Annotated in this window: 82 protein-coding genes; 56 read left to right on the top strand and 26 right to left on the bottom strand. The window is 43.5% G+C overall.

Annotation, left to right across the window (positions count from 1 at the left end; genetic code table 11):
* Window positions 1–153 precede the first annotated feature (153 nt).
* The gene (gene metF / locus HMPREF1535_RS21470) at window positions 154–1,104 is read right to left on the bottom strand and encodes a methylenetetrahydrofolate reductase [NAD(P)H] (protein ID WP_010802664.1); all 951 of its coding nucleotides are present in this window, start codon (window positions 1,102–1,104) and stop codon (window positions 154–156) included.
* A gap of 83 nt (window positions 1,105–1,187) precedes the next feature.
* Here metF and HMPREF1535_RS21465 point away from each other — a divergent pair, with 83 nt between their 5' ends.
* The 4 genes from HMPREF1535_RS21465 to HMPREF1535_RS21450 all read left to right on the top strand — a co-directional run bounded on the left by HMPREF1535_RS21465 (window position 1,188) and on the right by HMPREF1535_RS21450 (window position 7,929).
* A complete protein-coding gene (locus HMPREF1535_RS21465; protein WP_046147416.1) occupies window positions 1,188–2,207 on the top strand; it encodes a branched-chain amino acid aminotransferase in 1,020 nt (339 codons plus the stop codon).
* Window positions 2,208–2,394: 187 nt separating this feature from the next.
* The gene (locus HMPREF1535_RS21460) at window positions 2,395–3,573 is read left to right on the top strand and encodes an ATP-binding protein (protein ID WP_007658310.1); all 1,179 of its coding nucleotides are present in this window, start codon (window positions 2,395–2,397) and stop codon (window positions 3,571–3,573) included.
* Window positions 3,574–3,605: 32 nt separating this feature from the next.
* Window positions 3,606–7,163, top strand: a complete 3,558-nt coding sequence (gene nifJ, locus HMPREF1535_RS21455; protein WP_046147415.1) for a pyruvate:ferredoxin (flavodoxin) oxidoreductase — start codon at window positions 3,606–3,608, stop codon at window positions 7,161–7,163.
* A gap of 109 nt (window positions 7,164–7,272) precedes the next feature.
* A complete protein-coding gene (locus HMPREF1535_RS21450; RefSeq protein ID WP_046147414.1) occupies window positions 7,273–7,929 on the top strand; it encodes a hypothetical protein in 657 nt (218 codons plus the stop codon).
* 520 nt (window positions 7,930–8,449) lie between these two features.
* Here the strand turns inward: HMPREF1535_RS21450 and HMPREF1535_RS21445 are convergent.
* A complete protein-coding gene (locus tag HMPREF1535_RS21445; protein ID WP_010802669.1) occupies window positions 8,450–9,484 on the bottom strand; it encodes an aldo/keto reductase in 1,035 nt (344 codons plus the stop codon).
* Between the two features lie 109 nt (window positions 9,485–9,593).
* Here HMPREF1535_RS21445 and HMPREF1535_RS21440 point away from each other — a divergent pair, with 109 nt between their 5' ends.
* From HMPREF1535_RS21440 to HMPREF1535_RS21425, 5 genes are all read left to right on the top strand, one after another.
* The gene (locus tag HMPREF1535_RS21440) at window positions 9,594–10,370 is read left to right on the top strand and encodes a Cof-type HAD-IIB family hydrolase (RefSeq protein ID WP_007658306.1); all 777 of its coding nucleotides are present in this window, start codon (window positions 9,594–9,596) and stop codon (window positions 10,368–10,370) included.
* 53 nt (window positions 10,371–10,423) lie between these two features.
* Window positions 10,424–10,966, top strand: a complete 543-nt coding sequence (locus HMPREF1535_RS21435; protein WP_007658305.1) for a beta-class carbonic anhydrase — start codon at window positions 10,424–10,426, stop codon at window positions 10,964–10,966.
* Window positions 10,967–11,155: 189 nt separating this feature from the next.
* Window positions 11,156–11,314, top strand: coding sequence for a hypothetical protein (locus HMPREF1535_RS26030; RefSeq protein WP_007658304.1), 159 nt, complete (start codon window positions 11,156–11,158; stop codon window positions 11,312–11,314).
* 196 nt (window positions 11,315–11,510) lie between these two features.
* The gene (locus HMPREF1535_RS21430) at window positions 11,511–12,509 is read left to right on the top strand and encodes a M28 family metallopeptidase (RefSeq protein WP_046147413.1); all 999 of its coding nucleotides are present in this window, start codon (window positions 11,511–11,513) and stop codon (window positions 12,507–12,509) included.
* A 19-nt stretch (window positions 12,510–12,528) separates the two neighbouring features.
* A complete protein-coding gene (locus HMPREF1535_RS21425; RefSeq protein WP_046147412.1) occupies window positions 12,529–13,071 on the top strand; it encodes an FKBP-type peptidyl-prolyl cis-trans isomerase in 543 nt (180 codons plus the stop codon).
* A gap of 148 nt (window positions 13,072–13,219) precedes the next feature.
* On the opposite strand, the gene HMPREF1535_RS21420 is transcribed toward HMPREF1535_RS21425, so the two are convergent.
* Window positions 13,220–15,289: a VapE domain-containing protein gene (locus HMPREF1535_RS21420; protein WP_046147411.1), complete on the bottom strand. Its 2,070-nt coding sequence runs from the start codon at window positions 15,287–15,289 to the stop codon at window positions 13,220–13,222.
* Between the two features lie 320 nt (window positions 15,290–15,609).
* On the opposite strand from HMPREF1535_RS21420, the gene HMPREF1535_RS21415 reads away from it, so the two are divergent.
* Complete coding sequence (locus tag HMPREF1535_RS21415) at window positions 15,610–16,263, top strand: HU family DNA-binding protein (RefSeq protein WP_046147410.1); 654 nt, start codon at window positions 15,610–15,612, stop codon at window positions 16,261–16,263.
* Window positions 16,264–16,361: 98 nt separating this feature from the next.
* Here HMPREF1535_RS21415 and HMPREF1535_RS21410 read toward each other — a convergent pair whose 3' ends face one another.
* The 3 genes from HMPREF1535_RS21410 to HMPREF1535_RS21400 all read right to left on the bottom strand — a co-directional run bounded on the left by HMPREF1535_RS21410 (window position 16,362) and on the right by HMPREF1535_RS21400 (window position 22,462).
* The gene (locus HMPREF1535_RS21410; RefSeq protein ID WP_242507809.1) at window positions 16,362–17,033 is read right to left on the bottom strand and encodes a hypothetical protein; all 672 of its coding nucleotides are present in this window, start codon (window positions 17,031–17,033) and stop codon (window positions 16,362–16,364) included.
* A gap of 88 nt (window positions 17,034–17,121) precedes the next feature.
* Window positions 17,122–19,059: a SusD/RagB family nutrient-binding outer membrane lipoprotein gene (locus HMPREF1535_RS21405; protein ID WP_046147409.1), complete on the bottom strand. Its 1,938-nt coding sequence runs from the start codon at window positions 19,057–19,059 to the stop codon at window positions 17,122–17,124.
* 22 nt (window positions 19,060–19,081) lie between these two features.
* Window positions 19,082–22,462, bottom strand: a complete 3,381-nt coding sequence (locus HMPREF1535_RS21400; RefSeq protein ID WP_046147408.1) for a SusC/RagA family TonB-linked outer membrane protein — start codon at window positions 22,460–22,462, stop codon at window positions 19,082–19,084.
* Between the two features lie 696 nt (window positions 22,463–23,158).
* Between HMPREF1535_RS21400 and HMPREF1535_RS21395 the strand changes: the two genes are divergently transcribed.
* From HMPREF1535_RS21395 to HMPREF1535_RS21365, 7 genes are all read left to right on the top strand, one after another.
* Complete coding sequence (locus HMPREF1535_RS21395) at window positions 23,159–26,524, top strand: SusC/RagA family TonB-linked outer membrane protein (protein WP_046147407.1); 3,366 nt, start codon at window positions 23,159–23,161, stop codon at window positions 26,522–26,524.
* A 16-nt stretch (window positions 26,525–26,540) separates the two neighbouring features.
* Window positions 26,541–28,322 carry a SusD/RagB family nutrient-binding outer membrane lipoprotein gene (locus HMPREF1535_RS21390; protein WP_046147406.1) on the top strand — a complete coding sequence of 594 codons (1,782 nt, stop codon included), beginning with the start codon at window positions 26,541–26,543 and terminating at the stop codon, window positions 28,320–28,322.
* A gap of 134 nt (window positions 28,323–28,456) precedes the next feature.
* Window positions 28,457–28,861: a hypothetical protein gene (locus HMPREF1535_RS21385; protein WP_046147405.1), complete on the top strand. Its 405-nt coding sequence runs from the start codon at window positions 28,457–28,459 to the stop codon at window positions 28,859–28,861.
* A 116-nt stretch (window positions 28,862–28,977) separates the two neighbouring features.
* A complete protein-coding gene (locus HMPREF1535_RS21380; RefSeq protein WP_046147404.1) occupies window positions 28,978–29,649 on the top strand; it encodes a hypothetical protein in 672 nt (223 codons plus the stop codon).
* 288 nt (window positions 29,650–29,937) lie between these two features.
* Window positions 29,938–33,105 (top strand): SusC/RagA family TonB-linked outer membrane protein, encoded by a 3,168-nt coding sequence (locus tag HMPREF1535_RS21375; RefSeq protein WP_007658287.1) that lies wholly within the window; start codon window positions 29,938–29,940, stop codon window positions 33,103–33,105.
* Between the two features lie 226 nt (window positions 33,106–33,331).
* A complete protein-coding gene (locus tag HMPREF1535_RS21370) occupies window positions 33,332–35,251 on the top strand; it encodes a SusD/RagB family nutrient-binding outer membrane lipoprotein (protein WP_046147403.1) in 1,920 nt (639 codons plus the stop codon).
* Window positions 35,252–35,378: 127 nt separating this feature from the next.
* Entirely contained in the window at window positions 35,379–36,962 is a 1,584-nt protein-coding gene (locus tag HMPREF1535_RS21365) for a carboxylase (RefSeq protein ID WP_007658285.1), read from the top strand.
* Window positions 36,963–37,015: 53 nt separating this feature from the next.
* Here HMPREF1535_RS21365 and rpiB read toward each other — a convergent pair whose 3' ends face one another.
* From rpiB to HMPREF1535_RS21320, 9 genes are all read right to left on the bottom strand, one after another.
* On the bottom strand, window positions 37,016–37,447 hold the full coding sequence (gene rpiB / locus HMPREF1535_RS21360) for a ribose 5-phosphate isomerase B (protein WP_046147402.1): 432 nt from the start codon (window positions 37,445–37,447) through the stop codon (window positions 37,016–37,018).
* A 181-nt stretch (window positions 37,448–37,628) separates the two neighbouring features.
* Entirely contained in the window at window positions 37,629–39,656 is a 2,028-nt protein-coding gene (locus HMPREF1535_RS21355) for a transketolase family protein (RefSeq protein WP_046147401.1), read from the bottom strand.
* Between the two features lie 137 nt (window positions 39,657–39,793).
* Complete coding sequence (locus HMPREF1535_RS21350; protein ID WP_046147400.1) at window positions 39,794–40,486, bottom strand: NUDIX hydrolase; 693 nt, start codon at window positions 40,484–40,486, stop codon at window positions 39,794–39,796.
* A 26-nt stretch (window positions 40,487–40,512) separates the two neighbouring features.
* On the bottom strand, window positions 40,513–41,658 hold the full coding sequence (gene galK, locus HMPREF1535_RS21345) for a galactokinase (RefSeq protein WP_007658278.1): 1,146 nt from the start codon (window positions 41,656–41,658) through the stop codon (window positions 40,513–40,515).
* An 89-nt stretch (window positions 41,659–41,747) separates the two neighbouring features.
* On the bottom strand, window positions 41,748–43,004 hold the full coding sequence (locus tag HMPREF1535_RS21340; RefSeq protein WP_007658274.1) for an MFS transporter: 1,257 nt from the start codon (window positions 43,002–43,004) through the stop codon (window positions 41,748–41,750).
* Window positions 43,005–43,050: 46 nt separating this feature from the next.
* Window positions 43,051–44,127 carry an aldose epimerase family protein gene (locus HMPREF1535_RS21335; RefSeq protein ID WP_007658272.1) on the bottom strand — a complete coding sequence of 359 codons (1,077 nt, stop codon included), beginning with the start codon at window positions 44,125–44,127 and terminating at the stop codon, window positions 43,051–43,053.
* Window positions 44,128–44,327: 200 nt separating this feature from the next.
* On the bottom strand, window positions 44,328–46,094 hold the full coding sequence (locus HMPREF1535_RS21330; protein ID WP_046147399.1) for an ABC transporter ATP-binding protein: 1,767 nt from the start codon (window positions 46,092–46,094) through the stop codon (window positions 44,328–44,330).
* 3 nt (window positions 46,095–46,097) lie between these two features.
* Complete coding sequence (locus HMPREF1535_RS21325; RefSeq protein ID WP_007658266.1) at window positions 46,098–47,822, bottom strand: ABC transporter ATP-binding protein; 1,725 nt, start codon at window positions 47,820–47,822, stop codon at window positions 46,098–46,100.
* 86 nt (window positions 47,823–47,908) lie between these two features.
* Complete coding sequence (locus HMPREF1535_RS21320; RefSeq protein ID WP_044214345.1) at window positions 47,909–49,438, bottom strand: hypothetical protein; 1,530 nt, start codon at window positions 49,436–49,438, stop codon at window positions 47,909–47,911.
* Between the two features lie 167 nt (window positions 49,439–49,605).
* Between HMPREF1535_RS21320 and rbsK the strand changes: the two genes are divergently transcribed.
* The 9 genes from rbsK to HMPREF1535_RS21275 all read left to right on the top strand — a co-directional run bounded on the left by rbsK (window position 49,606) and on the right by HMPREF1535_RS21275 (window position 57,991).
* Window positions 49,606–50,535 carry a ribokinase gene (rbsK, locus tag HMPREF1535_RS21315; protein WP_007658257.1) on the top strand — a complete coding sequence of 310 codons (930 nt, stop codon included), beginning with the start codon at window positions 49,606–49,608 and terminating at the stop codon, window positions 50,533–50,535.
* A 19-nt stretch (window positions 50,536–50,554) separates the two neighbouring features.
* Window positions 50,555–52,114: an ADP-ribosylglycohydrolase family protein gene (locus HMPREF1535_RS21310; RefSeq protein WP_007658255.1), complete on the top strand. Its 1,560-nt coding sequence runs from the start codon at window positions 50,555–50,557 to the stop codon at window positions 52,112–52,114.
* 101 nt (window positions 52,115–52,215) lie between these two features.
* Entirely contained in the window at window positions 52,216–53,169 is a 954-nt protein-coding gene (locus tag HMPREF1535_RS21305) for an IS110 family RNA-guided transposase (RefSeq protein ID WP_046147398.1), read from the top strand.
* Window positions 53,166–53,474, top strand: coding sequence for a hypothetical protein (locus HMPREF1535_RS26125; RefSeq protein WP_007657317.1), 309 nt, complete (start codon window positions 53,166–53,168; stop codon window positions 53,472–53,474). The genes HMPREF1535_RS21305 and HMPREF1535_RS26125 overlap by 4 nt, the downstream gene beginning before the upstream one ends.
* Before the next feature lie 289 nt (window positions 53,475–53,763).
* Window positions 53,764–54,777 (top strand): nucleoside hydrolase, encoded by a 1,014-nt coding sequence (locus tag HMPREF1535_RS21295; RefSeq protein WP_007658250.1) that lies wholly within the window; start codon window positions 53,764–53,766, stop codon window positions 54,775–54,777.
* A 7-nt stretch (window positions 54,778–54,784) separates the two neighbouring features.
* A complete protein-coding gene (locus HMPREF1535_RS21290) occupies window positions 54,785–55,786 on the top strand; it encodes a GRP family sugar transporter (protein WP_007658249.1) in 1,002 nt (333 codons plus the stop codon).
* 157 nt (window positions 55,787–55,943) lie between these two features.
* The gene (locus tag HMPREF1535_RS21285; protein WP_007658243.1) at window positions 55,944–56,699 is read left to right on the top strand and encodes a hypothetical protein; all 756 of its coding nucleotides are present in this window, start codon (window positions 55,944–55,946) and stop codon (window positions 56,697–56,699) included.
* Window positions 56,674–57,051, top strand: a complete 378-nt coding sequence (locus HMPREF1535_RS21280) for a GtrA family protein (RefSeq protein WP_007658237.1) — start codon at window positions 56,674–56,676, stop codon at window positions 57,049–57,051. Before HMPREF1535_RS21285 ends, HMPREF1535_RS21280 begins: the two co-directional genes overlap by 26 nt.
* A 7-nt stretch (window positions 57,052–57,058) precedes the next feature.
* On the top strand, window positions 57,059–57,991 hold the full coding sequence (locus tag HMPREF1535_RS21275) for a glycosyltransferase family 2 protein (RefSeq protein WP_007658236.1): 933 nt from the start codon (window positions 57,059–57,061) through the stop codon (window positions 57,989–57,991).
* A gap of 79 nt (window positions 57,992–58,070) precedes the next feature.
* Here the strand turns inward: HMPREF1535_RS21275 and msrA are convergent, their stop codons facing one another.
* Entirely contained in the window at window positions 58,071–58,577 is a 507-nt protein-coding gene (gene msrA, locus HMPREF1535_RS21270) for a peptide-methionine (S)-S-oxide reductase MsrA (RefSeq protein WP_007658235.1), read from the bottom strand.
* A gap of 63 nt (window positions 58,578–58,640) precedes the next feature.
* Here msrA and HMPREF1535_RS21265 point away from each other — a divergent pair, with 63 nt between their 5' ends.
* From HMPREF1535_RS21265 to HMPREF1535_RS21240, 6 genes are all read left to right on the top strand, one after another.
* On the top strand, window positions 58,641–59,831 hold the full coding sequence (locus HMPREF1535_RS21265) for a uracil-xanthine permease family protein (RefSeq protein WP_007658234.1): 1,191 nt from the start codon (window positions 58,641–58,643) through the stop codon (window positions 59,829–59,831).
* A gap of 138 nt (window positions 59,832–59,969) precedes the next feature.
* A complete protein-coding gene (locus HMPREF1535_RS21260) occupies window positions 59,970–61,352 on the top strand; it encodes a polyamine ABC transporter ATP-binding protein (protein WP_007658233.1) in 1,383 nt (460 codons plus the stop codon).
* A 38-nt stretch (window positions 61,353–61,390) separates the two neighbouring features.
* Window positions 61,391–62,164 carry an ABC transporter permease gene (locus tag HMPREF1535_RS21255; RefSeq protein WP_007658232.1) on the top strand — a complete coding sequence of 258 codons (774 nt, stop codon included), beginning with the start codon at window positions 61,391–61,393 and terminating at the stop codon, window positions 62,162–62,164.
* Window positions 62,161–62,949, top strand: coding sequence for an ABC transporter permease (locus tag HMPREF1535_RS21250; protein WP_007658229.1), 789 nt, complete (start codon window positions 62,161–62,163; stop codon window positions 62,947–62,949). The genes HMPREF1535_RS21255 and HMPREF1535_RS21250 overlap by 4 nt, the downstream gene beginning before the upstream one ends.
* Before the next feature lie 19 nt (window positions 62,950–62,968).
* Entirely contained in the window at window positions 62,969–64,297 is a 1,329-nt protein-coding gene (locus HMPREF1535_RS21245; protein ID WP_046147397.1) for an ABC transporter substrate-binding protein, read from the top strand.
* 15 nt (window positions 64,298–64,312) lie between these two features.
* Window positions 64,313–64,918 (top strand): HAD family hydrolase, encoded by a 606-nt coding sequence (locus HMPREF1535_RS21240; RefSeq protein ID WP_007658225.1) that lies wholly within the window; start codon window positions 64,313–64,315, stop codon window positions 64,916–64,918.
* A 101-nt stretch (window positions 64,919–65,019) separates the two neighbouring features.
* Here HMPREF1535_RS21240 and HMPREF1535_RS21235 read toward each other — a convergent pair whose 3' ends face one another.
* Together HMPREF1535_RS21235 and HMPREF1535_RS21230 are read right to left on the bottom strand one after the other, a co-directional pair.
* Window positions 65,020–65,703, bottom strand: coding sequence for a queuosine precursor transporter (locus HMPREF1535_RS21235; RefSeq protein WP_007658223.1), 684 nt, complete (start codon window positions 65,701–65,703; stop codon window positions 65,020–65,022).
* A 100-nt stretch (window positions 65,704–65,803) separates the two neighbouring features.
* A complete protein-coding gene (locus HMPREF1535_RS21230) occupies window positions 65,804–66,472 on the bottom strand; it encodes a DUF2490 domain-containing protein (RefSeq protein ID WP_007658222.1) in 669 nt (222 codons plus the stop codon).
* 92 nt (window positions 66,473–66,564) lie between these two features.
* Here HMPREF1535_RS21230 and HMPREF1535_RS21225 point away from each other — a divergent pair, with 92 nt between their 5' ends.
* Both HMPREF1535_RS21225 and HMPREF1535_RS21220 read left to right on the top strand, forming a co-directional pair.
* The gene (locus HMPREF1535_RS21225) at window positions 66,565–67,236 is read left to right on the top strand and encodes an SGNH/GDSL hydrolase family protein (RefSeq protein WP_046147396.1); all 672 of its coding nucleotides are present in this window, start codon (window positions 66,565–66,567) and stop codon (window positions 67,234–67,236) included.
* Between the two features lie 222 nt (window positions 67,237–67,458).
* Window positions 67,459–68,013 carry a GNAT family N-acetyltransferase gene (locus HMPREF1535_RS21220; protein ID WP_046147395.1) on the top strand — a complete coding sequence of 185 codons (555 nt, stop codon included), beginning with the start codon at window positions 67,459–67,461 and terminating at the stop codon, window positions 68,011–68,013.
* A 49-nt stretch (window positions 68,014–68,062) separates the two neighbouring features.
* On the opposite strand, the gene HMPREF1535_RS21215 is transcribed toward HMPREF1535_RS21220, so the two are convergent.
* Entirely contained in the window at window positions 68,063–68,824 is a 762-nt protein-coding gene (locus HMPREF1535_RS21215) for an exodeoxyribonuclease III (RefSeq protein WP_007658220.1), read from the bottom strand.
* 149 nt (window positions 68,825–68,973) lie between these two features.
* Here HMPREF1535_RS21215 and HMPREF1535_RS21210 point away from each other — a divergent pair, with 149 nt between their 5' ends.
* Window positions 68,974–70,212: a PLP-dependent transferase gene (locus HMPREF1535_RS21210; RefSeq protein WP_046147394.1), complete on the top strand. Its 1,239-nt coding sequence runs from the start codon at window positions 68,974–68,976 to the stop codon at window positions 70,210–70,212.
* Window positions 70,212–70,862, top strand: a complete 651-nt coding sequence (locus tag HMPREF1535_RS21205) for a LuxR C-terminal-related transcriptional regulator (RefSeq protein ID WP_046147393.1) — start codon at window positions 70,212–70,214, stop codon at window positions 70,860–70,862. Before HMPREF1535_RS21210 ends, HMPREF1535_RS21205 begins: the two co-directional genes overlap by 1 nt.
* On the opposite strand, the gene HMPREF1535_RS21200 is transcribed toward HMPREF1535_RS21205, so the two are convergent.
* From HMPREF1535_RS21200 to cysK, 5 genes are all read right to left on the bottom strand, one after another.
* Complete coding sequence (locus HMPREF1535_RS21200; RefSeq protein WP_046147392.1) at window positions 70,863–72,467, bottom strand: MFS transporter; 1,605 nt, start codon at window positions 72,465–72,467, stop codon at window positions 70,863–70,865.
* A 13-nt stretch (window positions 72,468–72,480) separates the two neighbouring features.
* A complete protein-coding gene (locus HMPREF1535_RS21195) occupies window positions 72,481–73,551 on the bottom strand; it encodes an HlyD family secretion protein (RefSeq protein ID WP_046147391.1) in 1,071 nt (356 codons plus the stop codon).
* A 21-nt stretch (window positions 73,552–73,572) separates the two neighbouring features.
* A complete protein-coding gene (locus HMPREF1535_RS21190; RefSeq protein WP_046147390.1) occupies window positions 73,573–74,883 on the bottom strand; it encodes a TolC family protein in 1,311 nt (436 codons plus the stop codon).
* The gene (locus HMPREF1535_RS21185) at window positions 74,861–75,301 is read right to left on the bottom strand and encodes a MarR family winged helix-turn-helix transcriptional regulator (protein ID WP_010802698.1); all 441 of its coding nucleotides are present in this window, start codon (window positions 75,299–75,301) and stop codon (window positions 74,861–74,863) included. The genes HMPREF1535_RS21190 and HMPREF1535_RS21185 overlap by 23 nt, the downstream gene beginning before the upstream one ends.
* Window positions 75,302–75,581: 280 nt before the next feature.
* Entirely contained in the window at window positions 75,582–76,529 is a 948-nt protein-coding gene (cysK, locus tag HMPREF1535_RS21180) for a cysteine synthase A (protein WP_007658205.1), read from the bottom strand.
* Between the two features lie 151 nt (window positions 76,530–76,680).
* Here cysK and HMPREF1535_RS21175 point away from each other — a divergent pair, with 151 nt between their 5' ends.
* The 6 genes from HMPREF1535_RS21175 (at window position 76,681) to HMPREF1535_RS21150 (ending at window position 87,407) form a co-directional block, all read left to right on the top strand.
* Window positions 76,681–77,223 (top strand): RNA polymerase sigma-70 factor, encoded by a 543-nt coding sequence (locus tag HMPREF1535_RS21175; protein WP_046147669.1) that lies wholly within the window; start codon window positions 76,681–76,683, stop codon window positions 77,221–77,223.
* Window positions 77,224–77,332: 109 nt separating this feature from the next.
* The gene (locus tag HMPREF1535_RS21170; RefSeq protein WP_046147389.1) at window positions 77,333–78,307 is read left to right on the top strand and encodes a FecR family protein; all 975 of its coding nucleotides are present in this window, start codon (window positions 77,333–77,335) and stop codon (window positions 78,305–78,307) included.
* 167 nt (window positions 78,308–78,474) lie between these two features.
* Window positions 78,475–81,855, top strand: coding sequence for a TonB-dependent receptor (locus HMPREF1535_RS21165; protein WP_046147388.1), 3,381 nt, complete (start codon window positions 78,475–78,477; stop codon window positions 81,853–81,855).
* Between the two features lie 12 nt (window positions 81,856–81,867).
* The gene (locus HMPREF1535_RS21160; protein ID WP_046147387.1) at window positions 81,868–83,568 is read left to right on the top strand and encodes a RagB/SusD family nutrient uptake outer membrane protein; all 1,701 of its coding nucleotides are present in this window, start codon (window positions 81,868–81,870) and stop codon (window positions 83,566–83,568) included.
* 102 nt (window positions 83,569–83,670) lie between these two features.
* Window positions 83,671–86,136, top strand: a complete 2,466-nt coding sequence (locus HMPREF1535_RS21155; RefSeq protein ID WP_046147668.1) for a hypothetical protein — start codon at window positions 83,671–83,673, stop codon at window positions 86,134–86,136.
* Window positions 86,137–86,168: 32 nt separating this feature from the next.
* Window positions 86,169–87,407, top strand: a complete 1,239-nt coding sequence (locus tag HMPREF1535_RS21150; RefSeq protein WP_046147386.1) for an alpha-L-fucosidase — start codon at window positions 86,169–86,171, stop codon at window positions 87,405–87,407.
* Window positions 87,408–87,496: 89 nt separating this feature from the next.
* Here the strand turns inward: HMPREF1535_RS21150 and HMPREF1535_RS21145 are convergent, their stop codons facing one another.
* A complete protein-coding gene (locus tag HMPREF1535_RS21145; RefSeq protein ID WP_007658191.1) occupies window positions 87,497–88,090 on the bottom strand; it encodes an RNA polymerase sigma-70 factor in 594 nt (197 codons plus the stop codon).
* Between the two features lie 141 nt (window positions 88,091–88,231).
* On the opposite strand from HMPREF1535_RS21145, the gene HMPREF1535_RS21140 reads away from it, so the two are divergent.
* The 7 genes from HMPREF1535_RS21140 (at window position 88,232) to HMPREF1535_RS21110 (ending at window position 101,552) form a co-directional block, all read left to right on the top strand.
* The gene (locus HMPREF1535_RS21140; RefSeq protein WP_046147385.1) at window positions 88,232–89,164 is read left to right on the top strand and encodes a FecR family protein; all 933 of its coding nucleotides are present in this window, start codon (window positions 88,232–88,234) and stop codon (window positions 89,162–89,164) included.
* Between the two features lie 167 nt (window positions 89,165–89,331).
* Window positions 89,332–92,733 (top strand): TonB-dependent receptor, encoded by a 3,402-nt coding sequence (locus HMPREF1535_RS21135; protein WP_007658187.1) that lies wholly within the window; start codon window positions 89,332–89,334, stop codon window positions 92,731–92,733.
* A 12-nt stretch (window positions 92,734–92,745) separates the two neighbouring features.
* A complete protein-coding gene (locus HMPREF1535_RS21130; protein ID WP_007658185.1) occupies window positions 92,746–94,446 on the top strand; it encodes a RagB/SusD family nutrient uptake outer membrane protein in 1,701 nt (566 codons plus the stop codon).
* Between the two features lie 97 nt (window positions 94,447–94,543).
* Entirely contained in the window at window positions 94,544–95,941 is a 1,398-nt protein-coding gene (locus HMPREF1535_RS21125; RefSeq protein ID WP_007658183.1) for an FAD-dependent oxidoreductase, read from the top strand.
* Between the two features lie 47 nt (window positions 95,942–95,988).
* Complete coding sequence (locus HMPREF1535_RS21120; protein ID WP_007658180.1) at window positions 95,989–97,896, top strand: FAD-dependent oxidoreductase; 1,908 nt, start codon at window positions 95,989–95,991, stop codon at window positions 97,894–97,896.
* Between the two features lie 16 nt (window positions 97,897–97,912).
* The gene (locus HMPREF1535_RS21115) at window positions 97,913–99,772 is read left to right on the top strand and encodes an FAD-dependent oxidoreductase (RefSeq protein WP_007658177.1); all 1,860 of its coding nucleotides are present in this window, start codon (window positions 97,913–97,915) and stop codon (window positions 99,770–99,772) included.
* A 112-nt stretch (window positions 99,773–99,884) separates the two neighbouring features.
* Window positions 99,885–101,552 (top strand): glycoside hydrolase family protein, encoded by a 1,668-nt coding sequence (locus tag HMPREF1535_RS21110; RefSeq protein WP_007658176.1) that lies wholly within the window; start codon window positions 99,885–99,887, stop codon window positions 101,550–101,552.
* Between the two features lie 568 nt (window positions 101,553–102,120).
* Here the strand turns inward: HMPREF1535_RS21110 and HMPREF1535_RS21105 are convergent.
* Complete coding sequence (locus tag HMPREF1535_RS21105; protein ID WP_007658175.1) at window positions 102,121–102,681, bottom strand: RNA polymerase sigma factor; 561 nt, start codon at window positions 102,679–102,681, stop codon at window positions 102,121–102,123.
* A 659-nt stretch (window positions 102,682–103,340) separates the two neighbouring features.
* Between HMPREF1535_RS21105 and HMPREF1535_RS21100 the strand changes: the two genes are divergently transcribed.
* From HMPREF1535_RS21100 to HMPREF1535_RS21070, 7 genes are all read left to right on the top strand, one after another.
* On the top strand, window positions 103,341–104,225 hold the full coding sequence (locus HMPREF1535_RS21100; RefSeq protein WP_007658174.1) for a FecR family protein: 885 nt from the start codon (window positions 103,341–103,343) through the stop codon (window positions 104,223–104,225).
* A 212-nt stretch (window positions 104,226–104,437) separates the two neighbouring features.
* Entirely contained in the window at window positions 104,438–107,806 is a 3,369-nt protein-coding gene (locus HMPREF1535_RS21095; RefSeq protein WP_229102734.1) for a TonB-dependent receptor, read from the top strand.
* A 22-nt stretch (window positions 107,807–107,828) separates the two neighbouring features.
* A complete protein-coding gene (locus HMPREF1535_RS21090; RefSeq protein ID WP_046147384.1) occupies window positions 107,829–109,688 on the top strand; it encodes a RagB/SusD family nutrient uptake outer membrane protein in 1,860 nt (619 codons plus the stop codon).
* 30 nt (window positions 109,689–109,718) lie between these two features.
* Window positions 109,719–110,207, top strand: a complete 489-nt coding sequence (locus HMPREF1535_RS21085) for a DUF5018-related domain-containing protein (protein ID WP_007658170.1) — start codon at window positions 109,719–109,721, stop codon at window positions 110,205–110,207.
* Window positions 110,208–110,305: 98 nt separating this feature from the next.
* Window positions 110,306–111,811: an endo-alpha-N-acetylgalactosaminidase family protein gene (locus HMPREF1535_RS21080; protein ID WP_229102735.1), complete on the top strand. Its 1,506-nt coding sequence runs from the start codon at window positions 110,306–110,308 to the stop codon at window positions 111,809–111,811.
* 20 nt (window positions 111,812–111,831) lie between these two features.
* Window positions 111,832–114,876 (top strand): glycoside hydrolase domain-containing protein, encoded by a 3,045-nt coding sequence (locus tag HMPREF1535_RS21075; RefSeq protein WP_007658166.1) that lies wholly within the window; start codon window positions 111,832–111,834, stop codon window positions 114,874–114,876.
* 132 nt (window positions 114,877–115,008) lie between these two features.
* A partial coding sequence (locus HMPREF1535_RS21070; RefSeq protein WP_046147666.1) for an IS110 family transposase occupies window positions 115,009–115,343 on the top strand: 335 nt, incomplete at its 3' end.

Genomic DNA, 115,343 nt, shown 5'->3' with positions numbered 1-115,343 from the left:
GAGGTAGGTGTAAATCGAATTAGAGGTACGTCTAAATTTATTTACACCTACCTCTAATTTATAAGACATAGTAATGTTCTCCGGATTTAGTCAGTATTACGCTTTTTATCCAATCCGTTGTCTCCTGGCAATCGATTAGTTCCATCAACGATTTTAATATACTTCTTTTGCCACTTTATAAACACTATCCGTAGCCATCATTGTATAAAAATGCAGGCTGGGGACACCGTGGGCGATCAGGTCTTTGCATTGCTGGATGCACCATTCCACGCCAACCGCTTTTACTTCATCATCATTTTTGCATTTGCGCAATTCGGCTGCAAACGGTTCGGGAATGTCTGAGCGGAATATTTTAGGTAATACGGTCAGCTGGTTTTTAAAGACAACTGGCTTGATGCCTGGGATGATCGGGACATCAATACCTTCGGCACGGCAGCGTTCCACAAATGAATAATATTTTTCATTATCGAAAAACATCTGGGTAACCAGATAGTCGGCACCGTTTTTTACTTTCTCTTTCAGATAAAAAATATCCGATTCCATATTCGGTGCTTCCTCATGTTTTTCCGGATAGCAAGCCATACCGTATGAGAACGGTGTTTCGTTTGCTTCGAATGTGGAACCGTCTACGGCAATACCTTTATTGAAATTGTTTACCTGTTCCTGAAGGTCAGTCGCATGTTCGTGATATAAATCCGTATTTTGTCCGGCTTCCAGTGTTTTTACATCACCACGCAACAGCAGCAGGTCGTAAACTCCCAGGAAATTAAGATCGATCAATGCATATTCCGTTTCATCTTTTGTAAATCCCTTACATATAATATGTGGAACTGCCGGAATACCATATTTGTTCTGGATGGCAGAAGCAATGGCAACCGAACCCGGACGCTTGCGGATGTTCACTTTCTGGAAGCTGCCGTCGGGCAAGGTCTTATAGATATATTCGCTGTGGTGAGAAGTTATATTAATGTATTTAGGGTCGAATTCTTTCAGTTTATCAATCACATTATATACCTTCTGTATGCTGTTCCCTTTCAGAGGAGGTAGAATTTCAAATGAAAAAGCAGTCGTTTTACTGCCGTTGATCAGATCAATAACTTTCATATTTTAATTATTTTTGCTGCAAAAGTAACAATTATCATCCGAAATAGCTTACTTTTGCGCTCATAATCTAATTACGACAAGATATGGAAAATATGAATTGGTCTGATCTGGCATTCGGTTATATGAAGACAGACTACAATGTACGGTGTTACTATCGTGATGGTAAGTGGGGTGAATTGGAAGTTAGCTCTTCTGAAATTATTAATATTCACATGGCAGCTACTTGCCTCCATTACGGACAGGAGTCGTTTGAAGGTTTGAAAGCATTCAAGGGAAAAGACGGTAAAATCCGTGTGTTCCGTATGGATGAAAACGGCAAACGTATGCAAGCTTCCAGCCGTGGTATCAAGATGGCTGAACTTCCTGTGGAAATGTTTGAAGAAGCAGTCCGTAAAGTTGTGAAATTGAATGAACGCTTTGTTCCGCCTTATGAGAGCGGGGCAGCATTATATATTCGCCCGCTGATGATCGGCCTGGGTGCACAGGTTGGTGTGAAGCCGGCTCCCGAATATATGTTTATGGTGTTTGTAACTCCGGTAGGACCTTACTTCAAAGGTGGATTCCAACTTTCAAAGGTTTGTATCATGCGTGAGTTCGACCGTGCAGCACCTTATGGAACAGGTACGATCAAAGTTGGTGGTAACTATGCAGCCAGTTTGGTTGCCGGTGAGATCGCTCATTCAAAAGGGTATGCAGCCGTGTTGTATCTGGACCCGAAAGAAAAGAAATACCTGGACGAATGTGGTCCGGCTAACTTCTTCGGTATTCGTGGAAACAGCTATATCACTCCGCAATCTCATTCCATCCTGCCTTCTATTACAAACAAGAGTTTGCAGCAATTGGCGGAAGATATGGGACTGACTGTTGAACGTCGTCCTGTTCCTTTTGAAGAAATAGCTACATTCGATGAGGCGGCAGAATGCGGAACAGCAGCCGTAATCGCCCCGATTTCACAGATTGATGATTTGGATGAAAATAAATCATACGTGATTGCCAAAGACGGCAAACCCGGACCTGTTTGTGAAAAACTATATCACAAACTGCGTGGCATCCAATACGGTGACGAACCTGATACATACGGTTGGGTAACGATAATTGAATAATCAGATAAAAGATGTTGACAGTTAATGCTTTTGGATAAATCGGGAGTGTTAACTGCCAACTCTAAATTCTCAAACGTCAATACGCTTTGCCAACTTTGGATTGCCAACTGAAAATAAAATTGCTATCTCGGTGTTGCAAAGTTGAGGATATTTTCTATCTTTGCGGTCTATATAGTAAGACAGTCAGGTGGAAGCATTCTTTAAAACACATAAATACCTTGTAGAACATTTGCATGCACCGGTACGCCGGGGGCTGATGGATGAGATTGATTGGAATGACCGGTTGATCGGGATCAAAGGCTCTCGTGGAGTAGGGAAAACTACTTTTTTGCTGGATTATGCCCGCGAACATTTTGGTGCTGATAATAAAGAGTGCCTGTATATAAATCTGAATCACTTTTATTTTACGGAACGTACGCTGGTCGACTTTGCTTCTGAGTTCAGGGCAAAAGGAGGGAAGGTGTTGTTGATTGACCAGGTTTTCAAATATTCCGGATGGTCGAAAGAGTTACGTTATTGTTATGATAATTTTGAAGATCTGAAGATTATCTTTTCCGGTTCGTCTGTGATGAGGCTGAAAGAGGAAAATCCGGATCTATCAGGTAAAGTTGTTTCATATAATCTGCGTGGTTTTTCTTTCCGCGAGTTTTTGAATCTGATGTCGGGAAACAGTTTTCCGGCTTATACGTTTGAAGAAATAATCGGGAACCATCAGGAGATTGCGAAGAATATTTGTTCGGTAGCCAAACCGATGGCTTATTTTCAGGATTATTTGCATCATGGTTTTTATCCGTTCTTCCTGGAGAAACGCAATTTCTCAGAAAACCTGTTGAAGACAATGAATATGATGCTGGAGGTAGATGTCTTGTACATCAAGCAAATCGAGCAAAGTTATCTGCCCAAACTCCGCAAACTGTTGTATCTGCTGGCTATCAGCGCACCGTGTACGCCGAATGTCAGTCAGTTGAGCAAAGAAATAGAAACGTCACGGGCTACAGTGATGAATTATATAAAATATCTGACCGATGCCCGTTTAATGAATATGTTATATCCGGTAGGCGAATCGTTTCCGAAAAAACCATCTACCGTGTATATGTACAATTCGAATCTGATGTACCCCATCCGTCCGATGGAGGTAAATGTGCAGGCTGTGCGCGAATCTTTTTTCTATAACCAGCTTTTGAAAGACAATACGCTAAATGAGGGAATGAAGAACGCACACTTTTTGGTAAACGGAAAGTATAATTTCAGGATAGAGGAAAATATGAAAGTAAAAAACAATCCTGATTTATACTATGCTGTAGACAAGGTCGAAGTAGGAGAAGAGAATATGATCCCGCTTTGGCTGTTTGGCTTTTTATACTAAGAAATTCTTTTAAATACTAATAGTAAAAGTCTATGACAAAACAGAAGAAATTTTTGACCTGTGATGGTAACCAGGCTGCTGCTCATATTTCATATATGTTCAGTGAAGTAGCCGCTATCTACCCCATCACTCCGTCGTCTACAATGGCAGAATATGTAGACGAATGGGCTGCCGCCGGACGTAAGAATATTTTCGGCGAAACGGTTTTGGTACAGGAAATGCAATCAGAAGGTGGTGCTGCGGGTGCAGTTCACGGTTCTTTGCAGGCTGGTGCCCTGACTTCAACTTACACGGCTTCTCAGGGATTGTTGCTGATGATCCCTAACATGTACAAGATTGCCGGTGAGTTGCTTCCTTGCGTATTCCATGTATCTGCCCGTACACTGGCATCTCATGCCTTGTGTATCTTCGGCGATCATCAGGATGTTATGTCTGCTCGTCAGACTGGTTTCGCAATGTTGGCAGAAGGTTCTGTTCAGGAAGTTATGGACTTGGCGGGTGTAGCTCACCTGGCAACTATCAAGTCTCGCGTTCCTTTCGTGAACTTCTTCGACGGTTTCCGTACATCTCACGAAATCCAGAAGATCGAAGCTCTGGAAAATGATGACCTGGCTCCGCTGATCGACCAGAAGGCGTTGGCTGAATTCCGTGCACGTGCTTTGAATCCGGAAAAACCGGAAGCTCGCGGTATGGCTGAAAACCCGGATCACTTCTTCCAGCACAGAGAATCTTCAAACAAATACTATGAAGCAGTTCCTGCTATCGTAGAAGAATATATGAATGAAATCTCCAAACTCACAGGCCGTAAATATGGTTTGTTCGATTACTACGGAGCAGAAGATGCAGAACGCGTGATTATCGCAATGGGTTCTGTAACCGAAGCTGCCCGTGAAGCTATCGACCACCTGACAGCTCAGGGTGAAAAAGTAGGTTTGGTTTCTGTTCATTTGTATCGTCCGTTCTCTGCTAAGCACTTCCTGGCAGCTGTTCCTAAGACTGCAAAACGTATCGCAGTTCTTGACAGAACAAAAGAACCGGGTGCAACTGGCGAACCTTTGTATCTGGATGTAAAAGACTGTTTCTACGGACAGGCTGACGCTCCGGTTATCGTGGGTGGCCGTTATGGTCTGGGTTCTAAAGATACTACTCCGGCACAGATTCTTGCCGTTTACGAAAATCTGGCATTGCCGATGCCGAAGAATCAGTTCACACTGGGTATCGTAGACGATGTTACATTCACTTCTCTTCCTCAGAAAGAAGAAATCGCTTTGGGCGGCGAAGGTATGTTCGAAGCTAAGTTCTACGGATTAGGTGCTGATGGTACGGTGGGTGCTAACAAGAACTCTGTAAAGATTATTGGTGACAATACAGACAAATATTGCCAGGCATACTTCTCTTACGACTCTAAGAAGTCCGGTGGTTTCACTTGTTCTCACCTGCGTTTCGGTGATCATCCGATTCGTTCTACTTATTTGGTAAATACTCCGAACTTCGTTGCTTGTCACGTTCAGGCTTATCTGCGTATGTACGATGTTACTCGCGGTTTGCGTGAAAACGGTACATTCCTGCTGAACACTGTATGGAATGGCGAAGAGTTGGCTAAACACCTGCCGAACAAGGTAAAACGTTATTTCGCTCAGAAAAATATTACTGTTTACTATATCAATGCAACACAGATTGCTTTGGAAATTGGTTTGGGTAACCGTACCAACACAATTCTTCAGTCCGCATTCTTCCGTATCACAGGTGTAATTCCTGTTGATCTGGCTATCGAACAGATGAAGAAATTCATCGTGAAGTCTTACGGAAAGAAGGGTGAAGATGTAGTTAACAAGAACTATGCTGCTGTCGATCGTGGTGGCGAATATACTCAACTGACAGTTGATCCGGACTGGGCTAACCTGCCGGACGATGAAGTTGTAGCAAACAACGATCCTGCTTTCATCAACGAAGTAGTTCGTCCTATCAATGCTCAGGATGGTGACTTGCTGAAAGTTTCTGCATTCGAAGGTATCGAAGACGGTACATGGCATCAGGGAACAGCTAAATATGAAAAACGTGGTGTAGCCGCTTTCGTTCCTGTTTGGGAATCGGATAACTGTATCCAGTGTAACAAGTGTGCATATGTTTGTCCTCACGCTTCTATCCGTCCGTTCGTGTTGGATGCTGCTGAACAGGCTGCAGCTCCGTTCAATAACTCATTGAAAGCAACAGGTAAACAATTCGAAGGAATGCAGTTCCGTATTCAGGTAGACGTTCTTGACTGTCTGGGTTGTGGTAACTGTGCCGATGTTTGTCCGGGTAATCCGAAGAAGGGTGGTAAAGCGCTTAAGATGGCTGCTTTGGAAACTCAATTGGATGAAGCTCCGAACTGGGATTTCTGTGCTGAAAAGGTGACAACAAAACAACATTTGGTTGACATCAAGGCTAACGTGAAGAACTCTCAGTTTGCAACTCCGTTGTTTGAGTTCTCCGGTGCTTGCTCCGGTTGTGGTGAAACTCCGTACGTGAAGTTGGTAACTCAGCTGTTCGGTGACCGTGAAATGGTAGCTAACGCAACAGGTTGTTCTTCTATCTATTCAGGTTCAGTACCTTCTACTCCTTATACAACAAATGATAAGGGTCAGGGTCCGGCTTGGGCTAACTCATTGTTCGAAGACTTCTGCGAATTCGGTCTGGGTATGGAATTGGCTAACGAAAAGATGCGTGCACGCCTGACAAATGCGATGAACGAAATTATCGCTGCCGACAATGCTCCTGCTGAAGCTAAGGAAGTTCTGAAGGCTTGGGTTGAAAATCAGAATGATGCCGATAAGACAAAAGAACTGGCTCCTCAGGTATTGGCTATTGCTGAAGAAGGTATCACTCACGGCTGTCCACTTAGCGCACAGATCAAGGAGCTTTCTCACTTCCTGGTAAAACGTTCACAGTGGATTATCGGTGGTGACGGTGCTTCTTACGATATCGGTTACGGTGGTCTTGACCATGTAATTGCTTCAGGTAAGAACGTTAACATCCTGGTATTGGATACTGAAGTTTATTCAAATACGGGAGGCCAGTCTTCTAAAGCTACTCCGGTAGGTGCAATCGCTAAGTTTGCTGCTTCCGGTAAGAGAATCCGCAAGAAAGACCTGGGTCTGATGGCTACAACTTACGGTTATGTTTATGTTGCTCAGATCGCAATGGGTGCCGACCAGGCTCAGACATTGAAAGCGATCCGCGAAGCTGAAGCTTATGATGGTCCTTCATTGATCATTGCTTATGCTCCTTGTATCAACCACGGTTTGAAGAAGGGTATGGGTAAGAGCCAGCAGGAAGAAGCTGATGCAGTAGCATGTGGTTACTGGCATTTGTGGCGTTACAACCCGGCTTTGGAAGAAGAAGGCAAGAATCCGTTCTCTTTGGATAGCAAAGAACCGGATTGGAGTAAATTCCAGGACTTCCTGAAGGGTGAAGTACGTTTCGCATCTCTGACAAAACAATTCCCGGCCGAAGCCGCTCAATTGTTCCAGGCTGCCGAAGACAACGCTAAGTGGAGACTTAACAACTACAAGCGTTTGGCTAAACAGCAGTGGGGTGTTGAAGAATAATTGATTATTTGATCATCTAAATAGTAAAACGGAATCTTCGAAAGAGGGTTCCGTTTTTTTGTATAAGCCAAATAAATCGTACCTTTAGCGAAACTAAACAAACAAGCAAATGGCGAAAAATAAAAACAAGCAGAATCAGTTTCAGTTACTCTCTCCTGAAAAGTATATTCGTTTGAAAGCTAGGAATTTACCGATAGAGGTGTGTTATGTTTCCGATGACTGGAAAGATGAAAGAGGGGCTGTAGCGGAAGTGATCGTAGTTCGTCGTCATGCCGGTGGAAATTATACATTCGGAGTTTACGTCGTAGATACGTTGTGTCTGGGAGTGAAACATTCTGTATATAGGTTTAATGTACCACCGGATGAGTATGACGATTTTGTTGAAAGAACGGCAACTGATTGCGGTATTAAAATCAGTTATAATGAAGCTCATAATTTTATTTATGGGGCTATAGCGTTTGCCGAAGAGTTCGGGATCAAACCGGATAAGAGTTTTGCCTTGACGCAATATATACTGGAAGAGGATACGGAAGAGATTCCTTTGATTGAATATAAATATGGGAGAGGTGGCCGCCCTCACCTGGTTGCCGAAACTTCTCTTGAGGCAAGTAAATATATCCCTATACTGGAAGAATCCACAGGCGGCGATTTCGGTCTTGAGATATTGGAAGATTGTGATGTGTTTGATGATGATGAATTCGACGACGAATTCGATGATGACGAATTTGATGATGAATATGACGATGAGGATAATAAGACAATGTAAGAATATTACAATAATAATATAGAGGGAATTGGTTCAGTTTTTATCAGATTTGAATGTTACTTTTCTCTTGATAGAAAAGTAACCAAAAGATCAAGGCTCAACCGGCTTCACTGCTCCGGTGAAAGACTCCACTCGAAAATCCGAAACTCGCTCCGCTCAAACAACGGATTTTCTTAACCGTTCCGTCTTTCATCTCCGCGGACGTTCACCCGCTTAGGCCTTTCCCAGGAAGCTATGCTTCCTCTTAGGATGGCCGATACCGACACCTATATAATAATAACAGATCCTTTCTTTTTCAACAGTCGGTATCGGCCATCCCAGGAGAACGCAAAGCGTTCTATGAAAGGCCTCAGCTGATGAGCGTTAAGCGAAGCATCCGCAGAGAGCGTCCAGAGGCTGTGCTGTTTGAGCGCAGCGAGTTCACAGACGACAGCGAACGGAGGATGCGCAGTAGCGAGGCAGGTGCAGCCTTGATCTTTTGCCTACTTTTCCATCAAGGGAAAAGTAGGTTCAATTATTTCTAAAATTGAATCTGTGCATTCAAAAACGGGAATTGTGCCTGGTGCCAATATGGATAAATAGGGGTGACCTGGCTGGCATTATCCAGTCTTTTTACCTGTTCCGGTGTCAGGTTCCAGCCGACAGCCTCCAGATTCTGTTTTAATTGTTCTTCTGTGCTGGCCCCGATTATCAGGCTGGAAACAGTTGGGCGTTGCAGTAACCAATTCAGCGCACATTGTGCTACCGAATGTCCTGTCTCTTCTGCTATTTCATCCAATACATCCATTATATTATATAAACGTTCGTAGGAAGTAGCTTCATCGGGGATAGGACTTCCGCCGCGAGCCACACGTCCGTCGGCCGGTATCGGATTGTTGCGCCGGTATCTTCCGCCCAGACGTCCTGCTGAAAGAGGACTCCAGATGATGGAACCTACCTTCTGATCGATTCCGAGCGGCATTAATTCCCATTCAAACTCCCTGTTGAGCAAAGAATAATGAACCTGCTGTGCCACATAACGACTCCAGCCATAGCGTTCGGAGACAGACAAAGCCTTCATCAGATGCCATCCGGAGAAATTAGAGCAAGCGATATACCGTATTTTTCCGGCAGTGATCAGATCATCCAGAGCACGAAGCGTTTCTTCTACCGGCGTATTGGCGTCAAATCCATGCATATGATAAATATCAATATGATCGGTATTCAGCCGTTTCAGGCTGGCTTCGCAGGCCTCGATGAGGTGGAAGCGGGAAGAACCCATAGCGTTGCGTCCTTCCGGATTCAGGTTGAATGTGGCTTTGGTCGATATCAACAGTTTATTTCTCAGTCCTTCAACAGCTTTCCCCAATATCGTTTCAGAAAGTCCGTCTGAATATGCGTCAGCGGTGTCGAACAGGTTTACACCCGCATCGAGACAAAGGTTTATCATGCGTCTGGCTTCGTCCACTTGGGTATGTCCCCATCCTTCGAAACCGTTTGTACCTCCAAAAGTAGCAGTCCCTAAACAAAGCACGGGTACATAAAGTCCCGATCCTCCTAATTGTCTGTATTCCATAGCTTACCTATTAAATTGTTATTAAGATCTTACTTACAAAGGTATATAAAAATCCGCATGTGTTTATTTATTCTTATCTTTGTATCAAATTTAGGTTATTAGAAAAAGTATGGTTAAGGCAATTTTCTTCGATATAGACGGGACGTTGGTCAGTTTTAAGACACATGAAGTACCCCGCTCTACCATTGACGCATTGGATATCTTACGGAAGAAAGGTATTAAAGTTTTTATAGCAACAGGTCGTCATTACAGTTCCATCAACAATCTGGGAGATTTAAAATTTGACGGATATGTTACACTGAACGGTGGATATTGTTTTGCCGGAGAAGACAAAGTGATCTATAAACACAGCATTCCCGACAGGGATATCGATGCATTGATCCGCTATTTGGAAACTGAAGAGTCTTTCCCCTGTGCTTTTGTCCAGGAAAAAGAAATCTTTATGAATTATAAGGATGAAACGGTGGAAGAAATCTTTAATATGCTGAATTTTCCGGAGCCGCCTATCCGTCCTCTGAGTGAAATGAAGGGAAAGACGGTCTACCAGTTAGTCTCATTTTTTACTGCCGAACAGGAGAAAAAGATCATGTCTATCTTATCCCATTGCGAATCCACTCGCTGGAATCCGTTGTTTACCGATGTGGTACCTGCCGGGAGCAGCAAGCGGATCGGTATTGATAAAATGCTGGAATACTTTAAGATACCATTAAAAGAATGTATGGCTTTCGGTGATGGCGGTAATGATATAGCCATGCTTCAGCATGCCGGGATCGGGGTTGCTATGGGGAATGCTGACGACGACGTAAAACAATATGCGGATTATGTAACCGATTCCGTCGATGAGGACGGGATATTCAAAGCCTTGAAATTCCACAACATTATTTGAACCAGTGTTGTTATTTATATAGCTAGTATTATTATTAAAAGAAAGACAGACTCATGATAGACGAATTACTTGAATACAACCGGGGATTTGTAGATAAGAAAGGATATGAAAAGTTTATAACGAATAAGTATCCCGATAAAAAGATTGCCATCGTATCCTGTATGGATACTCGTCTGATAGAATTGCTTCCTGCCGCATTGGGCATAAAGAATGGCGACGTGAAAATCATAAAGAATGCCGGTGCAATCATTTCACATCCGTTCGGCAGTGTGATACGCAGTCTGATGGTCGCTATTTATGAACTGGGAGTGGTCGAGATCATGATCATTGGTCATTCTGATTGCGGTGCCCAGCATATGGACAGCGACGAGATGATCGAAGCAATGAAGAAACGGGGTATTCCCGCTGAGCGAATCGATATGATCCGTTACTGCGGAATCGATTTTAAATACTGGCTTCGTGGGTTTGACTCGACAGAATGCTCAGTAAAAGATACAGTCGAACAAGTTCGCAACCACCCGTTGATTCCTACCGATATTACGGTTAGAGGCTTTGTAATTAATTCAGTTACAGGTGAATTGACCGAAGTGGAGTAGGGGGGGTATCTTCTGAAAATCTATTTCTATAGATTAAATAAATGTAAAGATAGAAATAATTTATATGTTTTATAGCATAGTTTTGGAAAAAGTGCTTATCTTTGCACTGTAAACAAAAAGAAAAGATTAAGGTTTAGGTTAATTATTAACGAGTCTTCCAAGCGTGGAAGACATAAAAAAGTAAAGATTATGATGACAAGTAGAAATGAAGAAAATCTTCGTACTTTAGCGATGTTGCGTTATCAGGCTGATCGTTATCAGTCAATGAGAAATGGTACAATGAGTCAGCGAGTAAATGCTGAAATCCGTCGCCTGTTGGAAGAAATGGGCGCTAACGCAAAAAATTAAACAAAAAGAAAGTATATTATTTTGATGTATTCTCTTCACCAGGGTCTTTTATAAGACTGGTGAGAGATCGAGAGATGGGCATTCGACGCTGACAGAACAGCGAAGATTAGCCTTTTTTTATTTTCTATCCCTTACAATTCTTCAATTTATCTTCTATCTTTGTGCGCGGAACAAATCTATAAAACACAATCATACAATGAAAAGAACAGGTTTATTTGTAGCATCCGTCATGCTATCTACCACCCTTTGGGCACAGTCGCCTGTAGAAAAAGGACTGAACACTATCAATAAGGAAAACGCGGAAGCCTATATCGGTTTCTTGGCCAGTGACGAACTGGAAGGGCGTGAAGCCGGTTTCCAGGGAGGACGGATTGCTGCCGAGTATATCGTCTCCAACCTGAAGACAATGGGCATCGCTCCCTTGAATGAGTCTTATTACCAACCTTTCGAGGCTTATAATAAGGAACGCCAGAAGAGGGGACGTTTCCAGGTGCATCCTGATTCGATCGCCCAACTGAAGCAAGGCGTACATCAGAAGTTATCCATGCGCAATATCCTGGGAAAGATAGAAGGGAAGAATCCGAATGAATATGTTATCATCGGAGCACACTACGACCACCTGGGTTTCGATCCGATGCTGGACGGTGATCAGATCTATAACGGGGCAGATGATAATGCTTCGGGCGTATCGGCTGTCCTTCAGGTTGCAAAAGCATTTCTGGCTTCCGGTGAGCAACCGCAACGTACGGTTATTTTTGCTTTCTGGGACGGTGAAGAAAAAGGATTGCTGGGTTCTGAATATTTTGTGCAGAACTGTCCGTTCCTGAAAGATATAAAGGGATATTTGAATTATGATATGATCGGCCGCAATTCGAACGAAGCGGTTCCCGAGCAGGTCGATTATTTCTATACGGAAGCAAACAAGGCTTTCGGTGACTGGCTGAAGAATGATATCAAGAAATATGACCTGAACCTGAAACCTGTTTATCACCCCTGGGACAAGCCGGTAGGAGGGAGTGACAACGGCTCTTTTGCCAAACGTGGTATTCCCATTATCTGGTATCACACCAACGGTCATCCGGACTACCATATGCCGGGCGACCATACGGAAAAGCTGAATTGGAATAAGGTAGTCGATATCACGAAAGCCTCTTTCCTGAATATGTGGAATCTGGCGAATGAGAAGAAATATTAATCATAAATAGAAATAGAAAATGAAGTCGATGTATGTAGCTCTGTGTTGGGCTGTGATGATGATTATCGGTTTGGTAGCCTGTAGTGATGATGTGGGAAAGACGATACCTGCTTATACGGAAGCAGAGAAACTGTGGATCGCTCAGAACCAGGCATATTTCCAGGAAAAGAAGGCGATAGTGGAAGATGATGGTCAATTGTTGTATCAACAGTTAGTTGTGGAGGATGATACTTTGTTGTATCGCATATTGGAAATCGGCGAGGTTGACTCTGTTCCGACGATAAAATCAGATGTGAAAGTTTCGATGTTAGGCATATTGCCTGTTTCTAAAGATCAGATTGTTGGGGATAGCAAAGGGAATCCGGTGGAAACTACCTTGGATTTGGATAGTCCCGATCTGATCAAAGGACTTTCTGCTCTTTTGCTGCAAACTCATAAAGGGGAGAGGCTGGAAGCAATTATCCCATACCAGTTAGGTTATGGAGATCAGAGTTATCCTTATCCGTATATTCCTTTGTGCTCGACGTTGCAATTTACTATTACAGTGAAAGAGTTTAAGTAATTTCTTGTTTGGGCGGCGTTTGCGACGAATATCACCTAGATTTTAGTACATCCGGCGTCATATTTCGGAGAGGCATTTTAATAAGTTGTACCATAGGTGTTTGGGGGGTGACGTCATGATAGGAGGATGGCGTCACCTCGTTGTTTTATCAGATTTCGATTACATGGTAGTAATTGCCTGTTTTTGTATGTTTTTTGATTACATTATTCTTTAGCAGCAGTCGTCCGAACAGAGCCATGTTGCGGATACCGGATTTTATCTTGCTCCGTTGTTCGATCCGTCTCAATATTTCGGCGGCAGGGAGCAGTTCGCCTTGTTCTCCTGTCTCTGGCAAGCGGAAATATTGGAAGAAAAGTTGCTCTTCAACCGGAATCTGTTGGAACTGGTGGTTGTTCCGGATGATCGCAGTTTCTTCTTCGGAGGTGAACCAATAGCGTTCGTTGTTACGTAGTGCGGCGGCAGCTTGGGCATACAATTGCTTATGGTTTAACCCGATAGCATGGTTGATGTTACCGGTCAGTTCGATGCAGATGAAACGCCGGCTTCCTGTCGGGTCGTTCAACAAATCGGCATTGTTGGAGGTCGCAACGAAAGATGCATACCTTTTCAGCGGCTGGATACTGCGTTTATAAGGCTGGCGGGCATTAATGACCGGTTTCTGGAGGATATGTTTCAGGAATGCCTGATGGGAAGGCGATACCGAATCGAACTCATCAATATTGATCAAGGCAAAACGGTTCAGTAACAATTCTGCATCACGTTTATTGCTGAAATCGATACTGTCGGTGTAATATTCCAGTAATTCGGGCGGAAGCAGATTCCGGCACCAAGTGGACTTGCCACATCCTTGCCTGCCGATCAAAAGAGGGGAGACACTGTTGGCATGCATCCGGTCCAGCCCGTTCCAATGGGCCACCATGCTCAGGAACCAGCGGTAGAACTGGTTTCTCCATTCCGGATTGTTGCAGGGCAATGTATCGGCCAGCCGGCGGATATGGTCTATCCCGTCCCAGTCTGGCAACTCCAGCATATATTCCTCGATAGGCGAATAATGCATCACACGGTTGGAATAGATATAACGTTTCACGTCCCTGTCCCATAGCGGAATACCTTCTTCCTGCGCATTCAGACTGATACTGTTGAGGACCTGTTCGTTAACAGGAAAGAAATTGAAATAGTACGATTTGCGTTCGCGGTATTCCGCATCTCCCTTCATATTATTATATCTGAATTCATACCGGCGTTTCATAAATTCGTCGGCTTGAAAAGCGAGTACCTGCTCCGGCCGGATACACGGTTTTCGACCGAAACCGGAGGACAGGCGGTAGACATTGTGTACGGTTGTCCGTATCTCCGCTTCAAAAATCCGGAAATGGGTATGTACCGGCAACCATTTGACCACCTCTTCTTCCGGGATACCACTGCGGAAGCAGTTCTCGGCAAGGCAAGTAAGGAAAGGCTTGATATCTTCATCCTCTTTTCGATAACCGGTCGCATCCATAGCTTGCCGTAATGAATTTTCGAAAAGTAACGAAACGATCCGGCTTCGTTCATAACCGGGAACGAGGCGTTGTAGCGGGTCTGTCACGGCTGGTGACGGTGCAGAAACCGGTAGCTTTTCCGGCATCTCCCAAGGTTGTTCGATCCGGACAGGCAGGGCGTCCGGATTGTAGTAAATATCCGGATCGAATGAAAGTCGGCAGGCTGCATCCAATTCATTTTCTTCAACAGTGATCTGTTGTTGCAACTCTTCTCGGTAATAGGCTGCAGCCCTGTCATAGGCCCGGGCATGAAAAAAACGAATAAGCGTATCGTTCTGTGGGACAGTATGATCCGGCAATGTGAAAGGAATGATAATTTTTACGCTCTTTCCGCTTGATCCGATAAAAGCTGCCATCGTCTGTAATGATCCGGCTGCTTGCCGGCGGACATTTTTTGCCTCGTTGCGGTTGGCGAGATTGTTTATTTTGAGCAAGACCAATCCGTTATATTGGTTTCTGACAAACGTTCCATCCTGTTTTTTTACGGTAGAACAGAAGTAGACGACCGGTAACCGGTTCGCCTCTTTTACCGAAACCCCGGGAATGGTGTAGCGCAATTCTTCGCGCAGGGCTGCCACTTGCTTTTCCTTGTAACCGTCACGGATCAGTCCGATCAGTTTTTCCATCTCGATTGTCTTTTGTGCTTTCTGATTTGCACTGAATAAAGTTGCTTTCATTTGTCTTCTTTTTTAATTGATTTTTTCCAAAGGTAAGTACCTGAATGCCGGTTTACAGCATGTAAAGACCGATCATTATCAGGAAGGCTACAACTATTTCATCTATTGAAAATAAAGAAGATAATAATTGTTTATCCACTTATATTTTATATCTTTAGTCGTATATTCTTAACCTTTCGACCTGGGTGAACCTTATAGTTGACCTAGGTCAAATTGAAGTTCGACCTGGGGCGAATATATGGTTGACCTGGGTCAAATACTTACTAAGTCCAGTCTTTAGTCATAAAAGTCTATAGGCCGGATGATAAAAACACACTGGTATGACAGCAATTTACAAGATGGAGCAGAATCCGCCTAAAAAGGGTTCAGGTAAGAAAGTCGTATTGCATCCCCGCATAGTTCCCCGGGATACAGTGAGTACCGATCGTTTAATAGAGGAAGCGTCTTCGCGTTCCACTTATACTGATGGCGACCTGAAAGGGGCGGTCCGTCTGCTCTCCGACATGCTGAAAGAGAAACTACGCGATGGATATAATGTTTATCTCGACGGAATCGGCTATTTCAGTGTATCGTTGAAATCGCGTCCGGTAGAAGACAAGAAGGAGTTGCGTAGTGAATCCGTTCATTTCAAGAATGTGAATTTCCGTTGTTGTGCCAGACTGAAGCATGAACTGAAAACAATGTCGGTGGAACGTTATAAGGAGCCAAAAGTAACTGATTTTTCACAGGAAGAAAAAGAAAGCCGGTTGTTGCGGTATCTGGAGCGACATGCATATATTACAACCCTGGCTTATCAGGGGTTGAACGGTTGTACCCAATATCTGGCACGCAAAGAGCTCAAACAATTTGTGGCCGATGGCATACTGGTGGAAGACGGGACGCGAAGAATGTGCATTTATGTGAAGCGTCCGGAACCGGCGGAATTGCCGGATAGCCTGGTGGTGGATTCGAATATTGGGAAGGTATGTAGGTGACGCCGTTTCGAATAAGCGGCGTCAACCGGTTCCTCTTTGTTAATCAATGCGGCATAGTGCATTGGTGATGTGTGAAGCTGTTTTTATGGAAAAAGAAATCAAGGTTGTAATCCTAAACAATAGTTTAACAACATAAGCACTTTCGATACATCTTTCATCTGAATATCTTCTTGTTTGATATAAGCCTCGATTTTATCTTTATGGTTAGGATAAAGTTTTATCAATTGTTTAATTGATTTTATCTTTACCGATTTATTATCTATTTTTATATAATATGTATTGTCGTTTTTCCGTCGATAGACATCCGTACTACCTATTTTCTGTGAAGCATAGGGTGTGTACATTTCCGTTCCGTTCAATCCCAAATCGCTCATTTGTAGATTATGAACGCTTCCTTGGGTTACAGATCCTAAAGCTCCTTTTGAACCGATATTTACATCTTTCAATAACCAATCTATATAAACTATTCCGTTATCCAAGTGTACAACTTCGTGAAACCCTTTTGTGGCAGGGACTAATTTACGTCTGCCAACTGTTATCGTGTCAATCAAGGCCGTATTAGTTATTTCCATCATATCCTCTTCTTGTTGAAAAAGCATTATTTTATTTGATGCGTCATAATTAAGAGTAACAAATGAGATCGCTTTATTGCGGAACGCTATTTGTGCCTTCATAAAATCATCAAATAGGAAAATCCGTTTAAATTGTTGTGCCGAAAGTGGTAATATTGAACCCAAACATAAACAAATCAAGAGTATATGTGTTTTCATATTGAGATATTAAAAATAAAAAGGAAGTGTGTCAGATATGGAAACAAAATCGTTTTGACACACTTCCTTTGATGTTTATTGGTAAATATTATTTACGGCCGCTACCCCATTCTGGAGCATTTTTATCAGGCCACAAACGTTCTGTTGCAAGAACGGAGTTATACATACCTGAAGAGGTAACTGTTAACCCTTGTGCTGCATAAGCAGCTTTTTTCACATCTGCGGCAAGATCATCATCTGTGATAGCACCTGTTGGGAAACGACGCGGAATGCTAGAAGCCGGAACATTTGCATAACTCTTACGTGGTAAAATTGTCGAGTTGTAGCTCGGATAGCCGGAACGACGAGCAGTAACATACACTTCGTTCGGATATAACGTAAAATGAATTAGTTCCTGCAAGTAGATCTTTTCCAATTTTTCGGCAGCAGTACCAGTAAATGCGTATTTATCATTGCTCATCATGGTTGCAATTTCACCGTCTTTCAGATCAATAGAACCTTCGTTAGAATCATAACCGAAACATCCCTGTACATTGCTGTAATAAGCTACTTGGTTATCTTTTGCCAATTCATTATAAGATTGAACAGAGAAAGCAAGTGCTTTGTCATAATAAGTCTTTGCTTGTGATTCTTGATTATTCAACATAGCAAACTCTGCCAAATAAAGGTTCACTTCCGCAGCACTTAGATACATGCCATACCAAGGACGGTTCTGTGTTGTAAATGTATAAGAATCATCAGGCAATGTTGCAGCTTCTACTTGTGAAGCGGATGTGTAAGTTCGACCATTGATCATCATGCGGTTCAATATAGAATAGGCTGTATAACTGGTCGGATTGTTACCTTCTTTATTATGCAGATACAGTTCTTTGTCAGCTTCGGGATAAGTAGCAGGGAAATACCACCTGTATTTACCGGTATTGTCATTACCTGCTAACCAGTCTTCGGTTATACCGTAATAACGCACCCATGGTTCACCTAGGCCACCCCATTTCACAAACTTCTTCTTACCGTCAGCTCCGACCTCAGAAACAACATTCTTTTCTATGAAATCAGGAATTTTCAAACCTGCATCATAATACCCCTGTACAATTTTAGAGTTCCAATTGTTTTTCTGATAGAAAAAGCGAACGCGCGGATCCTGGTTTTCAACCAAGAAGTTGATAACTGTTTCTGTTCCGGCACAACCTGTAAACCCGTTACTCCAGTGGTAAATATAATCATCTACACTACCTGTCAAAGCAACAGCTCCTTTATTGAATCTCACGTCTTCGTCTAATGCATCAATATAACCACATGATGCATTTACTACAGCTGAAGCAACCTGTTTAGCTTTGTTTTCGTTTTGAGCCAATAAGCGAACAGCGATACGCAATTTTAAAGAATTGGCAAATTTCGCCCATTTATTTGTATCACCTTTATAAACAACATCCTGACTGGATTGCATAATTGCCGATGCGGATGTCAGTGTTGTAATAGAGGCATCCAGTTCGTTCAACCACAAATCATAGAGCGATTCGACATCATCATAAGCCGGAATCAATGTTCCTCCATAGGCCGCAGAACAGGCTTCTACGTAAGGAATAGAGCCATACATATCGGTTGCGAAGATACCAAGATAGATACTCATCACATTAGCGGCTGCCAGATAAGCGGCGTTGGTTGTACGTCCTGCTTCATCCAACATTTCCATTTCATGTTCCATGGCACGGATCACACGTAGTACATTAATATATTGTCGACTTTGTTCGCCATCAATAGTCAATGTCAAAATATTGTCAGAAGCACCGGAAGTTGATAAGCCCATACCGGCCCATGCATATTTCATCGGGGCATTATAATAATATTCCAAATATCCTTGCGGTTCAAATTTGTTGATGACATCAGCAAACAGGTAGGATATTCGCGCCGTTACAACTGCTGAAGGGTCTTGATTTATTTCTGAAAAATCTTCACGACACCCAGTCGTTGTTGTTATAACGGAAGTAAAGGCAAGTGCTGCCAAAAGAGATTTATATGATTTCATAAATATCAATTTTTCCTATTATTTAGAATGTAGCATTAATTGTTAACATATAGCTAGCTGTATACGGACTTACAGAACGAATAAGGAACTGTCCGGATTGAGTACCACGGAGTGATTCCGGATTGAAGTTATTCGGTAGGGAGTTTAATAAATAACCCAAATTACGTCCTGTCAATGTCAGATTGATACCTGCTGCGCCGATCTTATTCGCTATACTGTTTGGCATACGATAGTTTAAAGATACTTCACGTAAAGCGATATAATTCAGCTCATGGAACCAATCGTTGTTTTTCCATACGGCTGCACGTCCCCATGAATTGTTCCAATAATTCCAAGAAGAAGCATGTTGTGGGTCAACAATACCACGGTTTACCAAATCAGCATACAATTCACCACCTTCTGCAATTGTATAAGATCCGTTCGGAGTGTCAATCGTTTTTCCACCTGGCATGATTGCATTCGGAATAATACCATCATCGTAAGTTAAGCCATCCCAAATTGAAGTATAAGTAATACCTCCATGCTCGGCATCTGTTCCATTCAGAGAATTTTTCAAATAACCATAAGCAGTACCATAGTGAGAACCATAAATTGCCACCATACCACCAAAACGCATATCGAAAGAAGCACGTAATGTCCAGTTCTTATATCTTAAACTTGTGTTTACAGAACCTAAGAAGTTCGGTTGGATTTTACCGACAGTTTTCACTTCTCCAGAACGAGAATAGTAAACAGAATGACGACTGTTATAAGATGCTAATTCAAGAATTGGCAATCCTGTCTTTTCATCGTAGAAAGGAGTCGCATCAGATTTCAACAAACCATATTCGCCTCCCACTTCAGCAACAGACGCGATACGGAAGTTACCATAAGCGGCATCACCGACCAATGTGATATAATTGGCTACATTTTCATGTAGTTCAACAATCTTAGAATTATTTTTTGTATAAGTAAAATTCAAATCCCAAGTCCAATCCTTATTTTCAAACGGAGTTGTATTTAATGAGATTTCCACACCTTGGTTTTGGATATTACCCGCATTAATCAACTGCTTAGACAATCCTGATTCAGAAGGAACACTGATAGACATGATTTGATTTTTGGTATTTTCCTTATAATAAGTCAAATCTACGCCGATACGATTGTTCAGCACACGCCAATCAAGACCCAACTCCCAAGAGTTTTTACGTTCTGGTTTCAAATTATTGGAATAAGATGTTGACGGAACTGTCAAACCGTATGTATTGTCGATGCCATATAATGAGTAAGCAGAGTTGATAGTATAAGCATCCGTATCATTACCTACTTGTGCCCATGATCCACGCACTTTAGCAAATGATATCCATTCCGGCAATTTATCACGGAATGTTTCATGTATTAACCAAGAAGCAGATACAGACGGATAAAAATATGAATAGTTACCATGCTTGTCTGCATAAACCAAAGATGAAGACCAGTCGTTACGTCCAGTTACATCTAAGAATACTTGATCTTTCCAGCTGAAAGCAAGCTGACCAGCTACAGATAAAATTGTTTTTTCACCGGAAATATTGCCTGAAGTGCCAATGGTATTCTTTGAGTTCCCGATAAAGAATTGACCAGGGATAACCAATCCTCCGTTGGTGTTCAACTGTAATTCTTGTTGATAGTTGTGATAATATTCACCACGAATGAAACCGCTGATATTAAAATCGCTTACCTCTTTATTCCAAGAGAAGTTTGCATTTAAATTGGTTTGTTCTTTGGTGTATTGTCCCAATTTGTAGTAACCGCCTTCATTCGCGTAACCACTACCTAATTCCTTGGATTCGTTACGTTTATAGTAGTAATTGTAATTACCTTCAGCTGTAAACTTCAACCAACTGTTTAAATCGGCTGTTAATTTTAGGCTGGGACGTACTGATGTTTCTTTTTGGGTATACTCATTCTCATAGATACTCCACCAAATATTTTTACCTGGAGCATTACCGTATTCATCATTGTAATCAGTACTAGCCAAACCTCCATGAGAACCTTTATAGCGAGTTCTCCAATAACGGGTATCATACATACGACTGAAAGTTCCATCAATAAAATACTCCCCAAGGTTTGTATTACCACCCTGCTTGGGTGTTGAATTAGCGAAAGAGATGCCGGCTTCAATCTCTACATCTTTTGTGATCTTATGAGTCGCTTTGCCTAAGAAGGAAATACGTTTGAATGAGTTGTTGGGCGTATTACCATCGGCATGTTTATAAGATAACGACGTATAAAATGATGAATTATCATTCGAACCTTGAACAGATATGTTTGTATTGGAATTGAAACCATTATCGTATGAATCTGTAAAGTTGTTCTTATACGGAGAATAATTAACCGTCGAATAGTCATAGAATTCAATCGGTTGACCATCAAATTTAGGACCATAAGATACACCGCCACCCCATGCAACGGAACGGTCTCCATTACTATTCAAATAGAATGAGTTTGTGTCCTGCATATTACCGGATGATTTGTAATTATTGTATCCGGACATGTAACCGTCTCCTCGTACGTTCTGAAAATCAGGTCCTCCATATACATGGTCAATACCAAACGTCTGTGAGAAGTTGATGCCAAGACCTTTTTTACTTTTACCGCTCTTTGTTGTAATAACGACTGCACCGTTCAAACCACGTGAACCATATAGTGCTGTAGCAGCAGCACCTTTTAATACGGAAACAGATTCAAAATCATCAGGGTTCAAGTTTTTTAGTTCATTACCCCAGTCTGTATCACTAGCGCTCCAGTCGGCATCACCATTCTTAACTGCATTATCAAGAATAACACCGTCTACAACATAAATTGGTTGGTTGTTGGAGCCTAGTGTTGAAGCACCACGAATTTGAATTTTACTAGAACCGAAGAGACCACCATCTGAACCTGAGATTTCCACACCTGCTACTTTACCTTGTAAAGCAGCGACTGGGTTTATGACATTAGCGTTTAATTCGTCACTTTTAATCTCAGTTACGGCATATCCCAAAGCTTTCGTTGCACGTTTCATGCCTAATGCAGTTACAACTACTTCGTTCAATTTTTGTGTGTCCTCTGTTAATTTGATTTGTAAAGAGGCTTGCCCTGTGTACTGGATTTCCTGAGTTGCGTACCCAATAAAAGATATCTGGATGATATCTCCATTCTTTACACCCTCCAACGTGAATTTACCGTCCATATCGGTAATATTACCGTTGGTTGTTCCTTTTACAACTACGGATGCTCCGGCTACGGGGCCGAAATCATCCTCAACTGTTCCTGTGATTTTCCCACTTTGCTGAGAAAATTTCACTTCTGGCTTAACTGTTTCTGTCTCAGCATATGTTTTTGGAAAACATAATACTCCAGCAAACAAAATTAAGCTAACCGGTCTGAATTTCTTTAACATAATTGATGGTTTTTTAATACACTAGTGCTATTTGGCGTAAAAAGCACTTTTGAACTCTTTATTGATATATAATGTATAGAGACTTTGTTCCTTGGCGCTTTGGTGATTTGGCGTTTTAAAGCGTTCATAGTACTAAAAGAACTCTGTACATTTTATATCCGCGACAAATATATAAAATAATTATTACCCCATGTTATTTTTCGTCAAAAAAATATTACAAAATTTTGTTTTTAACACATTGGCAAACAATATTCAATCGTAATTAAGTTAATTCAACAATCAATACTCATCTCTTTTGTTAAAAAGCTTTATGATTTTTCCTTTACAAAACATACCCTTGTTTTTTCATTAACATTTATACAGATATTATATTTTACCCCAAAAACGAACAATAAATAATTCTACTTAAAAGGCAGACTATACATATGAGTTGCTCACCTAGTATTCAAACAACTCAACACATAATACACATATTATCAAATATGTTACAATCACTCCTTAGGTTTCATTAGTATTTCTACTCATCTTTTTTAAAACACAAAAATCACCAGAGTTCTTTTAGTACTAAGGTAACAACGCCAACTAAAAAACACTTAGTGTTAAAGAATTATGGAAATTTATATCTATTAAGAATTAGAACAGACCATTGTTTCGCCAAAACAGTGTCTATTTTATGTTAAAATAAAACCATCAATTATGTTGAAAAACTTTAAGCCTGTAGGCTTATTGCTATTAGCTGGTACCCTGGCGGTTCCCAGCTATGCATCTGTAAACCCAGATGTGGCAATGCCTAAATCAAGTATTTCCCAGCAAAGTGGGAAAGTGACAGGAGTGGTAGAAGACGAGTTTGGCCCTGTAACCGGTGCTTCTGTCGTAGTGAAAGGAACAACCAATGGATCGATTACCGATATGGACGGTAACTTTACGTTGGAAGGAGTGAAAAACGGTGACATTATCCAGATCTCTTTTATTGGGTATGCCACTCAGGAAATCAAGTATACCGGACAAGCTTCTGTACAAGTAAAGCTGGTTGAGGACACTCAGAAGTTGGACGAAGTTGTTGTAACGGCTCTAGGTATCAAGCGCGAAAAGAAAGCACTGGGTTATTCGGTAAGTAGTGTGAAAGGGGAGGAACTGTTGGAAGCCGGTACGCCGATGAATGCTATGCAAGCATTGTATGGTAAGACTTCCGGTTTGCAGTTACAATCTACAGCTGCCGGTCCTTCAGGAGGTATGAACATCAAGGTTCGTAATGCAATCTCTTTGACACAGGAATCTTCTACTCGTCCGTTGATCGTGGTTGATGGAATTCCTATCCATGATGCCAATACCGGACAGAGCGATAATAGCCGTACGGGTAGTGACCACGGTACGGGTTTGAATGATATCAACCCCGAAGATATTGCTTCTATCGAAATCCTGAAAGGAGCTAAAGCTGCCGTATTGTATGGATCGGAAGGTGCCAACGGTGTTATGTTGATAACTACAAAATCTGGTAGTAAGAAAGGGTTGGGTATCGACTTCGGTGTCAACCACTCTTGGAATGTTGCCGCTTACCTGCCGAAAATGCAAAATATCTACGGTGCAGGTTCCAGCCCTGGTAATGCTGGTGTAAAGGAAGTCGACAAGGATGGTTTTTGGACCATGACCGACCCAAATACCGGTCAGACCGTTCAGTCAATCTGGCGTGGTGGTGACGGTAGCTTCGGTCCGAGAATGGACGGTCGTATGTTGTTGGATTGGGACGGACAGTATCATCCCTACCAGGCTTACGAAAATAACCAGCGCGATATGTATCGCACCGGTGGACAGACCAACGTAAACTTCGCTTTAAGTAACAGTGGCGAACTGGGTTCATTCCGTCTGTCTTACAACTACCGCGATTACGATGCCATTACCTTAAATGCCGACAACAAAGCGCATCAGTTTGCATTCTCTGCTGATTTGAAGGCAAACGATTGGGTAAAGGTGAAATGGAATACCAACTATTCGAATACCCGCGACCACAATGCGCCCTATGCTATGCAGAGTTTTGCTACGTATGGTTTCCCGAGAAATATGGATTTAAACCTGATCAAGCAGAATTATTTAACTCCTGATGGTTACAATCTGTTCTCTATGGATCAGTCTATCGGACAGAAAGCACCATATGTAGGTCGTTTCGGAAGTTACTACTGGTCTCAGGAAGTCAACTCCAACATGGTAGAGCGTAACCACTTGATCCAGTCTTTGAATTTGGATGTTACTTTCAACGACAAGTTCTCTTGGACAACCTTGGGTGGTATGGACTGGACGGTAACGGATCAGGAAGTGAAGCAACATGTAAGTAAACCGTTGTCTATGGAAAATAAGCAGGGTTGGTATGAAGTAGGCAGCCGTCGCGACATGATCATGTATGGCCAGTCTTCATTCAATTACAACCAGACATTTAACGATGTTTGGAATGTGTCAGCCATGGTCGGTGGTGCCGTTAAGTATACCAAGTATGAAGATCAGAGACAATGGGTGGGCGAAACGTTTTCTATCGAAAACTGGTTCTCATTGAACAATACCCGTGAAGACTTTGGTCCTCGTTCTAGTAGAGGTCGTGCTAATGACTTGTTGTTGAGTGTGTTTGCTTCTGCCCAGTTGGCTTACGCTAACCAGGTATTTTTGGAAGTACAGGCTCGTAACGACTGGTCGTCTATCTTGCCTCCCGAAAATAACCACTATTTCTATCCGGGTGCCAGCTTGTCATGGATCTTCACTGAAACATTCGATATCGATTGGTTGAACTATGGTAAGATCCGTGGATCTTGGGCTGACGTAGGTCGTCCGGGTCCGGTTTACTATGGTAACTTGGACTTCTCGTTGGGTTCATACGGCGGTAGCCCGACCATGGGTATGCCTGACTATTTGCCACCGGCAGATTTCGCAGGAGCCAATGGCGGTTTCCCGGTTCCGAACTTGAAGCCGGAACGGAAACGTGAATATGAAATCGGTTTGGAAGGCGCATTCTTGCCGGGTAACCGTATCAATCTGGACTTTTCTTATTTTCATAACAACACTTACGACCAGATTACAGAATTGGAGGTTCCGGAAGGTTCAGGTCTTAAGAAAGTTCGTATGAATGCTGGTGATATCGCCCAGAACGGTTTAGAATTCTCAATTAATACGAAACCGATCGTAACGAAAGACTTCACTTGGGATTTGGGTTTGAACTTGGCTCGTTACTCAACAAAGGTAAAAGAGTTGGGTAAGGGTATCGATAAACTTAAAATGTGGGGTGTTAAGGGTGCAGATGTTTTATGCTTCCCTGGCGGTGAATATGGTGAAATCTACATCTATCCGTACCAGCGCGATGAACAAGGCAATCGTATCGTAAATCAAGGTTCCGGTGTTTGGGAATATGACAGAAACCAACAGATTAAGGTGGGTAAGATCACGCCGGACGTAGTCGGTGGTTTGACAACCGGTTTGACTTATAAAGATTTCTCGTTGAATGCCGTATTCGACTTCCAGTTCGGTGCAACCATGATCTCTCAGACCAATATGTATCTGTTGGGTAACGGTACCGGTGAGAAATCATTGAAATATCGTGACGAAGAACACGGCGGTCTGCCTTATTATTTGAAGAACGACGGTAAAACTCGTGTCTTGTTGGATAGCCACTCAGCAGCCGTTCCTGCTGACTCATTCTATCCGTTTATCTTGCACGACGGTGTGATCACTCCGGGTGTGACTCCTGACGGACAGCCTAACCAAATGGTTATCCCGGCCGAACAATATTATAGCAAACTGTATTGGCAGAGTGATATGTCTATGAGTGAAGACTTGATCTATAAGAGCGACTACATCGCTTTGCGTTCGTTGTCTTTCAGCTACAACTTGCCGAAAAGCTTTGTACAGAAGTTTAAGATCCAGAACGCACGTCTGAGTGCATTTGCCAACAACTTATGTTACATCTATAAGGCTATTCCGAACGTAACTCCGGAATCTACGCTTGGTACAAACTCATTTTCTGAATCTACCAACCAGCCGGGTATCCGTAGCTTCGGTTTAGGTATTAATGTTTCATTCTAATAGAATCGTATAATTCATGAAGACAATTAAAAAATATATTGCCGGTTTAGCTTTGGGTGTAGTGGCATCGGGGGCTATGATGTCGTGTTCCGACACATTGGAAGAAAAATTCTATAATCCGGATAGGCAAACAGACGCAGACTTCACCCTGCTGTTTGCCGGTGCGCAAACGCCGGGCCATTTGTTCCGTTATGATTACGGTGCAACTTACCACTATATGCGTACGTTTGGTAAGATGTTGGGTATTGCCGTAAGTCCGATTTATATAGACATTTCGCAGTATAACACCATTATTCAGCTTTGGAATGACTGGTCAGGTGATAATCTGAATAACTTCTTGTTTAACCAGACTTGTAACAATTACAGCCGTAACATCAATGGTATGAAATTGCTCTACAATGCCATGAGTGACGAAGACAAGGCAAAGAACGCTGTTTATATGCGTTGTTGCGACATTATCCAATGTTATGCATTTCAGCGTGCTACAGACCTGTATGACGATATGCCTTATTCTGAAGCCGGGGGGGCTTATCAAGAACAGTTTTATCCGAAGTATGATACGCAGGAGTTTATTTACGATGACATCATGGCACGCCTGAAAACGGCAGCTGCCGATTTGTCTAATTTTGAATTCGATACTGAAGGTAGTAAGATTAAGTTTGCTGCCAATGACCTGTTGTGTGATGGTGATTTGGATCGTTGGGTTCGTTTTGCTAACTCAATCCGTCTGCGTATGGCCATGCGTTTATGCCACGTAAAACCGGATGTAGCTGTTGCCACTATTAAGGAATTGGTAGCTGAAGATCGTTTGTTAACAGAGGCTTCTCACGATATCGGTTTCGAAGAGATGGACAAGACCCATGCCTTTGAGGTAACTTTCTTCCGTGGTATTGATGAACGTGGTTATGAGTGTGGAGCTCCTTACACGATTATCCATGATATCATGAACTATGAATACCAACCAGGCGATGAAAACGGTATCACTCGTCATGACTTCGACCCACGTGTATATGCTATGTTCCAGCCAGATGTTCACGGACGTTACATCGGTATTCCATTGAGACAGGAAGAGGTAGAAACGATTCTTCCGAAATATTATACGGAAGATGAAATCTATGATATGCTTCACTTTGACGACTATGAAAATAGCATTTGGGAAGATACACGTATTCCGGCAATCTATAACCGTCGTACTTATTTCAATTTCGACATGAAGTTTCCGGTAATGGGTTCTACCGAAGTGAATCTGATTTTGGCGGAAGCTGCTGTTCGTTGGCCGGGTGAATTTGGCAATATCGATCCGAAAGAGTGTATCAAGAAAGCGATCTATGCATCTACCAAGTTCTATTATGACACCAATAATAGTATGGCCTATAACGAATCTTCACTGCCAAGTATTTTGTATGTATATGAAAAGGCAAAAGCTCCAAATTGGTCTGAAATCCAAGACCACTTGGCAGACTACGAAGAATTCGCTGCCAACAAGTTTGCCGGTTTGGATTATAAAGGTAAGTTGAAATTCATCTTCGGTCAGAAGTTCTGTCACATGAATATCATGAATCCGTATGAGATCTACAACGAGGCTCGTCGTTTAGTGAAAGATTTGGATGGTGAACTACCATTTGTTGCTACACCGAACATCGTGTTTATGGAACGTTTGTATTATCCGAAGAGTGAGTTGAGTGGAAATGCTGAAAACTTTGAAAAGGTTGCATACAAGAATTCATACGACTATCCGGTTTGGTGGACTGGCCGTACAAAGGCTGCTGAAAACCATAATGGTAATGCGATGAACTAAATAAGTTGTGACTTAACCCTTATTGAAAGGCGTTCCGATTATTCGGGACGCTTTTTTTATTAAAAGAGTAAAAACGGTTGTAAATGTCAAGGTAAATATTTAACTTACGCGTACTAATAAAAAAGTAAAGGGCCATGAAAAAGTTATTAATTTTAGGAGCCTTCTTAGGCTTATTCGGTACAAGTAGTATATTTGCTTCCGAAGTAGAGAATGTGAATGCATCGATGGAACAGGTCAATGTAGCAGTAGATTATGTAGATGGGGTAAATTATTGGGTGACTGATATGCATATGGATTATGGTGCAGGTGGACCTTATTTTAGTTATAAGGTGCATTGGGAATATGTAGGAAATCGTCCAAACCCATCGCAAATTGCTTATATGGTGTATGTATATGATGGGACATCTGTGGTGACTAGCTTTTTGGATTCTGCTCCTTATGGTTCAAAAGTAGGCTCAAAGGAATACAAAATTAAAGTAGATCGTGAAGTCTATTATCGGATTGAAGTAAATGGATCAGATGGAGGTATTACTCGATAACATCTTCTGATATTTATTGACACAAACAGGAACGACTAACAGGTATGGAATTAGCTGTTCCTGTTTTTTTAAGTTTCTAAAGTATCGGTAACTATTATAGCTTTATTTTGTATACAATGAAGATAATACATATTTTATTGAAAGAACTCTTTGCCTTGTTTGCATTTCCTTGTATTTTGGGTGCGCAGGAAGCATTGAATATATCATCTGATGTTTTTCTATTTGATCGGTTTACCAAAGGAAAAATATTATTGACTGATAAACGCTATATCGAAACCCAATTCAATTACAACTGTGAAAAACAAGAATTATACTACAAAGACGGTAATGAATATCAAATGATATATAACACTTCGAACATTGATACTCTCTGGATCGGAAACCGGAAGTTTGTCCCGGCTCATGAAGGTGTCCGTTTCTTTGAATGTATTCCCGTTGGAGACGGAACATTGCTGGTCGATTGGAAAATAAAGTTATACTATAAAGGTAAACGTGGCGCGATGGGCGTAGTCTCTCAAGCAGGAGGGCAGGCTTCGGTGGATATGGAATTGATGCGGAATAGGGGAATTAGTAATCCGGACAACAGTGTATATAAAAAGGACAACAGAAATACCTATCGGACCTGTCTGGATGGACAGCAAGTCTCTTTCAGCAACCTTAAATCATTCTTGAAGCTCTATCCCGACACTCATCGGAAAGTCATCCGTCAACTGGTAAAAGAGCAATCCATTAGTTTTGATGATCCATGGCAAGTAGCTAAATTGATAGTTCTTTGCCAGACTATTTAGGTAAAAGTTTTTTCTTCTTTATTTTTAATCACAAATCCATTACAAGTATTTGTGATTAAAAATAAAAAAAAGTTATGTTCTGATTTAAAAACAAATAAAAAAGAGTTTTTGTCCTCCATTTGATTTATAGCTTATGCCTTTCGTCGGGAAGGCTTTTAGAGGGAACAAATCCCGTTGTTCCCCAATGTTAATCTTGCAACAACTCTTGTTTCTTTCTGTTTATATTACCAAATGACATTGGTTGACGCCAAATGCATAGATCTAATAAATTAAACAAAAAACATCAGTATGTTGAAAAGATTCAAATCTGTCAGCATGATTCTCCTGGCGGGCGCGTTGGGCTTTACCGGAAACGCCGTTGCCAATCCGAATACCGGGAATCCTGCTATTGACATTTCCCAACAGGATACGAAGATTACGGGAACAGTGGAAGACGAGTTCGGACCCGTCGCAGGGGCTTCTGTTGTAATTAAAGGTACCACAAACGGGACGATGACCGATATGGACGGCCATTTCACGCTGGAAGGTGTAAAGAAGGGAGACATTATCCAAATATCCTTCATTGGCTTTGCCACACAAGATATTCCTTACACCGGACAAACCGCTCTCAATGTTAAACTCGAAGAAGATGCTCAGAAACTGGACGAAGTCGTTGTTACTGCCTTAGGTATGAAACGTGACAAGAAAGCACTGGGTTACGCCATGCAGGAACTAAAAGGTGACGAACTGCTTTCTTCACGCGAACCTAACCTGGCCAACTCTTTGTCGGGTAAAGTCTCCGGCTTACAGATCGTACGCTCCAGCAATGGAGTGGGAGGGTCTTCGAAGATTGTGCTCCGTGGTAATAACTCGCTGACCGGTAGTAACCAGCCATTGATCGTTGTAGACGGTACGCCGATGGATAACTTCACAGGCGGGGTCGATGATGTATGGGGTAACTCCGGTGCCGATATGGGTAACGGTCTTTCCGACATCAATCCCGAAGATATCGAGTCGATGACTGTGCTGAAAGGTGCTTCGGCTGCGGCTTTATACGGTTCAAGGGCCGGTAACGGGGTGATACTTATTACGACCAAGTCGGGAAAGAAGAATGAAGGGCTGGGTATTACGGTCAATGCCGGTATCACAACCGAGTCGATTTTCCTGAAACCGGATATGCAGAACAGTTTCGGACAAGGATCGGTCGGTGCTTACGATAACCAGTCACGATTGAGCTGGGGACCGAAGGCGGAAGGACAGACGGTTACCGACTGGATGGGACGCCAGGTTCCTTTGAGGACGTACGATAATATAGATGCTTTCTTTAATACCGGTACTTCTTTTAATGAAGGTATCAGCTTCCAGCAGAATATAAAAGGGACGTCGGTCTTTTCTTCCATCAACCGTTCGGATGATGCAGGTATTACTCCGGAGTCGAAGCTGAACAAAACGAATATCACCTTGCGTGCCACCACTTTCCTCGACGAAGCCGAAAAGTGGAAGGTAGATGCCAAAGTGAACTATATCAATCTGAATGCCCACAACCGCCCGATCCAGGGTGTCAACCCTTCCAATGCTTTCAACACGATCTACAACCTGCCCCGTTCGCTGAATGTGGCTGACTTTAAGAATAGTGTGGACGAAGATGGAAACATGATCTGGTGGGACGCTTCGAAGAACCCGCAGGAAAACCCATACTGGGTGACGAAATACCGCCAGAACAACGATACCCGTAACCGTTTGCTGGGTAACATCGCATTGAAATACGCTCCCACCAACTGGTTCAATATCGAATTGAGAGGCGGTACAGACTATTATACAACGACTAAGAACGAAAAAGTATATGCCGGAGGTAATACAACCCCCAGCGGTTTATACAGCGAAGGTTCCGAGACATTTTACGAAAACAATTACAGCTTCCTGGCTACCGCCAATAAAGATAACCTGATCGACCGCCTGGGTGGTTTCGTTACTTTCGGTGGTAACCTGATGATACAGAGGCGAACGAAGATGAATGCCTCGGCCGGTGAATTGCTCGTGCCAAACCTCTTCTCCCTGAACAATGGTATTAATAAACCGACGGTAACCTCTGAACTGATCCGCCGGAAGATGAATTCGCTTTACGGATCGTTGCAATTGAACTGGGACGGCTATCTGTTCCTGGATATTACGGCACGTAACGACTGGTCGTCTACCATGTCGAAAGCCAACCGTTCTTATTTCTATCCCTCGGTCAGCCTGTCCGGAGTGATCTCCGACATGGTGCCTAAACTGGGCGGACAGATGCCTGAATGGTTTACCTTTGCCAAGGTGAGAGCTTCCTATGCCGAAGTCGGTAACGACCTCGATCCGTATCAGTTATACAATAACTTCACCGTCGGTAAGGATGAGAACGGGAATACGACAGCCGCTCCCGGAAACGTACTTTACGATTCCAGCGTACGCAGCGAGTTGATCAAATCATGGGAAGCCGGTTTCGATATCCGCTTTTTCAACAACCGCCTCGGACTGGATGCCGCCTGGTATAAAACCAATGCCACCCGGCAGCTGCTCAACCTTCCGATGGACCCCTTCTCCGGTTATAGTTCCCGCAAGGTAAATGCCGGTAATATTCAGAATGAAGGCGTTGAAATCTCTCTGAACGGCTTAATTCTCGACAATCCCAAAGGACTAAGCTGGAACTCGACAGCACAGTTCTCCCTGAACCGAAACAAGATCATCGACCTCTATCCGGGTGTTACCCTCTATGATATAAAAACGCTAGATGCCATCCAGATCGTAGCCGTGCAAGGCAGTTATTATGGTGATATCTACGGGCAAACCTTCCAACGTGTGGAAGACAAGAATGATCCTAACTACGGCAAGATCATTGTCGGTGAAGACGGACTTCCATTGATCACGACCGGCAAATCGAAAGTCGGCAACCAGAGTCCCGACTGGATGCTGGGATGGACGAACAGCTTTTCATACAAAGGCTTCAACCTGAGTTTCCTGGTGGACTTCCGTATTGGTGGCGATCTTTATTCGGCAACCGCTTCCAACCTGTACACCCGTGGTAATGCGGCCGGGACAGTAGTAAACGGCGAACGACAGGACTTCATTGTCCCTAATTCGGTTGTCCAGACTCCCAACGGCTATACAGAAAATAAAGTACCCGTCACCCATCAGAATTATTGGGAACGTATCGGATCGACCGGTAATTACGGCTTGCCAGAAATGTACACATACGATGCAACGAATATCCGTTTACGTAATATTACGTTAGGATATGATTTCAATAAAGCAATGCTAAAGAATACTCCATTCCAGCGCCTGCGTTTGTCTGCGACATGCAATAACGTCTGGATGATCCATTATAACCTGCCGGGCATCGACCCTGAATCTGTTTCAGCAACCAATACGAATGCTACCGGATTCGAGAATGGGGCAGCTCCGACAAGCCGTTCATTTACGTTTAATGTAACAGTTGGTTTCTAGTATTAGATAGCAGATATATTTTGTTCCATCTAATGGAATAAGTAATGTAGCAGACATGGAACAAGTAATGTAGCAGACACGGAAGTGGTAATGTAGCAGACATGGAAGTGGTAATGTAGCATACATGGAACAAGCAATATTGAAAATTACGAATAAATATCATCTGCTAAAATCTAATTATAATCATTCATAAATATCAATTATCAACTACTAAGAACAAAATAAGATGAATACAAAGAATATATTGCTTACCGGCATGTTCACATTAGCGGCTTTGTTCTCTTCCTGTAACGATTTTCAGGAGATAAATGAAGACCCTAACCAAGTTGGCGAAGACAAAGTGAAGCCGGAATGGTTTCTCAATGCCTCCATCATCGGGGCGCAGATGAATCCAGAGATTGCCGAACGTATCTTCATTGCCGAATGGAATCGTGCCGCTCGCTTCAACCGAGGTAGCGGATTCACGATCGGTACGGACAATAACGATTATATCACCCTCTACCTCAGCAACTCCTATGCCGTAGGCTGGCTCAATAAGGCTACCCAGGCTATCGAACTGGGAGAAAAGAAGATCGAGGCAGGCGAAGCCGAACAATATCCTTATTATAAAAATGTGGTTCAGATGGCCCGTATCTGGCGTGCTTATCTGAATGCTGAAGTATCCGACGGCTTCGGACCTATCCCGGCTTTGTCGGCTTTCACCGGCGTACCCGGCGAATACGACAGTGTAGAAGCTATCTATGGTTTCATCCTCAAAGAGTTGAAAGAAGCTGAAGCCTCTCTCGATCCTTCTATCAATATGGAGCCGATGGCAGGCGAGGATGCCTTCTATGCCGGAAATGTCAATGAGTGGAAGAAATATGCCAACTCCCTGCGTATGCGTTATGCCATGCGTATCTCGGCCGTATCGCCCGAACTGGCAAAGACCGAATTTGAAGATGCGGCAAGCAAAACCTTTATCTCGTCACTGGATGATCTGGCAGGCGTACAGGAGAAAGATGGTTGGAACGACCTGACAGGTGTCATGTCGCGTACCTGGAATGCACAGCCTATGTCTGTGACTTTCAAGAACCTGGCCGAAGGACTTGGAGGCATTGAATTTCCTCTTCCCGATTCCCTGAAGAGCCATCTGAAAGATCCCCACACCTATATGGGACTCTATCTGAACAAGCATTTCCCGTTGAATACCAACGATCCATGTGCCGGATTCTACTTTGATGCCATTCCGCAGTATGTAGATCCCCGCGCACCGAAACTATTCAGCGTAGTAGGCTGGAACGACGGTGTGGTTTATTCCGACTATATCGGTGCAGCCAGCGAAGTGCACCCCGTTGAATTAATGGACCCGAACGATAACTCCAAACCGATGCTCACGATCGACCCGCGTTATACCTGGGGTACCTGGGTAGCCGGTGAATGGAACAACCTGTCCGGCCTTGTCAGCGCCTTGACCGGTAAGAACTACAACTATCCTTCCATGGCAAAACAATACCGTATGAATACGCAGAAGCGCGTCTTCTTCGGCCCGTGGGAAAGCTATTTCCTGATAGCTGAAGCTGCTCTGAAAGGATGGACGGTACCGGGCACTGCCCAGTCGAATTATGAAAGCGGCATCACAGCCAGCTTCGAATATCATGGCCTGCAAAGCCAGGTTTCTCAATACCTGTCCTCTACGGATTATAACCGGGTAGGTACTTCCGTCAGCTTCACCCATACAACGGAAGCGAAGCCTTATACCGTCAATTATGTCGATCCTTATACAAAGGAAAATAAGACAATGACCTATAACTTCCCGAAGAATTCAATTTACCGCGGCGGTGCTTACAACAACGACGCATTGACAAAGATTCTTACCCAGAAATATATCGCACAGGTACCCTGGTTACCCGAAGAAGCATGGAGCGATCATCGTCGCCTCGGTCTCCCGTTCTTTGAAAACCAAGCTGTAGAAAAAGACTACAACCCATTGAACCAGGTTCCTCTGACAATGGCAACAGCCAAGGAATGTCGCCTCGATTTCTACCCAAAACGCTACCGTTATCCGGCCAATATCCAGACCAATAACCTGAAAGGATACCAAAAAGCCTTAGAGCTGTTGGGCGGCCCCGACGTAGTGACAACACCGCTTTGGTGGAATCAGAAATGAGACCTACATTTCTCTTGATAGAAAAGTAGGCAAAAGATCAAGGCTGCATCCATTTCGCTACTTTGATCTTTTGTTACTTTTCCATCAAGGGAAAAGTAAAGAAAACAAACTAAACAAAAACACAATTATGGTACGTAAACTATTAATCCGCGACCTCACCCTCCGTGACGGTCAGCAGTCAGCTTGTGCAACGCGCATGTCGCAGAAACAAATCGACCGTGTACTACCTTTCTATAAAGAAGTTGGTTTCTATGCGATGGAAGTATGGGGTGGGGCAGTGCCCGACGCCGCCATGCGCTACCTGAACGAAGATCCCTGGGAAAGAGTGGAAAAGATCAAAGCCGCAGTAGGTACGACCACCAAACTGGCAGCCTTATGTCGCGGACGCGACCTGTTCGGCTACAATCCTTACCCGGACAACGTTGTCAAAGGCGTATGCCGCAACACCGTCGAGTCAGGAATTGATATCATGCGTATTTTTGATGCCATGAACGATATAGACAATATGAAGCCAGCCATCAAATACACCGACCGTTACGGTGGAATGGCCGATTGTGCCGTCTGCTACGCCATCGACCCTCACCATTCTGCCCTCGAACGGATCGAAGCCGCCTTCCACGGACGTCCCCTTCATAAGCCGGTCTTCAAGAACGATTATTTCCTGGACAAAGCCCAGCAGTTAGAGAACTTCCGGGCCGACATCATCACCCTTGAAGATGCCAACGGACTCATCACCCCTGCAAGGACTGCCGAACTGATACGCCTTTTCAAGAAGAACCTGAAATCTCCCGTCGACTTCCACACCCGTTGTACTGCCGGATACGGCCTGGCCTCGATGCTTGCCGCTATTGTCAACGGCGTCGATATTGTCGATACGAATATCTGGTATTTTGCCGGAGGCTGTTGTGCTCCCGCCATCGAGCTGGTTTACGTCTTCTGCAAGAAGATGGGTATCGAACTGGAAATCGATATGGAAGCCGTCGCCCGCATCAACGCCGAACTCCTGAAAATACGAAAAGAACTGAAAGCCTATGACTCCTCCCGCGAGTTGCCCAATCCTTTCAATCCCCTGACCGATAAGTTACCTACCGAGATCGACCGCTTCTTCAACGATGCCATCGAAGCCGCCCGCAAAGACAAGGAAGACGACCTGATCATCTTCTGCCGTGCCATCGAAGAATACTTCAACTTCCCCGAACCCAACGAAATGGTCCAGAAATCGCAGATTCCGGCCAACATGTACAATCAGATAGTCGCCTTGCTGAAGCAGCAGAATCATCCCGAGCTATTGGAGAAAGCGATGTCATTAATTCCCCGGGTACGGATGGATGCCGGCCTGCCCCCCTTGGTGACGCCGGTCAGCCAGGTGATAGCCTCGCAGGCAGTCTCCTGTGCCCTCGATGAACTGAACGGTCGCCCGTTATATAGCAAACCCGTTTACCCCTTTATCTCCCTGATCCGCGGAGATTATGGGAAAACCCCGTTGCCTGTCGACCCTGACTTCCGCCAGCAAATAACCGGCAAGCGGGAAGAGCAACTTTATGATGCCTCAGATTATGAGATGCAGGAGAACCCTGTCATTGATGAAGTCGGTATCCTGGTAGCCGAAAATGAAAAGGAGATGCTTCTCCTCGAACTCTTCCCGATGTCTGCCCGCCACTTCCTGACGAAACAGAAGAAAGAGAAGTTCAGAAACGATCTGATGGTTTGATGTTTACCCTCTTATATTTATAAGACTGTTTTAAATAAAAAATCCCGTTGTTTTTACAACGGGATTTTGTTTATTCTTCGTATATGTCGACCGCCTTCGAACGGAGTGTTTAAAAAGGCTTCGACGGTGCGAGTAGCTTCCTCCTGACTGATAAACCGACCGGGCATGACAAGTATGTTGGCATCATTGTGTTCACGAGCCAGTCGTGCAATTTCTTCCTGCCAGCATAAAGCGGCCCGTATTCCCTGGTGTTTGTTTAAAGTTATTGCGATACCATTTCCTGAGCCGCAGATCGCTATTCCGGGATATACTTCCCCGGCTTCTACAGCGTAAGCCAACGGATGGGCGAAATCGGGATAATCGCAACTTTCTGCAGAGCAGGTTCCGAAATCCTTATAGGATAATCCTTTAGAATCCAGTATTTGTTTCACATACTCTTTTAGTTCGTAACCTGCGTGGTCACAACATAAACCTAGTGTTTTCATCTTTATCTGTTAGAGGTAGTAAAAAAGAGTGTTTTCAAGGCATGCTTGAAGCTCCTTTCAAGGACCGCTTGAAACCTCCTTCAAGAGTCCCTTGAAACCTCCTTCAAGACATGCTTGAAGCCTGCTTCAACAGACCCTTGAAAGTAATAGGAACAAACAGCCCTCTTTTACCAGTAGTTTCTTATGCTAATAATTCTTTAACTTGATTGTATACATTCTGTCCTGTGAAGCCCAGCTTTTCGTCGAGCACCTTGTAAGGAGCGGAGAATCCGAACGATTCCAGACCCCAAACCTTGCCATTTGCTCCGACTAGGCCTTCCAGATTGACGGGCAGACCGGCAGTCAGGCCGAATATCTTACTTCCTGCCGGAATAACAGATTCCTGGTATTCTTTGCTCTGGCTACGGAATAACCCTTCGGAAGGAACAGATACGACACGAACCTTTACACCGTCGGCACGAAGCAAGGCTGCTCCTTCTTCCAATGTAGCAACTTCCGAGCCGGAAGCGACCATGATAACGTCCGGGTTTTCGTCGCTTTCTACAATATAGGCACCCTTTTCGGCCTGCAAGGCTTCGTTGTAACGATTACCTTTGGAGGGCAGGTCAGTGATGTTCTGACGGGAAAGGATCAAAGCGGTAGGAGTGGCTGTATTTTCCATTGCCATCTTCCATGCAACGGTTGTTTCAATGACATCGGCCGGACGGAGAACCAGCATAGAGTTGTGGCCCTTATGGTTCTTCAGTTTTTCCATCAGGCGGATTTGTGCTTCCTGTTCAACCGGTTCGTGAGTCGGTCCGTCTTCACCAACACGGAAGGCATCGTGCGACCAGATGAACTTCACCGGTTGTTCCATCAATGCAGCCATACGGATTGCAGGCTTCATATAATCGGAGAATACGAAGAAGGTACCGCAAGCCACGATCACGCCGCCGTGCAGTGACATACCGATACATACACAGGCCATTGTCAGTTCGGAAACACCGGCCTGGAAGAAGGCACCGCTGAAGTCGCCTTTCACGAATGAATGCGTTTTCTTCAGGAAACCGTCTGTCTTGTCCGAGTTGGACAGGTCGGCGGATGAGCAGATCATATTTTCAACCTTTGTAGCCAGTACGCCTAATACGGTAGCGGATGCGGCACGGGTTGCCTGGTTTGCTTTCTGTTCGATAGCTTCCCAATCCAGTTTCGGGGCTTTGCCTGAGAACCAGAATTTCATCTTTTCTGCCAGTTCCGGGTTAGCTTTCGCCCATGCTTCTTTAGCTGCATAACGTTCGGCTACGATAGCTTCCAGTTCTTTGGCACGCTTTGCATAGAGTTCGGCAACTTCCGGGAATACGGAGAAGGGGTTCTGAGGATCACCTCCCAGGTTCTTGATTGTTTCTTCGATGGATGCACCGGCGGCAGACAGGGGTTGTCCATGAGTAGATACTTTGTTTTCGTAGTTACTCTTGTCGGCACCCATGGCACCTTTACCCATGATGGTATCACCGATGATCAGGGTAGGACGCTGGGTTTCGGCTTTCGCTTCATCCAGAGCCTTGCGTATTTCATTTACATCGTTTCCGTTGATGCTGATCACTTTCCAACCCCATGCTTCATATTTCATAGCGACATTTTCAGCCGTTACTTCTTCTACGGTTGTAGAAAGCTGGATGTTGTTGGAGTCGTAGAACATGATCAGGTTGTCCAGTCCCAGTGTTCCGGCAACACGGCCGGCGCCTTGTGAGATTTCTTCCTGGATACCGCCATCGGAAATATATGCGTAAATAGTCTGGTTCATTACATCACCCAGGCGGGCTTTCAGGAACTTGGCGGCGATAGCAGCACCTACGGCGTAGGTATGGCCTTGTCCCAGCGGACCTGAGGTATTTTCGATTCCTCGCTTGATGTCAACTTCCGGATGGCCGGGAGTCGGGCTTCCCCACTGGCGGAACATAGACAGTTCTTCCATGGTGAATTTGCCTGTCAGGGCGAGGGCTGAATAAAGCATCGGCGACATATGTCCCGGGTCCTGGAAGTAGCGATCCCTGCCTTCCCATTCCGGGTTCTTAGGATCATAGACCAAATACTCTGAGAATAGTACATTGATAAAGTCTGCACCACCCATTGCACCACCCGGATGACCGGACTTAGCCTTTTCTACCATTGAGGCAGCCAGGACGCGGATATTGTCCGCTGCTCTGTTCATTACTTTAATATCGTTCATTTTGATGAATTAGTTTAATTTTTGCACAAAGATAGGGAATCTCTTCTTATAGACCGCCATATCATACAAACAATTCATTTTCTGTAAAGTTTCCTAACGTGCGATATTTCTCGCAGAGAGCCGGATATGCAAGGAAGTTACAAGGAGAAATAGAATCCCTGATTCAGCAGACGGTCATATTTCTCTTTATTGAACATATAATAGAAAGCGCCTCTTTTAGAGCCCTTTTTATCTTTCTCGTCCAGTTTTTCCAGGATATCCATGGAGTTTAGCTTCTTGCGAAAATTACGTTTATCCAATGGAGTTTGATAGATTACTTCATATAGACTTTGAAGCTGGGGGAGAGTGAATTTCTCCGGAAGAAGGTTGAAACCGATAGGACAGGTGGCTGCTTTTCTTTTCAGACGCGCCAATGTGTCGGCAACCATTTGGTTATGGTCGAAGATCAATTCGGGTATTTCACTGATTTTTACCCATTCGGCATTATGTTCTTTCAGCAGTTCCCGATTGAAGTCATTCATGTTAACTAAGGAATAGTATGCTACGGAGATAACCCGTTCCCCGAGGTCACGGGTAACATCTCCGTAGGCACCTACCTGTTCCATAAAAAGATTATCGATACCGGAGCATTGGGTAAGCACGCGGGATGCCGCTTCGTTTACGCTTTCGCCGGATTTGATAAAGCCGCCCATCAGAGACCATTGTCCTTTCAGAGGTTCAAAATTCCGCTTGTAAAGTAAAACATTGAGTTCACCTCTGTTGAACCCGAGGATGATACAATCTACTGCAACGAAAAATTTGACTTCGTTCTGATAAAATGCGGCTGTCATGATTTTATGGATATTGAATTAATTTTTTAAGCGAGTTTGCGTGCGCCGTCGCTGATTACTACTTCATATACTTTTGGTTCGTGTCCGAATTTCTTTGTATAAGATTCGAATGCTTCCTTAATGAAGGCATCGTGCAGTTCGTCTTTTACGAGGTTGATCGTGCAACCGCCGAAACCGCCACCCATGACACGTGAACCGGTTACGCCACATTTCTTGGCTACATCGTTCAGGAAGTCCAGTTCTTCGCAACTTACTTCATACAATTTGCTCATGCCGTGATGCGTTTCGTACATTTTCTGTCCTACGGTTTCGTAATCGCCTTTTTCCAGGGCTTCGCAAACGTCGAGTACGCGCTGTACTTCTTCGATCACATATTCGGCACGCATATAGTCTTCTGCGCTGATATCGCCTTTTACTTCGTTCAGCATGCCCATTGTTGCGTCACGCAGGAATTCTACTTCCGGATGATTGCGGCGGATGGCGGCGGCTGCGTTTTCGCAAGACTGGCGGCGTTTGTTGTAAGCCGAAGAAGCCAGCTCGTGTTTAACTACAGAGTCCAGCAATACCAGTTTATAGCCAACCGGGTTGAACGGGAAGTATTTATATTCCAAAGAACGGCAATCCAGACGGATCAGGCTTCCTTCTTTACCGAATACAGAAGCGAACTGGTCCATGATACCACAATTGACACCACAATAGTTGTGTTCTGTAGACTGGCCGATCTTTGCTAATTCGAATTTGTCGATACCCAAAGAGAAGAGTTCATTCAAAGCGAAAGCATAGGTACTTTCCAAAGCAGCGGATGAAGACATACCGGCACCCAGAGGAACATCACCTGCAAATACGGTATCAAATCCCTGGATCTGGCCGCCACGTTTGATGATCTCACGGCATACACCGAATATGTATCTTGCCCAGCTTGCTTTTGGAGCATCTTCTTCGTTCAGACCGAATTCTGCATAATCGTTCAGGTCGATAGAGAATGCACGAACTTTACCGGTTCCGTTCGGTTTGATCTCTGCGATCATCCCTTTGTCGATAGCACCGGGGAATACGAAACCGCCATTGTAATCAGTGTGTTCGCCGATCAGGTTGATACGGCCCGGAGAAGCAAATACAGTACCTTCTGTGTTGAATAACTCTTGAAATTTATCTCTGATTTTTTTCTGCATGATATTATTTCTTTTAAAGGTTATAAATAAAGAAATTATCCGGTTACGAATAAAACCGGATAATTTCATGAATAGACATATTGTTTATTTTATTCTGATTTCTTCGATGGTTTAGAACCGATAGCGGCATAGAACAGAATGTAAGCAGCACTAAAGAGTACAACCCAGTAGCTGGTCATATAATCAGTCATATCGGCAACCCAACCCTGGATGGCAACCATTACAGCGCAACCGAATACCATCGTCATAAAGATACCGCTGGCAATAGCTGTATATTTTCCTAATCCTTCGACAGCCATGTTGAATATACCGCCCCACATTACGCTGGTGCAAAGACCTACGAGAAGGAATGCCAGAATACCAACGGGAACTTCCTGCCAGATCACACTTAATGAAGCCCAGTCTACACCAGGAACTTCAACTGTATTTGTTTCGGGTGAGAACATACCGAAGCTAACCAATAGAAGAGTTGCGATCGATACGATAGTGATCATTGTGCGGCTGGAAACCTTACCACCGATACTTGCTCCCACGAAGCGTCCGATAAGCATCATCAACCAGTAAACAGCTACAATAAGACCAACGGTGCTGGCAGGTATGCCTTTCGCTGTAAGGTATTGAAGAATATAGGTCGGAGTTCCGACTTCAACGCTCATGTAAAGGAAGATAGCGAGTGCTCCCAATGCAAAATGGCGATGGCTTAAAGCGCCTTTGATCAAGCTTGTGTCGACAGGAGCCTGTTCCGGTTCTTCGATTTTAGTAAACATGATAACTACGAATGCGATAACGAAAATAGCAAGGGCGATCATTAATGCCGGTGTTGCGTCGGCAATATGTGCTTTGGCTGCATCACCGATAAGAGCTCCCATCAGGATGTAGCAGGCAACGGCCGCCGTACTATTGAACACGCCTCCGAGCTGGATAAGCTGGTTACCCTTGTTACCACCGCCACCGAGCAGGTTAAGCATCGGATTAACCACACAGTTAAGAATACACATTGTGAAACCGCTGATAAATGCTCCGATCAGGTAAACCAGGAAAGCGCTATCTTTGCCCACATGGCCACTCAACCATTGAACTAAAATACCTATGACACCTACGGCAAGACCGATAAGAGCTGTTTTCTTGTAGCCGTATTTGGCGATAAGCATACCGGCAGGGATACCCATTACCAGATAGGCAATGAAGTTACCATAGTTTCCAATTTGAGCAAGAACATTACTTGCTCCAAAGTCGTTCTTTACGATAATAGCCATTGGTGAACAAAGGTTAGTCACGAATGCAATCATTGCAAAAAGTGCAATCATAATGATGATGGCACCCCATTGTTTTTTTTCTTGAGTCATTGATTGATCTTTTTTATTGTTATTGATATATTAATTTTGTTATTTGTTATTCGGCTGAGAATTTATAGATAGTCTTGCTTTCGAAAACTTCTCCCGGACGAAGTACGGTCGACGGATATTCCGGTTTGTTCGGACTATCGGGGAAATGTTGTGTTTCCAGGCATAAGGCTGCTCTTGCCGGATAGCGTTGTCCGTTCTTTCCTTCGAAATTGCCGGTCATCCAGTTACCTGTATATAATTGTACGCCCGGTTGAGTAGTATATGTTTCCATGATGATACCGGTCTTGGGAGATTGACAGCGGGCACAGAAACCCAGTTCGCCTTCTTCCTTATTTAATATATAGGTATGGTCATAACCTCTTGCCCAGGTCAACTGGTCGGTCGGTTCGTCGATGCGGGTACCTACCAGATAAGGAGTGCGGAAGTCCATCGGCGTACCTTCTACTTTTTCGGGGGCACCGTAAGGAATGGCAGTTTCATCCGTAGGCAGATAATAGTCTGCATTGATGGTTAACGTATGGTCTGCAACTGACGGGTCACCGGCTCCTGACAGGTTGAAGTAGGAGTGGTTGGTCAGATTTAATACGGTAGGCTTGTCTGTTACGGCCTGATACATGATCACGACTTCATTGTCGTCGGTCAGGTGATAAGTGACAGTAGTCTGTAGTGTGCCGGGGAAACCTTCTTCGCCGTCGGCTGAGGTATATTTCAGTTCTACGGTCTGGTCGTCGGTTTGATTAGCGTCCCACACAACGGAATTGAAACCTTTTAGTCCTCCGTGGAGGCTGTTGGGGCCGTTGTTGATAGCCAGCTTATCGTATACAATACCATCCAGTGTAAATGTTCCTTTGGCAATGCGGTTACCGTAGCGGCCGCAGATTGCTCCGAAGTAAGGTTCTTCAGAGACCAGATAATCATCGAGGGAATTATGTCCGGTAACTACATCGGTTAACTTGCCGGACCGATCCGGTACCATAAGCGATACAATTTTTGCACCGTAGTTGGTAATGGTAAGTTCTGCACCTTTTTTATTGGTCAGGATACATAGCATCGTCTCCTTCCCGTCTATTTGCTTGCTGAAATTTGCAACAGCCAAGCCAGACAGTGTATTCTTGTTCTTCATGTATGTAATGTTATCAAAATTGCGTGTAAAATTAGCCTACTTCTTTGTAAGTAGGATGCGCGAAAAGATGTTATAAAGCATAAAGCGGCTTTTTGTCTGTCAAAAGAGTGTATTATCCACCTTTCTGGAAGCGAAGAATACGTTTTGCAATCCCAGTCAGGTTGCCCTTGTTGTATCATTTCCTGCTGAGAGGGTCGTACTCATTCGAACTGTTCCTGGTTGAGGGAGTAATATTTCCCTTTCAGTGCCAGTAATTCCTGATGGCTGCCTTGTTCGATAATCTTTCCATGTTCGAGGACGAGGATAAGGTCGGCGTTTCTCACTGTTGAGAGACGGTGGGCGATGATGAGGCTCGTACGTCCTTGCATCAGTTGGTCGAGACCTTTCTGGATAAGGATTTCGCTGCGGGTGTCGATATTGCTGGTCGCTTCATCCAGTAGCAGGATGGGAGGGTCGGCAATGGCGGCACGGGCGATGTTGAGTAACTGGCGCTGTCCCTGGCTCAGGTTGGCACCGTCGTTTTCAAGGAGCGTGTCATAGCCTTGGGGGAGGCGCTTGATAAAGGAATGGGCAGCCGTTAGTTTGGCAGCGGCAATGACTTCTTCGTCGGTCGCATCGAGACGGCCGAAACGGATATTTTCGCGTACGGTTCCGGTAAAGAGATGCGTATCCTGGAGGACGATTGCCATGGATTGACGCAGGTTGTTTCGTTTGATCCGGCGGATGGGATGACCGTCTATCGTGATTTCTCCCGACCGGATATCGAAGAAGCGGGGGAACATGTTCAGGATAGTTGTTTTTCCGGCTCCGGTGGCACCGACCAGGGCTATTTTGCAGCCGGCCCTTGCATGCAGGGAGATTCCTTTCAGAATCGTTTTCTCCGGTTTGTATCCGAAATAAACGTCTTTCATGGCTACGTCGCCTTGTACATGCTGTAATGCGATTGCGTCGGAAGTATCCGGCGCTTCGGGTGTTTCGTCTATGACTTCAAAGATACGTTCGGCACCGGCTATAGCAGCCTGGATACTGTTGTAGAGGCTGGCGAGTTCGTTGATCGGGCGCCCGAACTGGCGGGAGTATTGCAGGAAGGCGGCCAGTCCGCCGACATCGAATCCGCGGAAGATGGCGAGCAGGGCGCCGACGATGGTGATAAATACATAATTCAGCGTATTCAGGTTCTGCATGACGGGCATCATCAGTCCGGAGTAGAACTGGGCCTTTTGCGACTTCTCTTTCAGATCGTTGTTCTGCACTTCAAAGTCGGCATTTACTTTCTTTTCATGGCCGAATACTTTGACGACCTTTTGTCCGCTTATCATTTCTTCGATATAACCGTTCAGTGTACCGATAGATTCCTGCTGTGCTTTGAAATATTTGCGGCTTCGCTTTACAATTTCTTTTGCGCTGAGGAACATCAGCGGGACAGTAATCAGGGTTACAAGCGTCAGGACCGGACTGATATAAAGCATCAGGCAGAAGATACCAATCAGCGTCAGAGCGCTGGAGAGCATATCGGAGAGGCTGTCGGTCAAGGCGTCGCTGATCTTGTCGATATCATTCGTATAACGGCTCATCAGGTCGCCATGCTGATGGGTATCGAAATACTTGACCGGCAGGTGTTCCATCTTCTCAAAAAGGTCGGAACGCATCCGGGTGACTGTTCGCTGGCCGATCTTGTTCAATAATATATATTGGATATACACGGCTGCGACCCCTGTCAGATACACGACAGCCAGCATAATCAATATCCGTATCAATCCGTGGAAATCTCCCGGAATGATATAGTCGTTGATGATGGGCCGTAACATATAAGAGCCCAGCAGGTTGGCTATGATGCTGACAATAATCAGAAAGCCAATCACGAACAACAAGCGCCGGTCGCATGACAGGTACGATATCAGCCGACAGAAGGTTTTTCGTCCTTCTTTGGGTTTTGCATTATCTTTCAAGTGATCTCCGTGTGCCATAACTTAAAACAATACTTGTTGTGAATGATAGATTTCCTGATAGACGGTCGAACGCTTGATTAGTTCGTCCGGTGTTCCGATAGCGTTGATCTCGCCGTCTTCCAACACGATGACACGGTCGGCAGACTGCATGGTGTTGATTCGCTGGGTGATGATGAATACGGTTGTATCGTGCAGCATGGCATTCAGGTTGTTCCGTATTTTCAGTTCCGTTTCGGTATCGACGGCACTGGTGCTATCGTCCAGGATAAGGATTTTCGGTTTACGGAGCAAGGCACGGGCAATGCAGATACGTTGTTTCTGGCCGCCGGAGACATTGATACCTCCGCGTCCCAGCAACGTATTGTAACCCTCGGTGAAGGAGCAGATGAAATCGTGTGCTTCGGCGGCACGGGCGGCTTCTTCGATTTCCTCCATCGAAGCGTCCGGCTTTCCCCATCTCAGGTTGTCGATAATGGTACCGGTAAACAGTTCGTTCTTTTGCAGAACCATGCCGATGCGGGCATGCAGTTCATCCAGGTTATAGTTTTTTACCGGGATGCCGTCGATCCGTATTTCTCCCGAAGTGGCGTCGTATAAACGCGGTATCAGTTGCACCAGGGAGCTTTTGGCAGAACCGGTGGCACCGACCAGCGCAATTGTTTCGCCCGGGTTGGCCCGGAAACTGATATGTTGCAAGACATCGTTTTCCCCGCCGGTATAGCGGAAACCGACATTGTCGAAAGTCACTTCTCCTTTCTCTATCCGGTATTTATCCTGCAAACCTTCTTGTGTGTTGGTCAAAGAAGGTTTCGTATCCAGTACTTCCAGGATACGTTTGGAAGAGGCGGAGGCCCGGGCATACGACATAATAATCATGGAAAGCATCATCAGTGACATCAAAACCTGCGCCAGATAATTGACGAACGAAATCAGTTCGCCGACCTTCAACTCGCCGTACATCACTTTTTGTCCGCCCAGCCACAGGATAGCCAGGATGGATAAGTTCATAACCAGCTGCATGACCGGAAATATGGAAACGACAATATTGGATGCCCGGATAACCATATCGCGTAACTCTTCGCTGCTCCTGGTAAATTTCTTTGTCTCGAAATCTTCCCGGACGAACGATTTGACTACACGGATATTAATGAGATTCTCCCTGACCACTCCGTTCAGTTGGTCCACTTTCTGCTGTACTTTCAGGAAATAAGGAAACCCTTTGCTAAGTATCAGGTAAACGCTTCCGCCCAGAATGGGGATGGCGGCTATCAGTACAACAGCCAGCTCCCGGTTAATCCTGACAACGAAAAAGACAGCCATCGCCAACATAAGGGGAGAACGGAGCAGAAGCCGCATAGACATCAGCACAATTTGCTGTATACGGGAAATATCGCTTGTCAACCGTGTCACCAGCGAAGCCGAACTGAATTTATCTATATCGAAAAAGGACAGTTGTTGTATCTTGTCGAAAAGCCTGGTCCGCAAGTCGGTTCCGAAGCCGATACCGATGCGGGAAGACACATACACATTAATGATATTAACGAATAATCCCGCCAACGAAATCAAAATCATAAAGGTACCGACCCGTGTAATAACCGAAAGGTCACGAGGCATAACCCCGTTGTCGATAATCTCAGCCATAAACATCGGCTGAACAGTTTCACACAGTACAGTTATCAGTACAAGCAGCGGACTGACTGCCAGTCCTCCTTTATATTGTTTGAGTATTTGCCAATATTTCTCCATGTCGTTCTGCAAAGATAGAACATAATTGGGAAAAGAGTTGTTCGATGTGTTAAATACACTTCTGCTTACCCGGTGAGGCTTTTTGGTTATCCGATATAGTTTTCTTTTAATATTTCGGCGAAAGGTCTGTTTGTCAGTTTACTTTCTATCCATGAAAGTATATCGAATGTTTTAAGCAGTTGCTTTTCATATTTGTCTTCCCTGATTTTTACTATTTCTTTTTGAAATTGCATCCACAGTTTGTTTTGCGCTTTCTGATAAGACGGCAATGGATAGGACATGACAAAACGGAACAGTAGCTTTTCTGTACGGTATATATGTTTTTCATAATGAATATTACGCTTGATGGAGTTGATTTCATTTTCGAAAAAGCTGTAATCCCCCAGTTCAGCCAGTATCAGCAGATTTATCAACCGGGCCGTTTTATATGAAGGCAATGTATGAAATAGTTTGCCGGAGCTGAATATTTTCTTCATGCTTTTGTGTGCTCTCTCCGGTTCTTCCAGGCACAGATAAAGAATGGCAGTATTCAAATACAGTTTTAGTTGTGTTTCCAACCTGAGCAGGCCGATCTTTTTAAACAAATGATCTTCATAGTTGCCGGATAGTTCCAAGGCAATTTCGAACTTGCCTGTATTTATATAACTAACTTGCTCATATTGATAGATGGAAGCATTTATTTCCAAAAGAAATTCTGTTGCGTAGTCGCCCTGCTGCATTTTTCTCAGGCGGTCTATGAAAAAAGGCATTTCCTGGTACAGTCCTGCCAGATGAAGACTATCGAGAATGCCTTTTAGGGCACTCAAATAGTAAATCGGAGGATTCAGGATCAGGTGCTGATTCGATTCGAAAAGAGTAATAAGTTCCTGATAAAAACGGATGGCTGATTTATAGTTACCTGTATTCAGATAATAAGTGGCCTGAAACAGGAGATGTAGTTTTCTGGCTTCAAATCCTTTGTAGGAATTATTGGCTATCAGATTCAGTTCGCTTAAAACCAGGTCATTCAGGTTGTCTTTTTGTTTCTCGGAGCGTATATATCCTTTATTGGCAATCCGATGTTTTAAAATATCATATAGTTGCAGGTGAAGATTGATATTTCTTGAATATTTCATGATGTCATTGATCTTCATCTGTTTATTGACCAGTTCCCGTTCAGATATTTCATTGAAGCCGAGTGAACTGAGATATTTAAGTTCAGTCCGGCGTATCAGAAGGAGGAGCGGATCGTTTTCATAGGTCGCTGCAAGTTTTTGGGCTTTATTCAGTTGATTGAAGGCTTCTTCAAACAGTTCTCTTTCGAACAGAATGTCTGCTTTTGTTATATAGTTGAAAATAGTTGCCTGTACATCTTCTTTCTTCCGTAAATGTACCAGGCAATCCATAATCACCCGGTAAAGATGCTTGGCTGCCATATCGAAATTGTTCTTGTTTTCCTCCTGGCAATAGAGCCTGTAAACTTCGTCGGAAGGAATCCCTTTATTGATCAGGTCGAACAGGAAAAGATAGTTCTTTTCACCACTTTGCAAATTGGCATATAAACGGAAGTATCTTTTTTCTGCCTTTGTCAGAGACTGTATAAGCTGTATGAGATGATCAGGATTCGTGTATTTCATGTCAGTAACGGATTTATTTATAAAGTGTTTTTGAGGTAACATCAGTGCACGAATTTAGAATTTTTTTTTATTTGGGATTATCTGTATGGATAAATTATTTATGGAATAGTAGAGAATATAGAGCTATATTTGTATCGCTTCATTGCAGACTTTAAATTCGTATAGATATGGATACAGAACAATTAAGGCGGCATAATATCCTGGTGGTGGGCAGTAGCAACACCGACATGGTAATCAAGGCCGGACATCTTCCCCGTCCGGGGGAAACCATTCTGGGAGGAACTTTCTTTATGAATCCCGGAGGAAAAGGTGCAAATCAGGCGGTCACTATTGCCCGTTTGGGAGCATCTGTAACTTTTATATGTAAGACAGGCAGTGATATTTTCGGACATCAGTCTCAGCAACTTTTCGAAGAGGAGGGGATTAATACTTCCTATATCTTTTCAGACTCGGAGTATCCTTCCGGCGTAGCTCTGATAACAGTAGATGAGCAGGCCGAAAATTGTATAGTGGTGGCTTCCGGTGCAAATGCCAATTTATTACCTTCGGATCTGGCAAAAGCGGAAGAGGCTGTCGATCTGGCAGATATTGTTTTGATGCAGTTAGAGATACCGATGGAGACTGTAGAATATGTTGCAGAGATCGCATATTATAAGAATAAAAAGGTGATATTGAATCCGGCTCCGGCACAACCGTTATCTCCGTCGTTATTAAAACATCTTTATATGATTACGCCTAACGAAACAGAGGCGGAAATGATTTCCGGAGTTAAAATAACCGGGCAGGAGTCGGCGGTTAAGGCAGCACGTGTTCTTTCTGAAATGGGCGTGCAGAATGTCATCATTACGCTGGGTTCAAAAGGGGCGCTGGTCTATTGCGACGAAGGAGTGGAGTTTATCCCTGCTTTCAAAGTAGAGGCTGTGGATACGACGGCAGCAGGTGATGTCTTTAATGGCGCCTTGGCTGTTGCTTTATCGGAAGGGCGGAACCAGATCGAGGCTGTCCGGTTTGCCTGTAAAGCTTCCGCTATTTCCGTCACACGGGTCGGGGCACAATCGTCCGTCCCTTACAGGAGTGAAGTCGATATATTTGAATAACAACTATAATCTGTATATTATGAAAAATCTAATTATTCCTGTTTTATCAGGTTGTTTTCTCCTGTTGGCTTCTACGGCTTGTTCCGAACGAGCGTCGACAACAGGAAAGCAAGTTGTTTTACCATCGGAAATATCGATCAGCAAAGACAAATTGATGGATAAGATCAAAGGAGGCTGGGCCGGACAAACGATTGGTTGTACATACGGAGGGCCGACGGAGTTTCGTTATAACGGGACGATGATTCAGGATTATGTTCCTATTGTCTGGCCGGACGGGTATATAAAATGGTGGTATGAGAATGTTCCGGGATTATATGACGATGTTTATATGGACCTTACTTTTGTTGATGTCTTCGACCGTCTGGGCTTGGATGCACCTGTCGATTCTTTTGCGATGGCATTTGCGAATGCCGGATATACGCTATGGCATGCCAATCAGGCTGCACGCTATAATATCCTGCAAGGTATCATGCCTCCCGCTTCCGGCCATTGGCTGAACAATCCGCATGCAGATGACCTGGATTATCAGATCGAAGCAGATTATGCCGGTTTGATGTCGCCGGGGATGCCGAATACAGCTTCGGAGATATCGGATAAGATCGGGCATATCATGAATTATGGCGACGGTTGGTATGGTGGCGTTTATGTGGGAGCCATGTATTCACTCGCATTTGTTTCGGATGATATAGCGTTTATAGTTTCCGAAGCCCTTAAAACGATTCCGGAAGAAAGCCGTTATTATCAATGTATGAACGATGTGATCCGCTGGCATAAAGAGTTTCCGTATGATTGGAAACATACCTGGTTTGAATGCGAAAAGAAATGGAGCGAAGATATCGGTTGCCCGGATGGCGTTTTTGTCCCGTTCAATATCGATGCTGTAATTAACAGTGCTTATATCCTGATCGGTTTGTTGTATGGTGAAGGTGATTTTTATAAAACGATGGATATTGCCACCCGTTGCGGGCAGGATTCCGATTGTAATCCGGCTTCGGCCGCTGGAATTTTAGGGACAGTTTTAGGGTACAGCAAGATTCCTGAATATTGGTTGAAAAACCTGAGAGAAGTGGAGGATATGGACTTTGCCTATACTACGATCTCTCTGAATAAGACCTACCGGATGAGTTTTAACCAGGCTTTGCAGGTCGTAGAACGGAATGGAGGGAAGATAGAAGGAGATAATGTCTTTATTTCCTGCCAGCAACCTGTTCCGGTAAGATTGGAGAAGGCTTTCGAAGGATTATATCCGGTAGACCGTATAGGTGTTAATAAACAAGTGGCAAAAGTGGGTGACGTTACATTTGAAGGGACAGGCATTGTCTTTAAAGGGAATGTGCAGGCCAGGGATAACGAGTATGTTGCCCGTGTGGAAATGTACATAGATGGGGAATTAGTGGAAACAGCCAATTTACCCGCTTCATATATTACCCGCCGCCATGAATTGTTCTGGAAATATCAGTTGCCTGAAAAACAGCACACCGTCACTTTTAAATGGCTGAATCCCCATCCGGATGCATCAGTCAATTTCGGTGAAGCGATTGTTTATTCGGATGCACCATTGAAAATAAACCATCAATAATATCATATCATGAAACATCCATGAAATAAATTTCGTCCAAGAGAATGTAAATAGGGGGGTATTGTTTACTTTAGTGTCATTCACTCGAAAAAACGAATGCAATGAAAACAGTACCTTTTGAACAAGTCATCCTCCGGGGTTGTGGAATAGATGTCCACAAGGACATGGTAGTTGCTACGATAAGTGGCGAAGGTCTCAAAACTGAAACCCGCAGTTACAAGACCTTCAGTAGTTCTTTGACAGAATTAAAAGAATGGTTATTATCCAGTGGCATTACGCATGTAGCCATGGAAAGTACCGGTGTTTACCGGAAGCCGGTTTATAAGATTCTTGAATGTCCTGATATGAAAGTCTGGATCGTGAACGCACGGCACATCAAGTATGTTCCCGGGCACAAAACGGATAAAAAGGATAGTGGCTGGATTTGCAAACTGCTTTTAGCAGGTTTGTTGAAACCGAGTTATATCCCGGAGCGTGAACAACGTGAGCTTCGTGATTTAACCCGTTACCGTAACAAGTTGATCCAGCATGTATCTTCTGAGAAAAACCGTATTGTTCGTATCCTGGAAGATTGTAACATCAAACTTTCCAGCGTGGTGTGCAGCCTGGACGGAGTCGTGGCGAACAAGCTGATAGATATGTTGATCGATAAGGGTCATGTAACAATGGATGACATAACTTGCATCTATCATAAAAAACTTGAAGCCAGTCCGGAACTTCTTTATCAGGCTTGTGAAGGCTTTATAGAACCGCATCACATCTATATGTTGCAGACCATCCGTAAAGATATGGAACAGACGAAAGCCATCATAGCTGACCTTACCTGCCGTATAAAAGAGGTTTTATCTCCTTATGAGAATGTGATGGAACTCTTGCAGAAGATCCCCGGACTTAGCCGGAAAACGGTTGAAGATCTGATAGCAGAGATAGGTGTGGATATGGAAGCCTTTCCAACCGAAAAGCACCTGGCTTCGTGGGCCGGTGTCTGTCCTGGCAATAACGAGAGCGCAGGTAAAAAAAAAGTGGTAGAACCACCCATGGCAACAAACAGTTGAAAGCCGTAATCACGGAGGCTGCGTGGGCAGCCACCCGTACCAAGAACACCTTTTACAGTGCACGTTATCACCGTTTAGCCGCCCGTCGAGGGAAAAAGAGGGCTTTAGTAGCAGTAGGACACTCGATCCTGAAATCGGTATGGCATGTACTGAAAGAGGCTTGTGAGTATAAGGAACTCGGTGCGGAATATCTCAACCAAAGGATGGAGCAGAAACGGAAAAATTACTTGAAGAAAGAGCTGGAAGCACTTGGCTATAAAGTTAAAATCAGCCGTGATGATGGTCCAATCCCAGAAGTAGGTTAAAAACATAGAGAAGGTCGATTTTTACTGGCTTGTTGTCGTAAGAAACAGCAAGAGGTCGCTCATGAAACTGATCTCAACTGCTAAGCGGTCAAGACTGCGAGTCCTTTAACGCGTGTATGAAATTTTTTTTTTCTTAGCTGTTGTAAAATTATAAAATGCCCAAAGATAATAGCCAACCGCATTTGTATCTATACAAGTGCTCTCTTTTGTTTTGTCTGAATTCTAAAAAAATCAATTTATTAATGGTTTAAACGGCTCTCTTGAGATAGGGAGCGCAATTTATTTACATATGAAACATCTATTTTTGTTAATCTGTGTATTATCCCTGCTGGTCTCCTGTAACAGTACACCGAAGAAAACCGTACAGGAAACCGCCATGCAGCCTGTCAGTCTGATCCTGGATACTGATTTGGGGCCTGATTATGATGATGTCGGTGCAATGGCTGTCATGCATGCCCTGGCTGATAGCGGATATGTCGATATTCTTGCAACTTTGTCATCCAACCATGATGAATCAGTCGTCCCTTGTATCGAAGTATTGAATACCTATTTTAATCGTCCTTCCATTCCTGTCGGGGCGCCCAAAAGCGAAGGCGGTGTAACGATGACTTCCGGTCATAAGATCAAATGGACGGAGGCTTTGCCTGATAAATATCCTCATAAAACAAAGAAGACGTCGGATGCTCCTGATGCCGTTCAGGTATATCGCAAAGTGCTGAGTGCGCAGCCAGATAAAAGTGTGGTGATCTGTACAATCGGCTTTTTTACCAATCTGAAAGACCTGTTACATTCCGAAGGTGACGAATATAGCCCTTTGTCAGGAAAAGAACTGGTCGCTAAAAAGGTAAAACAGGTTGTCGCTATGGCTGGCTTTTTCCCAAAAGGACGGGAGTTCAATGTCTTTTGTGACACGCCGGCTTCGAAGACTGTGGCAGAACAATGGCCTACTGAAATTGTCTTTAGTGGTTTTGAGATCGGAAATGTCGTTTTGACGGGTAAGAAGCTGGTCGCTTCCGATATAACGGATAGTCCCGTAAAGGATGCTTATGCCTTGTGCTTTGCGGAAGGAGATCCGGACGGACGGATGAGTTGGGATCTTACGGCTGTCTGGGTCGCCATTAAAGGATATGACCCTTATTATAATGTGGAACGTGGAATATTCAAAGTGATCGATGAGGAAGGTACTAACACTTGGATTCCGGACGAGAACGGAAAGGACCTTCGTCTGATAGAAAAGATGCCGGCCGGTCAGATGGCTGCCTTGCTGGAAAATTATATGATGCATCAACCTGGTTCTAAATAGTAAAGATATGTTTATTGTACAAAGTTATACATTGGCAATTGTTTTTTGTGTTGTGACCATGTTGTGTTGGGGCTCATGGGGAAATACACAGAAACTGGCCTCCAGGACATGGAGGTATGAGTTCTTTTATTGGGATTATGTGATCGGAGTTCTTTTGTTCTCCGTTATCTCTGCTTTTACCTTGGGTAGTATCGGTTCCGAAGGCCGCAGTTTTATTCCCGATCTGATGCAGGCCGAACCGGTCAGCATCGGCAGTGCGTTTTTGGGAGGAATCATTTTTAATGCCTCGAACATATTGCTTTCGGCAGCAATAGCCATATGCGGTATGTCCGTCGCTTTTCCGGTAGGAGTTGGTTTGGCTTTGGTTTTGGGTGTCCTGATCAATTATTTTGGTGCCGCTAAAGGAGAGCCATTGTTTATTTTTGTCGGTGTGGCATTGATTGCTGTTGCGATCCTTCTGAACGGGCTGGCTTATAAAAAAGCATTGGTCGGCTCAAAAAAAGTTTCCGGAAAAGGAATATTTATTTCTGTTGCAGCCGGCGTGATCATGGCTTTCTTTTACCGTTTTGTTGCTGCTTCCATGGATCTGGAAAACTTTGCCTCTCCCGCAGCAGGCAAGTTGACGCCCTATACGGCTGTTTTCATTTTTGCCCTCGGCGTATTTGCCAGCAATTTTCTCTTTAACACGATTGCAATGAAAAAACCGGTAGAAGGCGCCCCTGTCTCTATTGCCGGTTATTTTAAAGGGAATATCCGTACCCATTTTGTCGGGATATTAGGCGGAGTGATCTGGTGTATAGGGCAGTCATTCAGTATGATTGCTTCTGAAAAAGCCGGAGCCGCCATTTCTTACGGCCTGGGGCAAGGTGCAACATTGGTTTCGGCCCTGTGGGGAATCCTGATCTGGCATGAATTTAAAGGAGCGCCCAGATCTTCCGGTTATCTGAATTTGGGAATGTTCCTGTTTTTTGTTGTCGGTTTGGGTTTCCTGATCTATGCAGGCGTTTGATTCGCATAATTTGAACTGATCTGGGGGATAAAAGGTAAATAAAAATGCCATTTATCCCCGTTTTTATGCTCTAATGCCAAAAATATCGGGAAAAAGCCTTACTTTTGTCTTAGTTTCTTGTTTATTGGGTATAGTATATAACTAAAAAAACAGGTCTATGAAAGAAGAAGGTGATGTATTCAAGAAGTTCCGTGACTCTTTTAGCAAGATGGACGGACATTTCCATATATTAGAACAGCGTGTTCCGGTTGAACTTCAGATGGAATATTTCAAGTATTCCGAACAGGTTCGTAAAGAAAGGGCAAAACCGGATTTAAACGATATGGATTATACAGCCTTCCGCGAAAGTCTGTCTAATCCGGAGTCGACAACCGATTATAAGAAATATATTTTATCCATGCTGGCAACTTCCCGCGAGGTGAAAGCCTACCGGATGCTGGAAGATTATGTGCAGCACCCGGACGAAGATGTGAGCAACTGGGCTTATATGGCTTTGATGGAAAGTCGCATCTCTTTGGAGTCGGAGTTGTCGGATGAGAAACAAATATATATTTCGACAGGGCTGGGAGGCAAAGGTGAGAAATTGCGCTTTTACGTATTGATGTTATCCAGGGATCGTAAACCTTTCCTGGAGTATCAGCGTAAAGTCATAGAACGTGAGTTCGCTTATTTCCTGCCGAAGGCCGACTGCGAGATAGAGCGCCTGACGATCGGGGAGCAATATGTGGAACTGGTGTTTTTGATACCGGTACGTGCAGACATCAAGTTAACCCTTGACAAGGTTATCAATGAATGTAACCAATACGGCGATTTCCTTTCAGACATCTTTACAATAACAAATGTAAAGGAACTGACCGAGCAGGAAGTCACTGATATTATAAATAAGAATGGAAACAGTAAAACAAGCCATTAAGTATGGTATAGTGGGAGTGGGGAACACCGTTATAACAGCTGTCGTTATCTGGATAATGATGAAGCTGCTCGGTTGTTCGGATATTGTATCGAATATAGTCGGTTATGCGGCGGGGGTACTGAACAGTTTTATCTGGAACAAGCAATGGACGTTCCATAGCGATGCGGGCTGGATGAGCAGTGCCGTTCGTTTCGGTGTTGTGTTCGGTATCTGTTATCTGATGCAACTAGGTTTGCTGATGTATCTGAATGCCAACCTGTCGATCGATCCTTATTATAACCAGTTGCTGGCTATGGCTTTTTATACGGTTATTAATTTCGTAATGAATAAGTTTTATACATTCAAGTCATAAAAAGCAGATGAAGAAGCTTGCAGTTATAGTGCCGTGTTACAACGAAGAGTTGGTTATATCCGAATCATACCGTCGTACAAAGGAAGCATTGCAGTCGGTGCCTATTGCTACTGAAATTATTTATATAAACGATGGAAGCCGGGATAAAACCCGGGAATTGCTGGATGGTATAGCTGCCTCCGATCCACAGGTAAAGGTAATCCATTTTTCAAGAAACTTCGGACATCAGCCGGCCGTAACGGCAGGTATCAATAACTGTGACGCTGATCTGGCCGTCATACTCGATGCCGATATGCAGGACCCTCCCGAACTGATTCCCGGTATATTGGAATTGCAGGAAAAAGAGCATGCAAACGTAGTCTATTGCGTACGAAAATCGAGGGAAGGGGAAAGCTTTTTCAAAAAAATTACCTCAAAAGCATTTTACCGTTTGCTTAATTATATGAGTGACGTCAGCTTTCCGCTGGATACCGGTGACTTCCGTATGATCGACCGGAAAATTATGGATCAATTCGACCGTTTTCAGGAACGGGGTAAATATATCAGGGGATTGATAAGCTGGCTCGGTTATAAGCAGGTGCCGTTTTATTATGAGCGGGAAGCCCGGATTGCCGGTGAAACGAAATATCCTTTCAGCAAAATGTGGAAGTTTGCTTCGACGGCCATGTTGTATTTCTCTAAAAAGCCGCTTCGGTTGGCAACAAGTTTGGGATTTATAGCTGTGGTGGTCGGTATTGTTTTGGCCGCCTGGTTTACACTGGGAAAAATCTACGGGTTCAGTAATGCCGAAAGCGGTTGGACTTCCATTATGACATCTGTTATTTTCTTCGGCGGTGTCCAGCTGTTGACGGTGGGTGTTTTAGGACAATATGTAGGGATTCTGTTCGATGAAATCAAAGCGCGTCCCGAATATATTATTGACGATAAGAAAAACTTCTGATAGTATATTTTTAGTTTCTTCCGGATGAAACAGTTGTTTCTCCCGGAAGAAATTTTAGTTTCCTTAGGATGAAACAAAATCAATCATTGAATATCTTCCGATAAATATGACAATAAGGAGTTTCTCCTTTCTTGTCGTAATAATGTTGGTGATAGTCTTCTCCTATCCAGAATTTCTCGGCAGGTTCCAATGCCGTAGCTACTTTAAATCCCATTCCGAATAATTTACCGATATATCTTTCCGCGATCTCCTTCTGTTCTTCATTGCAATAGAAGATAACGGAGCGATATTGGCTGCCTATGTCCGGGCCTTGTCCGCCTACCTGTGTGAAATCGTGGGTCTCGAAGTAAAGACGCAGCAATTGTTCGAAGCTGGTTTGTGCAGGATCAAAGATGACTTCAACGGTTTCTACATGGCCGGTTGTCCCTGTTTTTACTTCCGGATAGGAAGGGTTATTTACTGTTCCGCCCATGTAGCCGACATGCGTATATTCTACGCCTTTTACTTTTTCCAGGTGATATTGGGTTCCCCAAAAACAGCCGGATGCAAAATAGGCTGTTTCTTTATGAAAGTTATTCTGTGTCATATTCTTATTCAGCGTTTGAATTATTCTATTTATATTTGTGCAAATATAATCTTTTATTTCGCAATGGACAGCAAAAAATCACTGAGCCCCGCTCAAAAAACAATAGTGGGCGTTCAATTTCTCTTTGTAGCCTTTGGTGCAACAGTATTGGTGCCTTTATTGGTCGGTCTTGATCCTTCGACAGCCCTTTTTACTGCCGGGCTGGGTACACTGATCTTTCATCTGGTTACGAAAGGAAAAGTTCCTATTTTCCTGGGAAGTAGTTTTGCTTTCGTTGCTCCCATCATTAAAGCGACGGAATTATATGGTTTGCCGGGTACGATGTCGGGACTGGTTGCCGTAGGTGCCGTCTACGGACTGATGAGCGCATTGGTTAAATGGCGTGGCATCGGTTTTATTAAAACGCTTTTCCCTCCGGTCGTGATCGGGCCGGTTATTATACTGATTGGTTTGTCGCTTGCCGGTTCCGGTGTGAATATGGCGAAAGAGAACTGGCCGCTGGCCCTGATCGCTTTGCTGACGGCTATTCTGGCATCCTTGCTCGGGAAGGGGATGATCAAGCTGATCCCTATCTTTTGCGGGATCATTGTAGGGTATATTGCCGGGGCAGTCTTTGGTGTGATTGATTTTGAACCGATTGTTGCCGCTCCCTGGTTTGCGTTTCCCCAGTTCGTTAAACCGGAATTATCCTGGGGAGCTGTGATTTTTATGATTCCGGTTACCATCGCCCCGATCATTGAACATATCGGCGATGTATATGCCATCAATGAGGTGACCGGCAAAGATTTTGTGAAAGATCCGGGTTTGCACCGTACTATGTTGGGGGATGGCTTGGCATGTGTTGCTGCCGGCCTGATCGGAGGACCTCCTGTAACGACCTATTCGGAAGTGACTGGCGCTATCTCGCTGACAAAGATCACAGACCCTACCGTTATCCGTATTGCTGCGGTGACAGGTATTGTCTTTTCTGTCTTTGGGAAGATCAGTGCTTTTCTGAAATCGATTCCGCCGGCCGTGTTGGGCGGAATAATGTTGTTGCTGTTCGGTACGATTGCGGCTGTCGGTATAAACAGCCTGATACAAAACCGGACGAATCTGGGCGATACACGTAACCTGATTATTGTTTCGCTGATCCTTACCTTCGGCATAGGTGGCGCAGCAATTGAATTTGGCGGTTTTACAATGGCCGGTATCGGGTTGTCCGCATTGTTGGGAGTTTTACTGAACCTGTTGTTACCCAAGGGAAATAAATAAAGTTCGGTAACGTTCTTTTATATATCCATCTCTTAACGGTTCAGACGTTTTGAAAGTCCCTTAAAATGTATACCTTTGTGCCGCTTTTATAAAAGCGAGCGATTCTATGTTTAACTTGTAAGGAAAAGGGATAAATCTATGCAAAAGTCCGACTGCATTATCAGTGTAGAACATGTATCCAAGTTCTTTGGGGACAAGGCTGTGCTGAATGATGTAAATTTGTTTGTCCGTAAGGGCGAGTTTGTTACTATTTTGGGACCTTCCGGTTGTGGTAAGACCACATTGTTACGTCTGATAGCCGGATTTCAGACCGCTTCGGAAGGGGAGATCTCCATTGCAGGAAAGGAGATTACGCAAACGCCGCCACACAAAAGGCCGGTCAATACGGTGTTTCAGAAATATGCATTGTTCCCGCACCTGAATGTTTTCAATAATATCGCTTTCGGCCTGAAATTAAAGAAACTGCCTTCCGCCGTGATCGAAAAGAAGGTAAAGCAAGCCTTGAAGATGGTCGGTATGACCGACTATGAATACCGTGATGTCGATTCCCTTTCCGGCGGACAACAGCAGCGTGTCGCCATTGCCCGGGCCATTGTGAATGAACCGGAAGTGTTATTACTCGACGAACCGTTGGCTGCACTCGATCTGAAGATGCGTAAAGATATGCAGATGGAATTGAAGGAAATGCATAAGTCACTCGGCATTACCTTCGTTTATGTAACGCATGACCAGGAAGAAGCTTTAACGTTGAGCGATACGATTGTCGTGATGAGCGAAGGCCGTATCCAGCAGATAGGAACCCCGATCGATATCTATAACGAACCGATCAACTCGTTTGTAGCCGACTTCATCGGTGAAAGTAATATCCTGAACGGATTGATGATAAAAGATAAGCAAGTCTCTTTTGCCGGACACGATTTTGAATGTGTCGATGAAGGGTTTGGAGAACAGGCACCGGTCGATGTCGTAATCCGTCCGGAAGATATTTATATATTCGACCCGTCGGAAGCTGCCATGCTGACCGGAACGGTTACTTCTTCCATCTTTAAAGGAGTCCATTACGAAATGATGGTGCAGACTCCCGAAGGATACGAGTTCATGGTACAGGATTATCATTGTTTTGAAGCCGGACAGGAAGTCGGATTGCTGGTAAAACCATTCGATATTCATGTTATGAAGAAAGAACGTGTCTGCAACACGTTTGAAGGTAAAATGATTGATTCTACCCATGTGGAATTTCTTGGAACCACTTTTGAGTGTAACGAAGTTTCCGATATGGAACCGGACGCTCCTGTAAAAGTGGAAGTCGATTTCCGTCATGTTATTCTGGAGGATAATGAAGAAGACGGCAAGCTGACAGGTGAAGTGAAATTTATCCTGTACAAAGGGAACCATTATCATCTGACAGTGTTTACTGACTGGGACGAAGATATTTTCGTCGATACGACAGATGTCTGGGACGATGGTGACCGGGTCGGTATACGGATTGCCCCTGAGAATATACGTATTATTCATAACTAAAAGGAAAGGAAGTGATAAATAAAGTCTCAGCATTTTTCATGCGGCGCAGGAACTGGACGATTCCTTACGCATTATTTCTGGCGGTATTCGTAGTGATGCCATTGCTCCTGATCGTTTTATATGCCTTTACGGATGCCGAGGGAGCATTTACTTTCGCCAACTTCCGTAAATTTATGATGCATCCCGAGGCATTGAATACCTTTGTCTATTCTATTGGGATTGCGATCATTACTACTTTGGCCTGCCTGCTCTTAGGATATCCGGCAGCCTATATATTGAGTCAGGCCCGTTTTAATACTTCCCGTACGATGGTCGTGTTGTTTATCCTGCCGATGTGGGTGAACATTCTGATCCGTACGTTGGCAACAGTCGCCCTGTTCGATTTCCTTGATTTGCCTTTGGGCGAAGGAGCCTTGATCTTCGGTATGGTATACAACTTTCTGCCCTTTATGATCTATCCGATCTATAACACCTTGCAGAAGATGGACCGCAGCCTGATTGAAGCCGCACAGGATTTGGGTGCCAATCCTTTCCAGGTATTTATGAAGACAATTTTTCCTTTGTCGATGCCCGGTGTGATGAGCGGTATCGTGATGGTCTTTATGCCGACCGTTTCGACGTTTGCTATTGCCGAGTTGCTGACAATGAACAATATCAAACTGTTCGGTACGACCGTACAAGAGAATATCAATAATGGGATGTGGAACTATGGCGCCGCCCTGTCTCTTATCATGTTGCTGCTGATCGGTGTCACGATCCTGTTTACCAACGAGGAAGACAATGCCTCAAATGAAGGAGGAGGTGTGATATGATGACGAAAATAATGGCGAAGGCCTATCTGTGGTTGCTTCTTATCCTGCTTTATTCTCCGATCCTGATCATTATGATCTTTTCATTTACCGAAGCGAAGGTGCTGGGTAACTGGACGGGATTTTCAACAAAATTGTATACTTCCTTGTTTACCGGAGGCGTGCAGCGTTCGCTGGTAGGTGCTTTGTGGAATACATTTGCCATTGCCATGCTGGCTGCATCTATCTCGACAATCCTGGGAAGTATTGCTGCTATCGGTATATTCAACCTGAGAAGCCGTTCGCGTAGAATCATGAACTTCGGAAATGCCATACCGATGATGAATGCAGATATCATAACCGGTGTTTCCCTGTTCCTGTTGTTTGTCAGTTTCGGTATTTCGCAGGGATTTACTACAGTCGTGCTGGCGCATATTTCATTCTGTACTCCTTATGTTGTATTGAGTGTGATGCCCCGTCTGAAAAAGATGAACCAGAATGTGTATGAAGCTGCGCTTGATCTGGGTGCAACCCCGTTTCAGGCACTGCGCAAAGTGATTATGCCGGAGATATGGCCTGGAATGATCAGTGGTTTTATCCTGGCTTTCACGCTTTCGATCGACGACTTCGCCGTCACGATCTTTACTATCGGTAACGAAGGACTGGAGACACTTTCAACCTTTATCTATGCGGATGCCCGGAAGGGAGGACTTACTCCTGAACTGCGTCCGTTGTCCACAATCATCTTTGTCACCGTACTGGTGTTGCTGATTGTGATAAATAAGAGAGCTGATAAAGCCGCTAAATAATGTCAAACAGGAGTAGGGTATGAATAGACTAATTAAAATAATATGCGTACTTGTCGCTTGCCTGGGCGTATTTTCGTCCTGTGCACGTACGGAAAAAGAGCGCAGTAAGATATTGAAAATTTATAACTGGGCGGATTATATCGATGAAGATATTCTGGATGAATTTCCGGTCTGGTATAAGGAGCAGACGGGAGAGGATATTCGTATCATTTACCAGGTATTCGACATTAACGAGATCATGTTGACCAAGGTGGAGCGCGGTCACGAAGATTTCGACCTGATATGTCCTTCGGAATATATCATCGAACGTATGCTGAAGAAAAAGCTGTTGTTTCCCATTGACCGTAACTTTGGAAAAACGCCCGATTACCTGAATAACATTTCTCCGTATATCCAGGAACAACTCAATAAACTGAGCCAGCCGGGAATGAAAACGACCGACTACGTTGTCCCTTATATGTGGGGCACGGCAGGCTTGCTCTATAATAAGAAATTTGTTTCAAAGGATGAAGTGATGACCTGGGATTGCCTGTGGAATCCCAAGTATAAGAACAAGATCCTAATGAAAGACAGTTATCGCGATGCCTATGGTACTGCCATCATTTATGCTCATGCCAAGGAACTTGCTGACGGAACCGTTACGGTAGAACAATTGATGAACGACAACTCCCCTGAAGCAATCGCTATTGCCGAGGATTACCTGAAACGCATGAAACCCAATATTGCCGGATGGGAAGCCGACTTCGGTAAGGAGATGATGACCAAAAACAAGGCCTGGCTGAACCTTACCTGGAGCGGAGATGCCGTCTGGGCAATGGAAGAAGCCGATGCCGTAGGAGTGGAGCTGGGTTATGAAGTGCCGCTCGAAGGTAGTAATATCTGGTATGATGGCTGGGCAATCCCCAAATATGCCCGCAATGTGAAGGCTGCCAGTTATTTTTTGGATTATCTTTGCCGTCCGGACATTGCCTTGCGCAATATGGATGCCAATGGTTATGTAAGTGCCGTTGCCACACCGGAGATACTGGAGGCAAAAATAGATACGACAATCGAGGAGTTTTCTGATCTCAGCTATTTCTTTGGTCCCGGAAACGACAGTATCCGGATCAATCCGGTACAATATCCCGATCATAAAGTGGTGGAACGTTGTGCTATGATCCGTGACTTTGGCGATGAGACGGAGCTTGTGCTGGAAATGTGGAGCCGTGTGAAAGGCGATAACCTGAATACCGGTATTGTCCTGTTGATCTTTGCTGTGTTCGGTTTGTTATTTGTCTGGGTAGTCTACCGCAGAATACGTGATTATAAACAAAAACAGCGTCACCGCAGACGTCGCAGACGCTGGTAATTATTATTGATGAGTATGGAAGGAATAAAGAATCTGATTATAGACTTTGGCGGAGTGATCATTAATCTGACCCGCAACCGCTGTGTGGAGGCCTTTGAAAGTTTTGGTGTGCCCGATGTCCGCGACTGCATCCTGAACAGTAAAGACCTGTTTATGCAGATAGAGATGGGAACTATCACCTCTGCCGAGTTCAGGGACGGTATCCGTCACCTTACCCAGCAGCGCCTGACCGATGAACAGATCGATGCTGCCTGGATTGCCATGCTCGATGATATACCCGCCTACAAACTCGATTTATTGATGGACCTTCGTTCCAGATACAATACGATGCTTCTCAGTAATACGAATGAGATCCACTGGCAATGGGCCGAGAAGAATAGCTTTGCCTATAAAGGACATCATGCCGAAGACTTTTTCGGAAAGATATACCTTTCCTATGAGTTGAACATGGTCAAGCCCAATGCCGATATATTTGAATATGTCTTGAAAGATGCCGGTATCAATCCGGAAGAAACCTTATTCCTGGATGATGCCGTACCTAACTGTCGTACGGCGGAGGCGCTTGGTATTCGTACCTATACTCCCCAGCCGCGGGAAGACTGGTCGCATTTGTTTAAATAAGCGAAGTGGCTAGCATTATATGGCTATGATGCTGAGGTTACTATCCTGGTCGACTGACATCGGCATCCCATGCCGATGAGATAATGAAACCAGCCAGGTAATTAAATATCCTTTACCTTCAAAACATTATAAGAAGTTCCGATATCATAGACATCGCTACCGTCCACCTTCTTTATGTATTTTACTACGCGGATCGTTACTGGAAGAATGATCACTTCATAGAGGGATTTCAGAACCGCCTGTGTCCCGATCATGATTAATAATTCTTTGCAGGGAATCAATCCGGCAAAAGCGATCGGAAAGAAAATCATCGAATCGGCACTCTCACCCACTAATGTCGAAGCGATCGCACGTAAAGAAAAGTTTTTCCCTTTGGAAGCAATCTTCATCTTACTCATCACATACGCATTCAGGAACGAGCCGACCAGAAAAGCGATCAGACTTGCAATCGCAATGCGCGGAGCCATTCCAAAGACGAAGTTAAAACCTTCTTCCCCTTCCCAAAACGGGGCGGCAGGCAACATGACTGCCAGTTGTGCAAATCCGATAACGAGGAAGTTAGAAGCAAATCCGCTCCAGATAATCAAACGCGCTTTCTTAAATCCCCATACTTCGGCAATACAATCATTGATAATATAGGAAATAGGGAATACGATCAGTCCGGCTGTAGCAGTAATACCAAATACCTGTACGACTTTCGTCTCTAAAAGATTGGACGCTACCAGGCATATATTGAACAGGATGCCAAGCAGCATAAATGGGATTGTTACAGTTGTCTTCTGCATAATTCTTGTTTTTTACGAGGTTTATCAAGCACTCGGGAAAGCAAAAACTTTCCGTATCATGTCTATAAATTAAATTCCGGCTGCAAAGATAGTTATTTTTTTAGAACCTGTGTGAGTAGGTCAGCCCTATTGCATGTTTATAATTGACCGGATCATATACGTTGAATATATGGTAACGGTAATATAACTGCAATGCGTTTTGTTTGTTTATCTTATAATCGCTTCCGGCTGAGAGGCGAATCCTGTCTGTGTGCATATTACCCTGATAGCCTGTGTCATTAAATATTTCGGCATAAGCAAAAGGGGAGAAATCCGTTTTACTGATCTTGTAGGAGAGGGTGAGCATTGTCCGGAGATAATTCTTGGGATGTTCGGCGCCTGTTTTATAAGTACTCTGGAATCGTTCGCGAAGAGACAGGACAAAGTTGCCGACAGGATATTTTCCCGAAGCATACACATAATATCTGTTCCGTAACTCTTCGGAAGCCTTGTACTGGTTAAGTAACATATAGGCTACTCCGGCTTTCAGATACCGGTTGAATGTATAGTTGATTTCTCCTGTTGTCAGAAACCACTCCGCCTGTTTGAAGTTTGATTTCGGACGGATATCCTCTTCCAGTAAAAAAGAAAACTTATGATAAATCTTTCCCGACAGACTAACCTTGAATGCCATTCCGGCACCATCCATTGCCCACAAAGTAGAATGACTCTGAAACATCAAAAAGACGAATAGAATAAAGAAACAATTTCTCTTGAAATAGTTTTTCATAAGAATATGATGTGTTTTTAATTTAGATTTAGGGCAAAGATAAGGATAAAAGAATTATTTTTGTATCTCATGTAACTTAATAAAATCATGTTATGAAGAACTTTAAGAAATGGCTGATGCTGGTTGTGTGTGCATTGGCTGCCTCCTCTCTTTTAGGCCAGGAGAAAGATTGGGCCAATTTTGGCCGGTATGCTGAACTTAATAAAACGGTAGAACTCCCATCTAAAGTGGTATTCATGGGAAATTCGATTACGGAAGGCTGGTGGAATAACGATTCGCTTTTCTTTAAGAACAATGGCTTTATCGGCAGAGGTATCAGCGGACAAACGACGGCGCAAATGCTGGTGCGGTTTCGTGCAGATGTAATCAACCTCAAACCGAAGGCTGTTGTAATCCAGGCCGGGACCAATGATATTGCCCAAAACAACGGATATATCTCTCAGGAAAATATACTGGGAAATATCATATCTATGACCGAATTGGCAAAAGCAAACCATATCGATGTAATTCTTTGTTCTGTCTTGCCCGCCTATGATTTCGGCTGGCGTAAAGGACTGGAACCTGCCGATAAAATTATCGAACTGAATAAAATGATTAAGGCTTATGCAGACCGTAACGGCTTTACTTATATAGATTATCATTCTCAATTGGCGGATGAGCGGGGAGGTTTGCCGGAGAAATATTCCAAAGACGGCGTGCACCCTACTTTGGGCGGATATAAGATCATGGAAAAGATACTTCTTCCGGCACTGAGTGGTTACTAACCGGATTATTTTGCTATATTTGCTCCCGAATTATAAAAACAGTTTTTTGAAAACACTACTTTCTACATCTATAAGTGCTTAATAACAGCCTATAACTCTTTATAGGCTGGTCACTTCAATACTCCGGATATACATCTTCATCCGGGCCTTATTATTATATCCTTTTATAGATAAAAACTGTTCCCATAAGGGAGCATAGTAACCATTTAATATATCATAGTCATGAATTTAAACGACGTGCAAGTCAGGAGGGCTACTTCTGACGATTTTAACGATGTAATGAACGTTGAACGACTCGCTTTCGGTGAAGATGGCGAGGCCGTACTGGTGGAAGACCTTTTGGCAGATCAGACAGCAGAACCTTACGTCTCGTTGCTTGCCTGTTATCAGGGGGAGGCTATAGGCCATATCCTTTTTACAAAGGCCTCATTGGAGGGGAGCAATCCTTCACCTTCTGTTTATATCCTGGCTCCTTTGGCCGTAAAGCCGGAGTATCAGAAACAAGGTCTCGGAGGTTTGCTGATCCGGGAAGGCCATCGGATATTGAAGGAGATGGGAGTGGAGATGGTTTTTGTGCTGGGGCATAAAGAGTATTATCCCCGCCATGGTTTTAAAGGGAATGCAGAAGAAGCCGGTTATCCGCCTCCTTATCCGATTGAAGATATCTATGCTGATTGTTGGATGTATCAATCCCTTACTTCGGAAGCAGGAAGTATTCCTAAAGGAAAGGTAAGATGCGCTGATGCACTGGACAAGCCGGAGTATTGGCGTGAATAAAGAGAAGAGGGGAGATATATTCTCCCCTTTCATATATACTTTCTGTCTTTTATTCAATCTCCAATACCGCCGGGCAATGATCTGAATGCACGGCATCATTCAGAATATAAGCCGATTTCAGCAACGGTTTTACCGGTTCGCTGACCATGCAGTAATCGATACGCCAGCCTTTATTGTTTTTACGGGCGTTGAAACGATAGCTCCACCATGTATATTGTTGCTTTTCCGGATTGAGATGGCGGAATGTGTCGATAAATCCCGCATCCAGAAACCGTGTCATCCATTCGCGCTCTTCGGGAAGGAAACCGCTGTTAGTCGCATTGCGTACCGGATCATGAATGTCTATCGGTTCATGACAGATATTATAGTCGCCGCAAAGAATCAGATTCTTACGTGTTTTCTGTAATTCCACTACATACTTCTGGAAATCTTCCAGCCACTCCATTTTAAAGGCCTGGCGTTCATCACCACTGGTTCCGGAAGGATGGTAGACACTGACAATTGACAGGTCACCATAATCCGCACGGATAAAACGGCCTTCGTTATCATATTTTTCTATGCCCATTCCTATTTCCACATGATCGGGTTCCTGACGGGTGAGGATAGCTACCCCGCTATAACCTTTCTTCTGGGCACTGAACAGGTAAGGTTTATAACCTGAATCCGCAAAGGCCTCTGCCGGGAATTGATCCGGCTGAAGTTTAGTTTCCTGCAGGCAGAGTACATCGGGCTGCTCTTGTTTTAACCATTCCGGAAAGCCTTTTCCCACAGCGGCGCGGAGGCCGTTTACATTGTATGTTATTATCTTCATATAACAGCTCTTTTAGATCGTTTAATAGGAATCCAAAGATACAATTTAACAGTTGGATGTACTAATTTTTACCGGATAATTCTATTTTACATCTAAATGAATCCTACATTTGTAGCGGCAAAAAGAAAATTATACGAGGAAAATACAGAATGGAAGAAAATAGTTTTGAAGCCCGTTTGCTTCATACGCCTTACGAGAAGCCGGACGCCTATGGCTCATTGGCAATGCCGGTCTATAACACTGCTGCTTACGAGTTCGAATCGGCCGAAGCGATGGAAGCCGCTTTCTGTGGCCGTACGTCCGACCATGCTTATTCGAGGATTACGAATCCGACCGTACAATATTTTGAAGATCGTGTGCTGTCCGTTACCGGAGCTATGAGTGTCACCGCCCTCAATTCCGGTATGGCTGCCATTTGCAATATGTTGATGACGATCGGGCGTGCAAAAGCCAATATCGTCACTTCCCCGCATCTGTTCGGCAATACCTGGTCATTGATGAAGACGACGCTGGCCACCTTTGATATCGAGGCACGTTTCTGTAACCTGACCGATCCCGACGAGGTCCGCGCCTATATCGACTGCAACACCTGTGCGATCTTTCTCGAAGTGATTACCAATCCGCAGCTGGAAGTGGCCGACCTGAAGATGTTATCTTCTATCGCAAAGGAGGCGGGAGTACCTTTGATCGCCGACACGACGATCGTTCCTTTCTCTGTCTTCCACGGAAAAGATTTTGGTATAGATATCGAGATCGTATCCAGCACCAAATATATCTCCGGCGGGGCAACAAGCATAGGAGGTCTGATACTTGATAACGGGACCTTCGACTGGAGCCATTTTATCACACTGAAACATTGGTATGAACAGTTTGGCGAACGCGCTTTCACCGCCCGCCTCCGGAAGGAGATACACCGGAACCTGGGCGCTTATATGACGCCGCAGGTTGCCTACATGCAGACGCTGGGACTGGAAACCATGCCTCTCCGTTTCGAACGGCAGGGAGCAACTTGCCTGGAACTAGCCGGCCGGCTGCAAACGCTGGAAGGTATTGTGTCGGTCAATTACACCGGCCTGAAAGATAATCCTTATTATAAACTGAGCACTGTCCAGTTCGGAAAATATCCGGGAGCCATGCTGACATTCGACCTGCCTTCCCGTGAGGCCTGCTTTGCCTTTATGAACCGCCTGCAACTGATCCGCCGTGCCACGAACCTGTTCGACAACAAGACATTGGCTATCCATCCGGCAAGCACCATCTATGGCAGTTTCACCGAAATGCAGCGGCAGGGAATGGATATCAGCCAGCAAACAATCCGCCTGTCGGTCGGACTCGAACCGGTCGACGATTTGTATAACGACATTAAACAGGCTTTAGCCATACGCTGATGCGGACGCTTATCATAGCCGATAACCAGGATATCACCAAAGCCGGCATCCTTTACCTGAGCGACAGGATGCCGGATCTTAACCTTGTGACTGAGGCTGCCGACAAACACGAGCTGCTTCAACTCCTTCAACAGCATCCGCAGGCTGTCGTGATCCTCGACTACACGCTTTTCGATTTGACGAGTGCCGACGAACTTCTGATCTTGCAGGAGCGTTTCAAACAGGTCTCCTGGATACTTTTCAGCGATGAACTGAGCGAAAATTTTATCCGCCGCATCCTCTTCAGCAGCGAGGCTTTCAGCATCGTCTTGAAGGATGCCCCGTCAGCAGAAATACGTGCGGCCCTGCAATCGGCTTTACATTCCGAACGTTTTATCTGTCAACGGATTCATAACCTGCTTTCAGAAAAGAAAATAGTCCGTGAACCCAAAGAGCACCCCGTACTGACCTCGACAGAAAAAGAAATACTGAAATCCATCGCTTTAGGCAAGACGACCAAAGAAATTGCCTCCGAGCGTTTCTCCAGCATCCACACCATCACCACCCATCGCAAAAATATTTTCCGCAAACTGGAAGTAAATAATGTGCACGAGGCAACCAAATATGCTCTGCGCGCAGGGATAGTCGATGCAGCGGAATACTATATTTAATCAGACCATATCTTCCCCAGTCTTCACAATCTCGACTTTCAAAGTCTTGTGGAAAGGCGTAAAGCGGGAGATAACCATCACCACAATCGCAAAGATGAGCACGTAGCCGATAATCGTTTTCAAGGCAAGCAACAAGCTTTGCGATTGCAGTGTGGTGTAAAGGCTGTTTGTAGCCAGTTGCACGGCATCCGTCATGCTATGTCCCTGTGCCAGTGCATTATTGAGTGACTGGTTGTATTGCTGTGCCGCCAGCGGGTTATCGAGGCGCATATTCTCCGAGAGGATCGCCATATCCCGCAATTGCAGACGGTAAAGCATATTATTGAAGAAGGCCGACGACAGGGCAGGAGCTATCACCGAACGGCAGGTGATCAGGAAAAAGGCATTATATATCATCAGCTTCGGGTTCATATCTTCCACCGCATACACACCGAAAGCGATAAACAAGATCATCATTCCCATTCCCCGGAGAAACATCGGAAGATACAACATTTCGTACCTCCCGTCCGGTGTGATCCCGAAATAGAGGATAGCCAGATAGATCACATAACACAGCATCCCTCTGGATATCAGTATCCTGAAACGCCACCGTTGCCAGCGGAACCACCAGAAACAGATCACCGCCCCGCAGATAAACCCCGGCAGCATCCAGAGATTCAGAAAGTTGGCATGTACGCTGTCTACCCGTATGATATTATTCATATAACTGGTCACCAGCGAACTGGTGGAAGAAAAGAACATCACCAACATCATGAAGAAATAGCCGATCAACGCCTTGCTGCTGTTCAGCACTTCCAGTTTCAGATACGGATTTTTCCGCGTCTTCTGCCGGAACTGGAATAACCAGACCAATACCGGCAGCGACAGCACATACACCGTGATTTTAGCGGACGAAAACCAGTCGAGTGTCTTCCCGTAGGTGGCCGACCAGATGGTGAAAAGCAGGATGGAGGCCATGAGCAGGATACTTTTCCAATCTATCTCTTTAAAAGGAAAATAGACAGGACGCCTGGCATACCGGAAGAACATCAGGATAAAAGAGATGGCAACCAGCAAGAGCAGGATAACGAAGTAATACATATACTGCCATTGGTAGTAATAGGCCAACTGTGCCGTGACCGCCATCGAGACCTGGCCTGCCGAGAACACGATCGGGTAGAAGTAAGCATAAAATTCGCTGCGCACATTCTGCGGACTGAAAAGCGGACGTATCATCAGGATGATCTCCAGCATGGCGAAACCTTTCAGAAAACCGATAAAGAAGCTGCATACGATAATGATATCCATCTGGTTCACCTGCGCACAGATAAAGCTGAGGATCACCTGCAACAAGAGGTCGATCAGCAGGATCGTTTTAGTGGTCACTACCGGACGCACTTTCGGGATCAGCGGATAAGCAACCGCCATTCCCGCCGATGTCGCATAGTAAGCCATGCTGATGTCTTCGCTCAACACACCCAGCGTTCCTGAAACTTCGGTGATAGTCCCGGTATAGGCTCCGTTGATCAGGATGATCGGCAGCATGACGGTAAAAGCCGTAACGATCCCCAGCCAGCGGGGGACCCAGGGGCGGATAGGGACATTCAGGGGTGTTTGTGTAGCCATTATGCTGTATTATTCAATGTCTTTTCAATGCTTCCGTTTCCACCATCATGCCGGCACGGAGCAGATTCATGTCTTCGGGCGAAACGTCAATCAGGTCGATGCGCACAGGGATGCGCTGTTGTATCTTGACGAAGTTGCCGGCAGAGTTATCGGTCGGGACGAGGGAGTATTTGGAGCCGGTCGCTTCGGAGATCGCCGTCACGGTGCCGTGGAAAATGCGGTCGTCTACAGCATCTACTTTGATGCGTACTTTTTGGCCGATGTAGATATGGCTGATTTGTGTTTCCTTGTAATTGGCGGTTATCCATTTGTCATTGTTGCGGACGAGGTAGCTGAGGGTTTGTCCGGCTTGAACCAGTTGTCCGGTTTCCAGCGTGCGGCGTCCCATGTATCCGTCGAAGGGAGCGGTGACGACTGTATACGACAGGTTGAGTTGCGCCATCTCCAGGTCGGCTTCTTTGCGCAGGATGGCCGCCTTCACACTGCCGCTTTTCTTGCTCGTCTCCGAATATTGCGATTGGGCGGCACTCTTTTGGCGGAGCAGGGATTCGTAACGGGCTTTCATGGCTTCGTATTCAGCCTTGACCTGTTCGTATTGCTGTTGCGAGACGGACTCTTCGGCCAGGAGGTTGGCATAACGTCGATGGTCCTGTTCGAGTTGCCGGAGGCGGGCTTCCGTCTCGGCGATATTGGCCTCCTGTACGCTGATATTCACCTGGGAGGTTTCGATGCCGGAACTTAGTATGTCTTTGGAGGCCTGGGCATCGAGGAGGGCGGCTTCGGCATCTTTCAGCTTGATACGGTATTCCCGGTCGTCGAGGATCAGAAGGGTGTCGCCTTCCTTTACCTGCTGGTGCTCGGTGAAACGGACTTCCCTGATGTAACCCGGTACGCGGATATTGACGGGGGTGATATATTGATCCACTACGGCATCATTGGTGATTTCGTAGTTGACATATTTCCAGAAATAGTTGACCGTCCATGATATGCCGCCGAAAGCGAGCAGGATACATACGGTATTGAGGGTGATATTCCTTATTTTCAGTCGCCTCAGTTGTTTTCTTTTTCTATGTAATCCGGACATATTTGTCTGTTTTTAATTAAGTTATAAATTGCCGCATGCATGCATCAGTTGATAATAACTGTAGATGGCCTCGGTGCGTGCATTGGTCAATTGCAGTTCGGCTTCAAGCCTGACACTGCTGGCATCGAGCAGGTCGGTCAGGATGGATAGCTGGTTGAGATAACGGTTGTTTACGATACGGTAGTTCTCTTCCGCTTGCCTGACCGACAGGATCAGTGCCTGTACGCGGTCGAGCGCTTCGTGATGCCTGATCCAGGCGCTTTTGACATTAATACGGATATCCTGGCGGATTTGTTCTTCCTTATTTTTCTGGATATTGACAATTTGTTTTACCTCATGTATCTTATGTTTATTCTGATAAAGGGATGACAGGTTGTAGGAGAGGCTTAAAGCGATATTCCAGTTGTTGGAGAAGACGTCTTCCATCGTAGTGCTCAGCGGGCGTGCCAGGGTATTGGCGGCACGTACCGAGAGTGAGGGCAGATAGTCGGCTTTTGACAGGAATATATCGTTTTCAGCCAGCTTCGTGTTGTAGCGGGCGATCTGTAATTCGGGATAGTTGAGGTAAGCCTGTTGGACGTAGGCATCATAGCTTTCCAGTGAAACGGCCGTGTAAAGCAATGCCGTGTCGGGTTGCAGGAGGAATGTTTCATCCAGTCCGAGCAGGACGTCGAGTTGCTGGGAGACGATTGCGATATTATCGTCTGCTTCGCGGCAGGCCAGCTGGTCGTTGGTGAGTTGCAGTTCACTACGCAACTCGTCGTTTCGGGTGACGATACCTTCTTTCTTCAGGCGGCGGATATCCTCAAGTCTGCGGGTGGACTCTTCCACGTTACGGGCAAATACGTCTTTTTGTTTGTAGAGGCTGAAAAGGTCCATATACTGACGGAGCAGGAGCAGTTTGACTTCGGCTTTGCTACTGGCCGAATTGAGTGCTGCAATCTGTTTCTCCAACGAGGCACGTTTGATATTATAATGTATTTTACCTCCGCGATAGACGGGTTGGGTTACTTCTACATTATAATTATGTGACCAGTCGGGCAGGTCGGGATGAACCGGTTGCGTCAGTCCCTGCCGGAAGACGGTAGACTGTCCGATATATCCGGTCGTCGCACCGATACTGATACCGGGCAGACGGGCCGTTTGCGCTGTTTTTTTCTTGTCGGCTGCGACGACTTCCTGCATGTGGGAGGCTTGCAGACGCAGACTGTTTTCCGTACCCAGGCGGAAGAGTTCGTCGAGGGTAAGAGAATAAGCCTGTTGGGAACAAGTCGCAACAGGCTTTCCTATAAACAGTAACAATAAAAAACTATATTTGATCAAATATCTCATTCAGTTTGCTTAGATGTTTCATACAGGCTTCCATATGTTTGGTGTTCATTTGTTGCCCGACCTGGGTGTACATGTCTTTCAAGAGGGATTTGATCTTGGCGGCTACCTTTTCTCCTTCGGGGGTGAGGTATATCAGTTTATTACGGCGGTCGTTGCAATCTTCCTGCCGTATAACCCATCCTTTCTTCTCGAGATTATTGATCAGGTTGGTGAGGCATGCTTTGTCTTTCGCTGTTTTTTCGGCCAGCGATTGTTGGCTGACTCCCTGTTCTTTCCACAAACAATGCATTACCTGAAGCATTTCAAAGGTCATATCGACGTTGTTGCTTTTCAGTATTCGCTGAATGGTCTGGCGGAATGTCATGCGTGTCCTTAATACTAGTAGATTAAGTTCGTGAGCTAATTCACTATCTGTCATACTTGCTGTTTTTATCGGCGCAAAGATAGATATTTATCGGATATTAGTCAAATATTTGACTAATTATGTGTGAAAAACTAAGGGAAAGAAGTTCGATATTTATCAGATTTGAACTATCCGATTATTGACCGGTTGTACCTGTCTCCCCTCTCAAGAGGGGAATTGGTTACTCCCATCACTATAAACTGATAGCTCAATTATTCCTAAATTGGCATATTGCCACATTGGCTCATTATTTTCTAAATATGCTTCAGTTTATAGAATATAGATAAGGTCTCGTTTATAACGGATATTCTTCGAATGCATATAATACGGTAGAAAGATACCGCTCTCCGGTATCGGGTAATAGGGCAACGATTGTTTTGCCTGCATTCTCTGGCAGTTCCGCCAGTTTTAGAGCAGCGTATACGGCAGCACCGGAAGAGATACCTACCAGCAATCCTTCTTTTTGTGCCAGTTCACGGCTGGTACGGATGGCATCGTCATTTTCTACCTGAATGATTTCATCGACGTATTTGCCGTTATATGTTTTAGGAATGAATCCGGCCCCGATACCCTGTATCTTATGCGGTCCCGGTTTACCACCGGAGAGGACGGGGGAGTCGCTCGGTTCTACCGCTACGATTTTCACATTCGGATTATGTGCTTTCAATCCTTCACCGACACCGCTGACTGTTCCGCCCGTACCGACACCGGCTACGAAAATATCGACTTTACCATCCGTATCGCGCCAGATTTCCTGTGCAGTAGTCTGTACGTGTTTAGCCGGATTGGCCGGATTCTCGAATTGTTGCAGGATGACGGAACCAGGTGTTTCATCACGTAATGATTCGGCTTTGGCGATAGCTCCCTTCATGCCATCGGCTCCGGGAGTTAATACTAGGTGGGCTCCAAGAGCTTTCAATAAGTTGCGGCGTTCTACACTCATCGTTTCCGGCATTGTCAGAACCAGTTTATATCCTTTGGCAGCAGAAACGAAGGCAAGTCCTACACCAGTATTTCCACTTGTCGGTTCGATAATGGTCGCTCCCGGTTTCAGAAGTCCTTTCTGTTCTGCGTCTTCGATCATTGCCAGGGCGATGCGGTCTTTCACACTGCCTGCCGGGTTGAAGTATTCCAGTTTACCGATCAGTTTTGCTTTTAATCCTTTGCTTGCATTGAAGTTGGAAAACTCTAATAACGGAGTGTTACCAATCAGGTCTGTCAGTTTTTTTGCTACGTTTGCCATATCATTCTATATTTTAGTTGTTCTTATTTATGCAACAAAGATAAGAGGAGTATTGATTATGGGAAATACCATAAAGAGGGTATATTTTATTTTTTACTTTCTGCCGGATAAAATAAATCTCTTATATTTGCATACATTCTGAATGTGGAAGATGGAGGATAACGAACTGATATTATTATTGAAGCAAAACAGTAAAGATGCTTTTACTGCTTTATATAAAAAGTACTGGAGGCAGGTATACAACTTCAGCCGTCTTTACCTGACCAATCAGGATACAGCAGAGGAAGTCGTGCAGGAAGTTTTTATAAAAGTGTGGGAAGGGCGTGACTTTATGCGTGAAGACGATAATTTCAAAGGATTGATGTTTGTCATCACCCGTAACCTGATATTTAATCAACACCGAAAAAACTTGAACGAAGATTTTTATAAAATGACCGTCCTCGCCGCTATGGAAGATTCATACGATATTGAAGAGGAGATAGAGGCAAAGAACCTGAGCGAATATATTGACATGCTTATAAACGAGTTGCCGCCACGCCGCCGGGAAATATTTAATCTGAGCCGGAAAGGAAACAAGAGCTATAAAGAAATAGCCGAATTGTTGAATATATCGGAGAAAACTGTTGAAAATCAAATTAGTGAAGCGCTTAAATATCTGCGGAAGAATATCACTCTACTTTCTCTTTTCCTGTAAAAACCGATTCCCTTTTTTCATTTATTCTTAGAAAATTAAAAAAAAACGATGGGCGGATAGGGGTAACCTATATGTTCGGGGGTATTTATTATAAAGCAGATAAAAAGAAATGGATCAGGATAATAAAAGATATATATTAAAAAAGCTGATGCAGGATGCATTGGGAGAGGAGGAGCGTACTGCACTGAATGAGCGGGATGCGGTAAAAACACAAATGTTCAGTCAGTGGAACAATGCTCCGGATGCTGCGTATATTGACCGGGCTGACAGTATGCGGATATGGCATCGTATTCGCCAAAGTCTTTGGGACAATGCATCTGTAAAAAGATATTTATTCTATAAAGTTTATAGCGTGGCAGCATCTGTTTTATTGTTGTTGGCTGTCGGAGGGATGGCTTATTATCTAGGAGAGAAAGATAATATTCCTGTTTATGTTGTTACGTCAGGTATTCAGAATATGCAATCGGTATCATTGCCGGACGGGACGGTCGTACAGTTGGGACCCGGTAGTAAATTGACCTATCCTGCTGCATTTACAGGAAAAACACGTGAAATACATTTAGACGGTCAGGCTTTTTTTGATATCCATAAAAATCCTCACAAACCCTTTATCGTACATACTTCGGAAATGGAAGTACAGGCTTTGGGAACGGCTTTCGAGGTGTTTGATTATGATATAGAAAGTAAATCGGAGACTGTCCTGTTAAATGGGAAAGTCAAGATAGGAATAAATAATTCAAAAGGTGATAGAGCTGAGTTTATTTTGTCGCCGAATGAAAAGATAGTATATGATCAGCAAGCAGATTCGGCCTATGTTTTAACTGTCGATGCAGATAAATATACTTCATGGCGAAAACAGAAGATAGTCAGTTTCGAAAATGAAAAACTATCCATGATTATTCCACGTCTGGAGCAATGGTACGGACGTAAGATTATGTGCCAGCAAGACCTGGCGGATAAATACCGCTTTACATTTAAGGTAAGGGATGAATCATTGGAACGGATATTGTTTATGATGGGAGAATCATCTCCTTTAAAATATCAAAAGACAAGTAATGGAAATTATGTGTTAGTTCTCAAATAATTAATAATCTAAATCTATAGCCTATGGACATATCGAGCAGTTAACCTAAAAAAATTGGAAGATACCTGCAAGTACCTTCCAATCCGTGAGTTTTCAAGAAAATGCACGTCATAAGGAGTCCAAGCCAACGACTTGCATTTATTATTCATTAAAAACAATACAAAGTTATGAAAAAAAACAATGACAGGGATTGTTGTGTCCCGTTATTAAGAAAAACAATTCGCATTATGAAGATCACAACCTTATTTTCATTGGCTGTTGCCTGTTGTATTTCTGCCTCCACCTATGCGCAGGATTACAAAGTTTCAATCAAAAAGAATAATGCCAGTATCATTGAAATACTGAAAGAGATTGAGAAGAACAGCGAGTTTACTTTCTTTTTTAATGACAATCATGTAAATGTAAATAAGAAAGTAAGTGTAAATGCTAAGAATGTAACATTGGATGAAGTTCTTACGCAGATATTTAATAATACGGGATATAATTATCAGATTATTGATCGTCAGGTATTAATTAAGGCTTTTACAGAACCCAATCAGGCTACGAATGCGGCACAGCAGAAGACGAAAATTGTATCGGGAGTTATTAATGATGAAACAGGTTTGCCTGTTATTGGTGCAAACGTGGTAGAAAAAGGGACGACAAACGGTACAATAACGGATGCCGAAGGGAGGTTCTCCCTTAACGTAGCGTCTGACGCTACGTTAGTTATCACTTATATAGGATATGTAACGAGTGAGATACCTGTCATTGGCAAGAACTCCGTAACAATCACTTTGAGAGAAGATACTGAAGTTTTGGATGAAGTTATCGTTGTTGGTTATGGTACCATGAAAAAGAAAGACCTGACAGGTTCTGTCGCTGCTATAAAAGGGGATGATTTGGCAGCCCGTAAGACAACACAATTATCTACTGCGTTGCAAGGTGCTATAGCCGGTGTGACGGTAACCCGTGATAACAATGCTCCGGGGGCAGCTGCCGGTAGTATCCGGGTTCGTGGTATTACGACGATTGGCGATACGAGTCCGTTGGTAATTATCGATGGTGTTCCCGGTAGTATTAATGATGTGAATCCGAATGATGTGGAAAGCATGTCTGTTTTGAAAGATGCAGCGTCATCTTCCATATATGGTTCACGTGCAGCGGCAGGCGTCATTTTGATTACGACTAAGCGGGCCCAGGAGAAAAGTCTGTCGATCGATTATAATTTTGAATACGGATTGGAGATACCAACCAAGCAACCGAAGTACGTAGGGGTTAAACGTTTTTTGGAAACGACCAATGAGTTGCGTTATAATGACAATAAATCCGGAGGTTGGAACCAGGCTTATTCGGATGATGATATAAATAATTGGGAAAAATATCACCAGACAAACCCTGATAAATATCCTATGACAGATTGGGTTGGAATGATTTTGAAAGGTTCGGCTCCGCGTCAGACTCATACGATCGGCGTGGCAGGCGGTTCTAAAGCGGTCAAGTCGAGTGCTTCGTTTGTGTACGACAAAGTGGATGGTTTGTATGCAGATCGTTTCTATGAACGGTATATGATTCGATCCAACAATGATTTCACAGTGAATAAGTATTTAGGTGCAACTTTGGACTTCAATTTCAAACGGACGAAAAACCATCAACCCTATTATACTCCATTTTATAATATACGTTTGGCTCCGATGATTTATCCGGCGGTCTGGGCAAACGGAGAATATGCCAATGGTAAAAATGGTAATAACCCTTATGCACTTGTCAATTCAAGTGGTTTTAAAGACGAATGGTTCAACAAAATCGGCGGACGTGCTGCTATAAATATTACTCCTTTCGATGGATTGAAGATTTCTGGAGTGATAGCACCTAATTACACGTTTGCCAAAAATAAAGATTTTTATAAAGCCGTCTCCTACTCATTGGAAGATGATCCGAATATAATCGGCGGATATATGGAAGGGTACAGTTCAACAAAATTATCTGAAGCAAGAAACGATAGCTATGACGTGACAATTCAAGCGATTGCCAACTACATGAAAACTTTTGGCAAACACGATTTGAATGTGATGGCAGGTTATGAAACTTATCGTTATTTTGGTGAAAACCTGGGAGCTTCCCGTGACCAATATGAACTTGATAATTTTCCTTATTTGGACATTGGTCCTTTAGATCTTCGAGACAATTACGGAAGTGCCGTGCAGTTGGCTTATCAATCTTGGTTTGGCCGTGTCGCTTATAATTATAATAATCGGTACTTATTACAGGCAAATGTACGTTACGACGGATCTTCGCGTTTCCATTCAGACTATCGTTGGGGTATTTTTCCTTCGTTCTCAGCCGGTTGGGTAATGAGTGAGGAAGCGTTTATGAAAAATGCAGATATAAAATGGTTATCTTTCCTGAAATTGAGAGCTTCTTACGGTACGTTAGGAAATGAAAGAATTTCAGATAACTATTATCCGTATCAGGCATTTATTAATTTTAGTAATGTTTTGTTTTATAAAAACGGAACGGTAGTGCCTGAACTGTCGGCAGCGCAATGGGCTTATGCTGTAGAAAACATTTCCTGGGAAACAACCAGTTCTGCCGATATCGGTCTGGATGCTACATTCTTTCATAACCGTTTACGTTTTACGGCTGATTATTATAATAAACAGACAAAAGATATGTTGCTGGCATTAGAGATTCCGGATTATGTCGGATTTGATAATCCACAGCGAAATAGCGGTAAGATGTATACCAATGGATATGATCTTGAACTTGCCTGGAACGATCGGATCGGCGATCTGACGTATGGTATTTCTGCCAATTTCTCCGATTTCGTTTCTAAAATGGGGGATCTGGACGGTACGCAATTTTTAGGAGATCAAGTCAAAATGGAAGGTAGTGAATTTAATGAGTGGTATGGTTATCTTAGTGATGGTCTGATATTGACGGAGGAAGATTTGAAAGATCCTAAATTGAATGATAATGTACAACTCGGAGATGTGAAGTATAAAGATATTTCCGGACCGGATGGTGTTCCTGATGGAAAAATTTCACCGGAATATGACCGTGTCTTGTTAGGTGGTTCATTACCGAGATTCCAATATGGAGGATCTTTGAACTTAAGTTATAAAGGGTTTGACTTTTCTTTGGCATTTCAAGGTATAGGACGACACAATGCACGTTTATCCCAAACAATGGTACAACCATTGAGAGACAATTGGGGAAATACGCCTGCCATAATAGATGGCAACTACTGGAGTGAAAAGAACACAGATGCTCAGAATGCGCAAGCTTTTTATCCTCGTTTAACATTTGCTAATGCAGGCAGTAATTATGCAATGTCTGACTACTGGCTGTTTAAAGGCCGTTATTTCCGTTTGAAGAATTTGACATTCGGATATACGTTACCGACTGCATGGACTGAAAAGGCGACGATTAAGAAAGCTCGTATTTATATTGCTGCCAACGATCTGTTCTGTATCAGTAAATATCCGAGCGGTTGGGACCCGGAAATGGGAAGTTCTTCTTACCCGATCACAACATCTGTGTTGTTTGGTTTATCTGTTAATTTTTAAAAGCATGTAAAGATGAAACGTAAATTAATGATATTATTAGGATGCTGCTTAGGATTAAATTCTTGTTATGAATTAGATTTAAATCCACTGTCGCAGGCCTCCAGTGAGAATTGGTATTCCAGCGAAACGGAAATAGAGATGTCTGTCAAAGATTTCTATCGAAATGACTTTTGGCCGTTGGATAATGAAGACAAGACTGATGACTTTATTTATAGAGAAACTCCGTCTGAAATACTAAAAGGAACTTTTAACGGACAGGATGGAGATGTCACAACTTTGTGGTCTAACCAGTACAAATCCATAGGCCGGGCAAATACTATCCTGGCCAATATGGATAAGGCTGCAAGCATGGGAATTTCGGAAGCTAAACTGAAACAATATGAAGGCGAAGCCTTATTTCAGAGAGCTTCCTGCTACGCGAGGCTAGTTACTTATTTCGGAGATGTAATTTATCTGACAGAGGTTGTCGACATAGAAGAAGCTTTTACGTTGGGACGAACTCCGAAATCAGAGATCATACCTAAAATATACGAGGATTATGATAAAGCGATAGAGAATTTGCCGGAAAAGTATTCCGCTTTGTCTTCGCAGCGTGCAACCAAAGGGGCAGCCTTGGCGTTGAAGGCTCGTTTCGCTTTGTACATGGGTGATTGGGAGATTGCCGCTGATGCCGCCAAAAGATGTATGGATTTAGGACTTTATAAATTGCATCCGGACTATGCCGAACTTTTTAAGGCGACTACTAGAAATTCGGAAGAGTCGATTTTCTTGTTACCCCGTTCTATCGAATATAAAGTGACGTTAGGAAACTGGACGGTTATGAATGAGGTGTCAAGAAACCCTGGCGGTTGGGGAGCATTTACTCCCTCATGGGATTTGCTGGCTGCTTACGAATGTACGGACGGCCTTCCGGTTGATGAATCTCCTCTGTTTGATCCTCATAATCCGTTTAAAAATCGTGATCCGCGTTGTACGGCTACTATTGTGGAATTTGGAACACGGCATTTGGGCTTCGATTATAATCCGCATCCGGATGCAGTGGAGGTAATGAATTACAATACGGGCAAGATGCAGAAAAACAATGATGCTCGTGTGAATGCCCAGTTCGCTTCATTTAATGGATTATTATGGAAAAAAGGAATTGATGAAACATGGCTGGAGAATGGGAAGGATGTTGATCCCGATAAAATAATTATCCGTTATGCAGATGTTTTACTCATGTATGCTGAAGCAAAGATCGAGTTGAATCAGATAGATCAATCCGTATTAGATGCAATTAACAGGGTTCGTGCCAGAGCATATGGGGTAGATTATACAAATATAAGTGCCTATCCGGCAATTACTACAACTTCTCAACAAAAGTTACGTACGATTATCCGTAACGAACGACGTGTGGAATTTGCAAAGGAAGGTTTGCGTTATATGGATTTGGTCAGATGGAAAATTGCAGGAAAAGCATTGACGCGTCCTAATTATGGAATGTTGTATCCGGTAAGCTTATTGCGTGAAAAGATCATAGATAAAGGCCTATGGTTTTGGCCGGATGTTCCGCAGATTGACGAAGACGGTATTCCTGATTTCTCTGCGATGGAAAAAGCCGGACTGATAGCTCCAATGTCTCAACGTATGTGGAACGATCGTCAATATTTATGGCCGATTCCTACGAAGGAAGTTCTTATCAATGAGAATTTAAAACAGAATCCCGGATATTAAATTCGTATAAATAATTCTTATATTGGCTCCTCTCTTGTCTTAATGCGTATAAGCGTTGAGAGGAGCCTTTATTGCTAATTTTATAACAGAAATAAAATGAAGATGAAATTAAACAGTACGATAGGCATATTGACAGTACTATCGATAATGAGTTGTTCGGCACAAAAAGAGTCTAAGAGAGTTCCGGATTCGGTATCCGGTATTTATCCTCGTTTGGCTTATTATAATAATGAAGGAGAATGTGGAACGGGAGCCGTGGTTCCCTGGGCAGACCGATTATGGGTTATTACCTATGGGCCGCATTTACCTAATGGCTCTTCGGATAAATTGTATGAGGTAACATCCGATTATCGCCAGATTATACATGATGAGAGTATAGGAGGAACTCCGGCGAACCGCATGGTCCATAAAGAAAGCAACCAGCTTTTTATTGGTCCGTATGCCATTGATAAAACAGGTAAAGTTCGGGTGATACCTTATTCGGTAATGCCGGGACGTCATACCGGCAATGCCCGCCATTTGACGGATCCTGCCCATAAAATCTATTACGGTACGATGGAAGAGGGTTTTTATGAGGTGGATGTCAATACGTTGGAAGTAAAAGAATTATATCAGGATGGAAATAGAAAGAAAGGTATAAAGGATGATACGAATGATGTATTGCCGGGTGTACATGGAAAAGGTTTCTATTCGGGACAAGGCGTTGCTGTTTTTTCCAACAATGGGGAAGGTACGGCTGAAGCATTGAAAAAGTTTGATGTAAAAGCCGGTGTTTTGGCTGAATGGAATGGTAAAGATTGGAAAACGGTTCGGAGGAATCAATTTACGGAAGTAACAGGTCCGGGGGGCATTTATGGAAATACGAATCCGGAGACAGACCCGTTGTGGGCTACGGGTTGGGATCATAAGTCTGTTTTACTGGGAGTACGTGATGCGAAGAAAGGTTGGTCTTTCTATCGCCTTCCCAAAGCCAGCCATAGCTATGACGGAGCGCACGGATGGAATACGGAATGGCCCCGTATCCGGAATGTCGGAACAGAATCCAATCCTGATTATCTGATGACGATGCATGGCATGTTCTGGCGTTTTCCCGGTCAGTTTACAGCAGATAACAGTGCCGGTATCCGTCCGCGTTCTGCTTATCTGAAGGTTATCGGTGATTTCACTCGTTGGAACGATCAGCTCGTTTTCGGATGTGATGACTCGGCTCAGAAAGAATTCCTGAATAAACGTAAGGCAAAAGGAAATATAGAAGGTCCCGGCCAATCCAATTCCAATCTGTGGTTTACCTCTTTTTCGAAACCGGATGAATTAGGTCCGGCAACAGCCGAAGGGGCTGTTTGGGCAAAAGAGAGTATAAAGGCAAATGAAGCCTCCGAGCCTTTCCTGTTTGCCGGCTGGGCAAATCGTATCGGTTGGATTAAGAATGAGGGAAAACAACCGGTAACTTTTGCCTATGAAGTAGACGAAACTGGTACGAACGATTGGAAAACAATAAAATCCGTAACTGTTAGTCCGGGAAAGGCCGCCAGTGTTATATTTCCGGCAGAAGATAAAGGAGAATGGATTCGCGTGAAAGCAGACAAGAATACATTGGCAACAGCTAGTTTTTCTTATACGACACCTGATACCCGCTCTGTACAACCCGCAACAATTTATAAAGGTATGGCTTCTGCTACGGATAAAAATTTAACCGGCGGTTTATTGTACGGAGTTGGGGATAACCGTCGTGCTTTGGGTTTGTTGGCTAATACCGTTGTAAATGGTAATACGGTTGAAACCGGTTATTATGAAATGGGCGATAAGTTGGAGCTGGTTCGCAAGGATGATGCTGAAACGGCCGGTTTGATCCGCTCAAAATTTGCTATTCCGCAACAAGTTGTTTCAATAGAAAATAGCTCGGTATTAATTGTTGACGACCTGGGACGCAGATGGCGATTGCCATTAGGGGACAAGGCGTATACATCTTTGACGAATGAGGGGCAACTTCGTATTTGTCGCGAAGTGGCAACAGAGCGTGATCTATTTTCCTGTATGGGTACATTTTATGAACTTCCTGCCGAAAATGCAGATGGTTATGCAAAGATTCGTCCTGTTTCTACTCATAATTACCGGATAAACGATTATGCTTCCTATCGTGGAATGCTTGTCCTGACAGGGGTGAATCCGGAAGAAGGAAAGGATAATGAACATGTCATTGTTTCCAACGACAGTAAAGCGGCAGTATGGGTAGGTGTTATTGATGATTTGTGGCAGTTGGGTAAACCGCTCGGAAAAGGTGGTCCGTGGAAAGATACGTCAGTAAAAGCCGGTATCCCGTCTGACCCTTATCTGATAGGATTTTATGACAGGAAAAAGTTAACCTTATCGCATCAGTCTGCTGACGATATTACTTTTACCATTGAAGCAGACCCGACAGGAAACGGGGATTGGATGGAATATATGGTACGGAAAGTGAAAGCGGGAGAAAAATGGACATATGAGTTTCCGGCAGAGTTCCAGGCTCGTTGGATTCGTTTCTCCACAGATGAAGATACAAAAGCTACGGCGTGGCTGGAATATAAATAGACTTGGTAATTGATCAAAGTAAAAGAGTTGTTATGAATAAATATAGTGTATTGATTATCTGTTTGCTTTTGTGCCTGAATCTGAGAGGGCAGGAACAGACGTGGAGAGAAGTCCCGTATTATCTGAAAGGATACGAAGCCGAATACGCAAAATCACCTAAAGAGGCTGCTTTGGCATGGTTTAAGGATGCTCGTTTTGGCTTGTTTATCCATTGGGGACCAGCCTCTTTGTATGGAAAAGGAGAATGGGTGATGTATAATGAAGCTATCCCTTATAAAGAATATGAGCAGAAAACCAGAGAATTCAAAGGAGAGAAATTTAATGCCCAGGATTATGTGGATTTGGCGGTCAGAGCTAAAATGAAATACATAACTTTTGTAGCAAAGCATCACGATGGTTATGCCTTATGGGATACGAAAGCTACCGACTATAATAGTGTGGATTATCCTGCACAACGTGATTTTGTAAAGGAACTGGCTGTCGCTTGCCGGAAAGCCGGATTAGGCTTGTTCATTTATTATTCGATCGGTTTGGATTGGCACCATCCTTATTTTTTACCGAGTTCTATGTATAATCCGGCTCGTCCCCATTATAAGGAAATGCCCGACGAGTATGCTTTTAAAAAGGTGGAAGATTTTAAACATTATCTGAACTTTGCGAAAACGCAGATTATGGAACTGTGCACGCAATACGGACCGATTGCCGGGCTTTGGTTTGATACAGTCGGTGGTGTATATCAGCATTCCGATCTTTTTAATATACAGGAAGTTTATGATATGATTCATTCAATCCAGCCGCATGCACTGGTTGTGTTTAAAACAGGAGCAAATGGAAATGAGGATTTCATTACAGGTGAAAGAGAAATGGGCTCTTTGGCTTCGGTGTTTAAGAGTGCCGGCTTGCCTCAGCAAGTGCAGGATGCTGCTGATCATTCGTGGGAAAGCAATAAAGGAAAACCGGCTGAATTGAATATTCCTATTCAAACATTGGGATGGGCTTATCATAGCTCTCCGCGACAGAGACAAAAGTCGAAAGATGAGGTTATGGACTTATTGAATTATTGTGCAAAGATAAATGCAAACCTGCTTTTGAATATAGGACCACTCCCTGACGGTACAATTTTGGAAGAAAATGTGAAGACATTGGGTGAAGTTGGTGATTATCTTGAAAAGAATGGTTTCCCGGCATTGAATACAAAAGATTATATGGATTATAGAACAAAGGCTGTCCAACAGATTGATAAAGAGAAAGAGAATCAAACTGCCAGGTAAATGAGATAGGTTGCTTATGGTGAAGTAAAAAAGGAAGGAGAAAGGATCTTCTTCCTTTTTATATAATTTACAGAATCCTGTTTTGCTCGCTATTTGTCAAAAATGGAGGTGAATAGCATAAATAAAGGTAAGTAATCTTTTAATTCTTTTTTCAGTATTTCAATCGCTTTGCTCTTATATCTTTTTACTGTTCTGCAGGATACCCCCATTATTTCAGCTATTTCTTCAATACTCTTGTTCTCAAGGCGGTTCAGTTCAAAAGCAAGCCTGTATTCAGGCGGAAGTTTCTCTAATGTTTGATATAGTAGATGCTGCAGTTCCTGTAGTGTATAGAGATCATCTAGGTTATTAAAATATATGGGAATATTTTTTTTGATCGTTGTTTCATATTCTTGTTTATATCCCTGACTACGCAAATAGTTTAAACTAAGATTTTTGACACATGTTATGAGGAAGTTTTTACCTGAAGTGTAAGGAATGATAGTTTTCCTTTTTTCCCAAATAGTAAAAAATACATCCTGAACAATATCTTCGCGTGTTTCCTGGTCGTCGATGTATCGCCTGGCAAACTGGCATAATGAAACATAATACTGTTCGAATAACGAACGGTAAGCTACTTGGTCATCGTTATTGGATATACTCCATAAAAGATATTCTATACTCTCTGTGTCAAGTCTTTCCACTAATAAATATACATTGAATCAGTTTGTTTAGTAAAGCAAAGATAAGAATGAGAAAATATAAACCTTGCTTTTTTGAAAAAAAAATGAAAATAGAGTGTCCCCTTTTTTATTTCTGTGTGTCTATTCATAAACAAAGAAGATATGGAACTGGATAGAAAAGATATAAAAAGATACATCCTCATAGCAAAGGCTATAGATGCAGATATTTGTGATTACGATAATTATGATATTGAGCAGGCTTTTGCAAGAAATCAGAAAAGGATAACGGCTTATTCCTGGAAACAAAAATATCTTAACAACGCTTTGCGTATAGCTGCCATATTGTTGCTTCCCTTTATTTTATCGACAGGTTTCTTATCTTATCTGTATATAAACCGACTGCAAGAGGATAAGCATATATCTTATTTGGAAGTTGTTTCTGCTCCCGGCATAGTTACGCAAATGGAATTACCGGATAAGTCGAAAGTTTGGCTTAATGCAGGAAGTTCTCTACGATATCCTTCTCACTTTACGGGGGATGAAAGGACTGTTTATCTGTCTGGAGAGGGGTATTTTGAAGTGCAATCAGACAGACTGCATCCGTTTTATGTATCAGTCAACGAAAAGATGAAAGTGAAGGCACATGGAACGAAGTTCAATGTAAATGCTTATAGTGATGAGATGTGGGTTGAAACAACATTGGAAACAGGCAAGGTGGATGTTCTCATTCATAAGCAATCTGTGCTGCTGAAGCCAAATGAGCAGGCTTATTATAGTAAATCCGATCAGAAGTTATTGATACGTACAGTCAATGTAGAGGAAAAAACGGCCTGGAAGGATGGACGCCTGGTGTTCAGGAATACTTCGCTTGATGAGGTGATAAAACGGTTATCACGACGATATAATGTCGATATTGTTATGCACCGGAAGACCGATATTGATTATAAATGCAGGGCTTCGTTCTCCACAGAAAGTGTAACTCAGATATTAGACTATTTGAAATTAGTTGCTCCGATAGATTGGAAAATCGCGGAGACTGAACAACTAAAAGATTCATCCTATCCACGTCAGCGTATAGATATTTGGTTAAAATAAAAAGAAACAAATACCAATAAAGAAAGGAGGTTATATAAGAAACAGGTAATACAAAAAAGACAAGGACAAGTATAAGCGTCAACTTATCCTTGTCCCTTAAATCAAAAAATTAAGTCCGACGCCAATCGGTCCTAATTCGTTTAATTAAAAAATCCAAGTACAAAGTTATGAAAATTCTAAAACAATCCAATGGGGATATCCCCCTATGTATACCTAAATTAGTGCGTGTTGTGAGAATCAGTTTATTCTTGTTATTTATTGTGATGACTCAGTTACATGCAGAAAATTTGTATTCACAGAATACGGTTATTAATTTGAAACTGGAAAATGCTACTGTTGAACAAGTTCTCGATAAAATTGAAAAGGAAACGGAATACTCTTTCCTTTTCACTGATAAATCTGTGGATATTGACTGGACAGTGAATATAGATATTCATGGTAAGAGTATCAATGAAATATTAGAAATTTTATTTGGAAAGACCAATGTAGAGTATCGTATTGTAGATAAACAGATTGCATTGTCTAATAGGAGATTAGTGACAGACAGTGTTAATCAGCAGAAGAAAATCAATGGAAGTGTTATTGAACAGAACGGAAATCCGGTTATTGGTGCTAATGTTGTGGAAAAAGGGACAACAAATGGAACGATCACGGATATGAACGGGCATTTTGTTCTATCTGTTAATCAGGGTGCTGTACTAACAATTTCTTATATAGGATATATAACGAAGGAATTTCAAATTAATGATAAATCAAATATTATTATCTCTTTAGAGGAAGATTCTGAATTATTGGACGAAGTTGTAGTTGTAGGTTATGGTACCATGAAAAGAAAAGATTTGACCGGTGCGGTAGCTGCCGTGAAAGGAGATGATCTGGCAGCACGTAAAACAACGCAATTGTCTACGGCATTGCAGGGAGCTGCTTCCGGTGTATTGGTTACGCGCGATAATAGTGCTCCGGGTTCTACCGCTTCCATCAAAATACGTGGTGTAACGACGATCGGTGAATCAAGTCCGTTGGTTATTGTCGATGGGGTTCCGGGTGATATCAACCAGGTAAATCCGGAAGATGTGGAGAGCATGTCTGTTTTGAAAGATGCTGCTTCTGCCTCTATTTACGGTTCCCGTGCCGCTGCCGGAGTAATTGTGATCACAACGAAACGTGCTAAAGAGAACGATTTATCATTGAATTATAATTTTGAGTATGGTTGGGAGATGCCTACTAAACTTCCTGAATATGTGGGTACCCAACGATTTATGGAAATGGTAAATGAACTGCGTTATAATGATAATAATGCAGGAGGTTGGTATCAGACGTATTCGGAAGATCAGGTCAACAACTGGATAAAGAATAATGCAACTGATCCTGATGCTTACCCTGTAACAGACTGGCAGGATGAAATTCTGAAAAACTCTGCCCCCCGCCAGACTCACTCGATAAATATAGCAGGTGGTAGTAAAGTCGTTCGTACAAAGGCTTCATTCCGTTATGATAAAACAGACGGTATTTATGTGAACAGAAATTATGAACGTTATATGATCCGGGTAAATAACGACTTTAAGATCAATAAATATATTGAAGCTCATCTGGACGTAAATTATAAACGTTCCAAGTCTGAAGAACCACATAGAAATCCGATGGATTTACAATATCGCGCAACTCCGCCTATTTATGCAGCGCGATGGAGTAACGGTATGTGGGGAGACGTCAAGGACGGTGAGAATACGTTGGCTATGATTACGGACGGCGGTTTGAAAACCTCCTGGTATAACCGGCTGGGTGGTAAGGCTGCTATTGATATATCTCCTATTGAAGGCTTGAAGATATCGGGCGTAATTGCACCTACCTATAATTTTGATAAGGTAAAAAGTTTTCGTAAACAGGTTCCTTTTACTTATGCCAATGATCCTAATACGATAAAAGGATATATGAATGGGTTTACAACGACTAAATTGACTGAAAACAGAAACGATAGTTATGATGTGACCACTCAGTTTTTTGCGAATTATAATAAAACCTTTGGGAAACATGAACTTTCAGCAATGGTCGGTTATGAGGACTATTATGCATTTGGGGAAAAACTGAGCGCTTCTCGTGACCAGTATGAATTAACAAATTTCCCTTACCTGGATATTGGTCCTGAAAATCTGAGGGATAATGGCGGTAATGCTGAAGAATATGCTTATCGTTCATTCTTTGGCCGTATAGCATATAGTTATGATAACCGGTATCTGTTGCAGGTGAACTTCCGTCGGGACGGTTCTTCCCGTTTTGCTCCGGATAGCAGATGGGCGAACTTCCCTTCATTGTCAGCAGGCTGGGTTGCCAGTGAAGAACAGTTTATCAAAAATTTAGACTGGAACTGGCTTTCCTTCCTGAAATTGAGAGGTTCGTGGGGTACGCTGGGCAATGAACGTATCACAATGTCGAAGGATAACACAACAGTACAGAACTATTATCCTTACCAATCGGCTTTGAATTTTGGTTCTGCTTTATTTTATAGTGGGAATACTGTAAATTCTTTCCTGACAGCCGCTCAACAGTATTATGCTGTTCGTAATATATCGTGGGAGACGACAGAAACCTGGGACATTGGTCTGGATGCAAACTTCCTGGATGGACGCCTGCATTTTACCGGAGACTTCTATAAGAAGAAAACGAAGGATATGTTGCTAGCTCTCGAAATTCCGAAATTTATCGGATATGATAATCCGAGTGTAAATACCGGAAATATGCATACGACCGGTTATGATCTGGAAATCGGCTGGCGTGACCAGGTGGGTGATTTCAGATATTCCGTATCTGCCAATTTATCTGATTTCATTTCTAAAATGGGAAATTTAGGTGGAACAGAGTTTTTAGGTGAAAAGGTAAAGATGGAAGGCAGCCAGTTTGACGAATGGTACGGTTATCTTAGTGACGGACTATTCCAAACGCAGGAAGAGGTGGATAACTCACCGAAGCTGAATAATAATGTAACGATCGGCGATATCAAATATAAAGATATTTCAGGTCCGGATGGCGTGCCTGATGGCAAAATTTCTTCAGAGTACGACCGCGTATTGCTGGGCGGATCACTTCCCCGTTACATGTTTGGTGTGAACTTATCTGCTTCTTATAAAGGATTTGATATATCAATGATGTTCCAGGGAGTTGGCAGTCAGAATTCCCGTATCAGCAGAAATATGGTTGAAGGATTGAATACGAACTGGGGAGGATTCCCGTCAATCCTGGAAGGTGATTATTGGAGTACCAATAATACGGCGGAACAGAATGCAGGTGTTAAGTATCCCCGCCTGACCCGTAATAGTGTGGATGCCAACATGAGCATGTCTGATTACTGGATGTTCAACGGACGCTATCTGAGAATGAAGAACCTGACAGTAGGTTATACGCTTCCTTCCGTATGGACGAAGAAAATTAGTATGGAATCAGTTCGGTTTTATGCTTCCGGAAGCGATTTATTCTGTCTGAGTAAATACCCGCATGGTTGGGACCCGGAAGTTAGTGCAACAGGCTATCCTATTACTATGTCTGTGTTATTAGGTGTATCGGTTAACTTTTAAATAAGAATGATCATGAAACGAAATAATATAATAATTTGTTTATTCAGTGGCATAACATTGCTTACTGCCTGCCATGACCTGGATTTGAATCCTTTGTCTTATGGTTCGACGGAAAATTGGTATTCGAATGAGACAGAGATTGAAATGGCTGTCAATGAATTATACAGAGATACGTTCTGGCCGTTGGATGAGGAGGGGAATACCGATTGGTCCGATGATAATATTTATCGTGAATCTTTGACTCCTTTCCAAAATGCAACCTTAAACGGTCAGACGGATAAGGTTACAGACCTGTGGTCAAAACAATATAAGGTTATTTCCCGTGCCAATGGGGTCATATTAAAAGCACACCGTGCAGTTGAAGCAGGTGCTTCCGAAGCAAAAATCAACGGTTTTATTGCCGAGGCTCATTTTCACAGGGCATGTGCTTATGCGAAATTATCTTCAAAGTTTGGTGGCATACCTTTGGTAGAAGATGATATAGATATAGAGGCAGGTATGGCAATGGGCCGTACCGATATTGCGGTTGTGAAACAATTTGTTTATGATGAGTTTGATGTGGCGGCAGAAACTTTACCGGTTTCATACTCGGGTGCTCAGAGGGCAACGAAAGGGGCTGCTCTGGCACTGAAAGCGCGTTATGCACTCTATATGGGCGATTATGACATTGTTGTTGCTGCAACAAAGGCTGTCATGGATTTGGGTATTTATTCTTTACATAAAGACTATGGGGATCTGTTTCTGACAAATACAAAGAATGCGGAGGAATCTATCTTTCTGATACCCCGTTCCATTGAATATAATGTGGTCATGAATGTAAGAGGATGGCTACCGAGGAATTCCGGAGGATATGCTGTACCGAACCCGACCTGGGAACTATTGGCCTCGTATACTTGTATTGACGGGTTACCCATTGATGAATCTCCGTTGTTCGATTCTCATGACCCGTTTAAGAATCGCGATCCCCGGTTGTCAATGACTATCGTTCCGTTTGGAGAGAACTTCCTGGGTATAGAATTCAATCCTCATCCTGAGGCATTGGAAGTTATGAACTATAAGTCAGGCAAGATGATTAGTAACAATGATTCCCGTGCAGTTGCGCAATATGCTTCTTATAATGGCCTCGTTTGGAAAAAGGGAATGGATGAAAGCTGTCTGGAGAATGCCCACGATATTGATCCTGATAAAATAATAATCCGTTATGCGGATATATTATTAATGTATGCAGAAGCAAAGATAGAATTGAACCAGATCGATCAGTCCGTATTGGATGCCATGAACGAAGTTCGTGCCAGAGCTTATGGTGTCGATAAATCGGCGGTAAGTCAGTATCCGGCATTTACAATGACAAATCAGAACAAGCTGAGATCCGAATTGCGTATGGAAAGACGTGTGGAGTTTGCCAAGGAAGGACTTCGTTATATGGATCTGATGCGCTGGAAGTTGATGGACAAAGTAATGAACAAGAAAGTGTATATGATGCTTTACCCGGCTTCTTTACTTATAGAGAAAGTTGTTAGCCAGGGAGACTGGTTCTGGCCTTATGCTCCGGATATCGATGAAAACGGCCTGGCTGATTTCACTAAGATGGAAAGTGCCGGTAAGATCGCTGTTGTTGCCCAAAAGAAATGGGATGAACGCCAGTATTTATGGCCGATACCGACGACTGAGATTCTGATTAATCCGAATATGAAGCAAAATCCTAATTATTAATCTGCAAGATAAAGGCATTTTATTATTCGTGAAAGGAAGATAAAGTGCCTTTTCTTTCCAGCTATAAATAGTATAAATCAGATAAGCAGAATTGAAGATGGGCAATAGAAGAGATTTTGTAAAGAAAGTAGGAGCGATGGCAGTGACGGCAACGATACCCGGTCTTATAAATTCGGCTCCATTGGTTTCTCAGGAAAAGGTTCTGACATTAAAACGTTCGAAAATAAAGGTCAATGACCAATGGGATGTGATCGTTGTAGGAGGAGGACCGGCAGGTTGCACGGCAGCAATTTCTGCTGCACGGGAAGGTGCCAGAACTTTACTGATAGAAGCTATGGGACAATTGGGAGGGATGGGAACAGCTGGTATGGTACCAGCTTGGTGCCCGTTTTCAGACGGTGAGAAAATTATATACCGGGGATTGGCCGAGAAAATATTCAGAGCTTCCCGAAAAGGAGTTTCCCATGAACCGGAAAATAAACTGGATTGGGTCAGTATCAATCCAGAGTATTTAATGACTGTCTACGACCGGATGGTAACGGAAGCAGGGGCAGATGTTTTATTCTTCTCTCGTTTGGCAGCCGTCGAAATGTCGTCAAATGATACGATTGATGCGATCATCGTATCAAATAAAGCAGGACTTGTGGCTTTTAAAAGTAAGGTCTATATAGATGCGACGGGAGATGGGGATCTGGCAGCCTGGGCAGGTGCTCCGTTTAAGCGTGGATATGGAGACGATGGGGCTGTCCAGAAATCCAGTTTATGTTTTTCCTTTGCGAATGTGGACTCTTATGACTATATGAACGGTCCGGTATTATACCAATGGAAGAATGAAAAGACGCCACTTTATGTAGCGGTTCGTTCAGGTAAATATCCTTTAGTTGATACTCATTTTTGCAATAACCTGTCGGGACCGGATGTTATCCAATGTAATGCCGGTCATATGGATGTTGATACGACAGACCCATGGGCCATATCACAAGCTATGATACTGGGGCGTCGAAAGGCAGGCCAGTATTTAGAAGCCATGAAGGATGTACGGCCTACGACCTTTGCCAATGCTTTTGTCGTAAAAACAGCTTCTTTGCTTGGAGTGAGGGATAGCCGCCGGATTGAAGGCGATTATATTTTTACGGTTGATGACTGGAGGCAACGGAAATCTTTTGAAGATGAAATCGGGAGGAATTGCTATTATATAGATATCCATAGTGGTAAGCATATCCCTGAACACTATAAGAAAGGAGAGTCACATGGAATTCCGTATCGTTGCCTGACACCTAAAGGAATTAAGAATTTGTTGACGGCAGGGCGTTGTATCTCAACAGATGAACAGGCCTTTGGCAGTACTCGTGTAATGCCTTGTTGTCTGGTAACCGGGGAAGCAGCCGGTATGGCAGCCATGCATGCTGTTAAGCAGACTAAAAATGATGTACATAAGATAGATACCCTTTATTTGAGAAAAAGATTGAAAGAAGAAGGACAATTGATCCTGTGATCTTTTATACAGATTCCGAATCATAATAACAGTAAATGAAGATTTTTATGAAACAATGGTGGATTATAATATTATTAATAACGGTCTGTCCTTTGAAAGCGGATAATATTTTTATAGAAGCAGAAAGCTTTGATAAAAAAGGAGGATGGGTACTGGATAATCAATCCATGGGGCAAATGGGATCTCCTTATCTGCTGGCACATGGACTAGGTGTTCCGGTAGAAAATGCTTCAACGGTAATCCAGGTTCGGAAGGCAGGGAAATATCGTGTATGGGTTAGGACCAGGGATTGGGTGAAACAATGGAATAAAACTGGTTCTCCCGGACGTTTTGAAGTCTTATTAAACGGAAAAGCACTGGACGCTACCTTTGGGACGGAAAAAGCCTCTTGGCATTGGCAGGATGGCGGGACAATTATGTTGAAAGTTGGTGATAATCGTTTGGAACTTCAGGATTTGACTGGTTTTGATGGCCGGTGCGATGCTATTTTTCTCAGCTCTGAATTGGATTTATTTCCTCCGGATGAGGGGAAGCTGTTAGCAGTTTTCCGTCGGGAAATGTTGGGTTTACCTGTTGAGCCGGAAGACGGGGGAGAGTATGACCTGGTTGTTATTGGTGGTGGTATTGCCGGATGTTGTGCTGCTCTCAGTGCTGCCCGTCTCGGTTGTAAGGTTGCCCTGATACAAAACCGTCCGGTTTTAGGAGGCAACAATAGTTCGGAAGTCAGAGTCGGACTTTCCGGTATGATTGCCCAGCAACCTTATACGAACCTGGGATACCTGGTAGATGAACTTGGAGGTGTCGGACATTGGAATGCCTGGGAAGCAAAGAGGGATTCGCTGTCTGTCAGGAGCAGACAGATTTTTGGAATATTACAGCGGCATCCGGAAAAGAAAATCCATAATGCAGGTCCGGCAACTAATTATGAAGATGAAAAGAAGTTGTCTTTGTTGCTAAGTCAGGAAAACCTGAGCCTATTTTTAAATATGCAGGTTTTTGATGTCAAAAAAGAAGGAAATAAAATTATTTCTGTTGTAGGGCAGGATATTATGTCAGGAAAAGAGTATATCTTTAAGGGCAAATTATTTTCAGATTGCACTGGTGACGGTGAAGTCGGTTTTTTGGCAGGTGCGGACTTTCGTATGGGGCGGGAAAGTAAAGAGGAGACAGGTGAACCCAGGGCTCCTTTAAAAGCCGATCAGTTGGTAATGGGGACGTCTGTACAATGGTATACGGAAGATACTCCTGAGGTTTCAGTCTTTCCCGATTGTCCGTGGGCTATCCGGTTCAATGAGGAGACATGTATTCCGGGATTTCGAGGTGACTGGGATTGGGAGGCAGGTCTTGATAGAGATCAGATTACGGAAATAGAATATATTCGTGATCATGCCCTCCGGGCAGTCTACGGAAACTGGGCATTTCTGAAAAATGAAAGTAAGAGGAAAGAAGAGTTTGCCGGAAAGAAATTGGCATGGGTGGCTTATATCGGCGGAAAACGCGAATCCCGCCGTCTGTTGGGTGATATAATCTTACGTGAGCAGGATTTGCTGGAGAAGGTCCCTTACGAAGATGCGACCTTTACTACCACCTGGGGTGTCGACCTGCATTATCCTAAACCGATTGCTGGAATGGAAGAAGAGCCTTTTCTTTCCTATTGTGATGTGCAGGAAATAGAACCTTATCCCGTTCCGTATCGTTGTCTGTATTCAAGGAATATCGACAATCTGTTTATGGCCGGCCGGAATATTAGTGTGACTCATGTCGCATTGGGTACTGTACGGGTGATGAGAACCGGAGGGATGATGGGAGAAGTTGTCGGGATGGCCGCCTCTCTGTGCAGGAAGCATCAGACCTTGCCGAGGGGAGTGTATGAAAAATATTTACCGGATTTACAAGTGTTGATGAGCCGGGGTGTTGGTAAATCAGGCTTTCCGGAAGCAGGAAAATTAGACTAATGTAAATATATTTATCATGAAAGCATTAATAACATTATTACTATTATTGAGTTTAGGTACGGTAAGAGCCGCCGACCTTTTCGTTGAAGCTGAAAGTTTCAGTCACAAAGGAGGCTGGGTAGTCGACCAGCAGTTTATGGATCTGATGGGATCGCCGTATTTGCTGGCCCATGGCATGGGTGAACCGGTAGACGATGCTTATACTGAAGTTACTTTTCCTGAAAAGGGGGAGTATTATGTATATGTCCGTACATATAACTGGACTTCTCCTTGGAAAAAAGGAGAAGGGCCCGGTAAATTCAGCTTGTCGGTAGGAGGTAAAAAGCTGGCGTCACCGTTAGGAACCGAAGGTACAGCCTGGATGTGGCAGGTTGCCGGTAAGGTGTCGGTGAAAAATCTCAGGACAGTGGTCAAGCTGCATGACCTGACAGGTTTTGACGGTCGTTGCGATGCTATTTATTTTACTACGGAAGAGGGGCGGATACCTCCGTCCGATATGAAACAACTGGAAGCCTTCCGCCGGAAAGCGCTGGGTTTTCCGGATGAAGCGCCGTTGGCGGGACAGTATGACCTGGTTGTTGTCGGAGCCGGTATTGCCGGGATGAGTGCCGCTGTATCGGCTGCCCGTTTAGGATGCAAAGTTGCTTTGATTAACGACCGTCCGGTGATTGGAGGTAATAATAGCTCGGAGATCCGTGTCCATTTGGGAGGACGTATCGAAGAAGGCGTCTATAAGGAATTGGGAGGTTTGCAAAAGGAATTCGGTCCGGAAAAGGGAGGAAATGCCCAACCTGCGGAAAACTACGAAGACCAGAAAAAACTGGATTGGCTGGCAAATGAAAAGAATGTGACTCTTTTCCTGAACTATCGTGCAATCGGCGTAACAAAAGATGGTAATAAAATAACATCCGTTACAGCCCGGCATATCGAAAGTGGTAAAGAACAGAAGTTTGAAGCCCCTCTCTTTTCAGATTGTACGGGAGACGGAACAATAGGCTATCTGGCCGGAGCCGATTTCCGTATGGGACGTGAAGCCAAGAGTGAATTCGGAGAAAGTATCGCTCCCGAAAAGGCCGATAAGATGACAATGGGTGCTTCCGTTCAATGGTATTCCGTAGACAATGGAAGAAGCTCATCTTTTCCGGATTTCAGTTACGGCGTGGAGTTCAATGATAAGAATTGCGAGAAAGTCCTGATGGGTGAATGGACCTGGGAGACCGGAATGAACCTGGACCAGATTAAAGATTTTGAACGTATTCGTGACTATGGCATGCTGGTCGTTTATTCCAATTGGAGTTACCTGAAGAATCAGATGAAAGAGAATACTCAGTATCGCAACCGTAAACTGGGCTGGGTGGCCTATGTGGCAGGCAAACGGGAATCCCGTCGTTTGATGGGGGACTATATTCTGAAAGAAGATGACATTACAAAAAATGTCACCCATGAAGATGCTTCTTTTGCTACGACCTGGAGTATTGATCTGCATTGGCAGGATCCAGCAAACAGCGCCCATTTTCCGGGAAATGAATTTAAGGCGGTAACGAAACATATCCTGATCCATCCGTATCCGGTTCCTTATCGTTGTCTTTACTCCCGCAATATAGATAACCTGTTTATGGCCGGGCGCAATATCAGTGTTACGCATGTTGCACTGGGTACGGTCCGTGTGATGCGTACGACAGGGATGATGGGCGAGGTTGTCGGTATGGCTGCCTCTTTATGTAAGAAATACGGAGTGGAACCCCGCAAGGTGTACCAGTCTTATCTGGAAGAACTCAAAGTGCTGATGAAAGAGGGGGTAAATAAAAAAGGATTACCCAATAACCAGCGCTATAATGAAGGAGGAATATTAAAAGAAAAGCCTGTCGTTAAATAATATCCGGTTGAAAACTACGCAAACCTTTGCGTAGTTTTTTTTCGTATAAGCCGCAGCACTCAATATATAAAAGTTATACATTTGAAGCATTAAAAGCTTAATTCTTAATACAATGAAACTCTATTCTTTATTATTGTGTGCGTCAGCTGCCTGTTGGTTCGGTATGCAGGATATAAATGCCCAGATCACCGAAAGACCTCGTCCCGTCGAATGGGATCACCTGGTTGAAGGCGCCCGGTTTATAGACCGTTTTCTTCCGATGCCGGCGGGAAAACTGAGCAGTGATGTCTGGGGAGCCAAAGATGTCGTTCCACGTTATGTCGATAACGGTATCGAAGACGATATTCGTTCCTATTGGGGAGGGAATATCCTGCTGGGAGAAGATAACCAATATCATTTATACGTTTGCGGCTGGCCGGAGAACTCTCCGAAAGGACATATGTTCTGGCCCAATTCGACAGTTTACCATGCCGTATGTAAAAATTCGGTAGGTCCTTTCATAATAAAAGATACGATAGGTCCGGGACATAATCCGGAAGCCTTCCGGTTAAAAGACGGACGTGTTGTTGTTTATGTAATCGACGGATATTATATTTCCGATGGCCTGAACGGTCCGTGGACTCGTAAGAAGTTTGATTTTGATAAACGCGACCGCCGTATCATAGAAGGTCTTTCCAACCTGACTTTCGCTCAACGGGAAGACGGTTCCTATCTGATGGTTTGCCGTGGAGGTGGTGTATGGATCAGCCAGACCGGACTTTCGCCTTACAACCAGATTTCCGATAAGCGGGCTTATCCTCCGGTAAAAGGGGAGTTTGAAGACCCTGTTGTCTGGCGTGACCACGTTCAATACCACCTGATTGTGAATGATTGGTTGGGACGTATCGCTTTTTATCAACGCTCGAAAGATGGTATCAATTGGATAACCGATCCGGGAGAGGCTTACCAGCCGGGAGTCTCTTTCCATGAAGATGGAAAAGTGGAGAACTGGTTTAAATATGAACGAATCAAAATCTTTCAGGATAAATATGGCCGTGCTATCCAGGCAAATTTCGCTGTTATCGACACATTGAAGAACGAAGATTTGCCAAACGATAACCACAGTTCCAAAAACATCAGCATCCCCCTGAATCCGGGTGTATTGCTGACAGTTCTCGATACGAAACCGATTACGGAGAAGACAAAGACTATTCGTGTTAAGATTGCAGCCGAAGAAGGATTTAATCCGCAAACGGATATCGACCTGAACTCTCTTCGTTTCGGTGCATCTACGGAGGTGAATTATGGTAAAGGTTGTAAAGTGCTCAGTACGAAGAATGAAGGAAAAGACCTGGTCGTTACTTTCGATGCGAAAGGAAATGGTATAACCGCAGAAGAATTTGCGCCCAAATTATTAGGGAAAACAACTTCCGGCAAATTACTTTTCGGATATGCCCGTTTGCCCTGGGTGAGTTATAATGATCCGATCCTTTCTGCCCGGATGCCGATCGTGTCACCAGATAGTCAGGATATGAATGTTGTGGTAGAGAATTTCGGTCAGGTGGCATCCAAACCTGCTGTCCTGAAACTGGAATTATTACAGGATGGAAACAGGAAAGAAGTGGGACAGGCAAAGTTGTCTTCTCTGAATCCTTATGGTAAGACGAATGTGTCATTACCCGGTAAAATGAAGTTTGAGAAAGGAAAAGCATACGATTTTGTGCTTACTATCCGGACAAAGGATAATGTGATCTCTACTTTCAGTTATCACTGCGAACCGATTGACAAAATGTTATATTAAGTGTCTTGTAGATAAGCTGTACGAAGGGAGAGTTGACTCGGTCTTTTTTTAAGCGATTGTAGAGCTGATGTTTGTGATCGATATGTTATGTGAATGGTTGGATGGTTGTCGTAAAGACGGTGTATTGTTATGGTTGCTATCAAAAAGATCTCCATATGGGTTCTTTGTGTGATTTGAGATAGTTGGAAAATGTGTGATATGTATATTGTTTTAGAATACACGATATGTTTTAAAGCATATGTTTTAGCTCTTTTTTAATCGGTGGAACAAGGCTTTTTTTGCTAATTTAACAAGATTTGACTTGTTGGTGGCTGAAAATTTGACTGCAATAAAAAAATATTTCGTTTTAAATGGAGTTTATATTCGTTTTAAACGAAATATTTTTTGCGTGTAGCGAAGAGTAATTTCGATAATAGACAAAGGTTGTGTTAATAAGTGTGTATTTTTATTTTCTGGAAGGAGAATATTGGAAGATATGTGTGTTACTGATAATTCTTGTTTTGTATCATAATATCTATAAAAAAGTGTTATTTGTGACACAGTGATATTTCTGAAATGAAAGGGATTCTTACCTTTTTTTCTTTAGGTAAGCATGAATTTTTTTGTAGGCAGTAGCAATATGTGCCTCCACTGTCTTTTGTGAGATATCCAAAAGGGTTGCTATTTCCTTTTGTTTGAGTTTATCCGAAAGAAACAATCTAAAAACTTCTTTACATTTTTCAGGTAATGAATGGATCGCTTTTTGTATAAGTTCCTGTTGTTCCTGAGCCAGTAATTTTGATTCAGGGTTATTATTATCGGCTATTAATTCGATATGATACAATTCCAAAGGTACTTTTTCCGGCTCGTTCGTTCTCCGTATGTAATGTAATGCCTGATGTTTTACGGAGGTATACAGGTAACTTTCAATATTATCTATTTTATCCAGCGTCTCCCTTTTTTTCCATATAATAAAGAATACGTCGGATACCGCTTCTTCAGCCTGCTCTTTAGACGCCAGGTAATAGAAAGCATGATGGAACAGTTGCTGATAGTACGTGTCGAAAAGCAGACGAAAGGCTTTTTCGTCCCCTTTAGTGATTTTATCAATCAAGGATGATTTTGTGTATCCACTTATTTTGAATTTCATACGTACTGCGTTCTGTGGTTTATCTCGATACTAAAGAAAAAGCAGTTTTTACCGGAGTAAATATACGGCTTTTCTTTTACGTGTAGTTTGTTCTCTGTGTTTTTAATGAAATAAATAGAAGAGTAAAGTTTCTGTAATTCAGTGGAATATATATAATGAATTCGTGATGGACATTTGCTTTTCATAAGGTGAACCTGTTTGTTTATCCGGAAATTCCCTGTCCGGATTGAACATAAAGAAAGCGTGGGAATTGCTGAATATACCTAAATACGAGGTTCTAGACTACCTTATAGACGATATAAACAACATACCCACGCTCTTTATTTGATATATAGGTACACCCATGGGTATACGTACGTATATAACAAGATAAAGAACATGAGCGTTTGTTGTCTACTATCCGTCTATAATGAAATTGTCTAGATTTCGTATTTAGGATAATATCATTAACGCTTATGTTTTTAACATGTGAATGTGCCGCAACGCTATGCTTTTTAAGCACGAAACAAATGTAGATAAAAAAGCCGAAAGGTGTATATCCATAGGTATAATTTTCTGCCCTTTTTATTAAAATGTTAAAAATGAAATTCTTTATTAGGGTTTTTTCCGGAAGCTGTCATCTATATAAGTGAACAGGATAATTATCATAATTAAAAAAGATGTCGGATATAAAAAGTAGAAAAGACGAAGAGATTACAGGACGCATTCGGTTTAAACCGGTTAAAACAGAACCGGATGTTGTCTACGAAAAACTATGGCAGCGGGTAATGAATTCGGATGCGATCATAATGGGCGTTTCTTCTGTATGGAAATATGCGTCGATTGCTGCTTCGGTTGCATTGCTGGTCGTTTCTTCTTTCTTATATAAGATGTATTTGGAACCGAGGCCGTTGGCTTATCTGGAGGTTACTTCCATGACAGGCTCAAAGACACAGGTTTTGTTGCCGGACAGTACTGTTGTCTGGTTAAATGGAAATTCACATATCCGCTATCCGGAAGTGTTTGATAGTGAAACAAGACAAATAGAACTGACAGGTGAAGCGTTCTTTGATGTGACTGAGAATAAAGAGAAGCCTTTTATTGTAAACCTGGATGGCATGCATGTGAGAGTTTTGGGAACGGAATTCAATATCTGGGCAGATCCGGATTCTGATTTGATCGAAACAACACTGGTTGAAGGCTCGGTTGCATTATATAATGATACAAACAGTTCCTCGTCACCTGATAAGATTTTGGTTCCGGGTGAACAGGCACTGTTTGATAAGCAGAGTGGAAGTATCGAAGTACGTCCGGTAAGGACTTCTTCTTATACTTCATGGATGACAGGTGACTTCTTTTTCGAAAAAATCACATTCGGAGAGATCCTCAGAGTGCTGGAACATTCTTTTAGTGTGAAGTTTCATTTGAAAAATGAATCCATAAAAGATGTATTCCTGACAGCACAATTTACGCATAAGGAGTCGCTGGAGGAAATTTTGTCTATCCTTCAAATCTCTATGAGATATAAATTTGAGATAAAGGATAGGGATGTGTATATCAGATAAACGATTGTTGAACCTTAAAAATTAATTGAAGACCATGAACAGTACGTAAAACGGTAAAAAAAATTGGGAATGCTACCAACATCCCCAATTTATGCTCTAAGCGCAGATCATTTAAGTAAACGGCAACTACCAATTGCCATAAATAATCAACTAGATTTTGCAAATGTATGAATAAACATTTAATTAGAGTGTTTCATGGGGCAAAAAGCTCTATGAATGAGGGAAATATTTCTCATAAAACACGCGATCAAGTTTTAAAAGTAACGAAATTAGCTTTATTGTTCCTCATTGTCAGTTTATGGGAAGCCACAGCCGCATTGTCCTATTCCCAGGTAACAAAATTGAACCTTGAAATGAATGGAACGATCCTTCAGGTATTAAATTCTATAGAGAATCAGTCAGAGTTTACCTTCGTGTATAAACTGAATGAGGTAAACCTGGATGAGAAAGTATCCGTCGATCTGAAGAACAAATCTATAGATGAAGTATTGGAAGTCCTGCTCCGTAATAAATCGTTGGGATATAAAATAACGGACAGACATATTGTATTATTCAAAAAAGAAGAAGTAAAGCAACAGTCACAACCTACTACGATTGTTACCGGAACGATCGTAGATGACTTTGGCGAACCTGTTATCGGTGCCAATGTCCTGGTTAAGGATCAGGCGGGTATAGGTACAACGACCGATGTGAACGGTAAATTTTCTCTGGACCTGAAAGATATCAAGTCACCGGTTTTAGTCATTTCTTTTATCGGTTACACGACACAGGAAGTGGTTGTCGGTAATAAAACGACATTGAATATTACACTAAAGGAAGACTCGAAAGCGTTGGAGGAAGTTGTTGTGATTGGTTATGGTACCAACTCAAAACGTAACCTTACTTCGGCGGTGTCTACTGTGAATACGGAGAAAATGAAAAACGTGCCGGTAGCCAATGTTACAGATGCATTGGCTGGGCGTGCCACAGGTTTGATCGTTACTTCGGCTGGTGGTGGTTTGAATAAACAGTCTACTGTCTCTATTCGTGGTGGCGGAACACCTATTGTTGTTATCGATGGATTTGTTTCTGAGTATAATGACTTTGTTAATTTAAACTCAGACGATATCGAATCGATGTCTATTTTGAAGGATGCCGCTGCTGCTGCTGTATACGGACAACGTGCCGGAAATGGCGTATTGGTGGTAAAAACGAAGAACGGTTTGAAAGGGCTTCGTGTAGATTATAGTTTTAACCAGAGTTGGAGTGAACCGACCTATTTGGAAAAGAAACTGGATTCATACGAACGGGCATCATTCGATAATACAGTACGTAATCTGTATGGCCTGGAACCTCGCTGGACGGATGAAGAAATAGAAAAATATCGTACAGGATCTGATCCGTATAATTATCCGAATACGGACTGGCAAAAGATAATGCTACGTAATTTAACTCCGGAAACAAAGCATTCACTGGCTGTACGTGGTGGTTCGGAATTTAATAAGTATTATGTTTCTTTTCAGGCATACGACCAGAAGTCGATGTACAAAGCCGATACGGAATGGTTTAAAAGATACAATGTCAGAATGAATGAAGTATCGGAGTTTAAGGATCTGGGATTGAAACTGACATTTGGTTTGGATGGTTATATTTCGACTATGCAAACTCCACGTTCCCAATATTCAACCGGCTACTGGCAAACCTGGGGGCATATCCAGAATCAGGGACCTATGGGATTAGCATATAATAAAGACGGCCAGATCTATGTAGGGTACGACAATCCTGTTGCTGAAGTATCTTCTGAATCCGGTTATTTTAAGTTTGATAACAAGATGATTACCGGTCTTTTTAATGCTGAATGGAATGTATATGGTGTGGAAGGACTGAAGGTAAAAGTGGGAGGTAATTACCGTTATGGAATGTATGATACCAAAGAATGGAACAAGACTGCTCCCCAATATGATTTAGAGGGAAATAAAGGGCCGGATTTTCCTGTTAGCTTGCAATATACAACTTCCAACAATCGTATGTGGACAATGCAGTACTTTGTAGATTACAATCGTTCCTTTTTGGACGAAACGCATAACGTGTCAGCCACATTAGGATATGAACAAAGTTACGCTTTTGGACGAGGTTTTGATGCCAAACGTAAAAATTATATTTTTATGATCGACCAAATGGGGGCCGGTCCTTCTGATACGATGGAGAACGGTGGTAGTGAATGGGAGAGAGGTAGTGCCGGTTTAGTGGCCAGGGCTTCTTATAATTATAAGAAAAAATATTATATTGAAGGGTCCTTGCGTCATGATGGAAGTGACTTGTTCCCAAAAGATCGTCGCTGGGGTAATTTCTTTTCCGGTTCTGCAGCCTGGGCTGTGTCGGAAGAAGGTTTTTTTCAACCGTTGAAGGAACGTAATATATTGAATTTCTTGAAACTTCGCGCCAGTTATGGTCAGGTCGGGATGGCCGATGTCAGTAGGTTTAGTTATTTGACATCTTATGGTTTGACAGAACGTGGTTATGTAATTGATGGTAAAATTGTTCCGACTTTTAGTGAAGGTAATTTGATTAGTGATGACATAACCTGGTATACGATTAATTCTACGGATATTGGTTTCGATTTTAATACTTTAGGCGAACGTTTATCCGGTAGCTTCGACTACTTCTATATGAAAACAACCGGTTATCTGACATCTCCGTCTAATGTAGGGTATGCTGATCCATTGGGATTATCTCTTCCGAAAGTTAAATCAAATGGTGAACATCGCCGTGCCGGTTATGAATTTAATCTCTCCTGGAAAGACCACGTGGGTGATTTCAATTATGAGGTGGGTGCTAACTTTACTTATTTTGACCAGCTTGTAGCTGTAGCCTGGGATGAAGATTTAGCGAATCAAAAAAATCCATATCTAAGACAGGTTCAACAAACGGGATATTATGGTACGGGTTATACCAATCTGGGATATTATCAAAATTCGGATCAGACATTGAATTTACCCCGTCGCGACGGTTCTTCCAATCTGGTTGCCGGTGATATCATTTATAAAGATATGAATGGTGACGGATTTATTGATGGTGCCGACCAGTGGCGTATCGGAAAAAACAGCTTTCCGCGCGGCAACTATGGTATATATGCCAATCTTTCCTATAAAGGATTTTCTGCCAATATCTTATTCCAGGGGGCAACTTCACGTGACATGTATATTGAAGATGTGGTACGTGGACAATCAACCGGCGGTTATACAATGGTGTATCCTTATCAGTTGGATTATTGGATGCCGGATAATACGGATGCTAAATTTCCGAGAATAGCAATGAACTCGAGTGTAAATGGAAATAATAACTATGTTACCTCCGACTTTTGGCTGGTCAACGGACGCTATATTCGTTTGAAATCACTTCAGTTAGGTTACGATTTCCGTTCAGTCTTATTGAAGAACATTAAATGGCTTTATAAATGTCAGGTAGTGTTGAGTGGTCAGAATTTATTTACGATTTCACCTGCTACGAAATATGGCTTTGACCCGGAAAATGGTAGTACAAATAACTATGATTATCCGATGCAACGTGTATATGCCATTAGTTTGAACCTTGGATTTTAATCATTAAATAAAGAATAGACTTATGAAACTAAAGAATATAGTATCATTGGCATCCTTGTCACTTTTACTGGGAGTAGCTTCTTGTAATGTGTTGGATACTCAACCTTTTGAAACGTATGATGAAGCAACCGTATGGGGATCTAAATCGACAGCTGATGCTTTTGTTACCGGAACGATAAGTAATGTGATGTATGGTTATGTGAACGGAAACCAGACTACTTGGGAAGAACGTACAGGTAATGCTGTTCATTCTAACGGAGGAATAGGTTTCGTTCGTGAACAGATAGACCGGTACAGCGATGATGGAGGATTAGGGGATTTCGGGAATATTCGCCGTTGCAATCTGATTATCGAGAAAGCGGCTGAATATACGGGTCAAGGCCTTTCGGATGCAGATTCTAAAGACTTGATAGCGAAAGGCAAGTTATTGCGTGCATTACTTTATTATCGTCAGGCCCGTACGATGGGGCGTTTTGTATGGGTCGATCGCGTATTGGCTCCGGCTGATACGGCCAGTAATGGAATGATGATGCCTACTACAAAAACAACAACTGAAAGTTATACTTATATATTGAACGATTTGGATGCTGCCATTCCTGATTTACCTACTTCTGTAAAAGCAGGGGAATTGTCTCGTAATATGGCTTATGCCTTTAAATCGGAAATAGCTCTACAGGCAGCCGCTTACGAAACAGATGTTGCAAAAAAGAAAGAATGGCTGAAAGCATCCATTGCTGCGGCTGATGCTGTGGAAGGTGCTTCTTTAGGAACCAGTTACGGGAATATCTTCAATGAAAAAGATCCTTATTCCAGTGAGATCATTTTTGCTATCTATCGGGATAAGGCAAATACGAATACGGATGCCATAGCACCGCTACAGAATGTGATGCCCAATACCAATAATGATAACCTGGTAAAGAATGGCTGCGGTCCGTTGTTCCAGACAAATGGCGGACAACCTTTTATCGGTTGGTTATGGTGGGCCCCTACACAAAATTTAGTAGACGGTTACGAAGTGATCGATGAGGCGACCGGACAAGGTGTGGTTTGGAGCGAATCGACTCAGTTTAAGAATAATGTAACGCTTGTCCAGGGGGCGGCCCCTGATTGGGCGATCGATCAGGAAAAGGCAGAAGTATTGTTTTATGGAAATACGAAAGGAGATAAGCTTATCAACGAGCTTATGTATAGTAACCGTGATGCCCGTTTTTATGATACTTTCGTGTATGATGGGACGACCTGGTGGAATGAAGATATTCATTTAACCGTGAATGGTAACTTGTGGCGTAAGGTAAATGGTGGCTTAGGTCCTCATATGGGATTAACTAATTATTACTGGCGCAAAGGCGTATATAATGTAGAACCTCGTGTTTTGGCCGGAACCCCGACCGATTATCATTATGTGGTAACCCGTTACGGTCGCGTCCTGCTGAACAAAGCTGAAGCGATCTTGTGGTTGGCAGGAATGGGAGAGGGTAACTATGCCGATGCTGTAGCTATCTGTAACCAGACTCGTACTGTTCATGGTAAATTACCGGCTAAACAGATTAATAATTTGCAGGAAGCCTGGAACTTCTACAAACAGGAACGCCGTTGCGAACTGCCGATGGAGAACGATTATTACTGGACTCTGTTACGCTGGGGTAAACACGGAGGATATGCCAATAACGGCGTAGCACCGGGTGGTAAGATTGCCGGATTTACAGAAATACCTACTTATGTAGAGATTACAAATGATCGTAAATCATTCTATGTCGGTAAAGTGACCCACGGTGACAATGATATTCGTGAATTCCGTGAAGACCGTCGTTATCTGCTTCCTATCCCACAGGGACAGATCGACCGTAATGCTAATTTAGGTCCCCAGAATCCGGGTTGGTAATAGATGATTAATCATTAATATAAATGAAGTATGAAAAAGAATATGATAAAACTGGTGAAGAATAGTCTGTTGTTAATGCTTGTTTTAGTATGCTCTTCATGTCTGAAAGGCAATTTGGAGGATCTACCTGCATTTGAGGAAGCGAACATCACCGATGTGAAGTTTGACTTCCGCTATAAAGATCCGACCGATGAATGGATCAACGGTGAGCCGATTGTAAAAGTCGTTACATTGACGGTCGGTGATAAGGTAATCAATACGGAAGCCGGAACGATCACTTGTACGGTTACGGTTCCTGCGGCCGACGGTCCTTTTACCGAAGCGATTCGCAATACGGTAGCACTGACTAATCTTGTGGGGAAATTCAATCTTTCTACGGCTGCGGTTATAGCTCCGCAGGACGGAGCTCCGACATTAGGTACTCCCGGTGATTTTTCTACTACACGCAGATATGTGGTGACAGCTGCTAATGGTACGAAAAAAGATTGGACAATTCAAGTTACTGCTTTAAATAAGTAACTATATTTATACCCTTAGATCTGAAATCCTGAGGCTGTCCGTGTCTCCATATAGATCGGACAGCCTTTTCTATAATGTACTAATGTAAAATGAAGAAGATGATGAAAACTCATTTTTGGTTATTGTGTTTTGTATGTTTGTTCGTTAACCATTCATTATTTTCCCAGGGAATTTCGAACGAATCCTGGCGGAATATCACCGGAGAGAAATACGACTGGACGAAAACGATGCGTCCCGAACAACCTTATATGCATCCGTACCATCAGATGCAAGTAATGAAGATCATGTTGTCTTATCCGGATGAAAAGGGAGACCCAGTGCTTTGTTATACCTTCGAGCAGGTCTTGTCTTTGGTTAAACAGATGGATGCTGTAACGAGAGGACTTCCGAAGACATTGTATCTGGTCGGATGGCAATATAACGGGCATGACGATAAGTATCCTGCCTGGTTTGAAGTGAATAATCACTTGAAAAGGGAATGCGATGCCACCGGACGTGAATCATTGTTGTGGCTGGCGAAAGAAGCGAGGAAATATAATACTTATATTAGCGTCCATGTGAATATGACGGATGCATATGAGGACAGTCCCCTTTGGGAAGAATATTTGTCCAAAGGTTTTATTTCCCGGAATACGGATGGAACACCGATGCAGATTGGAGTTTGGAATAACCGTAAAGCCTATCAGGTCTGTTATAAGAACGAATGGGAGAGCGGCTATGCAGTAAAGAGGATTGATGCTTTGTTGGAACTATTGCCTTTTATTCAGGAAGCCGGATCGATTATGATAGATGCTTTCTTTGTGCGTGACAATCCTTATGAAAAGATTTCGTGGGCGGAAGAAGAAAACTATCAGCGAAGAATATTCCGGTATTTCAGAAGTAGAGGTATTGATGTAACCCATGAGAGTTTTAACCGCTTGCGGGAAGGAAAAGACTTGTTTATCGGTGTAAGTCCGTGGTATTTGTGGTTTGAAGCTACTGAAAGCGATTATATGAAATATCCGGCTTACATGACAACCGGCGGTGCTTCTTATCTTTTTGCCAAGCAATTTCCTGATCTGACCAAAGAACAGCTCCAACTGGGCTTTCTGTTTGGTATGAGCGGACGCGGTGAAGATTGTTTCGGTAATTTGGAAAACGGATCTTTGCCCGATGTCAACTGGATAGATAAATACCGTTACCAGTTCTATACGGGAACGCTGTCCTATGTTTACCTGAACCGTTACAAGCGGGAAAAGTTGGTAGGGAAAGGCGGAAATCGTGTCGTTTACTACAACGACGACCTGGTTGTTTCGCTGAAAGATTCTACCATCATCCACCATGGACAGGTGTTGAGGGATAAGGATGACCTTTTCATGCCGGTCCTTTGGCGTGGCGAACGGGAATATATGGCCTACTCTGTAAAAGGGTATACCGGCAAGTCTTGGCAATTGCCACCCGACTGGTCGGACGTGCAAAGCGTGGATATTTATAAGATAACACCTTCCGGTATCTTTTATAAAAGCAGTGAAGTATGTGCCGACGGATGTGTCCGACTGTCGCTCGAGCCGGATGAAGCAGTATCGGTAATCCCTTCTACCGGGCGTAATAAATCTGGTTTTTAATATCTTAAAATTCTAACTTCATGAAACATTTATTATTGTATGCATTATTTGTCTATATAGGGATTGGTTGTTGCCGGGATACAGCACTGGCACCCTACACGTATGCAGTGGCTGAGACTCCGTGGAACGAAGCTCTGGGTAACCATCGTGCCGTACTGGCGGTTGACGCTCCGGCTGAAGCGGTCAAGCTATCCTTCGACTGGCGGCGCCCCGATAAGGAGGTGGAGAACCGTCGTTTTCTGATTGTCGATGCAGAGACGGGAGATACGATCCCCAACATCCAGCGACTGGAAGTCAATAACGAACAATGTGAGCTTCTGTTTGGCCCTGTCAAAAAGAAAGGCACTTATTTCTTTTATTACCTCCCTTACCTGGTACAGGAAGGACATGGTAATTATCACCGGGGATATTATCCGAAGGAAGAGGCACCTGACCGGCAATGGCTGGCCGTTACGTCGTCCGGATCTTCTGTCGGGCAACTTCCGGAAGCTACGATCGTCCGTGTAGAATCGCGTACGCAGTTCGACAGTTTCTATCCGATGGAAGTTACAGCTTCGGCCAGTGAGAAAGAGAGTTACCGGCAAGCCAATCCCGGACACTTTCTCGTCTTCCCGGAAGATCGCTCATTGCCTATACGTATGAAAGCAGATGTTCCTTATAAATGGTTGCAAAGTCCATTGCAAACGTCGTTTACCGGGAAAGCCCAACCGAACGAATATTACACCTTCCAGTTAGGTGTGTGGGCTGCAAAAGACGAATTGAAGAGTGTTACTTATGAAACATCCGGCTTGAAAAGTGGAAACAACCTGATTCCGGCGGAAGCGATTACTTGCTTCAATATAAATGGAGTAAATCCGAAAGGAAAAACGTTTACCAAAAAGGTGAGTGTAGCTCCGGATGCCGTTCAACCATTATGGTTCGGGGTGGATCTGAAAGCAGACCAACCCAGTGGTACATATAAAGGCATCGTTACTTTAAAAGATGAAACAGGATATGCTGTTCCTGTAGAAATAGAGCTGAAAGTGTCCGGTAAAATGCTGGCAGACCGTGGCGATGGCGAACTTTGGCGTCATAGCCGTCTGCGTTGGCTCAACTCAACCCGGGGAATCAGTGACAAACCGACTGAAGGCTACACGGCCATATCGTTGACCGACAACCGTGTTTCCTGCCTGGGGCGTGAGGTGTCTTTCGACAGGCAGACCGCCCTGCCGTCGTCTATCGACTCGTGGGGACAGGAAGTGTTGGCTTCTCCCGTGCGCTTTGTCATCCGTACAGCTTCGGGAGAAAAGAAGCTGAACGGGACGATCGATCTGACGGGGCGATCCGAAGGAAAAATATCGGGTACCTGGAAGGCGGAAGATGATGACTTGGCACTGGCTTGTACGGGCACGATGGAGTTTGACGGCTGGATGAACTATGTCTATACCATCACTCCTAAAAAAGAGTTGCAGATTGAAGACATCCGTCTTGAGATACCGATGAAAAGCGAAGCCTCCTCTTATTTCATGGGATTTGGTTTGCCTGGGCAGGAAACCCCGGCTAATTATTCCGGAGGGTGGGATAATCAAGGAAAGACGGTACACGATTTTGCCGTTTCCATCCCGACCAACAAAGGAGCTTCGTGGCTGTGGCCTTTCGACAGTTTTTGGTGTGGTTCCGAAAAAGCTGGTATCCATTGCGAACTGCGCGGGGCTAGTTATACCGGTCCGCTGTTGAATCTTTATCGTCCGGCTTATCCCGAAAGCTGGTATAACAACGGCAAAGGCGGTTTCCGTATCAACCGTAACGGTAACCTGACAGCGGCGACGGCATACAGCGGCGCGCGTACTCTCAAAATCGGCGAAGACTTGACGTTCGATTTTTCTTTGCTGCTCACCCCGGTAAAGAAAGTAAATAGCCGCAGCCAGTTTACCAACCGGTATTACCATAATGGGGGTACTCCCAGACCGGAGGCCAAAGATGTGGAGACGGGTATAAAGATCATCAACGTACATCATGCCAACGACCTGAATCCGTTCATTAATTACCCGTTCATGACAGCCGATTCCATCAAGGCTTTTGCGGATGAATGGCATGGCAAGGGGTGTAAGGTGAAGTTGTATTATACCATCCGCGAGTTGACCAATGTTGTCCCGGAAATCTGGGCATTGCGCAGCTTGGGCGATGAAATCTTGCAAGGCGGTAACGGGGGCGGTTTCCCTTGGTGTCGCGAACATTATGTGACCGATTATACTCCTCAGTGGTACCAGCATTTTGATAAAGGAGAGAAAAGAGGTGTCATTGCCGATGCATCTGTCTTGACGGCTACAGGCGATTCACGTTGGTACAATTACTATGTGGAAGGATTGGCATGGTTAGTGCAGTATACCGGCATCGATGGGTTGTATCTGGATGATGTCGCTTTCGGCCGTGACATGCTGAAACGGATGCGTCATGCGATGGAAGAGGTGAAGCCGGGTTGTATTATCGACTTGCATTCGAATACTGGTTTCTCACGTGGACCGGCTATCCAGTATACAGAGTACTTCCCTTACGTAGACAAGGTATGGTTTGGCGAAAGTTTCATGTATAACGAAATGTCTCCGGCAAACTGGCTGGTAGAAGTCTCCGGTCTTCCTTTCGGCTTAATGGGGGATATGTTGCATGGTGGAGGTAACCAATGGTTAGGAATGCAATATGGCATGACGAATCGTTTACCTTGGTATACTGAAGGTGTTGTTGGTAATCCGCGGCATGTTTGGAAGCTGTGGGATGAATTCGGGATCATGGATGCGCAGATGATCGGCTTCTGGGAAAAGAATCCGGTTGTGACCGTTTCGGATAAAGATGTGAAAGTAACGACGTACGTGAATAAAGGCAAGACACTGCTGTCGATCGGTAATTATTCCAGTACGAAGAAGCAGGTTAAACTGAATATCGACTGGAAACAATTAGGTCTGAATCCGTCGTCTGTCCGTATGCAGGCTCCGGATATTACCGATTTTCAGAAAGCACGGGAGTTTACGCCGACCGATCTGATTCCGGTCGATCCGAAACGCGGATGGCTGATCCTTTTGAGTGAATGACTATTATTTTGCACCCGATTCATAAAGTTTGAATTTTATCATGAAACATCCATGAAATAAATTTCGTCCAAGAGAATGTAAATAGGGGGGTATTGTTTACTTTAGTGTCATTCACTCGAAAAAACGAATGCAATGAAAACAGTACCTTTTGAACAAGTCATCCTCCGGGGTTGTGGAATAGATGTCCACAAGGACATGGTAGTTGCTACGATAAGTGGCGAAGGTCTCAAAACTGAAACCCGCAGTTACAAGACCTTCAGTAGTTCTTTGACAGAATTAAAAGAATGGTTATTATCCAGTGGCATTACGCATGTAGCCATGGAAAGTACCGGTGTTTACCGGAAGCCGGTTTATAAGATTCTTGAATGTCCTGATATGAAAGTCTGGATCGTGAACGCACGGCACATCAAGTATGTTCCCGGGCACAAAACGGATAAAAAGGATAGTGGCTGGATTTGCAAACTGCT

It is taken from the genome of Parabacteroides goldsteinii DSM 19448 = WAL 12034, from assembly GCF_000969835.1.
Classification (GTDB): domain Bacteria; phylum Bacteroidota; class Bacteroidia; order Bacteroidales; family Tannerellaceae; genus Parabacteroides; species Parabacteroides goldsteinii.
This window is presented reverse-complemented; position numbering and strand designations above follow the sequence as displayed.

Excerpts from the sequence above, each read along its gene's own strand:
- metF (WP_010802664.1), bottom strand. The coding sequence starts at position 1,104 with ATGAAAGTTATTGATCTGATCAACGGCAGTAAAACGACTGCTTTTTCA.
- HMPREF1535_RS21465 (WP_046147416.1), top strand. The coding sequence starts at position 1,188 with ATGGAAAATATGAATTGGTCTGATCTGGCATTCGGTTATATGAAGACA.
- nifJ (WP_046147415.1), top strand. The coding sequence starts at position 3,606 with ATGACAAAACAGAAGAAATTTTTGACCTGTGATGGTAACCAGGCTGCT.
- HMPREF1535_RS21450 (WP_046147414.1), top strand. The coding sequence starts at position 7,273 with ATGGCGAAAAATAAAAACAAGCAGAATCAGTTTCAGTTACTCTCTCCT.
- HMPREF1535_RS21445 (WP_010802669.1), bottom strand. The coding sequence starts at position 9,484 with ATGGAATACAGACAATTAGGAGGATCGGGACTTTATGTACCCGTGCTT.
- HMPREF1535_RS21440 (WP_007658306.1), top strand. The coding sequence starts at position 9,594 with ATGGTTAAGGCAATTTTCTTCGATATAGACGGGACGTTGGTCAGTTTT.
- HMPREF1535_RS21435 (WP_007658305.1), top strand. The coding sequence starts at position 10,424 with ATGATAGACGAATTACTTGAATACAACCGGGGATTTGTAGATAAGAAA.
- HMPREF1535_RS26030 (WP_007658304.1), top strand. The coding sequence starts at position 11,156 with ATGATGACAAGTAGAAATGAAGAAAATCTTCGTACTTTAGCGATGTTG.
- HMPREF1535_RS21430 (WP_046147413.1), top strand. The coding sequence starts at position 11,511 with ATGAAAAGAACAGGTTTATTTGTAGCATCCGTCATGCTATCTACCACC.
- HMPREF1535_RS21425 (WP_046147412.1), top strand. The coding sequence starts at position 12,529 with ATGAAGTCGATGTATGTAGCTCTGTGTTGGGCTGTGATGATGATTATC.
- HMPREF1535_RS21420 (WP_046147411.1), bottom strand. The coding sequence starts at position 15,289 with ATGAAAGCAACTTTATTCAGTGCAAATCAGAAAGCACAAAAGACAATC.
- HMPREF1535_RS21415 (WP_046147410.1), top strand. The coding sequence starts at position 15,610 with ATGACAGCAATTTACAAGATGGAGCAGAATCCGCCTAAAAAGGGTTCA.
- HMPREF1535_RS21410 (WP_242507809.1), bottom strand. The coding sequence starts at position 17,033 with ATGAAAACACATATACTCTTGATTTGTTTATGTTTGGGTTCAATATTA.
- HMPREF1535_RS21405 (WP_046147409.1), bottom strand. The coding sequence starts at position 19,059 with ATGAAATCATATAAATCTCTTTTGGCAGCACTTGCCTTTACTTCCGTT.
- HMPREF1535_RS21400 (WP_046147408.1), bottom strand. The coding sequence starts at position 22,462 with ATGTTAAAGAAATTCAGACCGGTTAGCTTAATTTTGTTTGCTGGAGTA.
- HMPREF1535_RS21395 (WP_046147407.1), top strand. The coding sequence starts at position 23,159 with ATGTTGAAAAACTTTAAGCCTGTAGGCTTATTGCTATTAGCTGGTACC.
- HMPREF1535_RS21390 (WP_046147406.1), top strand. The coding sequence starts at position 26,541 with ATGAAGACAATTAAAAAATATATTGCCGGTTTAGCTTTGGGTGTAGTG.
- HMPREF1535_RS21385 (WP_046147405.1), top strand. The coding sequence starts at position 28,457 with ATGAAAAAGTTATTAATTTTAGGAGCCTTCTTAGGCTTATTCGGTACA.
- HMPREF1535_RS21380 (WP_046147404.1), top strand. The coding sequence starts at position 28,978 with ATGAAGATAATACATATTTTATTGAAAGAACTCTTTGCCTTGTTTGCA.
- HMPREF1535_RS21375 (WP_007658287.1), top strand. The coding sequence starts at position 29,938 with ATGTTGAAAAGATTCAAATCTGTCAGCATGATTCTCCTGGCGGGCGCG.
- HMPREF1535_RS21370 (WP_046147403.1), top strand. The coding sequence starts at position 33,332 with ATGAATACAAAGAATATATTGCTTACCGGCATGTTCACATTAGCGGCT.
- HMPREF1535_RS21365 (WP_007658285.1), top strand. The coding sequence starts at position 35,379 with ATGGTACGTAAACTATTAATCCGCGACCTCACCCTCCGTGACGGTCAG.
- rpiB (WP_046147402.1), bottom strand. The coding sequence starts at position 37,447 with ATGAAAACACTAGGTTTATGTTGTGACCACGCAGGTTACGAACTAAAA.
- HMPREF1535_RS21355 (WP_046147401.1), bottom strand. The coding sequence starts at position 39,656 with ATGAACGATATTAAAGTAATGAACAGAGCAGCGGACAATATCCGCGTC.
- HMPREF1535_RS21350 (WP_046147400.1), bottom strand. The coding sequence starts at position 40,486 with ATGACAGCCGCATTTTATCAGAACGAAGTCAAATTTTTCGTTGCAGTA.
- galK (WP_007658278.1), bottom strand. The coding sequence starts at position 41,658 with ATGCAGAAAAAAATCAGAGATAAATTTCAAGAGTTATTCAACACAGAA.
- HMPREF1535_RS21340 (WP_007658274.1), bottom strand. The coding sequence starts at position 43,004 with ATGACTCAAGAAAAAAAACAATGGGGTGCCATCATCATTATGATTGCA.
- HMPREF1535_RS21335 (WP_007658272.1), bottom strand. The coding sequence starts at position 44,127 with ATGAAGAACAAGAATACACTGTCTGGCTTGGCTGTTGCAAATTTCAGC.
- HMPREF1535_RS21330 (WP_046147399.1), bottom strand. The coding sequence starts at position 46,094 with ATGGCACACGGAGATCACTTGAAAGATAATGCAAAACCCAAAGAAGGA.
- HMPREF1535_RS21325 (WP_007658266.1), bottom strand. The coding sequence starts at position 47,822 with ATGGAGAAATATTGGCAAATACTCAAACAATATAAAGGAGGACTGGCA.
- HMPREF1535_RS21320 (WP_044214345.1), bottom strand. The coding sequence starts at position 49,438 with ATGAAATACACGAATCCTGATCATCTCATACAGCTTATACAGTCTCTG.
- rbsK (WP_007658257.1), top strand. The coding sequence starts at position 49,606 with ATGGATACAGAACAATTAAGGCGGCATAATATCCTGGTGGTGGGCAGT.
- HMPREF1535_RS21310 (WP_007658255.1), top strand. The coding sequence starts at position 50,555 with ATGAAAAATCTAATTATTCCTGTTTTATCAGGTTGTTTTCTCCTGTTG.
- HMPREF1535_RS21305 (WP_046147398.1), top strand. The coding sequence starts at position 52,216 with ATGAAAACAGTACCTTTTGAACAAGTCATCCTCCGGGGTTGTGGAATA.
- HMPREF1535_RS21295 (WP_007658250.1), top strand. The coding sequence starts at position 53,764 with ATGAAACATCTATTTTTGTTAATCTGTGTATTATCCCTGCTGGTCTCC.
- HMPREF1535_RS21290 (WP_007658249.1), top strand. The coding sequence starts at position 54,785 with ATGTTTATTGTACAAAGTTATACATTGGCAATTGTTTTTTGTGTTGTG.
- HMPREF1535_RS21285 (WP_007658243.1), top strand. The coding sequence starts at position 55,944 with ATGAAAGAAGAAGGTGATGTATTCAAGAAGTTCCGTGACTCTTTTAGC.
- HMPREF1535_RS21280 (WP_007658237.1), top strand. The coding sequence starts at position 56,674 with ATGGAAACAGTAAAACAAGCCATTAAGTATGGTATAGTGGGAGTGGGG.
- HMPREF1535_RS21275 (WP_007658236.1), top strand. The coding sequence starts at position 57,059 with ATGAAGAAGCTTGCAGTTATAGTGCCGTGTTACAACGAAGAGTTGGTT.
- msrA (WP_007658235.1), bottom strand. The coding sequence starts at position 58,577 with ATGACACAGAATAACTTTCATAAAGAAACAGCCTATTTTGCATCCGGC.
- HMPREF1535_RS21265 (WP_007658234.1), top strand. The coding sequence starts at position 58,641 with ATGGACAGCAAAAAATCACTGAGCCCCGCTCAAAAAACAATAGTGGGC.
- HMPREF1535_RS21260 (WP_007658233.1), top strand. The coding sequence starts at position 59,970 with ATGCAAAAGTCCGACTGCATTATCAGTGTAGAACATGTATCCAAGTTC.
- HMPREF1535_RS21255 (WP_007658232.1), top strand. The coding sequence starts at position 61,391 with ATGCGGCGCAGGAACTGGACGATTCCTTACGCATTATTTCTGGCGGTA.
- HMPREF1535_RS21250 (WP_007658229.1), top strand. The coding sequence starts at position 62,161 with ATGATGACGAAAATAATGGCGAAGGCCTATCTGTGGTTGCTTCTTATC.
- HMPREF1535_RS21245 (WP_046147397.1), top strand. The coding sequence starts at position 62,969 with ATGAATAGACTAATTAAAATAATATGCGTACTTGTCGCTTGCCTGGGC.
- HMPREF1535_RS21240 (WP_007658225.1), top strand. The coding sequence starts at position 64,313 with ATGGAAGGAATAAAGAATCTGATTATAGACTTTGGCGGAGTGATCATT.
- HMPREF1535_RS21235 (WP_007658223.1), bottom strand. The coding sequence starts at position 65,703 with ATGCAGAAGACAACTGTAACAATCCCATTTATGCTGCTTGGCATCCTG.
- HMPREF1535_RS21230 (WP_007658222.1), bottom strand. The coding sequence starts at position 66,472 with ATGAAAAACTATTTCAAGAGAAATTGTTTCTTTATTCTATTCGTCTTT.
- HMPREF1535_RS21225 (WP_046147396.1), top strand. The coding sequence starts at position 66,565 with ATGAAGAACTTTAAGAAATGGCTGATGCTGGTTGTGTGTGCATTGGCT.
- HMPREF1535_RS21220 (WP_046147395.1), top strand. The coding sequence starts at position 67,459 with ATGAATTTAAACGACGTGCAAGTCAGGAGGGCTACTTCTGACGATTTT.
- HMPREF1535_RS21215 (WP_007658220.1), bottom strand. The coding sequence starts at position 68,824 with ATGAAGATAATAACATACAATGTAAACGGCCTCCGCGCCGCTGTGGGA.
- HMPREF1535_RS21210 (WP_046147394.1), top strand. The coding sequence starts at position 68,974 with ATGGAAGAAAATAGTTTTGAAGCCCGTTTGCTTCATACGCCTTACGAG.
- HMPREF1535_RS21205 (WP_046147393.1), top strand. The coding sequence starts at position 70,212 with ATGCGGACGCTTATCATAGCCGATAACCAGGATATCACCAAAGCCGGC.
- HMPREF1535_RS21200 (WP_046147392.1), bottom strand. The coding sequence starts at position 72,467 with ATGGCTACACAAACACCCCTGAATGTCCCTATCCGCCCCTGGGTCCCC.
- HMPREF1535_RS21195 (WP_046147391.1), bottom strand. The coding sequence starts at position 73,551 with ATGTCCGGATTACATAGAAAAAGAAAACAACTGAGGCGACTGAAAATA.
- HMPREF1535_RS21190 (WP_046147390.1), bottom strand. The coding sequence starts at position 74,883 with ATGAGATATTTGATCAAATATAGTTTTTTATTGTTACTGTTTATAGGA.
- HMPREF1535_RS21185 (WP_010802698.1), bottom strand. The coding sequence starts at position 75,301 with ATGACAGATAGTGAATTAGCTCACGAACTTAATCTACTAGTATTAAGG.
- cysK (WP_007658205.1), bottom strand. The coding sequence starts at position 76,529 with ATGGCAAACGTAGCAAAAAAACTGACAGACCTGATTGGTAACACTCCG.
- HMPREF1535_RS21175 (WP_046147669.1), top strand. The coding sequence starts at position 76,681 with ATGGAGGATAACGAACTGATATTATTATTGAAGCAAAACAGTAAAGAT.
- HMPREF1535_RS21170 (WP_046147389.1), top strand. The coding sequence starts at position 77,333 with ATGGATCAGGATAATAAAAGATATATATTAAAAAAGCTGATGCAGGAT.
- HMPREF1535_RS21165 (WP_046147388.1), top strand. The coding sequence starts at position 78,475 with ATGAAAAAAAACAATGACAGGGATTGTTGTGTCCCGTTATTAAGAAAA.
- HMPREF1535_RS21160 (WP_046147387.1), top strand. The coding sequence starts at position 81,868 with ATGAAACGTAAATTAATGATATTATTAGGATGCTGCTTAGGATTAAAT.
- HMPREF1535_RS21155 (WP_046147668.1), top strand. The coding sequence starts at position 83,671 with ATGAAATTAAACAGTACGATAGGCATATTGACAGTACTATCGATAATG.
- HMPREF1535_RS21150 (WP_046147386.1), top strand. The coding sequence starts at position 86,169 with ATGAATAAATATAGTGTATTGATTATCTGTTTGCTTTTGTGCCTGAAT.
- HMPREF1535_RS21140 (WP_046147385.1), top strand. The coding sequence starts at position 88,232 with ATGGAACTGGATAGAAAAGATATAAAAAGATACATCCTCATAGCAAAG.
- HMPREF1535_RS21135 (WP_007658187.1), top strand. The coding sequence starts at position 89,332 with ATGAAAATTCTAAAACAATCCAATGGGGATATCCCCCTATGTATACCT.
- HMPREF1535_RS21130 (WP_007658185.1), top strand. The coding sequence starts at position 92,746 with ATGAAACGAAATAATATAATAATTTGTTTATTCAGTGGCATAACATTG.
- HMPREF1535_RS21125 (WP_007658183.1), top strand. The coding sequence starts at position 94,544 with ATGGGCAATAGAAGAGATTTTGTAAAGAAAGTAGGAGCGATGGCAGTG.
- HMPREF1535_RS21120 (WP_007658180.1), top strand. The coding sequence starts at position 95,989 with ATGAAACAATGGTGGATTATAATATTATTAATAACGGTCTGTCCTTTG.
- HMPREF1535_RS21115 (WP_007658177.1), top strand. The coding sequence starts at position 97,913 with ATGAAAGCATTAATAACATTATTACTATTATTGAGTTTAGGTACGGTA.
- HMPREF1535_RS21110 (WP_007658176.1), top strand. The coding sequence starts at position 99,885 with ATGAAACTCTATTCTTTATTATTGTGTGCGTCAGCTGCCTGTTGGTTC.
- HMPREF1535_RS21105 (WP_007658175.1), bottom strand. The coding sequence starts at position 102,681 with ATGAAATTCAAAATAAGTGGATACACAAAATCATCCTTGATTGATAAA.
- HMPREF1535_RS21100 (WP_007658174.1), top strand. The coding sequence starts at position 103,341 with ATGTCGGATATAAAAAGTAGAAAAGACGAAGAGATTACAGGACGCATT.
- HMPREF1535_RS21095 (WP_229102734.1), top strand. The coding sequence starts at position 104,438 with ATGAATGAGGGAAATATTTCTCATAAAACACGCGATCAAGTTTTAAAA.
- HMPREF1535_RS21090 (WP_046147384.1), top strand. The coding sequence starts at position 107,829 with ATGAAACTAAAGAATATAGTATCATTGGCATCCTTGTCACTTTTACTG.
- HMPREF1535_RS21085 (WP_007658170.1), top strand. The coding sequence starts at position 109,719 with ATGAAAAAGAATATGATAAAACTGGTGAAGAATAGTCTGTTGTTAATG.
- HMPREF1535_RS21080 (WP_229102735.1), top strand. The coding sequence starts at position 110,306 with ATGATGAAAACTCATTTTTGGTTATTGTGTTTTGTATGTTTGTTCGTT.
- HMPREF1535_RS21075 (WP_007658166.1), top strand. The coding sequence starts at position 111,832 with ATGAAACATTTATTATTGTATGCATTATTTGTCTATATAGGGATTGGT.